Here is a 113,124-nt window from a genome sequence, read left to right on the forward strand (position 1 = left end):
CTGGAACTACTTCAAAGCTGCAGGCTGCGTTGCAGATTAATCGCCCGACGCTCTAACGTCCGGCAGCTGACGATCCGGCAAGACAACGGCCGGCGCATCTCTGCGCCGGCCGCGACAAGGGGCGGAATCTGAGGCCGTCGGCCGTCAGTCCATCGACTTCATCTTGTCGGTGACCTTGCTCGTATAGGCGCCTTCCGGCGTCTTCGAGATGATCTTCTGATCGGTGAGGATCTGCACCGTGTTGTCGTAGGTCGCAGCGTCGAGCGTGCCGTCGCCGCCCGCCGTCAGCTTGTTGACCTCGTCCATCATATGCGTCTCGTGTTCCTCCGTGATCGCGCCGGTCGTGTCGTTTTCCATGACGATCTGGACGGCTTCGTCCGGGTGCTCCTGGGCATATTCCCAGCCCTTCATCGAGGCCTTGACGAAGCGGGCCATCTTATCGACGAACGCGGGATCGTCGAGCTTCGGCTCCAGCGTGTAGAGCCCGTCCTCCAGCATGGCGGCGCCCTCGTCGGAATATTTGAAGACGACGAGATCCTCCGGCTTCATGCCGGCCTCGATCAGCTGCCAGTATTCGTTGTAGCTCATGGTCGAGATGCAGTCGGCCTGCTTCTGCAGCAGCGGGTCGACGTTGAAGGCCTGCTTGAGGACGGTGACGTCGCCGCCTTCCTGGGCGTTGAGGCCGAGCTTCGACATGTAGGCGAAGAACGGATATTCGTTGCCGTAATACCAGACGCCGAGGGTCTTGCCCTTCAGGTCCTCGGGCTTCTCGATGCCGGTATCCTTCCGGCAGGTGAGCTGCAGGCCGCCCCGGACGAAGGGCTGGGCGATGTTGACCAGCGGCACGCCCTTTTCGCGCGCGACGAGCGCGGCCGCCATCCAGTCGACGATGACGTCGGCGCCGCCGCCGGCGATCACCTGCTCCGGTGCGATGTCCGGGCCGCCCGGCTTGATCGTCACGTCGAGGCCGGCGTCGTCGTAGAAGCCCTTGTCCTTGGCGACGTAGTAGCCGGCGAACTGCGCGTCGGCGACCCATTTGAGCTGCAGGGTCACAGGGTCCGCGGCCAACGCCGGGCTCGTCAACGCCGCCGCGGCAAGCGCGGCACCGGCCAGAACAATCGTCTTCATTCCCTCATCTCCATGTTGATCGCGCCCGCCCCCCTTCACCGGTTCGACGGATGCCAGAATGTCGAGACCCGCTCGACGACGGATAGGAGACCATAGGAGACCGAGCCGGCGAGCGCCGCTACGGCGATCTCGGCCCAGACCATGTCGGTGTTCATCCGGCCGATCTCGACCGAGATCCGGAAGCCCATGCCGACGATCGGCGTGCCGAAGAACTCCGCCACGATCGCGCCGATCAGCGCCAGCGTCGAATTGATCTTCAGCGCGTTGAAGACGAAGGGCATCGCCGCCGGCAGTCGCAGCTTCATCAGCGTCGTCCAGTGGCCGGCGGCATAGGTGCGCATCAGGTCGCGCTCCATCTGGCCGGACGCGTTGAGGCCCGCGACGGTGTTCACCAGCATGGGAAAGAAGGTCATCACAACCACGACCGCCGCCTTGGACGGCCAGTCGAAGCCGAACCACATCACCATTACCGGCGCGATGCCGACGACCGGCAGCGCCGAGACGAGATTGCCGACGGGCATGATGCCGCGCTTCCAGAAGGGCGAGCGGTCTATCAGAATCGCCACCAGGAAGCCCGATCCGCAGCCGAGCACATAGCCGGCGATCACCGCCTTCAGATAGGTCTGGACGAAGTCGGCCCAGAGCGTCGGCGTCGAGGCGGCGAACTTGGCGCCGATCGCCGAGGGCGGCGGCAGGAGGATCGCGGGGACCTCCAGCCCTCGCACGACGAACTCCCAGAGAAACAGGAGCGTCAGTCCGAAGATCGAGGGAACGAGCACCGAGACGATGGCGCGCGCGGAGCGACCGGCCGGCTCGAGCGCCGCAAGACCGGCAGTCAGGCGCCAGGCCGACAGCCAGAAGATGACGACGATTATCGCCAGCGCCCCGCCCCGTTCGCCGGCGGCGAGCAGCGCCAGCGCGCCATAGGCCGAGGCGAGAGCGACGATTGCCGCAGCCACGATCGCAGCGGGCCCGTGGCTGCCGAAGAGTTCGCGGAGGCCGCTTCGCGAGGACGATGACTGGCGCGCAAGGCTCACGGACGGGCTCCCGTTCGTTTCAGCACCGCCCGCTCCGCAAGGCCGACCAGCCCGACGAGCAGCCCCGCCATGATCGAGGCCGCGACCAGTGCCGCCCAGATGATCGCGGTCTGGCCGTAATAGGAGCCGGCGAGAAGCCGCGCGCCGAGGCCGGCGACGGCGCCGGTGGGCAGTTCGCCGACGATCGCGCCGACCAGCGCCGCGGCGACCGCCACCTTCATCGAGGTGAAGAGGAAAGGCAGCGAGGCCGGCAGCCGCAGCTTGGCGAGGATCTGCGATTTGGAGGCCGAATAGGTGTGCATCAGGTCGAGATGCATGGCGTCCGGCGAGCGCAGCCCCTTCACCATGCCCACCGTGACCGGGAAGAAGGACAGATACATCGAGATGATCGCCTTCGGCAGAAGGCCTGTGACGTTGACGGCCGCGAGCACCACGATGACCATCGGCGCGACGGCGAGGATCGGGATGGTCTGCGAGGTGATGACCCAGGGCATCAGGCTCTTGTCGAGCGTCTTGGAGTGGACGATTCCGATGGCGAGGAGGATGCCCAGCCCCGTGCCGATCGCGAAGCCGAGGAGCGTCGAGGAGAGCGTCACCCAGGCGTGGTAGAACAGCGAGCGGCGCGAGAGCGGGCTGACCGTCGCCGTGGTCTTCCAGATCTCGGCGGCGATCTGGTGCGGCGCCGGGAGCACCGCACGCTGCGCCGAAAGGGTCGCGGCGAGATGATCGCCGAACGGCACCACCCCGTCACCCATCCGCGCCAGCCGGTCGCCCTCGGTCTGCCAGTTGAGGAAGATTGCTCCGACATACCATAGGATCAGGATCACGAGGCAGACAGTCAGGACCGGAAAGGTGCGGCCCCCGGCGATGCGCCGGCCGAGGCGCCGGACCGGGCCGTGATAGCCGATGGCGGCACCAGGTTCGGCGATGGGGGTGCCTGACGAAGCTGAGGTCACGATGGCCACCGTCCGATCTGCGACGACCGTCCACCCCCCTCTGTCCTGCCTGACATCTCCCCCACAAGGGGGGAGATTGGTCCTGCTCCGACGTCTTCGCCCAGCTTCAATCGCTGAGACTGGCGCTCGCGTCTGCAGGAGCCTGCCATATCCCAAAGCTGCTGATCTCCCCTCTTGTGGGGGAGATGGGCGGCAGCCCAGAGGGGGGTACGCAGGCGCCGACATCTCCTCGAATGATCGAAATCCACCCTCACCCCTTCGCCGCCGGCCAGACCATCAGCACGAAGCCGACGAGCCCAAGCCCCATGCCAATCAGCTGCGTCACCGGCGGGCGCTCCTGGAAGACGGCGAAGGCGATGATGTTGATGAGGATCAGTTGTGCCACCGAGGAGGCGGAGATCGCGACGCCGAGACCGCTCTCGCGCATCAGCTTCACCATCATCAGATTGCCGACGCAGTAGAGCATCAGCGATCCCGCCAGTACGAGAGGGATGCCGTTGGAGACGTAGGACCGGGTCGCCGACGCCGCCGCGAGAAAGACGGGTACCGCTCCCGCGAGCCACAGGATCGCCGCCGAGTTCATGAAGAAGCCCTTCCCCCGAAATCACAACGCGCTCACCGTACACCGGGGTCAGTCCCCATAGCCATGCCCGGCCCGCAGCCCCTCACGCACCCTGTGGGCGATCTTCAGGAATTCCGGCGTCTCGCGGATCTCGAGCGGGCGTTCGGTTCCGAGGTCGCAATCGATCACCTCGTGGATGCGGCCGGGGCGCGGGCTCATTACCACGATGCGGGTCGAGAGGAACACCGCCTCGGGAATCGAGTGGGTGACGAAGACGATGGTCTTGTTCGTCTTCGCCCAGAGCTTCAGGAGCTCTTCGTTCAGATGGTCGCGCACGATCTCGTCGAGCGCGCCGAAGGGCTCGTCCATCAGGAGGAGATCCGGGTCGAAGGCCAGCGCACGGGCGATCGAGGCGCGCTGCTGCATGCCGCCCGACAGTTGCCAGGGAAATTTCTTGCCGAAGCCCGTGAGCCCGACGAGGTCGAGCCCGGCGGCGACCCGGCGCTCGCGGTCGGTCGCGGAAAAACCCATGATTTCCAGCGGCAGCGCGATGTTCTTCTCGATCGTGCGCCAGGGATAAAGCGCCGCGGCCTGGAAGACGTAGCCATAGGCCCGCGCCCGCCGCGCCTCGTCCGGCGTCATGCCGTTGACCGAGATGGTGCCCGATGTCGGCTGCTCCAGATCGGCGATGACGCGCAGAAGCGTGGTCTTGCCGCAGCCGGACGGACCGATCAGCGAGACGAACTCGCCGCGCCTTACGGTGAGGTCGACATCCTTCAGCGCATGGACCGGGGTGTCGGCGGTCTGGAACACGAGGTTCAGGTCGCGCGCCTGGATGACGGGCGATGCGGCGGCGCCCGCAGCTGCGGCGACGGACGGCGATACGGCGGCTTCAGGCATTCGCGGCTCCGCTGGCGTGAGGTTTTCGCTCGCAACGGAATCGGCGATGAGCCCGTGCCTCGTCTGCGATATGATGTGCCTCGAACGGCCCGGCCTGCATGCCGCGGCTCGGGCAAGGAAGGAGTGTCACCATGAGCGATCCGAAGACGGGTGCGGAGTGCCGACTGGTCCGCGCTGACGGGACATATGACGGCAAGCAGGGCTTCCGATACGTGGCCGGCATCTCGGCCGAGAGCGTCGGATCAACCGCCATCTGCATGCATCTTCTGACGATCCCGCCCGGCGGGCGTGCCAGGGCGCATCTTCACGAGAGCCACGAGACGGCGATCTACGTCATCAGCGGCGTCTCCGGCACATGGTATGGCGAGCGGCTGGAGCAGCACGCGGTGGTGGCCGCGGGCGACCTCTTCTACATTCCGGCGGGCGTGCCGCACCTGCCCTACAATCCCGGCCCGGAACCCTGCGTCGCCGTCATCGCCCGCACCGACCCGAACGAGCAGGAGAGCGTCGTGCTGCGGCCCGATCTGGAGGGGCTGGTACGGGCCTGATCCTGCAGTCGATCCGAGCCAGAGGGCGCCCCCGAGGGGGCTAGGACGCCTCATGATCTCGGATCGTAGATCTGACAGACAGACGTCTTGTCATCGAACGGCCATCGGACCTTCGCGCGGTTGTTAGTGTCCCAGGAATACTCGCGACTCTCCATCTGCGCCCCCACCAAATGCCCAAATGTCTTCAGCAAATGGTCGTCCGAGAGAAGAGCTTTTGTCAGAGCTTCGTCGAGGATTGCTAGCAGGGGAGCCACTGCTGGTCGCCCCTGCCCCGTGGCGATTTCCAGAAGCTCCGAATGCTTCTCAATAAGGAGCGTCAGCTGTTGAGCCTCCGCCGTCTGGACCTTTGCCCTGAAGATCGAACTGAAGTCCTCGATCTTCCGCCCCAGGATAACTTGCTCCATATCACACCCCGCTCATCGGAATACCCGACCGCTCGACCTTGCGCGGTGCGGTCAGCTCCTTCCAGGTCGACAGCGCCTGGTTGACCGGCGCATTCGCGGGGCGCTCGACGAAGCGGCCGTCGCCCTTCTCGGCGCGTACGTCGCCTTCCTTGTAGACGAGCTTGCCGCGCGAGACCGTCATCACCGGCAGGCCGGTGACCTCGATTCCCTCGAAGACATTGTAGTCGATCGCCGATTTCTGGGTCTTCGCCGAGATCGTCTTCGTCGCCCTGGGGTCGAAGACGATCAAATCGGCGTCGGCGCCGGGGAGGATCGCGCCCTTCCTGGGATAGATGTTGAGGATCTTGGCGATGTTGGTCGAGGTCACCGCAACGAACTCGTTCATCGTCAGCCGGCCGGTGACGACGCCTTTGGTCCAGAGCACGGCGAGCCGGTCTTCCAGGCCGCCGGTGCCGTTCGGGATTTTGGTGAAGTCGTTGAGGCCCATGCGCTTCTGCTCGGTGGTGAAGGCGCAGTGATCGGTGGCGACGACCTGGAGCGAGCCGGCCGCGAGCCCCGCCCAGAGCGAATCCTGGTGGGACTTGTTGCGGAAGGGCGGGCTCATCACGCGGCGGGCAGAGTGGTCCCAGTCGGCGTTGAAATATTCGCCTTCGTCCAACACGAGATGCTGGATCAGCGGCTCGCCATAGACCCGCATGCCCTTCTGCCGGCCACGGCGGATCGCCTCATGCGCCTGCTCGCAGGAGGTGTGGACGACATAGAGCGGCACGCCGGCCTGATCGGCGATCATGATCGCCCGGTTTACGGCCTCGCCCTCGACTTCCGGTGGCCGCGAATAGGCGTGGCCCTCCGGGCCGTTGTTTCCCTCGGCCATCAGCTTCTGCTGGAGGAAGGCGACGACGTCGCCGTTCTCGGCATGGACCAGCGGCATCGCTCCGATCTCGGCGCAGCGGGTGAAGGACGCGAACATCTCGTCGTCGTTCACCATCAAGGCGCCCTTGTAGGCCATGAAGTGCTTGAAGGTGTTGATGCCGGCCTCGACCACCTTCGGCATCTCGTCGAAGAACTTCTGGCCCCACCAGGTGACGCCCATATGGAAGGAATAGTCAGTGCGCGCGGGCCCGGCCTTCTGGAACCATTCCTGCAGCGCATCCATCGGCCCCTGGTCCGGCGCCGGCAGGCAGAAATCGACGGTCATCGTCGTGCCGCCGGCCAGCGCCGCCGCCGTGCCGGTGTCGAAGTCGTCGGCGGAGAACGTGCCCATGAAGGGCATTTCCATATGAGTGTGCGGATCGATCCCGCCCGGCATGACATAGGCGCCGGAGGCGTCGATCACCTCGTCGCCGGAAAGGTCCGGGCCGATCTCTGCGATCTTGCCGCCGTCGATCAGGATGTCGGCCCTGTAGGTGAGATCGGCGGTGACGATCGTGCCGCCCTTGATGACTGTGGTCATGGCAACTTACCCTTTCCGGAAACTATGCTGAGCGCGTGCTGCAGAGACAGGACGTTGATCAGAGCAAATTCGATGCGAGCCAAATCCTCGGCTTCCAAATGTCCCACTTTCAGCCCGACCTGCTGCGGCAAAGCGGCAGACAGCCGGTCGATCATCGCTTGAGAGCGAACCTGCAGGCCGTTTGCCTCGCTTGGCTCGATGTCGACGCGGATCATAGGCGCGTCCGATAACTCGCTCGTCAGAGGACAGACGAGCACGGGACGACCAGGCACGATGAACTCCGTCGCATGCAGAATGATGCTGGGTCTGGGTTTCGATGCCAAACCGCGAAGTGACGCTCCGAAGACGTCGCCGCGCCTCATGGGGCCTCGTCACCCCAGATGCCGGATTGCACATAAGTGAGCCAGTCGTCGATTTCGCCGTCTCGCAAGTCAGCTTCAGCGGCACTTCCCGCCTGACGCGCTGCCTCTTCGCGATAGGTCGGGTTGTTGCGGTCGATGACCCAGACCTCGATCGGCCGCCATCCCTTCGCCACGAGGTCGCGGCGTTGCTCGTCCGTCAGTTCCCTCGGGCGCCCCATGGCCGCCTCCTCATCATCTGCCAATCGGCCGACGGTATCCTACTCCACCACCCCCGCCGTCTCCACCACGGCATGCATCAGCACATTGGCCCCCGCCGTCGCCCACTCCTTCGAGATCTCCTCGGCCTCGTTATGGGAAAGCCCGTCGACGCAGGGGCACATGACCATCGCCGTCGGCACGACGCGGTTGATCCAGCAGGCGTCGTGACCGGCGCCGGAGACGATGTTGGTGTGGCTGTAGCCGAGCCGCTCGGCGGCGTCGCGAACCGCCTTGACGCAATCCGCGTCGAAGGTCACCGGGTCGAAATGGCCGACCTCGTCCACCGAGGCTTCGATGTCGAGCGCTTCGGCGATGAGGTCGATGCCGTCCTCGATCCGCTCGCGCATCGTGTCGAGCGTTTCCTTCGACGGCGAGCGGATGTCGATGGTGAACACGCACTTGCCGGGGATGATGTTGCGCGAGTTCGGATAGACGTCGATATGGCCGATCGCGCCGACAGCGTTCGGCTGATAGTCCATCGCTACCTCGTGGACCAGTTCGGTCACCCTTGCCAAGCCGAGGCCGGCATTGCGGCGCTTTGGCATCGGGGTCGAGCCGGTGTGGCTCTCCTTGCCGGTAAGCGTCACCTCCAGCCAGTAGAGGCCCTGGCCGTGGGTGACGACGCCGATGTCGATGCCCTCGTCCTCCAGGATCGGCCCCTGCTCGATGTGAAGCTCGAAGAAGGCCTTCATCTTGCGGGCGCCGACCGGTTCGTCGCCCTCCCAGCCGATGCGCTTCAATTCGTCGCCGAAGCGCTTGCCCTTGGCATCGACCTTGTCCTTCGCCCAGGCCTCCTCGTGAACGCCGGCGAAGACACCGGAGGCGAGCATGGCCGGCGCGAAGCGCGTGCCCTCCTCGTTCGTCCAGTTGGTGACGACGATCGGGTGCTTCGTCCTGATGTTCAGATCGTTGAGCGTGCGCACCAGTTCCAGCGCACCGAGGACGCCGAGCACGCCGTCATACTTCCCGCCGGTCGGCTGGGTGTCGAGATGGCTGCCGACATAGACGGGCAGCGCGTCCGGATCGGTTCCCTCGCGGGTGAAGAACATGTTGCCCATGGTGTCGACGCCCATGGTCATGCCGGCGGCCTCGGCCCAAGATTGGAAGAGCTTGCGCCCCTCGCCATCCTCGTCTGTCAGCGTCTGGCGGTTGTTCCCGCCGGCAACGCCCGGGCCGATCTCCGCCATCTCCATGATCGAGTCCCACAGCCGGTCGCCATTGATCTGGAGGTTGGAGAGTTGGCTCATGGGGCATGTCCTTTTCGGAAAGGCTAAGTAATGAGGCTGGGCGTTCCGTCATCTCATCGCGGGTGACGTTCCCGATCCAAAAACGGTTGGCGTCGGACATCTCGACTTCGTCATTCTCTGGCCCCGTCCCGAGAATCCAGAGATCGTCGGGCACCGTTCATCCCGGGCTGAAAATGCGGAAGCCGCCGATGCTGCGGCGGTTGCACCTGGATTCTCGGGACGGGGCCCGAGAATGACGAGGCTTCGGTGGCGGCGCCATTCCCATCATCATGCCGAGGCACTGCACCGCTCGCCACGGCCCAGAAAGGGAACGACTCCATCATCAGTCCAGCCCGCCCACAATCCCCTTCAGCGTATCCACGATCTCTCCAATCTGATCCTCGCTCACCATCAGCGGCGGCGACAGCGCGATGATGTCGCCCGTCGTGCGGATGAGCAGCCCCTCTTCGAAGGCCTTCACGAAGGCCGAGAAGGCGCGCTTCGTCGGCTCGCCGGCGATCGGTTCGAGTTCGATCGCGCCGATCAGGCCGATGGTGCGGATATCGGTGACGTGGCGGGTGCCCTTCAGCGAATGGATGGCCTCCGCCCAGACCGGCTCCAGCGCCTTCGCCCGCTCGAACAGGCCCTCTTCCTGATAGGTCTCGAGGGTGGCGAGACCTGCCGCCGCCGCGATCGGATTGCCCGAATAGGTATAGCCATGGGCGAATTCGATCATATGCTCGGCGCCGCCCATGAAGGCGTCGTAGATCTGATCCTTCACGAAGACCGCGCCCATCGGGATAACGCCGTTGGTCAGGCCCTTGGCGGTGACCATGATGTCCGGCGTCACCCCGAAATAATCGGCCGCGAACGCCGTGCCCATGCGCCCGTAGCCGGTGATCACCTCGTCGAAGATGAGGAGGATGCCGTGCTGGTCGCAGATCTCGCGCAGGCGCTTGAGATAGCCCTTCGGCGGCGGCAGCACGCCTGTCGAGCCGGCCACGGGCTCGACGATCACGGCCGCGATCGTGGAGGGATCATGCAACGCGACGATGCGCACCAGATCCTCGGCGAGCTCGACGCCGTGCTCGGTCTCGCCCTTCGAATAGCCGTTGCGGTCGGGATCGTGCGTATGGCGCATATGGTCGACGCCGGTGAGCAGCGTACCGAACATCTTGCGGTTGCCGACGATGCCGCCGACCGAAATCCCGCCGAAATTGACGCCGTGATAGCCGCGTTCCCGCCCGATCAGCCGGAAGCGGGAGCCCTCGCCCTTCGCCCGTTGATAGGCGAGCGCGATCTTCAGCGCGGTCTCGACGGATTCGGAGCCGGAATTGGTGAAGAAGACATGGTCGAGCCCTTCGGGCGCGATGGTCGTCAGCCGCGAGGCGAGTTCGAAGGCCTTGGGGTGGCCCATCTGGAAGGCTGGCGCATAGTCCAGCTCGGCGGCCTGGCGCTGGATCGCCTCGGTAATCTTCGGCCGGCAATGGCCGGCATTGACGCACCACAGGCCGGCCGTGCCGTCCAGAACCTTCCGCCCGTCCGAGGTCGTGTAGTGCATGTCCCGGGCAGCCACGAACATGCGGGGCGCCTTCTTGAACTGCCGGTTCGCCGAAAACGGCATCCAGAAGGCTTCGAGGTTATTGGGGACGATCTTTGCGTGCTCGGTCATGACGCCCTCGCCTTCCGGCGCGCCGACGACCGTCGAAACCCCGGGATTCTTGACTAAATGGTCAAAATGGAGGCTAGAAGGTCCCTCCGGACCGGTCAAGCGGCTTTGCAGCGTCCGTGTGCAGATCACGTCGCTGCAGAGAAGACGAGCAGAGGGGACGCGGCCAATGGACGCCACGGTCGATACCGGTCGGGACAGGGAGGATCGGCGCGAGACCCGCATCCAGGCGATCAATCGCGAGATCATTCTGGAGGCTGCGCTCGACGTCTTCTCGGTCCACGGATTCCGGGGCTCGACGCTCGACCAGATCGCCGGCCGCGCCCGCATGTCGAAGCCCAACCTCCTGTATTATTTCCGCCGCAAGCAGGACATCTACCGCGGCGTTCTGGAGCGCATCCTCGCCGACTGGCTGGCGCCCCTGGAGGCGATGGATCCGGCGGGCGATCCAATCGAAGAACTCAGGCGCTACATCACCGAAAAGCTCCGGATGTCGGCGGAAAGACCGGCCGCCTCGCGGCTGTTCGCCAATGAGATCCTTGCCGGCGCACCGGTGGTCTCCTCGTTCCTGGAGACCCGACTGAAGAGCCTGGTCAACGAGAAGGCCAAGGTCATCCGGGACTGGGTCTCCGCCGGCCGGCTCGCCCCGGTCGATCCCTACCATCTGATCTTCACGATCTGGGCGACGACGCAGCACTACGCCGATTTCGACCTGCAGATCCGGGCCATTCTCGGAAGCCAGGTGGATCGTCCCGGCTTTCGCGAGCAGACGGCCCAGGCGGTCCTCACCATCATTCTCAACGGTGTCAGACGCCGGGACTGACCCCACGACCTTCGCCATTGCCGGAAAGGCGGCTCGCCCGTAGGATCTGCGCCTGATCGCACAGACAGGGTGACGGCTCCCATGCGGCCATATCTGCCGCTCTTCGCACTCCTTATTGCCTGCCCCGGCCGATCGCTGGCAGCGGACAAGTTCTGCGAGCGCCTATGGGTCGCGCGCAACGCCATCTTCGACCGGGCGGGCCACTGCTTCTCCTCCCCGCTCGGCAAGGCGGTCTTCGACGATGCCGACTGCCGGCCGGGCAAGACCTCCCTGACGGCGGAAGATCGGGCGGAGGTGGAGAGGCTGCAGGCGGCCGAGCGGCAGCGCGGCTGCAGGATCGACACGCAGAAACGGACTCTCGATATCGACGACGCGCCACAAATAAGGGCCCTGGCGGTGTTCGGCCTGCCGGGCTCGTTCGAGTTTTCCTGCATCCGGTTCCGCGGGCCCGATCCGCTGCCGCTTTATTCTGCGCCGTCGGGGAACGCGGCGACCGTCGGGCGGATCAAGCCGGGCGAGAACGTCCTCTTCGAATATGCCGAACGAGACGGATTCGAACTCGCCGCGGTCGGCGGCGGACGAACGGGCGAACCGGTCCGGCTCGGATGGGCGCGGATCGACGTGACGCGGGACTGCGAGGACTTCGCCGACTGAGGATCGCGCTCGGCCAACGGTCCGGCGGGAACTTCCCTGGCCTCAGGCGGCGTTGACGGCCCGCATGCCCGGCTTCGTCAGCGACGAGAACTCCCCATCCCAGCGACCGGCGATCTCGGACAGCATCTGCGGAAGCTCGCCGGCCGGACGCGGCCGCGAGAAGAAATAGCCCTGCATCTCGCGGCAGCCCTCGTTGAAGAGGACCTGCATTTGGTCGGAGGTCTCGATACCCTCGGCGATGACCTTCATGCCGAGCGCGCGCGACAGGCCGATGACCGAGCGAACGATCGCGATGTTCTCCGGCCGCGCCATGTCGCGGACGAAGGACTGGTCGATCTTGATCTTGTCGAACGGGAACCGGCTGAGATAGCCGAGCGAGGAATAGCCGGTTCCGAAATCATCCATCGAGATGACGAGGCCGCGACGGCGGAAGTCGGTTAGGATCGACAGCACCTTGTCGCTCTCGTCGAGAAACAGGGATTCGGTCACCTCGATCTGGAGGCGGGCCGGAGACAGGCCGGACTTCGCCAGCGCGCGGTTGATGTCGGCGAGCAGCGTGGGGCTCTTGAACTGCACCGGCGAAAGGTTGACCGAGACGGTCAGATCCGAGGGCCATCCGGCAGCCTGGCGGCAGGCTGTCTCCAGACACCAGATGCCGAGCCTGTCGATCAAGCCCGTCTCTTCGGCGAGCGGGATGAAGATTGCCGGCGAGATCATGCCCTTCTCCGGATGCCGCCAGCGCAGCAGCGCTTCGAAACCGCTGACCCGGCCGGCCCCGGCGTCGACGAAGGGCTGGTAGAAGAGCTCGAACTGATCGCGTTCGAGCGCGACCTGAAGGTCGAGTTCCATCTCGCGCCGCTGCTTGAGCTTCTGGCGCATCGACGGGTGGAAGATGCGAAAGGCGCCGCGACGGTCTTCCTTCGCCTTGTAGAGGGCGAGGTCGCAGTTCTGCAGGATGATGTCGGCACTCATCTCGCCACCGGCCGCCTTGATCGGGACGGTATGCACCAGCCCGACGCTGGCGCTTGCGAAGATGCGGCGTCCGTCGACCTCGAAGGGATGCTCGAAATCCGCCATGATCTGCTCGCCGAGCTTCAGCGAGTCTTCCGGCGAGCGGGCCTGCTGGGCAATGATCGCGAACTCGTCGCCGCCGAGCCGGGCGACCGTCGCGCGGCTTCCCATCAAGGCGACGAGGCGACGCCCGCATTCCTTCAGGAGCGCGTCGCCGACCGGGTGGCCATAGGTGTCGTTGATCGACTTGAAGTTCCGGATGTCGAGAACCGCGACGGTGAAGGCGTGGCGCGCCTTCACGAGGAGCCGGTCGAGTTCCTCGCCGAAGCAGCGGCGATTGGGCAGATCCGTCAGGCCGTCGTGACCGGCGAGATGTTCCAGGCGCTTGGAGATCTGCTGCTTCTCGGTGATGTCCTCGAAGGTGATCAGAAGCCCCTTCTCGGGCATGCCCCGGCGCTTGACCTCCATGACGGCCCCAGTCTCCAGCTCGTGCAGATGGACCGCCGTCTCGTTTTCCTGCAGCGGCACGATCAGCCGCGGATCCTGGATGAACTTGCGCGCCAGCGTTCCGGCGGGATGGGAGCCGAAATAGTCGACGAAGACCTCGTTGCAGACGACGAGCCGCTTCTGGCCGTCGAGCATGCAGAGTGCCTGCGTCATGTTGTTGAGCGCGGCGGCAAGCTGGTCCTGCTGCACCGCCAGTTGTCCCGACAGAAGATCGGTCTTCTCGGCCAGGGTCGATTCCAGGATCTCGCACCGGTCCTGCATCTCGGCGAGCGCTTCCAGCACGTTGCGGACTTCCCGCGGTCCGAAGGGGACGATGGGCGTGTCCAGAACTCCGGCCGCCAGGGAACGGGCGGTGTCGGTCAGGTGTCTCAGAGCCCCGCCGACGGAACGCGAGAGGAAGACGAAAAAGGCCGAGAGCGCGACGAACACCGAGACGGCGCCCGCGCCGGTGAGGATCATCGCCGATCGGATCGACTGGTCCGCATCGCCTTTCAGACCCTTCATGTCGTCGCGCATGATGCCGAGCGTCTCGTTCATGGACAACGAGATGCGCTTGAGCTCGCGCAGAACGGTCTGGTCCGAGAGGTGGCCCTGCGCAGTGGCGATCAGGCTCAGCGGATAAAGGACGGCCCGGAGCGCCTTCTGCGCCTGCGGCGTCAACTGCGACAACAATACGTTTTCGACATCGGCGTTGAGCGAAGACACCGTGACGAGGAGCATTTCCAGCTGAGCCCCCTGGAGGATCGAGCGCTGCTCGCCTCCCGTCTTCTCCATGGCGACTTCCAGGCGCGCGCGCAGGCTGTCGGCGTTGCTCTTGGCCATCTGCAGGCGGCTGAGCGGATCGATCCCCTCGTCGTAGAGTTGCCGCACGATGTCGAGCGATGCGATCTGCGAACTGTAGGAGAACAGGCCGAACGCACCGGTGAGTAACGCGAATACGATGCTGCCGACGAAGAGTCTGAGCCTGATCGACATTACGCGTCTTTCATGTCCCGCACTGTTTCTGGCGGTCGAGAAGGTCTGAACCGCAGTCCGTTTCGATCATGAACGCAACCGGTTACCTGCCCGTTACGATCGCGCAAATCGTTGAAAGGAAAGCGCTCGGGAATTCGGTAAGGATCGAGGTCATGCGCCCCGGATATTCTTGCGCCGCCCGAATCGGTTGCGCGGCAGGCGGCGCTGCCTCACCGAAGCGGCCTCTGCGGCCGCCGCGCAGTTCTGTCCTCGACGACGAGGCCGGCCGAGGCCCCCTACTCGGCGGCGTCCGGAAGATCGACCGGTTCGGGAGCGAACTGCATGGCCTCGACGGCCATCGGATTGTTCGGATGACTGGTCCAGTTGCCGTAGCTGTCGGGGATAGGCTTGCCGGTCCGCGGGTCGACACCGGAGATCCGCTCCATGGTGATGCAATCTTCGACCGGGCAGACATTGACGCAGAGATTGCAGCCGACGCATTCGGCATCGATCACCTCGAAATGCCGGACGTCGTCGACCATGCTGGTGATCGCCTGATGCGAGGTGTCCTCGCAGGCAATATGGCAGCGCCCGCACTTGATGCAGAGCTCCTGGTCGATCCGCGCCTTGGTGACGTAGTTGAGATTGAGGTACTGCCAGTCCGTCACGTTCGGCACGGCGCGGCCGCGGAAATCCTCGATGGTGGCGTAGCCCTTCTCGTCCATCCAGTCCGAAAGGCCGGAGATCATCTCCTTGACGACCTTGAAGCCGTAGGTCATCGCCGCGGTGCAGACCTGCACATTGCCGGCGCCGAGCGCGATGAACTCGGCGGCGTCCCTCCAGGTCGTGATGCCGCCGATGCCGGAGATCGGCATCCCCCTCGTCTCGGCATCGCGGGCGATCTCGGCGACCATGTTGAGCGCCATCGGCTTGACGGCCGGGCCGCACATCCCGCCATGCGAGCCCTTGCCGTCGATCGTCGGGGTCGGCGCGAAATTGTCGAGGTCGATCGACATGATCGCCGAGACCGTGTTGATCAGCGACACCGCATCGGCGCCGCCCTTCCTGGCAGCGCGAGCCGGATAGCGGATGTCGGTGATGTTGGGCGTCAGCTTGACGATCACCGGCAGCCTCGAATGCTCTTTGCACCAGCGGGCGACCATCTCGATATATTCCGGGACCTGGCCGACGGCCGATCCCATGCCGCGCTCGCTCATCCCGTGCGGGCAGCCGAAGTTGAGTTCGACCCCGTCGGCTCCGGTCTCTTCGACCAGCGCAAGGATCTTCTGCCAGGGCGCTTCCTCGCAAGGCACCATCAGCGATACCACCACCGCCCGGTCCGGCCAGTTGCGCTTGACCCGCGCGATCTCCTCAAGGTTCGTGTCGAGGGCGCGATCGGTGATGAGCTCGATGTTGTTCAGCGCCAGGAGCCGGCGGTCCGGCCCCCAGACGGCGCCGTAGCGCGGGCCGTTGACGTTGACCACGGGCGGATCCTCGCCGAGGGTCTTCCAGACGACGCCGCCCCAGCCCTGCTCGAAGGCGCGTTGGACGTTGTATTCCTTGTCCGTCGGCGGGGCGGAAGCCAGCCAGAACGGGTTCGGCGAGGCAATGCCGATGAAGCTTGTCGTCAGATCGGCCATGGCTCACGCTCCTTGTTCAGGCGAAACTGTGTCTGGATCCAGAAACATCGGCCACGGAGTTCACTCCGCCGCGACCTTCTCCACCGCCGTCAGCGCCGCGTGAATGTCGAACGCCGCGATCTTGCCGTCCTCGACGGCGACGACTGTCAGATCCTCGCCGCCTGCAATGCAGTCGCCGCCGGCCCAGACGCCGTCGAGCGAGGTGCGGCGCGCAGCGTCGACCCTGATGCGGCCATGCTCAAGCGCGATCCCCTCGCCTTCGCCATCCGTGCCGTCGGGCAGGAACGCCTGGCCGATCGCCTTGAACACCTGGTCCGCCTCGATCGTCACGCTTTCGCCGGTCCCGACCAGCCGGCCGTCCTCGCCGGCGACAGTACGCTCCAGCTCGATGCCGACGACATGGCCGTTCTCCGTCAGGATCCGCTTCGGCTGGAGATTGCAGCGGATGTGGACGCCGCGCGTCGCGGCCACCTCCTGCTCGTAGCGGCTGGCGTTCATCGCCTCGCGCCTGCGCCGATAGGCGATCGTCACCTCCTCGGCGCCGAGAGCCTTCGCCTGCACGCCGGCGTCGATCGCCGTCATGCCGCCGCCGATGACGACCACCCGGCGGCCGACCGGAAGGTCCGAGAGATCCCGCGTCTGGCGAAGATCCGCGATCCAGGCGACCGCGTCATGCGAACCGGAATGCGTCTCGCCGTCGGTACCGAGCGCGTTGACGCCGGCAAGGCCGAGACCCAGGAACACCGCGTCGAAATCGCGCCGGAGATCGGACAGGTGGATATCGCGGCCGAGCGCCTTGCCGGTCTGTAGGTCGATGCCGCCGATCTTCAGGACGAAGCCGGCCTCGGCCTGAGCGAAGTTCTCGGTCGCCTTGTAGGCGGCGATGCCGTACTCGTTGAGGCCGCCCGGCTTTTCGCGTGTGTCGTAGAGCGTCACCGCGTGCCCCAGCATCGCCAGCCGGTGCGCACAGGACAGGCCCGCCGGCCCGGCGCCGACGACCGCGATGTGCTTGCCCGTCGGCGCTGCCCGCTTGAAGGGATGCTCTCCCGTCTCCATCACCCGGTCGGTCGCAAAGCGCTGCAGCATGCCGATCTTCACCGGCTTGCCCTCCGCCACTTCGCGCACGCAGACCTCCTCGCAAAGGGTCTCTGTCGGGCAGACGCGGGCGCACATGCCGCCGAGGATGTTCGCCGAGAGGATCGTCTTCGCCGCGCCGATCGGATTGCCGGCCTGGATCTGGCGAATGAAGAGCGGGATGTCGATCGTGGTCGGACACGCCTGCATGCACGGCGCGTCGTAGCAGAAATAGCAGCGGTCCGCCTCGACCAGCGCCTCGTGAGCTTCGAGCGGCGGATGCAGGTCCGAGAAGTTCCTTGCCAGCGCGTCGGCGTCGAGCCGTCTGGCTCGGATGTCTGGGCGGCTCGCAGTCGTCGACATCAGGCGATCATCCCCTCCTGAAACCGCAGCCTGCAGCCGGTTCGACCGGCACGGCCGCGCATCCTGTGGATTAGAATGATCCCAGTTTTTCAGAAGGTCAAATTTTTTATCGTCTGGTCAGGATTTTGCCGACCGCTGGTCTCGGCCGGCCGAAACCGCGGCGGCGGCGGCCAGCGTCACCGGACAGCCCTTCCGCCTTCAGCCATGCACCACTTCGACGCTGAGGTGGGACAGCCCGCGGACATGGCGCAGCTTCTGCTTGTAGACGTGGGGATGCTGCGGTGCGTCCGAGACAATTGACACGATCGCGGCCAGATGGCCGGGACCCACCCGCCACAGATGAAGGTCCGCGACGCGGTCTTCCCCACTCTCGATCCCCGTTCGGATGGCCTCGGCCGTGTGCCGGTTCGGGACGACGTCGAGAAGCACGGCGCCGCTGTCCTTGAGAAGCGAGAATGACCACCGGGCAATGACGGCCGCCCCGAGAAGCCCCACCAGCGCGTCCACCCAAACCTGTCCGTAGATCCAGCCGGCAACGAGACCGAGGATCGCGAGGACGGAGGTCAGCGCATCGGCAAGAACATGGAGATAGGCGGCGCGAAGATTGCGGTCGTCATGGTGCTCATGCCCAGCGGGACCATCCGCATGAGCGTGGGCGGCCGCGCGGTCCGGACCGAGAGCGTGGCGATGATTGTGATCGTCGTGGGGATGATCGTGGCCATGGCCGTGATGATGCAGGAGAGCGGCGCTGATGAGGTTCACCGCGAGGCCGACCGCCGCGACGAGGATCGCCTCCCCGAAACGGATGCTGATCGGATGGATGATCCGCATGACCGCCTCGAAGGCGATCCCGGCGGAAAAGACGGCGAGGATGATCGCGCTGGCGAAGGCGGCAAGGTCCCCGAACTTGCCCGTGCCGAAGGTGAAGCGGCGATCGTCGGCATGTCGCCGCGCCAGGAGATAGGCGAGAGCGGCAATCAGCAGCGCGCCCGCATGGGTCGACATGTGCACCCCGTCGGCGAGCAGCGCCATCGAGCCATAGGCAAGGCCGGCGACGATCTCGACGACCATCATCACCGCGGTGAGCGCGATCACCATCCAGGTCCGCCGCTCGTTGCGCTCGTGATCGCCCCCGAGAAAGACGTGGTCGTGAGCGGCATGATCGAGTTCGAGTGCCATGGCGATCCTCACAAATACTTCGTGATTTCCCGGAATTCGGCGAGGAGGCGCCGGGTCTCCTCGTTCGCTGCGCCCGACGCCTCGACCAGATGATGGTCGATATGATCGTGGATCAGCAGGCGCTTCGCCTGCTCGAGCGCCCGCACCACCGCCTGGATCTGTTGGGCGATCGCCAGCGCGTCGCGGCCGTCGTCGACCATCCGCACGACGCTCGACAGGTGGCCCTCGGCGCGCTTCAGGCGCTTGCGCAGTTCCGGATCGGTTTTGTGGCTCATGAGCTATCCTATCCCCCTGGTGGGGATACGGCAAACTCGTCCCTTTCTGATTTTCGCGGCTCGCAGCCGCCGCATGACCAAGAGCGTCGGTCGCTTGGAAGTGGGATGGGCTGGATCTTCTCCGCCAGCAGAATCCCTTGCCGGCTCGCGATTCTTGGAACCAAGCCTTGTCGCTGACCTTCCCACAACTGGAGACCGGCCGAGCCGAGGGCTGTGAGGGCGCAAGACGCCGCGCGGCTTTCGACCAAGATGGCCGGCAGGAGCGAGGCTCCGTGCCTTGCACCGACGATCGGCCCAGCAAGGAGAGATCATGATTCCCGAATGGCTTCACATCCTGGCGATCACGATGCTCATTATCGGCTTCGCCTCCGCCGCGGTCATTCTCGCGGACGTCGTCCGTCATCCCCAACACATGTCGATCATGAACGTCGTCTGGCCCGTCACCGGTCTCTACGCCGGGCCGCTCGCGCTCTGGGGCTACTGGACCTATGGCCGGCTCGCCCGCCATGAAGTCGCGCATGCGGCGATGAAGCGCGACGAGGAGATGCCGCACAAGAAGCTAACGCCGTTCCCCGTCAAGGTCGGCAAGGGCGCGACGCATTGCGGCGCCGGCTGCACGCTTGGCGATATCGTCGCCGAATGGCTGGTCTTCATCGTCCCGGCGATCGCCATCTGGTTCGGCTACGAGAGCATCTTTTCCGAGAAGATCTTCGCAACCTGGATCGTCGACTACATCCTCGCCTTCCTCTTCGGCGTCGGCTTCCAGTATGCGACCATCGTGCCGATGCGCGGCCTGTCGCCGGGCAAGGGGATCATCGAGGCCGTGAAGGCCGATACGCTGTCGCTGACCTCGTGGCAGCTCGGCATGTACGGCTTCATGGCGATCATGCATTTCTGGATCTTCGGCGCGATCCTCGGCGTGAAGCTCGAGGTGAACATGGCCGAGTTCTGGGCGTCGATGCAGATCGCGATGATCTGCGGCTTCCTGACCGCCTATCCGGTCAACTGGTGGCTGATCCGCAAGGGGATCAAGGAAGCGATGTAGCGGCTCTGGTTTTCGTGCCGATGTCAGACGACCGGCGGTCTCGAGGGTCGGCCGGAATCACCGCATCGTCGCGATCAGCGGCCCTGGAAAGGCGAGATCGGCGCGCGCCGCCAGTTCCCTTTCATGGCGGCGGAAGAACAGGAGGCCTCCGAGCGCCGCCAGGACCCCGAGCGCCAGCAGGCCGAAGCCCATCGGGGCGGCCATGCGCCTGATCGCCTCGCCGAAGAAAAACGCGCCGAAGCCGTAGATCCCGGCCCAGCAGACGCCGCCGAGAGCGTTCATCAGGAGAAACTTCGCCCAGCGCATGCGGTTGGCGCCTGCGAGCAGGGCCGCGAAGGCTCTCAGGAAGGCGACGAAGCGGCCGAAGAAGACGATCTTTCCGCCATGGCGCAGGAAAAGATACTGTCCGATCTTCAGCCGAGGCTCGGTCATCCGGACATATCGGCCATAGCGGAGCAGAAGGCGGAAGCCGATCGTCCGGCCGATAGCAAAGCCGATATTGTCGCCAATGACGGCGCCCAAGGCGGCAACGGCAACCACGAGAGCGATGTCGATCTCGTGGGTCGCGCCGGCAAAGAGAGCGGCTGAGATCAGCGCGGTCTCGCCCGGCAGCGGCAGGCCCATGCTCTCCATCATGACCAGCCCGAACACGAGCCAGAGACCCCAGGTCTGGACGAGGTCCTGCAGCGACGCACTCGAGAGGAAATGCAGCATCCCGCCGCTCTACAAGATCTCCGTCGCAAAGTCCTGTGTCAGAGCGCGGTGGGCCGGGCGCAGATCGAAGGATGTGAGGCTGATCGCCGGCCGGCGACGCCTGCCCCGGACACGGGAGCCGTCACGCGGGGACGTGGCCGCCACCGCGGCGGCCGGCGGACATCCACGCGATCGCCCTCAGCGGATCTTCCAGAATCCCGGCGCGACGCGCGAACTGTTCGAAGCCCCTCTCGACGACCGCGACCGGTTTGCGACCGCCCTGAACATCGTAGCAGGCGCGCAGCAGCGTCTCGGCCAGAAGGTCGTGCCGGGTCTCGGTCCAGTCGAGCAGAAAGTCGACTGCATCTCCTGTGGACGCAATTTCCTGAACGAGATGCCGGCCGGAGCGCACGAGCAGCGGCGAAGCGAAATCAACGGAGCCCATTGTCTCTCCCTTGGATGAACGACATCGATTTCACAATAATGGCGCTGCGGATGGCCGCAGCCGCGGTCGATATGGAAGCCGGCAGGACCTGAATCAAGATTGGCGAAACGGGGAGGATGAGGGCTTTTGATCCGCGTTTCGGCCGCATGCGACCACCGCCTCGAAGCGGAGCGGTTCGATGCCGATGATCCGCCCGGATCGGAACCCGCAGCGCGTTATTGGTCGGGCCCTTCGCGACCGACCGAGAGAACCTTCCGACGCCTCAAGGCAGCCGCTTCGAAGATGCTTCCCGCAGCGATCGTCGCGGATGCCGCAGGATCCTAGTTTACGCGCAGTCCGATACGCACGTTTTCCCCAGAATTATCCCCACGACGTTCCACTCTCCACAGCCCCGGCCCAGGCTCGGACTGCCGGCCTCCGGACGCCCTATGACAACTGCCGGGGCTGGTGTAGTCAGACCGGATTCGGAAATCTCGACGGCATGGGGCACGGGCATGGCGGATGCGGCGCGCAAGTATGAAGAGGAGGCGGCGCTCTATCGGGAGGCGCCGGCCAATATCGAGGCGGAGCAGGCCCTTCTCGGCGCGATCCTCGTCAACAACGACGCTTATTACGTCGTCCACGACTTCCTGAAGCCGGACCATTTCTTCGAGCCGCTGCACCGGGAGATCTTCGCCAAGACGAGCGAGATGATCCGGATGGGCAAGATCGCCAATCCGGTGACGGCGAAGACCTTCCTGCCCGCGAACGACAAGGTGGGCGAGCTGACGGTCGCCCAATATCTCGCGCGTCTCGCCGCCGAGGCGACGACGATCATCAACACGCTCGACTATGGCCGCGCGGTCTACGATCTGGCGCTTCGGCGCAACCTGATCCGCATCGGCGAGGACATGGTCAACATCGCCTTCGACGCGCCGCTCGACATGGAGCCGAAGCTCCAGATCGAAGACGCCGAGCGGCGCCTGTTCGAACTCGCCGAGACCGGCCGCTACGACGGCGGCTTCCAGTCCTTCACCGACGCCGTCACCCTTGCCGTGCAGATGGCGACCGCGGCGAAGGACCGCGACGGCGGCCTTTCCGGCGTCTCGTCCGGCATCATCGGCCTCGACCGGCGGATGGGCGGGCTGCAGCCCTCCGACCTCATCATCCTCGCCGGCCGCCCGGCCATGGGCAAGACCTCGCTCGCGACCAACATCGCCTTCAACATCGCCGCCGCCTACGAGCCCGCCGAACAGGCGGACGGCTCCTTCAAGGCCAAGAACGGCGGTGTCGTCGGCTTCTTCTCGCTCGAAATGTCAGCCGAGCAGTTGGCGACGCGCATCATCTCGGAGCAGACCGAGATCTCCTCCTCCAAGATCCGCCGCGGCCACATCAACGACCAGGAACTCGTCAAGCTGATCGCCTGTTCGGAGACGATGCAGAAGCTGCCGCTCTACATCGACCAGACCGGCGGCATCTCCATCGCCCAGCTCGCGGCCAGAGCCCGCCGCCTGAAGCGCCAGCGTGGCCTCGACGTCATGGTGATCGACTACGTCCAGCTGATGCAGGGCTCGTCCAAGGCATCGGCGCAGAACCGGGTCCAGGAGATCACCGAGATCACCACCGGCCTCAAGGCGCTGGCCAAGGAACTGCACGTCCCGATCATCGCGCTGTCGCAGCTCTCGCGCCAAGTCGAGTCGCGCGAAGACAAGCGCCCGCAGCTCTCCGACCTCAGAGAATCCGGTTCCATCGAGCAGGACGCCGACGTCGTGCTCTTCGTCTATCGCGACGAGTACTACCTCTCGAACCGCGAGCCCAAGCAGGGAACCGATGAGCATCTGAAGTGGGAGCAGGCGATGAACGAGGCGCGGGGCAAGGCCGAGGTGATCATTGCCAAGCAGCGCCACGGTCCGACGGGCTCGGTCCCCCTCGCCTTCCAGTCGGAATACACCCGCTTCACCGATCTCGCCGACGAGACCTATCTGCCCGAACGGTTCGAGTAGGGCGGCCATGCATCCGGCGCCTCTTCCCGCCCGTCCGCGCCGCGAGCGAATGCCGTCGGTCACGATCGACAGCGCAGCCCTGCGGGCGAATTGGCGCACCTTGGCGAAGCGCAATCCGGCCGCGCGCACCGGCACGGCGGTCAAGGCCGACGGATACGGCCTCGGCGCGGCGGGCGTTTCCACATCCCTCCATGAGGCCGGCTGCCGCGACTTCTTCGTCGCCTGGGCCGAGGAAGGCGCGGCGGTGCGCAAGGCTCTCGAAGCCGCCGGCCAGGGTGATGCCCGGATCTACGTCCTGCAGGGACTGGAGCCCGGCACTGTTCCGATGCATCTCGCCGAGGGTCTGATCCCGGTCCTGTCGACGCCGGACGATATCGCGGTCTGGCGCGAGGGTCTTTCGGTCGCGCAGGCCGAAGCCCCTGCCGCGTTGCAGCTCGAAACCGGAATGAACCGGCTCGGTCTCGCCGAAGAGGACGCCGAGGCGGGGGCCGAGCTCGTGCGGGAGCGGGAACTCGATCTCTGTCTGGTGATGAGCCACCTCGCCTCCGCCGACGAACCGTCGAACCAGAGCGCGAGGCAGCTCGCCCGGTTCCGGGAGCTTTCGGCGCTCTTTCCGGGCGTGCCGCGCTCGCTGGCAAATTCCGCCGGCTGTTTCCTCGGCCCCGACTACACCTTCGACCTCACCCGGCCCGGCATCGCGCTCTATGGCGGCTCGGCTGGTCCCGCATCCGAAGGGCTGATCCGCCCGGTCGCCACGCTGAGCGCGGCGGTTCTCCAGATTCGCACCGCGAAGGCCGGCGAGGCGGCGGGCTACGGTGCGGCGGCAAGGCTCACCCGCAACACCCGCATCGCCACTGTCGGCCTCGGCTATGCCGACGGTTATCCCCGCGCCGCCTCCGGAGCCGGCGTGCCACTCCGCGAAGGCAGGCCCGGCGCAGAGGCCTTCGTCGCCGGGCATCGCGTGCCGGTGCTCGGCCGGGTGTCGATGGACCTGACGCTGCTCGACGTCACCGACGTGCCGGAGGATGCGGTCGTGCCGGGAACGCGGGCCGAGTTCTTTGGACCGAACATCGCGATCGACGACGTAGCCAAGGCGGCGGGGACGATCGCCTATGAGCTGCTGACGGGGCTCGGCCCCCGCGTTCTCAGGCTGTCCGCGGAAGAGGCCGCGATCAGTTGATCAGCCAGTCCACCGCTTGGCGGATGGGTTCTTTTCCAAGCGTGACGAGGACGATCGCGAGACAGACCAGGACGATCAGCTGCATTCCAGCGATCAACAATAGCCGGCTTCGGAACGGCTCCTTCTGGGTCTTGTGGCGAATGAGCCGCTGGGCGCCGATCGCGCCGAGCGTGCCGCCGAAGAGCGCGAGCCGCAGGAGAGTGGCTTCCGGGATCCGACGCCGGCCGGCCCAGGCCTTCGCCTTGTCGGAGACGAATGCCAAGAAGGCGGCGCAGTTGATCGCTACAAGAAACAAACCGATCCCAAGCGCCATGGGTCATCTCCGTCCGGATCCCAAGGTTGACAGAGATTCGTTAAGCGGATGATGAGCACGCCCCACTCGATCGAGCTCTCGACACCGCAATGAAGGCAAACCGGCGGCTCCGCCCGTCGCCGGTGAGCACAGGCCCGTTTCTGCTTTGTTCTTGACAACGCCAGCAACGGGAAGGACAGACATGTCATGGCCAAATCGAAGCTCACCTTTATCTGCCAGAACTGCGGCGCGGTCTACACGCGCTGGCAGGGCAAGTGCGACGCCTGCGGCGAGTGGAATACGATCGTTGAGGAAAACGCTTCGGGCGGCATTGGCGGCGGGCCGATGCGGGGCTCGCGGCGCAAAGGGCGGCCCTCGGCGCTCCTGCCGCTCTCCGGGGAGATGGAAGAGGCGCCGCGCATCGTCTCCGGCATCGCCGAGCTCGACCGGGCAACCGGTGGCGGCATCGTGCGCGGCTCGGCGATCCTCATCGGCGGCGATCCCGGCATCGGCAAGTCCACGCTTCTGATGCAGGCAGCCGCCGCCCTCGCCCGGCGTGGCTCCAGCGTCGTCTATGTCTCCGGCGAGGAAGCCGTCGCCCAGGTCCGGCTGCGCGCCCAACGGCTGAAGGCGGCCGACACCGACGTCCAGCTGATGGCCGAGACCAATGTCGAGGACATCCTCGCGACGCTGGCCGAGGCGCGGCGGCCGGATCTCCTGATCATCGATTCCATCCAGACCCTGTGGTCGGACCTTGCCGAGTCGGCGCCGGGCACGGTCACCCAGGTTCGCGCCGGCGTGCAGGCGATGGTCAAATACGCCAAGTCGAGCGGCGCCGCCGTCATCCTCGTCGGCCACGTCACCAAGGACGGGCAGATCGCCGGACCGCGGGTGGTCGAGCACATGGTCGACGCGGTGCTCTATTTCGAAGGCGAAGGCGGCCATCACTTCCGGATCCTGCGGACCGTGAAGAACCGCTTCGGCCCGACCGACGAGATCGGCGTCTTCGAGATGGGCGATGCCGGCCTGAGGGAGGTCGCGAACCCCTCCGAACTCTTTCTCGGCGAGCGCAATGCCAAGGCGCCGGGCGCGGCGGTCTTCGCCGGCATGGAAGGCACCCGCCCCGTGCTGGTCGAGATCCAGGCTCTGGTCGCTCCGTCCGCGCTCGGCACCCCGCGGCGCGCGGTCGTCGGCTGGGATCAGCCCCGGCTCGCCATGGTCCTCGCGGTGCTCGACGCCCATTGCGGCGTGCGGCTCGGCCAGCACGACGTCTATCTGAATGTCGCCGGCGGTTTCCGCATCTCCGAGCCCGCCGCCGATCTCGCGGTCGCGGCGGCGCTTGTCTCCTCGCTGTCGGGCGCGGCGCTCCCCTCCGACTGCGTCTATTTCGGCGAAGTCAGCCTCTCCGGCGCCGTCCGTCCCGTGGCCCATGCCGGCCAGCGGCTGAAGGAGGCGGAAAAGCTCGGCTTCGGGCAGGCCGTGCTGCCCTCCGCGAGCGCCGAACTGCCCCGCACGCGCGAGATGAACGTCGCCGAGATCGAGGCGCTGCCGGACCTCGTGGCGCGGGTTGCAGCCGGCGGCGGACGGAGCGGCGAGGCGTGACGATCCGGCCCGCCCCGAGAGGACCCCGATCGACGATATCCTCGCCCGGCTTTCGTGGCGTACGGAACGGCAGCAAGGGCGCCTCGGCACCGACCGCAGCCCTCGGCCGAGCCTCCGCGGCCTCGACATGGGCATTGAGCTTTCGGCCCTGTGGTGCAAATGTCGATGCCACTAGTGAAAATTTGACGGCAAGGCGCTATGGCCTTGGGGCCGGCACTCGGGCGGCCCACGATTCGACATGGAAGCGATCACGATGACCGTAACCCTTCTCGACGCCATCCTCTTCGCCATCATGCTGGTGTCGGCCCTGCTTGCCATGGTGCGCGGGTTCTCCCGCGAAGTGCTGTCGGTGATCTCCTGGCTCGTGGCGGCGGCCGCGGCCTTCTTCTTCTATAAGCCGCTGACGCCCTATGCGGCCGAGTACATCCACTCGGCGACGGTCGCCATGGCGGCCTCGGCGGCGGCGATCTTCATCGTCACGCTGATCATCGTGTCCTTCATCACGCTCAGAATCGCCGACTTCATCATCGACAGCCGCATCGGCGCCCTCGACCGTGTCCTCGGCTTCATATTCGGGGCGGTGCGCGGCCTGCTGCTGGTCGTCGTCGCAATGCTGTTCTTCAACTGGCTCGCGCCGGAAAACCAGCCGACCTGGATCGCCCAGTCGCGCTCCAAGCCGATCCTCGACGACCTCGGCCAGCGCCTCGTCGCGGCGCTGCCGGAAAATCCCGAGCGGCTGATCCTCGACCAGATCGACACACTGAAGGAAGGCGACGGGACCGAGGCTCCGGTGGGCGATGCGGCCGGCTCTCCGCCCTCCGACGACCCCACCTCGATCGAGGACGCGATCAACGGCGGCGGCACCGCGCAGCCGGGCGCCGCGGCCAATTGATCGCCGGCGCGCCGCCCCGCATGCCCGGACCGTTCGCAATCCGGGGCTCGCGGGCGCGCGAGAATGCCTATATAAGGCCAGGCTTCAGCGACACAGGGCCGCTGCGAAGCGGACATGATCATGGATGAGACGCCGTTTGGCGACGACACGCTGCATGAGGAATGCGGCGTTTTCGGCATTTTCAAGCGCACGGACGCTGCGGCGGTCGTCACGCTCGGCCTGCACGCGCTGCAGCACCGCGGCCAGGAGGCGGCCGGGATCGTCTCCTTCGACGGCACGCAGTTCCACGTCGAGCGACATGCGGGCCTGATCGGCGACACCTTCACCAAGCAATCGGTCCTGGAACGCCTGCCGGGCGAGTCGGCGATCGGCCACACGCGCTACGCCACGACCGGCGGCGGCGGCCTGCGCAACGTCCAGCCGTTCTTTGCCGAGCTTTCCGCCGGCGGGTTCGCGGTGGCCCACAACGGCAACATCACCAACGCCCTGACGGTGCAGCGCGAGCTGCAGCGGCGCGGATCGATCTTCTCGTCGACCTCCGACACCGAGACGATACTCCATCTCGTCGCGACCAGCGCGGCGCGGCTGTTCAACGACAAGGTCATCGACGCCCTGTCGCGCCTCGAAGGCGCGTTCTCCTTGGTCGGGCTGTCCTCGACGACGATGATCGGCGTGCGCGATCCTCTCGGCATCAGGCCGCTGGTGCTGGGGGAATTCGAGGGCTCGCCGATCCTCGCCTCGGAGACCTGCGCGCTCGACATCATCGGCGCCGAGTTCGTTCGCGATATCGCGCCGGGCGAGATGGTGATCATCTCGCAAGACGGCATCGAATCGATGTTCCCCTTCCAGGCGCGCCGGCCGCGCTTCTGCATCTTCGAATATGTCTATTTCGCCCGCCCGGACTCCACCGTGGAGGGGCGCAACGTCTACGACATCCGCAAGCGCATCGGCGTCGAACTCGCCCGCGAAAGCGGAACCCCTGCCGATATCGTCGTGCCCGTGCCAGATTCCGGCGTGCCGGCGGCAATCGGCTACGCGCAGGAGGCGGGCCTGCCCTTCGAACTCGGCATCATCCGCAACCACTATGTCGGGCGCACCTTCATCCAGCCGACGGATTCGATCCGGCACATGGGCGTCAAGCTCAAGCACAATGCCAATCGCCGGACGCTGGAGGGCAAGCGAGTCGTCCTCGTCGACGATTCGATCGTGCGCGGCACAACCAGCCAGAAGATCGTCCAGATGGTCCGCGAGGCGGGTGCGGCGGAAGTCCATATGCGCATCGCGTCGCCGCCGACGCGGGCGAGTTGCTTCTACGGCGTCGATACGCCTGAGAAGGCAAAGCTTCTGGCGTCGCGGATGACGGTCGAGGAAATGGCCGAGTTCATCCAGGTGGATTCCCTCGCCTTCCTGTCGATCGACGGGCTTTACCGTGCCGTAGACGAGCCGTCGCGCAACAAGATGATGCCGCAGTTCTGCGACGCATGCTTCACCGGCGACTACCCAACGTCTCTGACCGATCAGGACGGCGCGGGGGCGGACAATGTGCGCCAGCTGTCGCTACTCGGCGGCGCCGGATGATCCGGGGAAAGACACCCGAAATGCCTGCACGGCCAGATCGATAGACGGACAACATGACTCAGCGCCTGAAGGACAAGATCGCCCTCGTCACCGGCGCCTCGCGGGGCATCGGTTACCAGATCGCCAAGCAGCTCGCTGCCGAGGGCGCGCACGTGATCGCGCTCGCCCGCACCGTCGGCGGGCTCGAGGAACTCGACGACGAGATCAAGTCCGCAGGCGGTTCGACGACCCTCGTGCCGCTCGATCTGACCGACATGAGCGGGATCGACCGGCTCGGCGGCGCGATCCACGAACGCTGGGGGCGGCTCGACGTCTTCGTCGCCAATGCCGGAATGCTGGGCGTCCTCGCGCCGATCGGCCATATCGAGGCGAAGACCTTCGAACTGACCATGGATGTCAACGTCAACGCCACCTGGCGGCTGATCCGGTCGGTCGATCCGCTGCTGCGGAAGTCGGAGGCCGGGCGCGGCATCGTCATGTCGTCGGGCGCGGCCCATTCGGCCAAGGCCTATTGGGCGCTCTACGCCGCGAGCAAGGCCGCCTGCGAGGCATTGGTCCGCTCCTGGGCCAACGAGACGATGAACACGCCGCTCAAGGTCAATTCGGTCAACCCCGGCGCTACCCGCACCGCCATGCGCAAGCTCGCAATGCCCGGCGAGGATCCCAAGAGCCTGCCGACGGCGCGGGAAGTCGCGGCAAAGATCGTTCCCCTCGCCTTTCCGGACCTGACCGAGACGGGCAAGCTGTTCGACGTGCGCGAGAATCGCTTCCTCGACTATCGCGATCCGGCATAGCGCATCCGGGGACCAACCGGGGCGCCTAGCGGCTCAGGGCATCTCCGAGGCTCGCCCCTCACGCCTCGCCCGCGCCTGGAACGCGCGCACCGAGAAGACGATCGAGACGAGATAGGCGAGCATGGTGAAGGTCAGCGTCACCCAGAAAAAGCTGAGCAACACCGCCACATAGAGCACCATCGCCATGATGATAGGAATGGCGGTGTCGCGGGGCACGCGGATGCCGACGCCCTTGCCCGACCATGTCGGCAGTCGACTCGACATCAAGAGGCCGATGAGCACGAGATAGACGCTGGCTACCCCGGCCGTGATTTCCGGCAAGCCGAAATCGAGGCCGGAAAAGCTGAGATAGGTGGGAAATAAGGCCAGGGCGGCGCCGGCCGGAGCCGGCACGCCCACGAAGAAAGCGGTCTGCCATTTCGGCCGGTTCGGATCGTCGAGCATCGTGTTGAAGCGCGCGAGACGCAGTGCGCAGCCGGTGGCATAGAGCAACGCGGCGATCCAGCCGAAGGGTCCGGCCTCGTGGAGCGTGTAGGCGTAGAGCACGAGGCCCGGCGCCACGCCGAAATTGACGATGTCTGCCAGCGAATCCATCTCGGCGCCGAACCGGCTCTGGCCCTTGAGCAGACGCGCGACGCGCCCGTCGATGCCGTCGAGGACGGCCGCGCCGAGCACCATCATGACGGCGAGCTCGAAGCGCCCCTCGAAGGCGAGCCGCACCCCCGTCATCCCGGCGCAAATCGCCAGGATGGTGATCAGGTTCGGCACGATCCTGCGAAACGGGATCCGTCGGCGGCCGGGCGTGTCCGGCGCATCGGGCTCGAAGGGTGGGAAGGGCGACTCGAGGCCCATCAGTCACGCCTCGCCGGCCAGGACGCCAGGTGCTCGCCGAATTCGGCAAGGATCGTCTCGCCGGCGACGGCCCTTTGCCCTTCGGCGACACGCGCCCGCGCCCCTTCCGGCAGGTAGACGTCGAGGCGCGAGCCGAAGCGGATCAGTCCGAAGCGTTCGCCGGCCTCGATGCGGTCCTCGACCTTGTTCCAGCAGACGATGCGCCGAGCGACGAGGCCGGCGATCTGGACGACGCCGATCTCGCCCTTGGGGCCGTCGATGACGATCCCGTTGCGCTCGTTGACCTCGCTCGCCTTGTCGAGCTCGGCATTCTTGAAGGCGCCCTCGCGATAGGCGATGCGCGCGATGCGTCCGCGCATCGGCGCCCGATTGATGTGGCAGTCGAAGACGTTCATGAACACCGAAATCCGCAGCATCGGATCGGTTCCCAGATCGAGCTCCGCCGGCGGCAGGACATGGCCGACGAGGGAGACGTGCCCGTCGGCCGGGCTGACGACGAGATGGTCGGCGACCGGCGTCACGCGCTCGGGATCGCGGAAGAAATAGGCGCACCAGACCGTCAGGATCAGGAAGATCCAGAACAGAGGCTGCCAAAGAAAGCCAAGCACGACCGCAATGACAAAAAATCCGGCAATGAAGGGATAGCCGGCGCGGTGGACGGGAACGAGTGCATTCCGGATGGAGGTGAAGATGTGCACGGGGGCTGGTTTCCTCGCGAGATGTCTTTTGTTTCCGCCGGACCGGCGGTTGCAGCGGTATGTAGGGATCAAAGGCGTTTCACGAAACGCCTTTCCGGGCAAATGCCGATGATAACCCGCGTGCGAGGCTTGCGGAGGCGCTGGTCAGAGCCCTCCCGCCGCCGATTGCGCACCGCCCAGCTTCGGAAGGGCTCCACCGGGCGCGACCCAGGGAAGCGCCCGCCGGACCGGGGGCCGGCACAGGATCAGACTTCCTGCGGCCGCCGGCGCTCGATGACGCCCATCTCGTCGGCCGCACGGGCGCGCCGTAGCGCCTCCTCGGCCTCCGTCGCCTCCCGCTGCATCGCCCACATCTCGGCATAGAGGCCGCCGGCCGCAAGCAGTTCACGATGCGAGCCGCGCTCGACGATTTCGCCGGCCTTCAGGACCAGGATCTCGTCGGCGCCGATAATGGTCGAAAGACGGTGGGCAATGGTCAGCGTCGTGCGCTCGCGCGAGACGAGGTCGAGCGCCGACTGGATCTCCTGTTCGGTGTGGGTGTCGAGCGCCGAGGTCGCCTCGTCGAGGACGAGGATCGGCGGCGCCTTCAGGATCGTTCGGGCGATCGCGACGCGCTGCTTTTCGCCGCCGGAAAGCTTCAGGCCGCGCTCACCCACCATCGCGCCGAACCCGTCCGGCAGGTCGCGGATGAAACCGGCGATCTGGGCGAGTTCCGCGGCCCGCACGACCTCCGCCTCATCGGCGTCTGTGCGCCCGTAGCGGATATTGTAGGCGATCGTGTCGTTGAAGAGGACGGTGTCCTGCGGAACGATCCCGATCGCCGCGCGCACCGATTCCTGCCGCACGCCGGAAATGTCCTGGCCGTCGATCAGTATGCGCCCGCCCTGCACGTCGTAGAAGCGGAAGAGCAGCCGCGAGATGGTCGATTTCCCGGCGCCGGACGGGCCGACGATCGCCACCGACTTGCCCGGAGGAACTTCGAAGGAGATGCCCTTCAGGATCTGCCGGTCCGGATCGTAGCCGAAGCGCACGTCCTCGAAGCGGATTGCGCCGTTGGAGACGTTCAACGGCGGCGCAGCCGGCCGGTCCTTCACCTCGGCGTCAACTTCCAGAAGCGAGAACATCTCCTCGATATCGGTGAGCCCCTGGCGGATCTCGCGATAGACGAAGCCGATGAAGTTGAGCGGCACGGAGAGCTGCATCAGCATGGCGTTGATGAAGACGAAGTCGCCGAGGGTCTGCGTGCCGGCGCGAACCTCCATCGCCGACATCGTCATGGTGATCGCCATGCCGACGCCGAAGATCACGCCCTGGCCGAAATTCAGCCAGCCGAGCGAGGTCCAGATCTTGGTGGCGGCGACCTCGTAGCGGGCCATGGACCGATCGAAACGCTCGGCCTCCATCGCCTCGTTGCCGAAATATTTCACCGTCTCGAAGTTGAGCAGCGAATCGATCGCCTTGGTGTTGGCGTCGGTATCGGACGCGTTCATGTCGCGCCGGATGCCGATCCGCCAGTCGCTCGCCTTGATGGTGAACCAGCCATAGAGCCAGACCGTCGCGGCGATGACCGCCAGATAGAGGATGCCGTAGGAAAAGCCGAAGATCAGCGCGACGAGCGCGAATTCGAGGATGGTCGGCAGCGTGTTGAGGATCGTGAAGCGGACGATCGCCTCGATCCCCTTGGTGCCGCGTTCGATGATCCGCGACAGTCCGCCCGTACGGCGCTCCAGATGAAAGCGCAGCGACAGCCGGTGCATATGGGTGAAGGTCTTGTAGGCGAGCCGGCGCACGGCATGCTGGCCGACGCGGGCGAAGAGCGCGTCGCGCAACTGGTTGAGCCCGACCGAGACGACGCGGGCGATGTTGTAGGACACGACCAGCGTGATCGCACCGGTCAGGATCAGCGGCAGAATGCCGATCGCCGAATTCGACCCGTCGAGCGCGTCCGTCGCCCATTTGTAGAAATAGGGGACGCCGACCGTCAGGAGCTTCGCCAGCACCAGGAAGAACGAGGCGTAGATGACCCGCCATCTAAGGTCGGGCCGGTCCGAGGGCCACATATAGGGCCAGAGATTGACGAGGGTCGACAGCGTCGCACCACTGTCGCCCGAAACTGGTTGTTTCTTGGAGACGGCCAATCTGTTCCTTTCCTGCGACCCTGCCTCGGACGGGGCCAGTCGCCTCTCATGCATCGGCCCGCCACCGTGACGTCGGCCATCCTATCCGGAGCAGCACCCGCAAGGATTGGTGCCGTACCCCCGCGAAAGGCAAAGGCCGCAACGTCGCGGCCTTGCCAATATCCAGTTCGTGTGACCCGGCCGTGTCCGCCATTCCGATAAAGGCAAAGACGTTGGAGACAGGCGGTCGCGGCACCGCCGAACTCGAGGGATTGGCCGAGTAAGGCGATCGTCGCGCCTCCGTCCCGCGCCCGGTCAGTCGGCGACGACGGGGCCGGGAGCCGCTGCTGGGGATGCCTGCTCGGCCGGCTGGTTTTCCGGCATCCGGAAGACCTGCCCCGGATAGATCAGGTCCGGATTGCGGATCTGATCCCCATTGGCAAGATAGATCACCGTATACCGGTTGCCATGGCCGTAAGTGTCGCGGGAGATGCGCCACAAGGTGTCGCCCTTGCGAATGATCACCCGCCCACGGGCCGTTGCAAGCCGCGCCTGCCGGCGAACCGTCACGCCATCCTCAAGATCCTCCTCGGGCGGATCCGCAGCAGCCATATCCGGCGCCTGCAACGGGTTCGCGTCCGCCTGCCGCGATGCGACGGCTTCCGGCTGGGCGGTCGACGGATCGGCCCGAGCGTCACTCCCCGATTGCGCGAGCGGCTGTTGGGGCGAAGCGGCGGCAGCGGGATCTTCATCAGCGGACGCGGTGTCCGGCGCGCCAGATGCGGCGGTGTCGTCGTCCTGCGAAGCGTCGGGAGCGGAGGTCTGCGCGGGATATCCCGAGGCGGCCTCGGCCCCTCCAGCCGAATACGCCGCTATCTCCGACGGTCCTTTGGCCTCAGAATTCGGCGCGCCCGTCTCGTCGGCCCCCGCGCGTTGGCCCTCGGTCATTGAAGCCGATCCGCCCGAAGACGGGAAGCTGGAGCGAGGTTCTGGCGCCCCGTCCTGCCTGCCGGCGGTCGGATCAGCCGCGCTTTCCTCGGCCGCGGATGCCTCCGGCCGGGAAGCCGTCGCCGGCGAAGCGGGTAGCGGCTCAGTCCCCGCGACGGCCGGGCCGGCAGCCGCATCCGGCAGCACTCCATCCCGCGCACTGTCCGCCGTCGGCGACCGCGAGGCGGTCTCGGCCGAGGACGCGTCGGGCGCCCTGGATGCTTGAGAAGATCCCGGTCCAGAAGCCGTGCTCGGCGACCCCGCTGCTTCGGTCTCGTTGACGGCCTGCATGGTTTCGCCGGATGTCGAAGGCTCGCCGGTGGTCGAGGTGTTCGGCTGCGGGACGGCAACGTCCTCGACGGCCGGGTTTGTCTGCTCTGCGGTCGCATCTGCACCTGTCGCCGATCCGGTCGGCGTCTCCGCCGCAGCGCTGGCGGCGGCCGTTCCCGCCGTCTCGGTTCCCTCGGGTTGAGGAGCGGCCCCTGCCCTGGCCACATCCATCCCGGCGCCGTCGCGGGCCTGCGGCTTTGCCGCTTCGCCCGGCTGCGAAGTCTGCGATGCTGCCGCACCGTCTCCGGCGGTTTGTGCCGCAGCGACGGATCTCGCCTCTCCGTCGGCGGAAGACGCGTCTTTGACGTCAGGCGTGCCATCCGATCCGAGAGCGGTCTGCGGGGCCGCCGGCGCCGACATGTCCGAAGCCCCGCCCGCCGGATCGGGGCGCGGCGCGACCGCCGCGACCTCGCCGCCTTCCGGCCGGAAGAACGGAACTTCGACGCGCGCCGACACGCCGCCGCCCGGCTTCAGCTGGTCCGCCCGGACCAGATGATCCCCGACCACAAGCGGATGATCGGCCGAGACGAGGAAGCGCTCTTCGGCGTCGGCCCGGCTCGCGGCCAGGAAGACATTGTCGACATAGACCCGAACGGTCGCACCCGAATCGGCCGCGCCTGCGATGAAGATGCGCCCGTTATCGATCTCGACGGCCTCGACACGCAGCCGCGGCAAGGTCGCCTCCGGCGCGGACACACCGGCCGAGGCTGCGTCATCCGCCGCCGTGCGGGGAAGCATCACGACTTCATTTCCGGCCGGTGATGTCACAGTCTCCGCCGAGGCCTTGTCGGACGGCTTCGAAGTCAGGGGAAGATCTGCATCTGCGGCATCTGCGCCGTTTTGCTGCCCTGCAGGCTTTGCAGCCGATGGCGACACCATCTCGCGCGCCTTTGGCAGTTCGACCAGCTTTGATGGCGCATCAGGCGAATCGATCATCGCCAGCAGATCGTCGGCGCGGCCGGCCAGCGGAATGGAGACGATCGCCGCCTCGCGGGAAATTTTCGTATTGCCGGCCTCGTCGGCCGAATGGATGCGAATTTCGTGCTCGCCGGGCGGCAGCGGGCGATCGAGGACGATGGCGAACTCGCCGTCCCGATTGGCCTTGTCGCTGCCGATCGTCCGTCCGCCGTCGCGCAGCATCACGCGGCTGCCCGGCGCGGAGCGGCCCGCGACGACGGTCGAACCGTCCGGCTCGACCCGCAGGAGATCGAATTGCGGCTCGTCGCCCTTCGGCCCGGACGCAGATGCCGGATCGCCGCCGATGGCTGCTTGGCCGGCGGTCAAGGGCAAAGCCGTCTCCTCCTGGGGAGCCGCTGCAGGCTTTTTGCCATCGACTTCGGGAGTGGATGCTCTGGCTGCCGGCAGTTCCGCATTCTCGGCAGGCTGCGGCGCCGCGGCTTTCGCGTCTTCCTGCGCTGCCGCATCGGCGGGTCGCGGCTGCGTGTCACCCTCCGGCAGGACGCCGTCGCGCGCCTCGCCCGGGAGACGGGCCGGCTCCGGACTGCCAGGCATTGCCTCGACAGCCGCCATGTCACCGGGCTCGCGATCTGCCTCGCCCTTCTCCGAGGGGAGCGGCTGCGACATGTCCTTCGCCGCGCCCTTGTCGCCGGACACGACGTCGCCGGCCTGATCGGTCGGAGCCTGCGGCAAGGCGGAAGCTTCCGTGCCGCCGTCTGTCGCGGCCGGTTGGGAAGCCTGTTCCGCCACGCCCTGCCCCGGCTCCGACGGCTCCTGCTGCGGGCGGGTAACGCCCGCCGGTCGATCGGCGCCGGACCTGGATGCGCCGGCAGATGTGCCGCCATCCGCGGGAAGCGCGAGATCGTCGCTGCGGGTGGAAAGAGTCGCGACTTCGCGTCCGTCCCCGCCGGAGTTCGCCTTGGAAATTCTCAGCTTTTCGCTGGCGAGCATGTCCCAGTATCCGGCGGCAATCGCCACCAGAATGAAGAGACAAAACAGGACGACACCAAGGGCTCTACGTTGCATCGATCAGCTCGAAAGGACGGCGCCGCGCTTCCGTCAAGATATGGATTTCATCAAAGACATGCGAGCTTTAGCGAAGCTGCGCATTTCTCACAAGCGAGGCCGGGCGACCTGCCGTCACCAAGGGAGAAAACGTTGCCGCGATCATAGCATCGCTCGTGCACTGTTGCGCTTGGACGACGCGCTCGCGCTCCGGCAGGATGCCGCTGCCTCCCTGCTGCAACCTCTGCCAACGACCCACTTCTCCCTCAGCGTCACCGCCTTCTCCTGAAAGAACTTCTCTATCGCCCCATTCGATTGCCGCATCGTTTTATGCCATCAACACCAGTCGAACCCACCGCTGTGCGCGGCAAAACGCAAGGCGACTGCTCGACTCATGTCTCGGCATCTCGCCGACCCCGCAAAAATTCATGGCAGCCATGCCGTTGTGCGCTGCAGCATGGATGTCTACCTTGTGCTTCGGGAGATCGCTTTATTGAACAGGAGTTCGCCATGACCATGAAGACCATCGCCGCTTTCCTCGCCGCGGGCCTTCTCGGCGTCGGTACTGCACAAGCCGAGGATCTCCGGCCGGAGGCGGCCAGGAGCATCGCACTCGAAAACGTCTCGGGTGCTGCCTACTACACGATCGAAGAAGACGGCTTCCGCGTCGTCACCACGCTCAGCGCCGGCGAGGCGTCGACGCCCATTCGCTTCGTCTCGACGCTGGCCGACGGCCAGAGCGTGACGATGCAGATTCCGTCCAGGGTCGGACAGTCGTCGCGCGACCTGACGATCCGCCGGACCGGCGACCACGTCGACGTCACCGCCGGACGCGACCTGCGCGCTTCCGCCCTGATCCAGTGATTTGGCGCGGCTGGGGCTTTCGCGCCGGCGCAAGCCCCAGCCCGTTCGGCGCGAGCGCCCAAGCGCTCGGCCCCCTTTAAGAAGCCAAGGAGAGCGCTCACGCGCTCTTCAGACATTGTCCGGTACACGGCCCGTTGCGAGAAGCCGACCGAGGCATTACAGCCGGTCAAACAACGCAAGAAGGTCGAAGATGTCGGAAAAGTCTAAGCGCTACGTGGCACTGGAAAGTGCCCACGGGCAGATTGTCGTGATCATCCCCTTGATGGTGACTCACATCGCCAGCCGAGGCGCGAGCGAGGCCGACGTGTTTTTTGTCGGCGGAGCCTCCGTCCCCGTGAAGGGCAGCGCCGAGGGGACCGCCGAGGCGATCTTCGGCTGAGCCGAAACAATGAAGCTTGTCGGGGGCCGTTAAACGCGGCCATCGGCCTTGGAGGGTGCCGGATGGTCCGATCCGGAGCGTCGGTGCCGTCCCTCGAAACCATTCGACCAATGTCCGGTTCGAAAGATCGCCCGGAAGACATTGGTTCGATTGCGTTCTTTAATATCGACGCCTTGCAGCGCCTGACCCCGTCGGGGACTGGGATGTCAGTCCGATGCTTCCGTCAGGCAGCGGCGGCACTTTCCACACGGTTGCGACCGCCCCGCTTGGCCGCGTAGAGCGCTGCGTCGGCCCGGCGGAACAGGGCGGCAGGGCTGTCCGAGACGCCGGGTTGAAACACAGCCACGCCCTGGCTGACAGTGACTGCGATCGGTTCTCCGGAAATGTCGAAGGGGCTCCCGGCGACGGCGTTGCGGATCCGTTCGGCAAGCGGCATGGCCGTCGCAAGGTCCGCCTCATGCAACAGGACGGCGAATTCCTCGCCACCGAACCGGCAGGCGAGATCGCTCGCGCGGATGGTGACCAGAAGCCGTTCGGCGAACTGTTTCAGCACATGGTCGCCGGCCTCGTGGCCAAAGCCGTCATTGATCCTCTTGAAGTGATCGATGTCGGCGATGAGCAGTGCGACGCCGCTGCCGTCGAGACCGGCGCGCTCCACGGCGCGGGCAAGATGGATCTCGAAGAAGCGGCGGTTGTGCAAGCCCGTCAGCGGATCGGAGACGGCCAGTTCCATTGTCTGCTGGACCGAGGACCGGAGCCGCTCGTCATAGCGCCGCCGGCGAAACTGGATGCGGATCCGGGCGGAAAGCTCGCCCCGGTCGATCGGCCGCTGGACATAGTCGTTGGCGCCGAGTTCCAGCGCCTTGGCCGCGCCGACCTCGTCCCCCAGCGCCGTCAGCGCGAGAACCGGCAGGCGGCGCGTCGCCTCCAGGGAGCGAAGCTGCGAGACGAGGCGCAGAGGATCCAGCCCCTCCGCCGTCAGATCGACGATCGCGACGTCGGCTTCGCCCGCGACGCAGCGTGCCAGGAAGTCGGAGGCCTCGGCTGCGATCGCAAGATCCGTTCCGCCCCGCATCTGCCTGCCGAGGCGCCGTGCCTCGTCCGGCTCCGGAACGAAGGCGAGCACCTTGGCGCCGTCTTCCGGAACGCTATTCCAGTCGGACCTGTCGCTGGTGACGATCTGCATGGCGGTCTCTGCGCGGCGGCGCAGTTCGTCGGTCACCAGCTTCAGCCGCGCGAGGCTCCGAACGCGGGCAAATAAGGGCAGATCGCGCACCGGTTTGGTGAGGAAGTCGTCAGCGCCCGCCTCCAGCCCGGCGACGCGGTCGGCCGGCTGGTCGAGTGCAGTGATCAGCACCACGGGCAGATGCATCAGGGCGGGGTCCGATTTGATCGCCCGGCACACCGCGAACCCGTCCATGTCGGGCATCATGACGTCGAGAAGAACGAGATCGATCGGCTCCGACCGGCAGATCGCCAGCGCTTCCGGCCCGCTGCGGGCGGCGATCACCTCGTAATATTCGGCCGACAGCCGCGCCTCGAGCACCCTGAGATTGATCTCGATGTCGTCGACGATCAGGATACGCGCGGTCATATGGCTTCGCTCACGCCTGGTCGAGGAAGGAGCGGATCACCTCCATGAAGCGGTTCACCGAGATCGGCTTGGAGATATAGGCCTCGCAGCCGCCCTGCCGGATCCTCTCCTCGTCGCCCTTCATGGCGAAGGCCGTCACGGCCACCACCGGGATCTTGTAGAGTTCCGGATCGCTTTTCAGCTGCCTTGTGACGTCGAGACCGGAGATCTCGGGCAGCTGGATATCCATCAGGATCAGGTCCGGCCGGTGCTCCCGCGCCAGATCGAGAGCGGTGAGACCGCTGCGCGTCTGCACGGTCGCATAGCCATGCGCCTCCAGAAGATCCCGGAAGAGCTTCATGTTGAGCTCGTTGTCCTCGACGATCATAACAGTCTTTGACATCGCCGATACTCCTTGCCTCGACCGGCCCGCGAACTTGCGCTATCCAGACCCCGGTGTAGCGAAACTTCATTTAAGAATTGGGAATCCGACAGTTGCGATCGGTTAACGATAAGATTGCAGCGGGCTCGGCCCGCCGCAGTCGCGGCGTGGATCAAAGCACGGCCAAAGATCTGGCGATATCCGCCCTCGGTTTCATCGCATCCGACCGCGTCCTTCTCGACCGGTTCCTGGCCTTGACCGGACTGAGCGTGGCGGAGCTGAGACAGGCGGCGGCATCGGCCGGATTTCTTCCCGGTGTACTCGATTTCATCCTGGGCCACGAGCCGACCCTCCTCGCCTTTGCGCAGGCTTCGAACACGCCTCCCGAGCGAATCGGGGAGGCACGCCGCGCCCTCGCCCGCCCCGGCGAAGAGAGCGGCGAATGAGCCGCGAGACCGTCACGGCCGGACCGCCGGTCGCAAGCCTCGGGTCGGCGCATGACGCCCTCCTGATTCTCGATGTCGATGAAGTCATCCTGGAATTCATCGGACCGTTCCGCAGGCTCCTCGCCGAATACGGGGCGCATCTCAGTCCCGAAAGCTTCCGGCTCACCGGCAATGTCCGGTCGCTGTCGACCGGCGCCGCCCTCACCGGACACGAGCTCGACGGAATCACGGCCAAGCTGTTCGAGGAGCAGGACCAGCGCCAGCCGCTGGTCGCCGGCGTCGCGGAGGCGCTTGCGCGGCTGTCCGGCGCCGCCGACATCGTCTTTCTCACGGCGATGACGCCGAGCTTCTATCCGCTGCGCCGGGGTCTTCTCGACAGAAACGGCCTCCACTTTCCGATGATCGCCACCGAGCGCTCGAAAGGTGCTGTCGTCGCAGAGCTTGCCGAGCGCTGGGCGGGCCCGCTGGTCTTCGCCGACGATCTTCCGCCCAATCTGGAGACTGTGCGACGCAGCGCGCCCGATGTCCATCTCCTGCATCTGATGGCCGATGAGGCATTTCGCCCGCATTTGCCGCCACTGCCGGCGGGAGCGGTCTCCGCCGCGGACTGGCCGGAGGCGGAGGCGATCATTGCCGGCTGGCTCGGCTGCGACGGCCGAGGCTGACCGCCGATCGGCGCCGGGCGCCGACAGGGCTCCGCCAGGACTCCCCCTCGGGCGCTTCCGGCTCTTGCGCCAGAGTGTCGTGCCGGCCGGTCAGCCTACATAGGAGAAGACCGCGTTCGGCCTCGAACCGGCCGGACCCGCGAAGTCCATGGCGGGATATTCGGCAAGAAGCCGCAGACGCGAGTGAGGCAGGAAGTCGCGCCGCGGATCGCCGACAAGAACGGCAATGCCGGCGCTCACGCAGCGATCGAGAAAGGCTGCGACCCTGGCGGCCAGATCCGCTTCGTAGAACAGATCGCCCACGAGAACGACGTCGACATCGGGCGGAGCACCGGCGGTCAGATCGCCGCAGACCGTGGCGAGCACGACCTCGTTCGCTGCGGCATTCAGCGCCGTCGCCGCAACCGCATACCGATCCGTATCGGCAGCGATCACCTGCCTTGCGCCGGACTTCGCCGCGGCGATCCCCACGATGCCCGAGCCTGAACCAAGGTCGAGGACGGAACGGCCCGCCACCGTCTCCGGATGATCGAGCACGTGCCGCGCCAGTGCCAGCCCGCCTCCCCAAAGATAGGCCCAGTAGGGAGAGGCGAACGTGTCATCCATCCGCGCCAGTCGCCAGAGGCCGCTCCCCGGGCCGGCGCTGTGAAGCACGATCTCGGAGACCGAGGGCACGGGCTCGACAGGAAACCGCGTCTCGATGAACTGGATGACTTGCGACGGCAGTCCGGTGTCGCCGCTCGTTTCCGCCCAGATCTCGACATGATCGATCATCTTCGGATAGCCTGAAGCGTGCAAGGAGAGGCGTCACCCAGCGCGGCCACTTTCGGAGAAGCGCACCGGCACGCCCGCCTCTCCGCCGAGCGTCGATTTCCGTGCGCAGATCCTATTTTCGGGGCGGTGGATAGCTGACCCGCAGACGACTTGTCGATATGCTGCAGGTTCCCGTGTCCCCTCGCGACGAACGCAGACATGACCGCCGCGCCCCCGCTCTCCTTCTGCCGTGACTGCCTGACGCGCCAGAGCGCCGCCCGGCCGCGCTGCAGCGTCTGCGGCAGTCCGCGCGTCCTCTCCCATCCCGAACTCTCCGACCTCGCCATCGCCCATATCGACTGCGACGCCTTCTATGCCAGCGTCGAAAAGCGCGACCGGCCGGAACTTTCGGATCTTCCGGTGATCATCGGCGGCGGCCATCGCGGGGTCGTCTCGACCGCCTGCTACATTGCCCGCATTCGCGGCGTGCGCTCCGCCATGCCGATGTTCAAGGCGCTGCAGCTCTGCCCGGACGCCGTCGTCCTGAAGCCCGACATGGCGAAATACGCTTCCGTCGGCAAGGCCGTACGCGCGATGATGAACGAGACGACGCCGCTGGTCGAGCCACTGTCGATCGACGAAGCCTTCATGGATTTGTCCGGCACACAGGCGCTGCACCGCCAGCCGGTGGCGATGACGCTCGCGGCGCTTGCGGCCAGGATCGAGCGCGAGCTCGGCATCACCGTCTCCGTGGGACTGTCGCACAACAAGTTCCTGGCCAAGGTGGCGAGCGATCTGCAGAAGCCGCGCGGCTTCTCGGTGATCGGCCGGGAAGAGACGCTGCGCTTTCTGGCGAACAAGCCGATCTCGCTGATCTGGGGGGTCGGCACGGCGATGAATGGCACCCTCCAGCGCGACGGCCTGACGACGATCGGCCAGCTCCAGACGATGGAGGAGACCGAGCTGATGAAGCGCTACGGCGAGATGGGGCGGCGCCTGTGGCGGCTGTCGCGCGGCATCGACGAGCGCAGCGTCAATCCGCGCGGCGAGGCCAAGAGCATCTCGGCGGAGACGACCTTCAACAGCGATCTGGCGCGGGCCGAGGATCTCGTTCCGGTCCTTCGGCACCTCAGCGAGACCGTCGCCAAGCGATTGAAGGAGACCGATCTTTCCGCCACGACGATCGTCCTGAAGCTCAAAACCGCGGACTTCCGGCTACGCACGCGCAACCGCAAGCTTGCCGCCCCGACGCGGCTCGCTGACCGCATCTTCGCAGCCGGGCGGGCCCTTCTCGAACGCGAGATCGATGGGACGCGATTTCGGCTCATCGGGATCGGATGCTCAGATTTCTCGCCGGCCCGGCTTGCCGATCCGGCCGATCTCGTCGATCAGGGCGCCGGAAAACGGGCTCAGGCGGAGGCGGCGCTCGATACGCTGCGCGCAAAGTTCGGAACCGGATCGATCGAAACCGGCATCACCTTCGGCCATGCCGGACGCGGGGGCACGCGGCACCCTGCGCGGGACGCAGAGCCCGCCCGGATCGGCACGACACGCCAAGCGCCGGAAGTTAAACCCATCCGCGACTGACGTTGCGGGTATTCCGCCGGGCGGCCCGGCGTCGATCGCCCTCAGGTGAGTTCGACTTCGAGCACGCCCGGCGCCGCCTTGACCGCACTCGCCATCTGCGGCGAAACCCGATACTTGCCAGGCAGCGTGATCTCGACCTCGCGCTCGCCATTGTCGCGGACGAGCACCAGCGAAATCTCGCTGTCTCCATCGGCCGAAAGCTGGCTGCGGAAGGCCTTGAGCGGCGCTGCGTCGCGCATGAAGACGCGTAGCGCCTTCTGCATCCGCACCGCCTCGTCCTCCAGGGACTGGACCGACTGGACGCGGAAGGAAATCCCCTCCGGCCGCTCCTCCGCCGAGACCATGACAATGACCGAGGCGCCCGGCTCAAGCATGTCGCGGCAGGCATAGAGCGTCTCGGAGAACAGGACCACCTCGTACTGGCCGCTGGAATCGGAGAGCTGGACGATGCCGATCTTGCCGCCGGTGCGGGTCTTGCGTTCCTGGCGGGAGGTCACGGTGCCGGCGAGCTTGGCCGCCGAAGCGCCGTTCTTGACGCTCGCGACCACCCCGGCGTGCGTCTTGACGTTCAGCCGCTTGAGGGTCTCCGCATATTCGTCGAGCGGATGCGCCGAGAGGTAGAAGCCGACCGCCTGGAACTCGCGCAGAAGCTTCTCCGACGACGTCCAGAGCGGCGCCGGATTGAGCTTCAACGGCTCCGGCGCGCTGCCGGCTCCGCCGAACAGCTCGTTCTGGCCGGAAACGCGGCTCTCGTGGACCATCAGCGCGTATGCCGACAGGCGCTCGATATTGGCGGTCAGCAGCGCCCGGTCGTGGCCGAAGCAGTCGAGCGCACCGGCCGCGATCAGGAATTCGAGCGTGCGCTTGTTGACGATCTTCGGGTCGATCCGGGCGCAGAAATCCTCGAGCGAGGCGAAACCGGTCTCGCCGCGACGCTCAACGATATGCTCGACCGCCTGTTCACCGACGCCCTTGATCGCGGCAAGCGCATAGAAGATCCGGTTCTCGCCGACCTCGAACATCTTGTAGGAGGTCTGGACCGAGGGCGGGACCACCGTGATCCCGAGCCGCTGGGCGTCGATGCGGAAGTCGTTGAGCTTGTCGGTGTTGCCGGCGTCGAGCGTCATCGACGCCGCCAGGAACTCGACCGGATAGTTCGCCTTCAGATAGGCCGTCTGATAGGCGACCAGCGCATAGCAGGCCGCGTGCGACTTGTTGAAGCCGTAGTCCGCGAACTTGGCGAGGAGGTCGAAGATCGTGTTCGCCTGCGCCTTTTCGAGGCCGTTCTTCTTCGCCCCGTCGACGAAGCGGACCCGCTGCTTGTCCATCTCCGCGCGGATCTTCTTGCCCATCGCGCGGCGCAGCATGTCGGCCTCGCCGAGCGAGTAGCCCGACAGGACCTGCGCAATCTGCATCACCTGTTCCTGATAGATGATGACGCCCTGCGTCTCTTTCAGGATCGGCTCGATCATCGGATGGATGAAGTCCGGCTCCTCCTCGCCGTGCTTTCTGGCGTTGTAGGTCGGGATGTTCTCCATCGGGCCCGGCCGGTAGAGCGCGACCAGCGCGATGATGTCCTCCAGACAGTCCGGACGCATGCCGATCAGCGCCTTGCGCATGCCGACCGATTCCACCTGGAACACCCCGACCGTCTCGCCGCGGGTCAGCATCTCGTAGGTGCCAGGATCGTCGAGCGGCAGCGCCGACAGATCGATCTCGACGCCCTTGCGCGCGATCAGGTCGACCGCGGTCTTCAGTGTCGTCAGCGTCTTCAGGCCGAGGAAGTCGAACTTCACCAGCCCCGCCGGCTCGACCCATTTCATGTTGAACTGGGTGACCGGCATGTCGGATCGCGGATCGCGGTACATCGGCACGAGCTTCGACAGCGGCCGATCCCCGATGACGATGCCGGCGGCATGGGTCGAGGCGTGGCGGTAGAGCCCTTCGAGCTTCAGCGCGATCGAGATCAGCCGGTCGACGATCTCCTCCTTCTCGCGCGCCTCGGCAAGCCGCGGCTCCTCTTCCAGCGCCTGGGCGAGCGTGACGGGATTGGCCGGGTTCTGCGGCACCAACTTGCACAGCTTGTCGACCTGGCCATAGGACATTTCGAGGACGCGGCCGACGTCGCGCAGCACCGCACGCGCCTGCAGCGTACCGAAGGTGATGATCTGGCCGACCTGCTCGCGTCCGTATTTCTCCTGGACGTAGCGGATGACCTCTTCGCGCCGGTCCTGGCAGAAGTCGATGTCGAAGTCCGGCATCGAGACGCGCTCGGGATTGAGGAAGCGCTCGAACAGCAGCGAGAAGCGCAAGGGGTCGAGATCGGTGATCGTCAGCGAATAGGCGACCAGCGATCCGGCACCCGAGCCGCGGCCCGGACCGACGGGAATGCCCTGCGCCTTCGCCCATTTGATGAAGTCAGAGACGATGAGGAAGTAGCCGGGGAACTTCATCCGCTCGATGATGCCGAGCTCGAAGTCCAGCCGCTCGCGGTACTGCGCCTCCGTCGCGCCCGGCGCCATTCCGAGCTTTGCGAGCCGATGCTCCAGCCCCTCGATCGCCTGGCGGCGAAGTTCGGCAGCCTCGGCCCGTTCCGCTTCCGCCGCGTCGGCATCGGCGCCCGCGAAGCGCGGCAGGATCGGCGCCCGCGTCCGCGGTCGGTAAGAGCAGCGCCGGGCGATTTCCACCGTGTTCTGCAGCGCCTCCGGCAGGTCGGCGAACAGCACCGCCATTTCCCCCTGCGGCTTCAGGCAGTGGTCGCGCGACAGGCGCCGGCGGTCCTCCTGGCTGACCAGCCGGTTGCCGGCGACCGCGAGCAGCGCGTCATGCGCCTCGAAATCCTCCGGGCAGGAGAAATAGGGCTCGTTGGTCGCGACCAGCGGCAGGCCCATCTCATAGGCAAGCCTGATCGTCTCCGCCTCGACGCGCAGGCTCCGCCCCTCCTGGCGCTGCAGCTCGACATAGAGGCGGTCGCCGTAGATTTCCTGCAGGCGCTCCAGCCGCGTTTGCGCGATTGCCGGACGATCGCCCGCAAGTGCCAAGCCGATGGGGCCCTGCGGCCCGCCGGTGAGCGCGATGATCCCCTCGCCGCGTTCCGCAAGCCACTCGAAAAGGGCGTGCGGGCGCGGATTGTCGGGATGACCGAGATAGGCGAGCGACACGATCTCGACGAGATTGGCATAGCCGACCTCGCTCGCAGCGATCAGCGCCAGCGGCGCCGAGCCCGGCACGCCGCCGCGACCGCCGCGGCCGGAGGTCTCGCCGTCTCCGAATTCGACCTCGATCTGGCAGCCGACGATCGGCTGCACGCCGGCCTTGGCCGCCTTCTCTGAAAACTCGAGCGCGCCGAAGAGATTGTTGGTGTCGCAGATTCCAATCGCGGGCGCGCCGTCGGCGACAGCGAATTTGATGATCTGATCGAGCCGGAGCGCCCCTTCGAGCAGCGAATAGGCGCTGTGCACGCGGAGATGGACGAATTTCGGATCGCTGGCCGTGCTGGTCGTCATGGCGTTCGCTCCTCATCCGCACCGCGTCGCACGCCGGTCCGAAACTGGCGCGCATGTAACGGCATAATCCCCAAGGCCCGGCCGCGAAAGCGCTCCGAGGCCAGCGGTCCCCAGAATTCCTGCGGGATCGCCGGGATCAGACCACGCAGATCAACAGGCTGAAGGCGTAGACGAAACCGGACACGGCAGCGAGAGACAGGCAGTCCTTGGCAAAGGCGAGCATGGCGTTGTTCCCTAAACGTTCCGCGTTCGCTATTTGTTCTCCTGGTAACGCGGATGTCAAGCCGTTTCGCAGGCCTTCCTGTTCTGGCGGCGCAGAATGGTAAAGGAGCTTGGAACGGTGGAAGCGAGCGTCTGACGGGCATCGACGCAAGGCTTCGCCGGTCGACCGGCGCCAGTCGGACCGCAGGCGTCACGCATTGCCGATCGGAACGCGGCTTCAGCCGCGCCCGACTCAGTCGAAATGCAACGGGATGATCTTGCCGTTCTCGATGGTGATCGCCCGGTCCATGCGAGCGGCGAGCTGGTGGTTATGGGTCGCGATCAGCGCCGCCACCCCGGACTGGCGGACTAGGGCCGTCAGCGCGTCGAACACATAGCCGGACGTCGTTGGATCGAGATTGCCGGTCGGCTCGTCCGCCAACAGGACATGCGGCGAATTGGCGACGGCTCTCGCGATCGCGACGCGCTGCTGCTCGCCGCCCGAGAGTTCCGCAGGCCGATGCGAGGCCCGCTTGCCGATGCGCATATAGTCGAGGAGTTCCTTCGCCCTTTCCGCCGCATCGCCCTGGCTCAACCCCAGGATCATCTGCGGCAGCATGACGTTTTCCAGCGCGGAGAACTCCGGCAGGAGGTGGTGAAACTGGTAGACGAAGCCGATCGCCTGGCGGCGCATGCGGGTGCGCTCGTCGTCGCCGAGCGTGCCGCAGGCCTCGCCGCCGACATAGACCTCGCCGTCATCGGGACGCTCGAGCAGTCCCGCGATATGGAGCAGCGTCGACTTGCCCGCGCCGGACGGCGCCACCAGCGCGACCATCTCGCCTGGCGCAACAGCCGTCTCGGCGCCGTCGAGGATGGTCAGCCGCCCCTCGCCCTGGGTGAAGTGCCGTCCGACCCGCTCCAGGCGGAGCGCGAAATTCTCTACCATCATTCGTATCGAAGAGCCTCGACAGGATCGAGCCGCGATGCCTGCCAGGAGGGCAGGATGGTCGCGAGGAACGACAGACCGACGGCCATGGCAACGACCATGACGACCTCGGACGTGTCGACCTCGGCCGGAAGCTGGCTCAGGAAGTAGAATTCGGGATTGAACAGCGTCGTGCCGGACAGCCAGGAGAAGAACTGGCGGATGTTCTCGATATTGAGGCAGAAGAGAACACCGAGGATCAGGCCCGCCGCCGTCCCGGCGACGCCGATCGAGGCGCCGGTAATCAGGAAGACGCGCATGACCGCGCCCTTGGTCGCCCCCATCGTCCTGAGGATGGCGATGTCGCGGCCCTTGTCCTTGACCAGCATGAACAGGCCCGAGATGATGTTGAGCGCGGCGACGAGCACGATCAGCGTCAGGATGATGAACATCACGTTGCGCTCGACCTGCAGGGCCGAGAAGAAGGATTCGTTCTGCGTCTGCCAGGTGATCGTGTAGTTCGGCCTCCCGGCCGCCTGCTCGATGGCCGGCTGCATCTCGGCGACCTTGTCCGGATCCTCGACGAAGAGCTCGATCGACTGGACCTGGTTCTCCTGATTGAAGAACAGCTGCGCCTCCGACAGCGGCATGTAGACATAGGCCGCGTCGTATTCCGACAGGCCGATCTCGAAGATCGCGCTCACGGGATAGGCCTTCACCCGCGGGCTGGTGCCGAAGGGCGTCACGTCGCCATCGGGCGAGACGAGGGTGATCTGATCGCCGAGCCGCAATCCGAGCGCCTGGGCGAGACGGCTGCCGATCGCGACGCCGCTGCCGGTGTCGAAATCCTTCAACGAGCCCAGCTGGATGTTGTCGGATACGGGCTTCAGCTTATCGAGGTCTGTGCCCTGCACGCCCTTGACCAGCGCGCCGCTGCTCGCAGTCCCGTTGGCACCCGATGCCAGCACCTGACCCTGGACGAGCGGCATGGCGAAGGAGACGCCGGGGACCTTTTCGAGCCGCGCCGCCACCGCGTCGAAGTCCCGGAGGGGGCTGTCGATCGGGTAGAGGATGATATGACCGTTGACGCCGAGAATGCGGGTCAGGAGTTCGCCGCGAAAACCGTTCATCACCGACATGACGATGATCAGGGCGGCGACGCCGAGCATGATCCCGACGAAGGAGAATCCGGCGATGACGGAGACGCCGGCGTCGCGCCGCCGGGCCCTCAGGTAGCGACCGGCGATCATCCACTCGAAGCGCGAGAACGGCCGGGTGTTGGAGGCCGGCATCGCCTCGCGCCCTTCCGCTGTGGCGGTGGCCGTCACGACAGCACGCGCGGCACCACCGCGTCGAGCGGCAAGGTCAGCCTTTCGCCGGTGGCGCGCATCTTGATCTCCGCCTCCCCGGCCTTGGCGCCGCGCGGGCCGACGATCACCTGCATCGGCAGGCCGATGAGGTCCATGGTCGCGAACTTGGCTCCCGCCCGCGTGTCCTGGTCGTCATAGAGAACATCGAGCCCGGCCGCCTGAAGCCGCGCGTAGAGATCCTCGCAGGCCCGGTCGCAGTCGCCGTCGCCCGGCTTCATGTTGACGAGGCCGACGTCGAACGGCGCCACGGCCTTCGGCCAGATGATGCCGTTCTCGTCATGGCTCGCCTCGATGATCGCGGCGAGGAGCCGGCTCGGCCCGATGCCGTAGGAGCCCATGTGGACCGGGATCTCCCTGCCGTCCGGGCCCGCCACGACGGCGTTCATCGGCTTGGAATATTTGGTGCCGAAATAGAAGATGTGCCCGACTTCGATGCCTCGGGCCGCCATTTTCGCCTCGTCCGGCAGCGCGTTCCACGCCGCCTCGTCATGCATCTCGTCGGTCGCGGCGTAAGGCGTCGTCCAGGCACGGACCGTTTCCGCCAGAGCGGCGGGATCGTCGAAGTCCACGCCCTCCCCCGGCACCGTCATCTGAAGGAAGTCGCGGTGGCAGAACACCTCGCTCTCGCCGGTCGAGGCGAGGATGATGAATTCGTGGCTGAGATCGCCGCCGATCGGCCCGGTATCGGCGCGCATCGGAATCGCCTTCAGGCCGCAGCGGTTGAAGGTCCTCAGATAGGCGACGAACATGCGGTGATAGGCCGTCTCGGCCGCCGCCTGGTCGAGATCGAAGGAATAGGCGTCCTTCATCAGGAATTCGCGGGAGCGCATCACGCCGAAGCGTGGCCGGACCTCGTCGCGGAACTTCCACTGGATATGGTAGAGGTTCAGCGGCAGGTCCTTGTAGGAACGCACCGAGGATCGAAAGATGTCGGTGACCATCTCCTCATTGGTCGGGCCGAACAGGAGTTCGCGCTCGTGGCGGTCCTCGATCCGCAGCATCTCCTTGCCGTAATCGTCGTAGCGGCCGCTCTCACGCCACAGGTCCGCGGACTGGATCGTCGGCATCAGAAGCTCGACCGCGCCCGACCGGTTCTGCTCCTCGCGGATGATGTTGCAGACCTTGTCCAGCACCCGCTTGCCGAGCGGCAGGAAGGAGTAGATGCCCGCCGCCTGCTGGCGGATCATTCCCGCGCGCAGCATCAGCCGGTGGGAAACGATCTCCGCTTCCTTGGGCGTCTCCTTGAGGATCGGGAGAAAATATCGCGACAGTCGCATAATGTGTCCGATGACGTCGAAAACCGGGGCGAATGTCGGCCCTTCAAGGCGCCTCTTAAACGGTCATGGAACGCTTGGAAAGGCGGCAGTCGGATCGGGGTGGCGGTTCTTTCCCTCGGGCCGTGGAAACGTCCGTCGGCGCGAATTCCGATCAAACGATGACACGCCTGCAAATTTCACGTGACAAGCACTAAATGCGACGATAAGTTCGCGCCGCATAACAAAGGCGCCGGTCAAGGCGCCCGTTCGAGCGGTCTAGTCTTGGGAGGACGTGATTTCCGGCGCGGCAGGTCGCCGCAGCCCCGATGGAACGTCGGAAGGAAATCCAGGCGCTTGATATTGATGCAAGGCGAAAGCCTTGCATTTTTTTTGACCAGATGAAGCTGGCAGGGATGAAGTCTCGCGGATACGGCGTTTCGCCTTGGCAGGACTACGATGGTTTGCCTGCGAAGACTTTACGATTACAGCGCGCATCCGTGCCGCTCGATCAGACCGATGATCCGCCCTCGGCCACGGGTGCTTCAGCCGTCAACTTGGACATTCCCCTCGCGTCTGGCGGCAAAGGCGGAGGACTACGGCCACACGCCGATTCCTCCATGGAAGACGATGATGTCCGCCGCCGTGCCCGGTCATGTTCCGGGGATGACGTGAGGAAAATCGTCGGGGCCGAGACCCCAGATCTGGGTCACCAGATAGAACAGAGCGAAGACCGCGGTCGCCAGGATCGTCGTCTGCAGCACCTTGCGACCCATCCGCGCCTGCGCCGGTGCGCCGTGATCGGTGCCGAGCGTCACGTCGCCGGCCTCCTGCGAGCGATGGCCGAACGGCAGGACGACGAACAGCGCCGTCCACCAGATGATGAAATAGATCGCGACTCCCGAGATCCAGCCCATGGGTCACACCTCCTCTAGCTCGGTCAACGTCCCGAACATGTCGCCGGGGTGGACGAACAGCACCGGCCGTCCGTGAGCGCCGATCTTCGGCTCGCCGTCCCCCAAAATTCGTGCGCCCTGGCCAAGAAGCTGGTCGCGCGCCGCAACGATGTCCGCCACCTCGTAACAGACGTGGTGCATGCCGCCCTTCGGATTCTTGGCGAGGAAGGCGGCGATCGGCGAATTCTCCCCCAGCGGCTCCAGCAGTTCCACCTTGGTGTTGCCGAGTTCTACGAAGACGACGGTGACGCCGTGCTCGGGCAAGGGCTGCGGCGCGCCGACCTTCGCCCCGAGCGTCTCGCGGTAGCGGCGCGCGGCGGCATCGAGATCGGGAACGGCGAGCGCCACATGGTTCAATCGATCGAGCATGCTGTTCTCCTCCGCTCCTCGCCGGGAGGGTAACACGGGCTTGCCCGCCCCTCAGCCAGGACATTCCGCCCAAGCGCCGCGAGAGCCGGGAGCCGGGCCAGAGTTCGATCTTCCGACCCGACCTTCGCGGATGCCCGGCGCATCCTCCAGCCTCCGTCCCGGCGCTTACGCGCCGGCGACAAAGACCGTCACCAGCGGCTTCTTGCCCCAGGCGTCATAGGCCGCGAACCGGACGGCGCGACGAACCGCCTCGCGCACGGTGTCGAGGTCCTTGCGCCGCTGCGGCGGCATGCTTTCGAAGGCCCCGATCGCGGCATCGATCAGGATATCCTCCATGTCGTCGCCCTCTTCGTCCTCCTGCGGAAGGCCAATCGCGACGATATCCGGGTCATCGCGAAGCGCGTGCTTCGCCGTCAGATGGATCATCACCGAGACGTGGCCGACGAAGGACAGCCGCCGGCGCTCCAGGATCCCCATCTCCTCGGCGGTGCCGATCAGACGGCCGTCCTTGTAGAGACGTCCGACCGGCACCTCGTCGATGATCTCCGCCGGCCCCGGCCACAGTCGGATCACGCGGCCGTTGCGGGCGGCGACCACCTCCTTGACCCCCTGCTCCCTGGCAAGGGCGGCGTGCGCGACGAGATGCGCCGTCTCACCATGGGCGGGCACCGAGATCTTCGGCCGCACCCAGTCGTACATCTGCCGCATCTCGTTGCGGCGCGGATGGCCGGAGACGTGGACGAGCTTCTCGCCGTCTTCCAGCACCCTGACGCCGCGTTCGATCAGCGCGTTCTTGATCTCGATGATCGGCTTCTCATTGCCCGGGATCGAGCGCGAGGAGAAGATCACCATGTCGCCCTTGGACAAGCTCACGGCGGGATGCTCATCCCGCGACAGGCGCGCCAGCGCCGCGCGCGGCTCGCCCTGACTGCCGGTCAGGATGATCACCGCCTTTTCCGGCGGGATGTAGCCGAAGTCCTGTTCGCCAAGGAAGGGCGGCAGGCCTTCCATGTAGCCGAGCTCGGTCGCGACATCGACGACCCGGCGCATCGACCGGCCCATCAGAAGCACCTGCCGATCCGCATCGCGCGCCGCTTCCGCAATCGAGCGGATGCGGCCGACATTGGAGGAGAAGGTGGTGACCGCGACGCGGCCGGGAGCCTCGCGGATGATCTCCGCCAGCGAGGCCGAGACCTCCGACTCGCTCGGGCTGATGCCTTCCCGCAGCGCATTGGTGGAATCGCAGATCATCGCGACGACGCCCTCGTCGCCGATCTCGCGCAGCCGCCTCTCGTCCGTCGGCTCGCCCAGGGCCGGGGTTGCGTCGATCTTCCAGTCGCCGGTGTGGAGGACGGTGCCGGCCGGCGAGCGGATGGCCAGCGCCACTGGCTCGGGGATCGAATGGGTGACGTTGATCGCCTCGATCTCGAACGGTCCGAGCTTGAAGCGGTCGCCGGCCTTGAAGAGCTGCACCGGGATGTTCGGCGCGCCAGGCTCGCCCTCGCGCTTGGCGGCGAGCAGCGCCGCGGTGAAGGCGGTGGCGTAGACCGGAGCCTTCAGACGCGGCCACAGGTCGAGGAGCGCGCCGTAATGGTCCTCATGCGCATGGGTGATCACGATCCCCTTCAGCGCATGGCGCTCTTCCTCCAGGAAGCGGATGTCGGGGAAGACGAGATCAACCCCGGGCATTTCCGGCCCGGCAAACGAGACCCCGCAGTCGACGACGATCCATTCGCGATCGTCCTCCGGCCCATAGCCGTAGAGGGCGAGATTCATTCCGATCTCGCCGATGCCGCCGAGCGGCACGAATTGAAGCTGGTTCAAACTGTTTCTGTCTTTCCTGTCGTCGCCGCCGTCGCACTAGGGACGGGCGCGCGTAGCCTCGTTCAATCTGCTCACATTCTTCATGTCTTCGGCCTCGCCGGATGCGGAAATGCCAGGCATCTCGCGCGCATCGGCGCCGAGGAAAAAAAGATCACCGGCCGCGATCGCAATCGTGCGGCCGTCGTCCTGCCGGAGGATCAGGCGGCCCTGCGGGTCCAACGCCTCGAAGCGGCCTTCGATGCTGCGGTCGGCCAGATTGACCCGGCACGGTTCGCCGAGCCCGACCGCAAGCGAAAGCCACTGGCGCCTGACCTCGCCGAAGCCCTCGCCCCGCCGGAACAGCGCGAAGGCCGCCTCGACGGCGCCGGCGACCGCGTCGAACACAATATCGAGTGGCCTCTCGGCCGCTTCAAGCTTCAGACTGGTGACGCCATAGGGCGCCTCAGTCGGAACATGGGCGACATTGACGCCGCAACCGACGACCACCGCCATTCGGCCATCGGGCAGCCGTTCGCTCTCGAGGAGAATGCCGACCGCCTTCTTGCCGCCGATCAAGACGTCGTTCGGCCATTTCACCACGGCCCGATCGGCGCGATCGCCGAGGAGCCGGGCAAGCCCGTCGCGGACCCCCAGCGAGGCGACCAGCGGCAAATTGCTCAGCTGATCGACAGGCGCGGGATCGACGACGAGCCACGACGCGTAGAGGTTTCCCGCTTCGGATACCCAGGCGCGCCCTCGCCGACCGCGACCTGCGGACTGGCGCTCGGCCGTTACCCAGAGCGGACCGGGATCGCCGGCCCGCGCGGCTTCGAGAGCCAGGGTATTGGTCGAGCCGACCTCGGCGAAGGCGAGCCGCCGGCGCTCTGTCTCGGGCGCCCGCGACACGATCAGAAGAAGGTCTTGGCCGCAGCCTCGGCCGCCGTGAAGATGGGCCCGCCGACGAAGAGGTAGACCGGGAAGACGAAGAGCCCGGCCACCCAAAGAACGGCCTTGAGCTCCATCGCCATAGGCACGAATTCGTGCGTCGGCTCGTCGAACCACATCACCTTGATGATCCGCAGATAGTAGTAGAGCCCGACCACCGAGGCGAGAACGCCGATGACGGCGAGTGCGTAGAGCTGAGCCTGCACAGCCGCCATGAACACGAAATACTTGGCGAAGAAGCCGGCGAGCGGCGGGAGGCCGGCGAGCGACAGCATCAGGATGGTCAGGAACACCGCCATCGCCGGATTCGTCTTCGACAGGCCGGCGAGATCGTCGATCTCCTCGACCACGCCGTCCTTCAGGCGCATGGCGAGGATGACCGCGAAGGTGCCGAGCGTCATGGCGAGATAGACCGCCATGTAGAGCGCGACGCCGCGAACGCCCTCGACGCTTGCCGCGGCCAGCCCGACCAGCGCGTATCCCATATGGGCGATCGAGGAATAGGCCATCAGCCGCTTGATCTTCCTCTGCCCGATCGCGGCAAAGGCCCCGAACACCATCGAGGCGATGGAAATGAAGACGATGACCTGCTGCCAGTCGACGGCGAGCGGCTCAAACCCCTGCACCGTGAATCGGACCAGCAGGGCCATCGCGGCAACCTTCGGAGCACCGGCCATGAAGGCGGTGATCGGCGTCGGAGCACCCTCGTAGACATCCGGGGTCCACATGTGGAACGGGACGGCCGAGATCTTGAAGGCGAGGCCGGCGAGCACGAAGACGATGCCGACGACGAGCCCCAGCGAGCGGCCGCTCACCGCGACATGCGCGGCGATCGCGTCGAACTCGATCTGGCCGGTGAAGCCGTAGACCATAGAGGCGCCGTAGAGCAGCATTCCCGATGAAAGCGCGCCCAGCACGAAATATTTCAGGCCGGCCTCGGTGGAGCGCACCGAATCCCGGTTGATCGCCGCCAGGACGTAGATCGCCAGAGATTGCAGCTCCAGGCCCAGATAGAGCGTGATCATGTCGCCCGCCGAGACCATCATCATCATGCCGGTCGTCGACAGGACGATGAGGACCGGGAACTCGAACCGGTTGAACCGTTCGCTCTCGGCATAGCCCACCGACATGATCACCGCCGCGGCGGACCCGATCAGCACCAGCACCTTCATGAAGCCCGCGAAGGGATCGAGCAGGAACGAGCCGCCGAAGGCGATGCCATAGGGCGTGACGAGGACCAGCCAGAGTCCGGCGATGATGATCAGGGCGACCGAGAGGCCGGTGACGGTCTGGGCACTGCGCTCCCCGGTGAAGACGCCGATCATCAGGAGCACCATCGCGCCGACGGCCATGATCAGCTCCGGCGCGACGATCGGGAGGCTGTGGGCGACCATTTCCGAAAACATGGGCGTGTGAGCCTTCCGCGTTACTGCAGGCCGGCGACGGACGGAGCCGTCTCGAGCGCTGCGCTGTAGCTGTTGACGAGCGTTTCGACCGAGGCTGCCGTCACGTTGAAGACGGGCATCGGGTAAACGCCGAAGAAGATGACGAGGACGACCAGCGGGTAGAGAAGGAGCTTCTCGCGGCCGGACAGGTCGAGGATCTGGCGGAGGCTCTCCTTCTCCAGCGCGCCGAAGATCACGCGGCGATAGAGCCAGAGCGCGTAGCACGCGGACAGGATGACGCCGGTCGTCGCGAAGATCGCCACCCAGGTATTGACCTGGAAGACGGCGAGCAACGTCAGGAACTCGCCGACGAACCCGGACGTACCGGGAAGCCCAACATTCGCCATGGTGAAGATCAGCATCACCACCGCATAGTGCGGCATGCGGTTCACCAGGCCGCCATAGGCGGCGATGTCGCGGGTATGCATGCGGTCGTAGACGACGCCGACGCAGAGGAAGAGCGCGCCCGAGACGAGACCGTGCGACAGCATCTGGAAGATCGCGCCCTGCACGCCCTGCTGGTTCGCCGTAAAGATGCCCATGGTGACGAACCCCATATGGGCGACGGACGAATAGGCGATCAGCTTCTTGATGTCCTCCTGCATCAGCGCGACCAGCGAGGTGTAGATGATCGCGACGACCGACAGCGTATAGACCAGCGGCGCGAAATCGGCCGAGGCGAGCGGGAACATCGGCAGCGAGAAGCGCAGGAAGCCGTAACCGCCGAGCTTCAGGAGGATGCCGGCGAGGATGACGGACCCGGCGGTCGGTGCCTCGACGTGAGCGTCCGGAAGCCAGGTGTGGACCGGCCACATCGGCATCTTCACCGCGAAGCTGGCGAAGAAGGCGAACCACAGCCAGGGCTGCATCGATGCGGGGAACTTGTGCTGCAGAAGCTCCGGAATCGAGGTCGTGCCGGCGTTCCAGTACATCGCCATGATGGCGACAAGCATCAGCACCGAACCGAGGAAGGTGTAGAGGAAGAACTTGTAGCTCGCATAGATGCGGCGCTTGCCGCCCCACACGCCGATGATCAGGAACATCGGGATGAGACCGCCCTCGAAGAAGACGTAGAAGAGGACGAGGTCGAGCGAGCAGAAGACGCCGGTTACCAGCGTCTCCAGGACGAGGAAGGCGATCATGTAGTCCTTCACCCGCACCTTCACGGTCTCGAAGCTCGCCAGGATGCAGATCGGCATGAGGAAGGTATTCAGGATGACGAACAGCATGGAGATGCCGTCGACGCCCATATGGTAGGTGATGCCGGTGCCGAGCCAGTCGGTCTGCTCGACCATCTGGAAGCCGGGATTGGACGGATCGAAGTCGATCCAGATCCACAGGGACAGGATGAAGGTGAAGACCGTCGTCAGCAGCGCGACATTGCGGACATTGCGCCGGGCGAGCTCGTTGTCGTCCTTGATGAACAGGATCAGGAGCGCGCCGACCAGGGGCAGGAAGGTGACGGTCGAAAGGATCGGCCAGCCGGTCATCAGTACGCTCCCCCGAGCATGGTCCAGGTGACCAGCGCCGCGACACCGATCAGCATGGCGAAGGCATAGTGGTAGAGATAGCCGCTCTGGAGCTTCACCACGCGGCCGGTGACGTCCATCACGCGGGCCGAGATGCCGTCCGGGCCGAGCCCGTCGATCACCCGACCGTCACCGGTCTTCCACAGGAAGCGCCCGATCCGCTTGGCATTCCTGACGAACACGACGTCGTAGAGCTCGTCGAAGTACCACTTGTTCAGGAGGAACTTGTAGAGGCCGCGATGACGCTTCGCGAGGTCCTTCGGCGTCGACGGCGAACGGACGTAGAAGACATAGGCGATGATGAAGCCGATGATCATGCACACCGTCGGCAGGAAGGCGATCCAGAACGGGATCGAATGCATCTCGTGGAGGACGTGGTTGGCGACGCCCGTGTAGAGCGCCGAATGCCAGAACTCCCCGTAGCCCTCGCCGATGAACGCGCCCTCGAAGAGGAAGCCGGCCAGGAGCGCTCCCGCCGAAAGGACGAAGAGCGGCACCAGCATGACCATCGGCGATTCATGGACATGGTGCATCACGTCGGCCGAGGCGCGCGGCTTGCCGTGGAAGGTCATGAAGATCAAGCGCCAGGAATAGAAGCTGGTCAGAAGCGCGGCCAGAACCGTCAGGCCCCAGCCATAGGCGGCGAAGGGATTCTGCCCGACGAAGGCAGCTTCGATGATCGCGTCCTTGGAGAAGTAGCCGGCGGTGAACGGGAAGCCGGTCAGCGCCAGCGTGCCGATGACCATGCACCAGTAGGTGATGGGGATGTGGTTCTTCAGCCCACCCATGCGCCGCATGTCCTGCTCGTCCGAGACGGCGTGGATGACGGAGCCGGCGCCGAGGAACAAGAGCGCCTTGAAGAAGGCATGGGTGAACAGGTGGAAGATCGCCGCGCCATAGGCGCCGACGCCGAGCGCGACGAACATGTAGCCGAGCTGCGAGCAGGTCGAATAGGCGATGACGCGCTTGATGTCGTTCTGGACCAGGCCGATCGTCGCGGCGAAGAAGGCCGTCGTCGCGCCGATGAAGGTGACGAAGGTCAGCGCCGAAGGCGAGAGCTCGAAGATCGGCGACATGCGCGCCAGCATGAAGACGCCGGCCGTCACCATGGTCGCCGCGTGGATCAGCGCGGAGACCGGGGTCGGGCCCTCCATGGCGTCCGGCAGCCAGGTGTGGAGGCCGATCTGCGCCGACTTGCCCATCGCTCCCATGAACAGGAGCAGGCAGACGACAGTGAGCGCACCGCCCATGGTCAGCGCGTAGCCGGCGAAGGTCAGCACGGTGTCGGTCATCGCGGTGGATGTCGCGGCAGCCACGGCCTCACCCGCCGCCTCCGCATGCGCACCGGACCCGATCTGCGCGGCGACGTCCGCGGCGCCCGCGAAGATCGTGTCGAGATTGACCGAGCCGAACAGGACGAACACGCCGAAGATGCCGAGCGCAAAGCCGAAATCACCGACGCGGTTGACGATGAAGGCCTTCATCGCCGCCGCGTTGGCCGACGGCTTTTTGTACCAGAAGCCGATCAGCAGATAGGAGGCGAGACCGACGCCTTCCCAGCCGAAGAACATCTGCACGAGATTGTTCGATGTCACCAGCATCAGCATGGCGAAGGTGAATAGCGACAGATAGGCGAAGAAGCGCGGCCGATGCGGATCGTGGTGCATGTAGCCGATCGAATAGACATGCACGAGCGCCGACACGGTGTTGACGACGACCAGCATGACCAGCGTCAGCCGGTCGATCCTAAGCGACCAGGCGACGTCGAGTCCGCCGGACTGCATCCAGTGCAGGAGCGTCACCCGGACCGTCTCCCCCTCGCCGAAGCCGAAGGAGATGAAGGCGATCCAGGACAGGATCGCGGCCAGGATCAGGAAGCCGGAGGTCGTATATTCGCAAGCCTTGGCGCCGATGGACTTGCCGAACAGGCCTGCGATCAGGAAGCCGGCGAGCGGCAGGAGGACGATGATCGGATACACCGCGATCAGCCTTTCATCGTGTTGACGTCGTCGACGGCGATCGAGCCGCGATTACGGAAGAAGACGACGAGAATGGCGAGGCCGATCGCCGCCTCGGCGGCAGCCACCGTCAGGATGAAGAGCGCGAAGATCTGCCCGACGAGATCGTTCAGGAAGGCAGAGAACGCCACCATGTTGATGTTCACGGCGAGCAGGATCAGCTCCACCGACATCAGGATGGTGATGATGTTCTTGCGGTTCATGAAGATGCCGAAGACGCCGGTGACGAACAAGATCGCCGCGACGGTCAGATAGTGGCCGAGACCGACTTCCATACCGATTGTTCCTTTCGCCCCCAAATTGTCCCTAGATGCCCTTGCCGCTCTCGACCTTGCGGACCTCGATCGCGGTCGCAGGATTGCGAGCAACCTGGCGCGGGATCGACTGGCGCTTGAGCCCTTCCTTATGGCGCAGCGTCAGGACGATCGCCCCGATCATCGCCACGAACAGGATCAGCCCGGCGAGCTGGAAGAACAGGATGTAGCGGGTGTAGAGCACGCTTCCGAGCGCCCGGATGTTCGACATCTCGGCCAGAGGCGGCATCGGCAGGGCCGTGCCCGCGGAGAGCTGCGGGTCGTAGTAATTGCCGGTCACCGCGATGATCAGCTCGGCCAGGAGCACGAGACCGATGATCGCGCCGATCGGCGCGTATTCCAGCGCCCCCTGCTTCACACGTCCGAAGTCGAGATCGAGCATCATGACGACGAAGAGGAACAGGATCGCCACGGCGCCGACATAGACGACGACCAGGATCAGCGCGAGGAACTCGGCGCCAGCCAGCAGGAACAATCCCGCGGCGGCCACGAAGGTCAGGATCAGGAAGAGGACCGAATGGACGGGGTTCTTCGAGAACACGACCCCGAGCGCCGATCCAACAGCGATCAAGGCGAAGATGTAGAAGAAAAGTGCCTGAAGGCCCAGCATCCTCGGGCTCCCTTGGTGGTCTTTCAAAGCGCGGCCGAGCGGCCGTGCCGATGTCTCGTTCGATACGGCCGGAATGCACCGGAAGCGGCGACGGGAGAGTCGCCCGCCTCGCCCGTCCGCTTATCGGTACGGCGCGTCCAGCGCAATGTTGCGCGCGATCTCACGCTCCCAGCGATCGCCGTTCGCGAGGAGCTTTTCCTTGTCGTAGTAGAGCTCTTCGCGGGTCTCGGTGGAGAACTCGAAGTTCGGGCCCTCGACGATCGCATCGACTGGGCAGGCTTCCTGGCAGAAGCCGCAATAGATGCACTTCACCATGTCGATGTCGTAGCGCACCGTGCGGCGGGTGCCGTCGTTGCGACGCGGTCCCGCCTCGATGGTGATCGCCTGAGCCGGGCAGATCGCCTCGCAGAGCTTGCAGGCGATGCAGCGCTCCTGGCCGTTGGGATAACGGCGCAGCGCATGTTCCCCGCGGAAACGCGGCGACACCGGCCCCTTCTCGAAGGGATAGTTCACCGTCGCCTTCGGCTTGAAGAAGTAGCGCATCGACAGGCCGAAGGCCTTTGCGAACTCGACGAGGAACAGCGATCGTACGGTTTGAGCAATAGCGGACATGGAACTCAGGCCTCCATTCTACGAGGCGGCGACGATTGGCCCGACGAACCAGCCGACGACGGGAAAGAAGATCAGCTGCGAGAAGCGGGCAACGTTCAGGGCGACACCGGCACCCAGGCGCTCGGACGGTTTTTCCCGAGCGATCCGCTGGCGCAGATAGCCGATCAAGACGAAGTCGGCGATGCCGACGATCAGACCGACCAGTGCGCCGATGAATGCCGGGTCGCTCATGCACCGCCCGCGGCGACCAGGGCAGCCGCCCCAACGCCGCCCCAGCCGGTCACTTGCAGGACGAAGGCCACGATGACGACCATGGCGAGGGAGATCGGCAGGAACACCTTCCAGCCCAGCCGCATCAGCTGGTCATAGCGGTAGCGCGGCACGAAGGCCTTCACCATCGCGAACATGAAGAAGCACAGGCCGACCTTCAGCAGGAACCAGATGATTCCCGGCACCCAGGTAAAGGGCACGAAGTCGAAGGGCGGCAGCCATCCGCCCATGAAGAGTATGGTCATCAGGCAGCACATCAGGGTGATGGCCGCATACTCGCCGAGCATGAACATCATGTAGGGGGTCGAGCCGTATTCGACCATGAAGCCGGCTACGAGCTCGGATTCGGCTTCCGGCAGATCGAAGGGCGGCCGGTTGGTCTCCGCGAGCGCCGAGATGAAGAACACCACGAACATCGGGAACAGGCCGAGCCAGTGCCAGTCGAGGAAGGTCGAGGGCAGGCCGAGCATCGTCCCGAGGCCGGTATACTGGGCGAGCACGATGTCGGTGAGGTTCAACGAGCCGACGCAGAGAAGGACGGTAACGATGACGAAGCCGATCGACACCTCGTAGGAGACCATCTGCGCGGCCGAGCGGAGCGCGCCGAGAAAGGCGTATTTCGAGTTCGACGCCCAGCCGCCCATGATCACGCCATAGACCTCCAGCGAGGAGATCGCGAAGACGTAGAGGATGCCGATATTGATGTTGGCGATCACCCAGCCGAAGGACACCGGAATGACGGCGAACGTCGCGAGCGCCAGCGTCACCGAGACCAGCGGCGCCAGGAGGAACACGATTTTGTCGGAGCTGGCCGGGACCACCGGCTCCTTCAGCACGAACTTCAAGAGATCGGCGAAGGACTGGAACAGGCCGAAGGGACCGACGACGTTCGGCCCGCGCCTCAGCTGCACAGCCGCCCAGATCTTCCGGTCCGCCAGGAGGATGTAGGCGATCAGGACGAGCAGAACGACCAGGTAGAGGACACTCTGGCCGAGGATCAGCAGGCCCGGCCAGACATAGATCGAGAAGAAATCCGCCACGTTACGCCGTTCCCTATTCCGCCGCTTCGAGATGCTCGTCGTGCGCGAGCTTCGAGCATTCGGCCATGACCTTCGACGCCCGGGCGATCGGGTTGGTCAGATAGAAGTCGCCGATATTTGAGGCCAAGGCCTGCGAGGCCAGCGCTCCGACCCGGTCCGCCAGACGCGTCACGGCGGCGGCATCGGCCGCTTCGATGCGGTCGGACCGCATCCACGGGTGGGACTGATACAGTTCCCGCCGCAGCGCGGCAAGCGAGTCGAAGGGGAGCGTGCGGCCGATGACGCCGGACAGCGCCCTGAGGATGGCCCAATCCTCGCGGGCATCGCCCGGAGGGAAGGCGGCCCGGCTGCCGACCTGTGCCCGGCCCTCAAGATTGACCCAAGTGCCATCCTTCTCGGTATAGGCCGCTCCCGGCAGGATCACGTCGGCGCGATGGGCGCCACGGTCGCCATGAGTGCCGATATAGACCATGAACGGTCCCTCGGCGATCTCGACCTCGTCGGCGCCGAGATTGAACAGCACGTCGACCGCGCCGGACGCCATCTCGGCGAAGCTGCTGCCGCCCTCGCCCGGCACGAAGCCGATGTCGAGGCCGCCGACCCGGCTTGCTGCCGAATGCAGGACGTTGAAGCCGTTCCAGCCCTCTGTGACGGCGCCGATCTCGCGGGCGAGCGCCGCCGCGGCCGCGAGGATGCCGCCGCCGTTCTCTCCGGCAAGGGCGCCCTGGCCGACGATGATCATCGGACGGGCTGCGTTCTTCAGCGCGTCGAAGAAGCCCTGGCTCGCGCCTTCCAGATTTCCGAGCGTGTCGGTGCCCGCGCCGAGATAGGTGTAGTCGTAGCGAAGGTCGACATTCTCGCCAACGACGCCGATCGGGAAGCCGCCGAGCCGCCAGCGCTTGCGGATCCGCGCGTTCAGCACCGAGGCTTCGAAGCGCGGATTGGCTCCGATGATCAGGAGCGCATCGGCTTCCTCGATCCCTGCGATGGTCGAGTTGAAGAGATAGGAAGCGCGTCCATCCGCCGGGTCGAGCTTGGCACCGTCCTGGCGGCAGTCGAGGTTCGGGGAGCCGAGCTCGTCCATCAGCCGCTTCAGCGCCCACATCTCCTCGACGGCGGCGAGATCGCCCGCGACCGCGCCGATCCGGCCCGGCTCCACCGCGTCGACCTTGGCCTTGATCGCGGCGAAGGCCTCCTGCCAGCTGGCGGGCCTCAGCTTGCCGTTCTCGCGCACATAGGGCCGGTCGAGCCGCTGGGTCCTGAGGCCGTCCCAGACGAAGCGGGTCTTGTCGGAGATCCACTCCTCGTTCACGTCGTCATTGGTGCGCGGCAGGATGCGCAGCACCTCCCGACCGCGCGTGTCGACGCGGATCGAGGAGCCGACGGCATCCATGACGTCGATCGATTCGGTCTTGGACAGCTCCCAGGGCCGCGCCTGGAAGGCGTAGGGCCGCGAGGTCAGCGCGCCGACCGGGCAGAGATCGATGACGTTGCCCTGAAGCTCGGAGGTCATCGCCTGTTCGAGGAAGGTGGTGATCTCGGCGTCCTCGCCGCGGCCGACGAGGCCAAGCTCGGAGATGCCGGCGACTTCCGTCGTGAAGCGGACGCAGCGCGTGCAATGGATGCAGCGCGTCATGATCGTCTTGACCAGCGGGCCGATATATTTGTCTTCGACCGCCCGCTTGTTTTCCTGATAACGCGAGGAATCGACGCCATAGGCCATCGCCTGGTCCTGCAGGTCGCACTCGCCGCCCTGATCGCAGATCGGGCAGTCCAGCGGATGGTTGATCAGCAGGAACTCCATCACGCCCTCGCGGGCCTTCTTCACCATCGGCGTGTTGGTGAAGATCTCCGGCAGCTCGCCGTTCGGGCCGCCGCGCAGATCGCGCACGCCCATGGCGCAGGAGGCCGCCGGCTTCGGCGGTCCGCCCTTCACCTCGATCAGGCACATGCGGCAATTGCCCGCGATCGACAGACGCTCGTGGAAACAGAAGCGCGGAATCTCGGCGCCGGCCTCCTCGCACGCCTGCAGCAGCGTGAAGTGATCCGGGACCTCGATCTCGTTGCCGTCGACTTTCAGTTTCGCCATTGTCAGTCTTTCTCTTCCAGGCGATCGACTCGTGCTTCCAGCGTGGCGAGCCGTCCGGTCACCGTCTCGTGCCGGACATTGGCATGCATCGCGAAGCCGGCAATCGTGAACATCGTGTCGCGAAGCTCGTCGGTGCGCTGTTCGAGCTGCACAAGACGGTGGTTCACTTCGTCGAACCGCTGATCATGGTCGTCGAGCTTTGCCCTGATGTCCCGCAGCAATTCGAGGACGAGGTTTTCCCGTTCGTCGACCATCGCGTCCGCCCCCTACTCCGCCGCCTCGAGCACCGGCCGCACCTCGTGAGCATTGTGCGAATACTCGTCGATGCGGCGCTCGATCTCGGCGCGGAAGTGCCGCACCAGGCCTTGGATCGGCCAAGCCGCGGCATCGCCGAGCGCGCAGATCGTGTGCCCCTCGACCTGCTTGGTGACGTCGAGCAGCATGTCGATCTCACGCTTCTGGGCGTGCCCCGTCGCCATGCGCTCCATCACGCGCCACATCCAGCCCGTGCCCTCGCGGCAGGGCGTGCACTGGCCGCAGCTCTCGTGCTTGTAGAAGTAGGAGATCCGCGCGATCGCCTTCACGATGTCGGTGGACTTGTCCATGACGATCACCGCGGCGGTGCCGAGCGAGGTCTTGATCTCCTTCAGCCCGTCGAAGTCCATCGGCGCCTCGACGATGTCGGCGCCCGGGACCAGCGGCACCGAGGAGCCCCCCGGAATGACAGCGAGGAGATTGTCCCAGCCGCCGCGGATGCCGCCGCAATGCTTCTCGATCAGCTCGCGGAATGAGATGCCCATCGCCTCCTCGACCGTGCAGGGCTGCTCGACATGACCGGAGATGCAGAACAGCTTGGTGCCGGTGTTGTTCTGCCGGCCGATGCCGGCGAACCAGCCGCCGCCGCGTCTGAGGATGGTCGGAGCCACCGCGATCGACTCAACGTTGTTGACCGTCGTCGGGCAGCCATAGAGGCCGACATTCGCCGGGAAGGGCGGCTTCAGCCGCGGCTGGCCCTTCTTGCCCTCGAGGCTTTCGAGAAGCGCTGTCTCCTCGCCGCAGATATAGGCGCCGGCGCCGTGATGGACGATGATGTCGTAGTCCCAGCCGCACTTGTTGTCCGGCCCGAGCAGACCCGCCTCGTAGCACTCGTCGATCGCCCGCTGCAGCGCCTGACGCTCGCGGACATATTCGCCGCGAATATAGATGTAGGCCGCATGCGCCTGCATGGCGAAGCCGGCGATGATGCAGCCCTCGATCAGCGTGAACGGGTCGTTCCGCATGATCTCCCGGTCCTTGCAGGTACCGGGCTCGGATTCGTCGGCATTGACGACCAGATAGTGCGGGCGCTCGCCGACTTCCTTCGGCATGAACGACCACTTCAGACCCGTGGGAAAGCCCGCGCCGCCGCGTCCCCTCAGACCCGACGCCTTCATCTCGTTGATGATCCAGTCGCGACCCTTGCCGATGATGTCGGCGGTGCCGTCGAAATGCCCGCGTTTCATCGCGGCCTTCAGGCTCTTGTCCCGAAGACCGTAGATATTGGTGAAGATGCGGTCCTTGTCCTGAAGCATCTCAGTCTCTCCTCGCCCGCATCACGCGCCGCCGCCCGCGGACGGGCGCTTTTCGAGCTCCTTGGCCTGCTCGATCCACCCTTCGCGGACCGCACGGCCACGGAAGTTGAGGTAATTGTCGATCCAGATCAGCTCGACCTCGCGCCATTTGGCGATCTGCCAGAAATGGAAGACGCCGAGCTCGTTCAGCTTGCCCTCGATGACCGGGCCGATGCCCCGGATCTCCTTGAGATCATCGGGCTCGCCCTGCGGCCCATCGAGGAGATCGGCGGGCTTTTCTCCCGGCTCCGACTCCTCCTGAACTTCCTCGGCCTCGCTCGCGAAATGATCGCGGATGACGGGTCCGGGCGTCTCGTCGGAGGTTTGCCTCCGGCGGCCCTCGACCTCGTCGACACCCGCCTGGTCGGTCCCGGCACGATCGTAACCGCCCCCGGGCTGCGGCCGCGAATGGTCGGGGTTGAGTGCGTCGTCGACCTGATGCGATTCCGGAATGACGGCCGCCTCGGCCGCCGCTTCCTTGGCGCGCAGGTCGCCGCCCGTGGCCTGCGCATCGGCCGCCGGCGAATCGCCGGAGACCTGACCGACTTCGAGCGCGTCGCGCTCCGCCTCGCCGGTCTCGCCCTGCTGCGTTCCGCCGGTCTGCCCGGCCGCGGGAGCGTGAGCCTCGGCGGTGAGCTCGTCGCTCTCCTCGCGCTCGCCCGCCTCGACGGCATTGCCGTCCTGCGCCTTGCCGGGAGCCGCGATCGCGGGATCGGTCTCCGGCGCGTCGGTGTCGGGCCGCCCCGCCTTGGACGGAGGCGTCGCAGCGGCACCCCCCCCCTCACCTTGCGGCGGAGCCCCATCGGCCGGACCGTGCCCCGCTTCGCGACGCTGCGTCTCGATGATGTCGTCATAATCGCCGGTGAGGCTGGTGAGGCCGCCGATCGGCGCCGACAGATGCCGCCCGTTCTGCGGACCCGGCTTCACCTCTTCCGCCCGTCCGGCCTCGAAGAGATCGATGATCTCCTCCAGCCGCTCCGGCGTCAGATCCTCGTAGGTGTCCTGAAAGATCATCACCATCGGCGCGTTGACGCAGGCGCCGAGGCACTCGACTTCCTCCCAGGAGAGCGTTCCGGCCTCGTTGCGGTGGAACGGCTCGGCGTGGATCTTCTTGCGGCAGACTGCCTTCAGGTCTTCGGACCCACGCAGCATGCAGGGCGTCGTCCCGCAGACCTGGACATGCGCCTTGGTGCCGACCGGCTTCAGCTGGAACTGCGTGTAGAAGGTCGCAACTTCCAGCACCCGGATCAGCGGCATCTTCAGCATGTCGGCGACATGCTCGATCGCCGCCTTGGTCACCCAGCCATCCTGATCCTGCGCACGCATCAGAAGGGGAATCACCGCGGACTGCTGACGACCCTCGGGATATTTGCGGATGGTCATCTCGGCCCAGGCGGCGTTCTCTTCCGAGAACATAAAGCCCGTGGGTTGGACGGCATCTTCCGCGAGACGTCTGACGGACATCGGACCTCGACTTTAGAACCAGTTCAACATGCGTGTGTTGCGGCGCGTTCTACCACATGACCGGCAAAAGGCCAGTGGCGAGGCGCCGCAGGTTTCGGCCCTGTTGGAACCTCTCGGGAGGGGTTCATCAGGCACCGAGAAGTGCATCCACCGAAACGACGATGCCGGGCGGGGAAAGATCGACCGTAGCTTCGCGTCCGAGGATGCGCGTGAGGATTTCGCCTTCGATCGACGAGCGGCGATGATGGACGACACGGGCCTGCTCGGGGGCCAGGATGAGGTAGTGGCAGATTGAGGGCAGGACGAAATAGTCGAGCAGCTTGCGGCCCGCATCGGTCTTGAAGGTCGATGGCGACGCCACCTCGACCACCACCACAGGATTGGTCGCGATGATGTCGTCGGGGTCGTACGGTCCGCAATGCACCAGCGCGTCCGGCTCGCGCACCGTATGATCATCAATGCGCACGCTCACACCGTCGATGAACGCGTGGCAGTCGAGGCCCCGGCTCCTGATCGCCGTCCGCAGGGCGAGCCAAGCGCTCGCCTTGGACTCAGCGTGCCGGATGCGCTCCGACTGCAGCCGTACGGGCTCGCCTTCGACCAGCTCGTAGCGCTCACTATCAGGAAGGCCGTCGCACCAGGCGAAGAACTCGTCGGTCGTCATCGGCTTTGTGTCGGAAGGCTCTGCTTTCATCATGGCATCAGACTACTACGCCCGCTCCCTCGCTACCGAATCAGCGATCGACCTCGCCGAACACGATGTCGAGCGTTCCGAGGATCGCCGAGACGTCGGCCAGCATGTGGCCCTTGCACATGACGTCCATCGCCTGGAGATGCGCGAAGCCCGGCGCCTTGATCTTGCAGCGATAGGGCTTGTTGGTGCCGTCGGCGACGAGATAGACGCCGAACTCGCCCTTCGGGGCCTCGACCGCGGCATAGACCTCGCCCTCGGGCAGGTGGAACCCTTCCGTGTAAAGCTTGAAGTGGTGGATCAGCGCTTCCATCGAGCGCTTCATCTGGCCGCGCTTGGGCGGAACGACCTTGCCTTCCAGAGACGACACCGGACCGGCGCCCGCCGTAGACGTCAGGCGCTCCACGCACTGCTTCATGATCTTCACGGCTTCGCGCATCTCGACCATGCGGATCAGATAGCGATCGTAGCAGTCGCCGTTCTTGCCGACCGGAATGTCGAATTCCATCTGGTCGTAGCACTCGTAGGGCTGCGCCTTGCGCAGATCCCACGCTGCCCCCGATCCGCGGACCATGACGCCGGAAAAGCCCATCGCCCACGCGTCTTCCAGCGTGACGACGCCGATATCGACGTTGCGCTGCTTGAAGATGCGGTTGTCGGTGAGGAGGCTCTCGATATCGTCGCAGACTTCCAGGAATGGATCGCACCAATTGCCGATATCCTCGACAAGCTGCGGCGGCAGATCCTCATGCACGCCGCCCGGACGGAAATAGGCGGCATGGAGACGCGAGCCGGAGGCGCGCTCGTAGAAGACCATCAGCTTCTCGCGCTCCTCGAAACCCCAGAGCGGCGGCGTCAGCGCGCCGACATCCATCGCCTGCGTGGTGACGTTGAGAAGATGCGACAGAATGCGGCCGATCTCGGAGTAGAGGACGCGGATCAGCTGACCGCGGGTCGGCACCTCGACGCCTGCCAGCCGCTCGATCGCGAGGCAGAAGGCGTGCTCCTGATTCATCGGCGCGACATAGTCGAGCCGGTCGAAATAGGGGATCGCCTGAAGGTAGGTCTTGTGCTCGATCAGCTTCTCGGTACCGCGATGCAGAAGGCCGATATGCGGATCGACGCGCTCGACGATCTCGCCGTCGAGTTCCAGCACGAGCCGCAGAACGCCATGCGCCGCAGGATGTTGCGGACCGAAATTGATGTTGAAGTTGCGGACGTCGATCTCAGCCATTCGGCTCTTCCTGCGTGGGCGCCATCATGGCGAAGAACTCGGCGCCGGTCATCTTCTGGGTCTCGTTCGCGAACTCGTACCAATCCGGCTTGGAGTCGATGAAGATCTCCGACGTCAGCCGGGCATCGCCGAGGTCATTGAGCGTCGTCGCCGACAGCGCATAGTGCTCGCCGTCCTGGCTTCGCCAGAACAGCGCCGTGCCACAGGCCTTGCAGAAGCCGCGCTCGCCCCATTCCGAGGACTTGTAGACCGTCAGCAGATCGGTGCCGGCCAGGACGACGTTCTCGGCACCGGCGATCGCGAGGAAGGGCCCGCCGGACCAGCGCCGACAGGTGTCGCAGTGACAGGCGCCGATATCGACGGTCTCGAAGTCGGCATCGATGCGGATGCCCCCGCAAAGGCATTTGGCTTGCAGTTGCTTGATCGCCATCGCAGGTACCCTCGCCTATTGCCTGGCCTTCTCGTCGCCGGGAAGCACGTAATCGGTGCCTTCCCAGGGCGACAGGAAGTCGAACGAGCGGAACTCCTGCCGCAGTTCGACCGGTTCGTAGACCACCTGCTTCTTCTCTTCGTCGTAGTGGACCTCGACGAAGCCGGTCAGCGGGAAGTCCTTGCGCAGGGGATAGCCCTCGAACCCGTAGTCGGTAAGGATACGGCGCAGGTCCGGATGGCCGGTGAACAGGATGCCGTAAAGATCGTAGGCCTCCCGCTCGTACCAGTCGGCCACCGGGAAGATGTCCGAGACGGAGGGAACGGGATCGTCCTCGGCGGTCCGGATCTTGACCCGGATGCGCTGGTTCTGCCGCGGCGACAGGAGGTGATAGACGACCTCGAAGCGCTTCTCCCGGGCCGGATAGTCGACGCCGCAGAGATCGGTCATATTGACGAACTGCGTCTGCGGATCGTCGCGCAGGAAGGTCATGACCCTGAGAATGTCCTCCGGCGCGACGACCAGCGTCAACTCGCCGAAGCGGAAGAAGTGCTCGTCCAGCCGGTCGCCGAGCGTCTCGGCGATGTAGTCGGCCAAGTCCTTGGTGGCGAATTCGCGCATCTTCAGACCCTCCGACTCAGCGCTCGATCGTGCCGGTGCGGCGGATCTTCTTCTGCAGAAGCAGGACGCCGTAGAGCAGCGCCTCCGCGGTCGGCGGGCAGCCGGGCACGTAGATGTCGACCGGCACGACCCGGTCGCAGCCGCGCACCACCGAATAGGAATAGTGATAATAGCCGCCGCCATTGGCACAGGAGCCCATGGAGATGACGTAGCGGGGCTCCGGCATCTGGTCGTAGACCTTGCGCAGGGCCGGCGCCATCTTGTTGGTCAGCGTCCCCGCGACGATCATGACGTCCGACTGGCGTGGCGAAGCGCGCGGCGCGAAGCCGAACCGCTCGGCGTCATAGCGCGGCATCGACATCTGCATCATCTCGACGGCACAGCAGGCGAGACCGAAGGTCATCCACATCAGAGAGCCGGTACGCGCCCACTGGATCAGGTCTTCCGTCGAGGTGACGATGAAGCCCTTGTCGGCCAGCTCGTTATTGACGTCGGTGACGAACGGATCGTGTGCCGGCGCGACGCTCCGGCCGGGACCGCCAGCCCCAAGGCCCGCCTCGGCCGAATTGACGGCCATAGGATTCTCGCGCGAGATCAATCCCATTCCAATGCGCCCTTCTTCCACTCGTAGATGAAGCCAACCGTCAGCACCCCGAGAAACACCATCATCGACCAGAAGCCAAACCAGCCGAGCGTCCCGAAGCTCGCGGCCCACGGAAAGAGGAAGGCCACTTCGAGATCGAAGATGATGAACAGGATCGAGACCAGATAGAACCGGACGTCGAACTTCATGCGCGAATCGTCGAACGCATCGAAGCCGCACTCATAGGCCGACATCTTCTCGTCGTCGGGCGCCTTGAAGGCCACGAGGAAGGGCGAGACCAGAAGGGCCAGGCCGATGATCATGGCGACGCCGACGAAGATGACGATCGGCAGGTAGGATGCCAGCAATGCGCTCATCGCGTCTTTCAATCCTCATATCGGTTCGCGGAGGCCGGGCCGCAAGGCTAACTTACGGAAACGCCAACGCTTTCTGCAATGCGTCCAGTCGAGATCGAAGCCCTCACCCAGGCGCCCTCGGCCTCGGCCGAACGCGTTCGGCCGGCCGGTCTGCCGCAATGCGGCGAGGGTTACCGCCTTCTCCGGCCCGAAGCAAGGCGGGAAGGCGTGGCGCAACCAGCCTTTGCCGGTGTTAGTCAAGAAGAATGCCCACTCATGATCGGCCGTGGCGCGGCAACGGATGCGCTCGACCCGGCGCGCCCGCCGCAAGGTGAAGCCCGCCAACCGGCTGCAACGCTTCCAGAGTCCCGAACACGATCCTGCAACCGGACGCCCGCCAATCCGGCTGGATTACGGCGTGGACATCGCCCAAGATCCGGGTGAGATCCGCTGCTGCCCTGCGAGGGTGGCCGCGATCTCCGGCGGGACCGGCTCAGGAGGGGGACGGCTCGCGCCGGCTCGAAGGAACGCCAAAGACTTGCCGCATATCCGGCGGATCGATGCGACCATGGGTCGCCGCAGATGGGAGAGAGACGATGACGAATGGCCAGAAGCCGGCATGGCTGCCGATGGTGAGCGCCGAGCGCGACGGGCGGCGCATCCTGGTCACTGTGCGCGGGGGCGAACAGGGCCCGGCCGAGGTCGACACCGTGCGCTGGGCATCTCCGCGCGGGAGCTCGGAGCGGTGCTGGATCGCCGCGGACACGGGACCCGACAGTCTCGTCACCTATGAGGACGACGAGCTCGTCGCCTGGATGCCCCTGCCCCAGCCGCCATCCGCCCACGCTGCGGTCGAGGAGGCCGGCGAATGGCCGGAACCGGCGCTGGAGAGCGATTTCGAGGAAGAGGCGGGGTCCGGGATCTAGGCTCCCGACAGAACACGCGCCCGGCAAGCCGGACGAGGTCGAGGATTCGGCGCGGGCGGGCCCCGGCATTGGTGGTAGCGGGACGCCGTCCCGCCAAGTGGCGATTAGCGCGCGGCGGCGCAGCCGCTTGCGACTCACCTAGCGGCTGACTCACTCGGTGAGTTCGGCCCAGACCCGCGGCAGCATGGCCGGCAGGTCTTCCGAGATCAGACCCGGTCCGAAGGCTTCGGCGGCCTTGCCATGCATCCACACGGCCGCCGCAGCCGCCTCGAAACTCGCCGTTTCCTGCGCCAGTGCGCCCGCCACCATGCCGGCGAGAACGTCCCCCGTTCCGGCCGTGGCAAGCCATTTGGTGCCGGTCGCGTTGATCGCGGCGCGCCCGTCCGGCGCGGCGATCACCGTATCGCGTCCCTTGAGGACGAGGACGGCGCCGGAGCGCTCTGCGGCGAGCCGCGCCCGCTCGAGCTTCGACAGCGCCCCATCCTCCGCAAGGTCGGGAAACAGCCGCTTGAACTCGCCCGCATGCGGCGTCAGCACCAGCGCCGGTTCGGCGCCGGCCTGTCCGGCGGCGGCGCGAGCGGCGCCAAAGAGAGTGTCCGCCTCATCCTGAAAGGCGGTGATGCCGTCGGCATCGAGCACGAGACGACGCCCAGCCGCAAGGATTGCCTCGGCATAGAGACGGGCGCTCTCTCCGGCGCCGAACCCTGGGCCGAGCACGAAGGCGTTGAAGCGCGGGTCTTCGAGATGTTCGGCAAGCTCCGACGCATTCTCGCAGCGCCGCAGCATGACCGCGGTCAGATGCGCGGCGTTGACGAGGATCGCGGCGCTCGGTGCGAAGATCGTAACGAGCCCCGCCCCGGCTCTCAGGGCCGCCGACGCCGCCAGCCGCGCCGCGCCCGTCTTCGATGCCGGTCCGGAGAAGACGACGGCATGGCCGCGATCGTATTTGTGGCCGGCCTCCGTCGGGAGGCTCACGCCGGGACGCCACAAACCCGGGCCGTTGGCGAATGCCTTCGGCGCGATGTCCCTCAGAACGGCCGCCCCGATGCCAATGTCAGCGACGATCGTTTCGCCGCAGAGGCTGCGTCCAGGCTCGAGGAGATGGCCGGGCTTCAGGCGGAAGAAGGTGACGGTGACGTCGGCCCGGACGGCAGAGCCGAGAACCTGCCCGCTCGCCCCGGATACGCCAGAGGGAAGATCGACCGCCACGACCGCCACGTCGCTCTCGTTCAGCCGGGCGATCGCCCGCGCCGCCTCGCCCTCCACGGCCCGCGACAGGCCGGCGCCGAACAGCCCATCGACTACCACGTCGAAGGACGGCGGCTCGAAGGCCGAGAGCGGGGCCGGCGGATCGGCGAGGCCGGCGGCGGCGATCGCCGCATCGCCGGACAGGTTCGAGACCGGCTGCAGCGCGAAAACGCTCACCTCGTGCCCGGCCCCCGCCAGATGCCATGCGGCGGCAAAGGCGTCGCCGCCATTGTTGCCCGGTCCGGCGAGCAGCGCCACGCGCCGGGCGGCCGGAAAGCGCGTCGAAAGTTCCGAAGCGACGGCGCGCGCCGCCCTGTCCATGAGGACAATTCCAGGGGTGCCCGCGTCGATGGTTGCGCGGTCGGCGCGTCCCATTTCGGCGGGCGTCAAGAGAACGGTCTCATTTGCCCGCTCTTTCGGCATCGTCTCAGCTCGTTTCGGCATCACATTGACCAATTTCTAGGCATATCGCGTGACAGCGGCGAAAGCCTCATGTAGCTCATGAGAAAATCGCTTGCAGGGCGTCGCTTCCGCCTAGATTGGCTTTGGCGAGCCGGTTTGGCATCATGGCAGTGGGAGTGCTCGCCTGCCAGCGACCCGAGGACTATTTCCATCCCCTCACGGCGCAGGACCCGCCTGTTGGCACGCCTCGTGCTTCAACGCCGGTCAGCGGGCCGGCGGCCCGTGACGGGGGACAAGATCGAAAAGGAATGTCGATGAAGAAGGTCGAGGCGATCATCAAGCCGTTCAAGCTGGATGAGGTCAAGGAAGCGCTGCAGGAGGTCGGATTGCAGGGCATCACGGTCACCGAGGCCAAGGGCTTCGGCCGCCAGAAGGGACATACCGAGCTCTATCGCGGTGCCGAATACGTGGTCGACTTCCTGCCGAAGGTGAAGGTCGAGGTCGTGCTCGGCGACGAAGCCGTCGCCGCCGCCGTCGAGGCGATCCGTAAGGCGGCTCAGACCGGCCGGATCGGCGACGGCAAGATCTTCGTGTCCAACATCGAGGAAGCGATCCGCATCCGCACCGGCGAATCCGGCACCGACGCGATCTGATCGCACCGCGCCTCCACACTCACCCGAATCATCGACAACAGGAAGGGTTGCCATGACGAGCGCCAACGACATTCTGAAGCAGATCAAGGACAACGACGTCAAATTCGTCGACCTGCGCTTCACCGATCCCAAGGGCAAGACGCAACACGTCACGATGGACGTCTCCATCGTCGACGAGGACATGTTCTCGGAAGGCTCGATGTTCGACGGCTCGTCCATCGCCGGCTGGAAGGCGATCAACGAATCCGACATGGTGCTGATGCCGGACCCCGAGACGGCCTACATGGACCCGTTCTTCGCGCAGTCGACCATGGCCATCGTCTGCGACATTCTCGACCCGATCTCCGGCGAGGCCTACAATCGCGACCCGCGCTCCACGGCGAAGAAGGCCGAGGCCTTCCTGACGCAGTCCGGCACCGGCGACACCGCCTTTTTCGGCCCCGAGGCCGAGTTCTTCATCTTCGACGACGTCCGCTTCAAGGCCGATCCGTACAATACCGGCTTCCAGCTCGATTCGACCGAACTGCCGTCTAACGACGACACCGAATACGAGACCGGCAATCTCGGCCACCGCCCGCGCACCAAGGGCGGCTACTTCCCGGTTCCGCCGGTCGACTCGTGCCAGGACATGCGCTCGGAGATGCTGACGGTCATGGCCGAGATGGGCGTCTCGGTCGAGAAGCACCATCACGAGGTGGCGGCGGCCCAGCACGAACTTGGCATCAAGTTCGACACGCTGACCCGCAACGCCGACAAGATGCAGATCTACAAATACGTGATCCATCAGGTCGCCAACGCCTACGGCAAGACCGCGACCTTCATGCCGAAGCCGGTCTATGGCGACAACGGCTCAGGCATGCACGTCCACCAGTCGATCTGGAAGGGCGGCAAGCCGACCTTCGCGGGCAACGAATATGCCGGCCTGTCGGAGAACGCGCTGTTCTATATCGGCGGCATCATCAAGCATGCCAAGGCGCTGAACGCCTTCACCAACCCCTCGACCAACTCGTTCAAGCGCCTGGTCCCCGGCTTCGAGGCGCCGGTGCTGCTCGCCTATTCGGCTCGCAACCGCTCGGCCTCCTGCCGCATCCCCTTCGGGCAGTCTCCGAAGGCCAAGCGCGTCGAGGTCCGCTTCCCCGACCCGACGGCGAACCCCTACCTCGCCTTCTCGGCCATGCTGATGGCCGGCCTCGACGGCATCAAGAACAAGATCCACCCGGGCTCGGCCATGGACAAGGATCTCTACGACCTACCGCCGGAGGAGCTGAAGGAGATCCCGACGGTCTGCCGGTCGCTGCGCGAGGCGATGGAGTCGCTCGATGCCGACCGCGAGTTCCTGAAGGCCGGCGGCGTCTTCGACGACGACCAGATCGACGCCTTCATCGACCTGAAGATGGCCGAGGTGCTGCGCTACGAGATGACGCCGCATCCGATCGAGTTCGACATGTACTACTCGATCTGAGGCGAACCGCTCAAACACGATCAACGAAGACGGGCGTCCGGCAACGGGCGCCCTTTTTTGTCGCCACCGCAGAGCGCGCTTTACCCTCGTGATTCAGGCGATCCCGTCGATCCGTGCGAGTTGCCCGGCCAACTCGTCGGCGAAGCTGCGAACGACGCTGCGCATGTATCTGAGCGAGGGATAGGCGAGGAACATCTCGGCCGGCTTGACCTCGTATCGCGGCAGAATCCGGACCAGCCGGCCGTCGGCCAGCGCGTCGTTCACCAGCAGCGTCTGCACCGGCCCTGCGGCGTGGCCAGACAGCAGCGTTTGCGCGATGACGTTGGCGTCGTTGGTGTGGATCGAAGGGCTGACGTCGACCTCCAGCCGCTGCTTGCCCTGGGAAAGCGACAAGGCCCCCCGAGGCGTGAGAACGTTCGAACTGACGACGAGCGGCACCGCCTGGAGCTGTTCGATCGTCTCGAGCGATCCGTGCGCGGCGAGGAAGCCGGGACTTGCGGCCAGCACTCGCTGGACGAGCCCGAGCCGGCGCACGACGAGATCCTGCACATCCGGCCGACCGTAGCGGATAGCGAGATCGAAATTCTCGTAGATCAGATCGACCGACCGATTTTCCAGAATGAGGGTCACGGCAACGTCGGGGTGGCTGTCGCGATAGCCCATCACGATCGGGTGGATCGCCCGCGCGCCGACGCAAGATGGCGCATGAATGCGCAGCGATCCCTCGATCCGCCCCTGGTCGAGCCTCACGCCCTCGATCGCCGCGTCGAGCTCTGCCAGCGCCGAGCGGCTTCGCTCATAGAGCGCCTGCCCCGCAAGGGTCGGCCTGACGGCCCGCGAGGATCGCTCGAAAAGCCTTGCCTGCACATGCCGTTCCAGATTGGCGAGATGCTTCGACACCGCCGGCTGGGAGAGCGAGAGATCCTCGCCCGCGCCGGTCATCGAGCCTCGTTCGACGGTGCGCAGAAAAACCCGCAACGCGGCGCTGAGATCCATATCCATTCCAATCAGCTATGACTGGTATCACGCCATCACCATTGTTCATATCGCTCTCTCGGCTATGCCTCAAGACACAATCGAGGGACTGAGATGACATCACCACTGAACCGCAGAACCATGCTCGCCGGCATGGCATCGAGCCTTGCCGGCTGCGTGAGCCAGAACCCGGCGCATCGCCTGGTGGATTGGCGAGAAGACAGCGGCTATGCCTCGATGTACGCCGCCGTCGAAGGCGAGCCCTTCCCCGTGGCCGCCGTCGATCTGTCGCGGCTCGCCGATCCGAAATTCCTGCGCCAGGAGGTGACCTGCCCGACGACGCACCCTGTCGGCACGGTGGTGGTCGATCCCAACCGGCGCTTTGCCCATCTCGTTCAGGAGAATGGCCGCGCCCTTCGCTACGGCGTCGGCGTCGGCAGGATGGACGATTTCAACTTCGTCGGCGAAGCGGTGATCGCCCGCAAGGCGGAATGGCCGCGCTGGACGCCGACGCCGGACATGATCGCCCGCGAACACGCGCGCTACGAACCCTATCGGGACGGCCTGCCGGGCGGCCCGACCAATCCCCTCGGCCCACGCGCCCTCTATCTCTACCGGGACGGGCGCGACACGCTGTATCGGCTTCACGGCACCGTCGAGCCCTGGACGATTGGCACGAAGGTTTCTTCCGGCTGCATTCGTCTCTTCAATCAGGACATCATCGATCTTTATCGCCGGGTTCCCGTCGGGACGAAAGTCGTCGTCCTTCCCGTCGAGACCGGCACGGCCTGACAGCGCTCCGCTGGCGTCAGCACCGAAATCCACGAAAACCCCGTGGAAAAGCGGAAAATCACCACTGATCAGGCCCAGGTCGCAGAGCCCGACGCTTGAAGAACATTTCGTGAAAGTATAGCAAGGAGCCATGATCGCGGCGCAGCATGAGACCCCTTCGAGCCAACGAGGATTTTCCAGCCGATGAGCGACGACCTGTTTTCGGGCAACGCCGCTCGCAAGCCCGCGGCGCCCAAGCCCGCATCTCCGTCCAGAAAGCCGCCGCAGGAGTTCGTTCCCGGCGCCGATTACACCGCTGCCGATATCGAGGTTCTGGAGGGGCTGGAGCCGGTGCGCCGGCGCCCCGGCATGTATATCGGCGGCACCGACGAGAAGGCCGTCCACCACCTCTTCGCCGAGGTCATCGACAATGCGATGGACGAGGCGACGGCCGGGCACGCCAATTTCATCGAGGTCTCGCTGGAGGCCGACGGCACGCTCTCCGTCACAGACAACGGCCGCGGCATCCCGGTCGACCCGCATCCCAAATACAAGAACCGTTCGGCGCTCGAAGTCATCATGACGACGCTGCACGCCGGCGGAAAGTTCGATTCCAAGGTATACGAGACCTCCGGCGGCCTGCACGGCGTCGGCGTTTCCGTCGTCAACGCGCTGTCGGAAAAGCTCGAGGTCGAGGTCGCCCGCAACCGCAAGCTCTATCGCCAGACCTATTCGCGCGGCCATGCGACCGGCGAGCTGACCGAGGTCGGTGAGATCCAGAACCGCCGCGGGACACGGGTGCGCTTCCGGCCCGACCCCGATATCTTCGGCGCCGGCGTCAAGTTCCGGCCGGAACGGCTCTTCGCCATGGCCCGCTCCAAGGCCTATCTCTTCGGCGGCGTCGAGATCCGCTGGTCCTGCGACCAGAGCCTGATTACGGCGGATGGCCCGGTTCCGGCGCGCGAGACCTTCCACTTTCCAGGCGGGCTGAAGGACTATCTCGATTCCACCCTCGGCACCGAGCACCGGGTGACGTCGCAGATCTTCGCCGGCCGCACGGAGAAGGTCTCCGGCCACGGCGCGGTGGAATGGGCGGTCAGCTGGACGCCGGAGGACGGCTTCGTCCGCTCCTACTGCAACACCATCCCGACGCCGGAAGGCGGCAGCCACGAAGCGGGCCTGCGTGCGGTGCTCCTGCGCGGCATCAAGGCCTTTGCCGAGGTCTCCGGCAACAAGCGGGCGTCGATCGTCACATCCGACGACATCATGCAGACCGCGTCGGCCATGCTGTCGGTGTTCATCCGCGAGCCGGAATTCGTCGGGCAGACCAAGGACCGGCTGGCGACGGTCGAGGCGCAGCGGATCGTCGAGCAGTCGATGCGCGATTCCTTTGACATCTGGCTCGCCTCCTCACCGCAGGACGCAGCCAGGCTGATCGACTGGGTCGTCGAGCGCGCCGACGAGCGGCTGCGCCGCCGCCAGGAGAAGGAGGTCAGCCGCAAGACGGCGACGCGCAAGTTGCGGCTTCCCGGCAAGCTGGCGGACTGCTCTCAGACGGGCGCGGCGGGCGCCGAGATCTTCATAGTCGAGGGCGATTCGGCCGGCGGCTCGGCCAAGCAGGCGCGCGACCGCAAGATCCAGGCGATCCTGCCCCTGCGCGGCAAGATCCTCAACGTCGCCAGCGCCGGACGCGACAAGCTTGGCGCGAACCAGCAGCTCGCCGACCTGATCCAGGCGCTCGGTTGCGGCACAAGGGCCAAATACCGCGAGCTGGACCTGCGCTACGAGCGAGTCATCATCATGACGGACGCCGACGTCGACGGCGCCCATATCGCCTCGCTCCTTATCACCTTCTTCTATCAGGAGATGCCGGAGCTGATCCGCGGCGGCCATCTCTTCCTCGCCGTCCCTCCGCTCTACAAGCTGACCCAGGGCGGCAAGACCGCCTATGCCCGCGACGACCGTCACCGCGAACAGTTGGTCGCGCGCGAGTTCAAGGGCAAAGGCAAGATCGAGGTCTCGCGCTTCAAGGGTCTCGGCGAAATGCTGCCGGGCCAGCTCAAGGAGACCACGATGGACCCTCGGAAGCGCACGCTTCTCAAGGTCGTCATGGACGAGACGCCGGAAGCCGGCACCTCCGGCGCAGTCGAGGCGCTGATGGGCAACAAGCCGGACCTTCGCTTCCGCTTCATCCAGGAGCGGGCTGCCTTTGCGGAAGATCTCGACATCTGATTGCGCGGCATCTTAATGCTGTCGCACGAGTTTGGCATCGAAGGCGGATCAGCCATTTCGTCACGCGGCTCCGGACGGCGCAGGGATGCGACAGCAGCGCAGATCGCGGAGCCCTCAACGCGGAGATCACTCGTGAACCGACAACTGCTCTTGTCGACAGGCCTCGCGCTCGCCCTCGCGCTCGGACCGGTGGCTTCCCTCGCCCAGACCACACCGTCGCCGGACAAGGCGGAGACGCCCGCCGCCGAGGCTGCGCCGGCCATGGCTGCGGAGCCGGCAGCTCCGGCAGACCAGATCGCGCCGCAGGCGACACAAGCTCCTGCGTCCGACACGGCACCCGCCGGTCAGGCCGAGGCGACCGGAAAGACTGCCGAGGCCGGATCGTCGGCGACGGATATTGCGTCCGTGGTCGAAGGCCTCACCCCGATGGTCCAGGACGTCCAGATCGTCGGGCCCTGGACCAACGGCGACAGGCAGGGTGTCTGGCGCACGGTGATCGCACAGCCGAGCGGCGAAAACGCCAAGTCGCATTTCTTCGTCCAGCAGATCGAGACCAAGGGGACCGACTACACCGTCCTCTCGACGACCGAGATCACGGAGATCTCGAAGGTGGACGGCGCGATCCTCGGCTATCGTGCGGACGAGCCGAGCGATGTCGATCCGAACAGCCTGATGCTGTTCTTCGAGATCGTCCCGACCGGCGCGGAACTGTCCGAAACCTACGAGTTGCGTTTCCATCCGGGCCAACCCTACGACTTCGGCCCCTCTACCAACTGAGGCTTTCGACGGCTGGCAGGTCGGAGGGGATGCCCGCGACGGGCTCCTCGCACCGGCCTGCCGAACTCTCCCCACATATCGGCCCTGGTGATACGTCGCGGGACACTCTGCCGGAAAGCGCGATGCCGGTCAGGAGGCCGCCGCTACAAGCCGGCGCAGCGCCGCGGTCGCGGGATCCGGCGCCTCCAGCGTCACCAGGTGGCCGCCACCCTCGATCATGGTGAGGTGCGCGCCGGGGATCGCAGCCGCCATCTCCCGCGAGCGGGCCGGGTCGATGATCTGGTCGAGGATGCCGGCGAGAACTTCCGTCGGCGCCGCGACACCGGACAGGAGATCTGTCTGGTCCCGCCGCGCGATGATCGCTTCCTGCTGGCGGATGAAGGCCTGGATCCCGACAGCTTCGGCCATGGTGACCGTCAGCGCCCTCAGTACCGGGTCGCGGGCCGCCTCGGGAGCGAACAGGCGGTCGGCAAGGACATCGCCGACCGCCGCGATGCCGGCCCGTGCGGCGAACGCGATCAGGCGCCGCCGCGCTTCGGTCTGCTCCGGCGTATCGGGCCGCGCGCTGGTGGCCATGAGGGCAAGGCCGAAGACGCGATCAGGCGCGAGCCGCATGACTTCGAGAGCGACATATCCGCCCATCGACAGCCCGCACAGCACGAAGCGCCGGGGCGCTTCGGCCAGGAGACGTTCCGCCATCGCGGTGATCGTGGCATCTTGCAGCGTATCCGCAATCAGGCAGTCGGCGCCGAGCGCCTCGATCTGGTGGCGGTAGAGTTCGCCGGTGCAAAGCAGGCCCGGCACGAGGACAATGCTTGTCGATTTCATGAATTTGGCCCTCCAAGTCCGCAAAACAGGCCCTATATGTTGGTCCAAGGTTGACTCGCGACTGCGGTCGCCCTATCGCCCCAGTAGCATGGGCCTTGAACGGCGCGACCGCGCCATCGTCTCCATTTGTAGAGAACTGCCAGCTTGACACTCTTTTCCGAACTCGGCCTCAGCGCCAAGGTTTTGGCGGCCGTCGAAGCCGCCGGCTATCGCGAACCCACGCCGATCCAGGAACAAGCCATTCCGCATGCGCTTCAGCGGCGCGACGTGCTCGGCATCGCCCAGACCGGCACCGGCAAGACGGCATCCTTCGTTCTGCCGATGCTGACGCATCTGGAAAAGGGCCGCGCCCGCGCGCGCATGCCGCGCACGCTGATCATCGAGCCGACGCGCGAACTCGCCGCGCAGGTCGAAGACTCGTTCAACAAGTACGGCAAGGACCAGAAGGTCAACGTCGCGCTTTTGATCGGCGGCATGTCCTTCGGCGACCAGGACAAGAAGATCGACCGTGGTGTCGACGTCCTGATCGCCACGCCCGGCCGGCTTCTCGACCATTTCGAGCGCGGCAAGCTGCTTCTGACCGGAGTCGAGATCCTGGTGATCGACGAAGCCGATCGCATGCTCGACATGGGCTTCATTCCGGACATCGAGCGGATCTGCAAGCTCCTGCCCTTCACCCGGCAGACGCTGTTCTTCTCGGCCACCATGCCGCCGGAGATCACCCGGTTGACCGAGCAGTTCCTGCAGAACCCGGTCCGGGTCGAGGTCGCCAAGCAGGCCTCTGCGGCGCTGACCGTGACCCAGCGCCTCGTTGCCTCGCACAAGACCGACTATGCCAAGCGCGAGACGCTGCGCCAGGTCATCCGCGAGCAGGACGAGCTGACCAACGCGATCATCTTCTGCAATCGCAAGCGGGACGTGTCGACCCTGTTCCGCTCGCTGGAAAAGCACGGATTTTCGGCCGGCGCGCTGCATGGCGACATGGACCAGCGCTCGCGCACGGCGATGCTGCAAGGCTTTCGGGACAACCAGATCCAGTTGCTCGTCGCCTCCGACGTCGCGGCGCGCGGCCTCGACATCCCCGCGGTCAGCCACGTCTTCAACTTCGACGTTCCGATCCATGCCGAGGATTACGTCCACCGCATCGGGCGCACGGGTCGTGCGGGCCGCTCGGGCAAGGCCTTCACGCTGGTGACCAAGGCCGACAGGAAACATCTCGACGCGATCGAGAAGATGCTCGGCACCGAGATTGCCTGGCATGGCGGCGACGTCTCGTCGCTGCCGGCCGAAGAGGCCGAGGAAAAGCCCGGCCGGCGCACAAGCAGCCGGCGCGCCAGCGGGGGAACCAGACGCCGGGAAGGCGAAGAAGAGCGGACCGAGCGGCCAAGCCGCCGGCGCGGCAAGACGACCGATACGCCGGCCGCTGTCGAGGAGCCGGCCGTCACCCGGGCCGAGGCCGGCGAACTCGCCGTACCGGTGGAGGAGATTAGCGAGGCGCCGGCGGCTGCCGCTCAGGCCGCTCCTTCCACCGCGCGCGCTTCGCGCAGCAGCAGCCGGACCGCGGCGAACTCCGATCGCGCCAGGCCCACCGCATCCGGGCGCGGCCGCAACGCCGGATCGCCCTCGCCGGCAAACCGCGGTCGCGGTGGCGAGGACAACGGCAAGCAGCCCGTCGGCTTCGGCGACGACATCCCCGCCTTCATGCTGATCGAAACCGGCACCTGAGAGTGCCGGTCGCGCGGCTTTCGAGGCTGCGGCGGACCCCAATCGTTGTGATTACGAAAAAGCCGCGCGCCCATGGCCCGCGGCTTTTTGATTGTGATGTATAGTCCGCTGCCGACGCGAGGTCCGGCGGCCCTTCCCGAACGTCCGGATCAGTGGATCGAGACGCCGGCGACCTGCTCGCTCATCCGGCGCAGCTCCGTGCGCGCCTGTGCAGTCAGTTCCACGGTCAGCGAGACCGCGCCGTCCTCGCGGTCGTCCCGCGTCTGCACCGAGGCATTCTTGTAGAGCCAGGGCAGCACGCTCATTGCATCCGGCTGCAGATCGAGCGTGACGGCGCAGAGCGCGCCGGCGATACGGTTCTCGATGTCGGCAAGAAGCGCCGTCGTCCCCTCGCCCGTCACCGCGGAGACCAGATGCGCCGCCGCAGGATCCGGCAGCCCCTCGCGAACCGTCGCCAGATGGTTGCGGCCGGGCTCGTCGAGAAGATCGATCTTGTTCCAAACCTCGACGACGTGGTGGGAATCCTCCGCGTCGATCTCCAGATCGTGCAGGATCTTCTTCACGTCGTCCGCCTGGGCGAGCGTGTCGGGATCCGCCATGTCGCGCACATGCAGGATCAGATCGGCCTCGATCACCTCCTCCAGCGTCGCCCGGAAGGCCGCGACGAGATGCGTCGGCAGGTCGGAGACGAAGCCGACCGTGTCGGAGAACATCACCTCGGTCCCGTGCGGCAGCACCGTGCGGCGCAGCGTCGGGTCGAGCGTCGCGAAGAGAAGGTTCCTGGCGAAGACGTCGGACCCGGTCAACCGGTTGAACAGGGTCGACTTGCCGGCATTGGTGTAGCCGACCAGGGCGATGACCGGATGCGGCACCTTCTGCCGCTTGGAGCGGTGCAGCTGGCGCGTCCGCTTAACCTGGTCGAGCTCGCGTTCGAGCCTCTTGATCTTGTCCTGCAGCTGCCGGCGATCCGCCTCGATCTGGGTTTCGCCGGGCCCGCCCATGAAGCCGGCGCCGCCGCGCTGGCGCTCCAGATGAGTCCAGGAGCGCACGAGGCGGCCGCGCTGGTAGTTGAGATGGGCGAGCTCCACCTGCAGCCGACCTTCCTTGGTGCGCGCGCGCCGGCCGAAGATCTCGAGGATCAGCCCTGTGCGGTCGAGCACCTTGGCGCCTAGTTCCTTTTCCAGGTTGCGCTGCTGGACCGGGGTCAGCGGATGGTCGAAGACGACGAGGCCGATTTCCTCGGCCGCCACCGTCCCCTTCAGCTCCTCGACCTTGCCGGCGCCGATCAGTGTCGCCGGCCGTGGCTTGGACCCGCCGACGACGCCGCTGGCGACGATGTCGAGATCGATCGCAGCGGCAAGGCCGAGTGCCTCGGCGAGCCTTGCATCGTCACTGCGGCGCGTGACCTCGCTGGCCGAGCCGCCGGACTCATCGGCAGCGGTGAAGTTCCGGAAGGTCGGCACGAAAACCGCGGCCCGGGTGGCGACGCGGCGATGCTCGATCGGACCGCGGGGTCCGGATTCGCGAGGTTCTGTCAATCAGTCGTTCCTGTCCTCGTCGCCGCCGTCATACATCTGGACCGGCTGCGACGGCATGATCGTGGAGATCGCGTGCTTGTAGACGAGCTGCGAATGGCCATCCCGCCGCAATAGCACGCAGAAATTGTCAAATGAGGTAACAACCCCCGTAAGCTTTACGCCGTTGACCAAAAAGATCGTCAACGAAATTTTCTGCTTGCGGACCGTGTTTAGGAAGAGATCCTGCAGATGCTGTGGCCGCTCAGGCATTTATGCGCGTTCCTTGTTATTCGTTCTTCGGCGGCGCCTGCCATGGGTCGGGCCGGAACGGCCGCATTCCCCGCATGCTGACGAACCGCGCTGGTGTCGGTTCATGCCTGGAATGTGGTCTCTTGCGGCGCCGCCGTAAAGCGGAAGATTGCCCGCATTTGCCGCTACGGCGAAATCCGCTCGACATTTCTGCAGATTACGGCCGGTTCCGCATCCGGATCGACGGGTTCGACTTCGCCGCACTGCGGCGAAAACCCGATTCGCGGAGCCGTGTCAGAAGAATTCGAGGCTGACGCGGAACATCTGCTCGACATGACGCACCGCGCTTGCGGCGGCGAAGATCACCACGCGGTCCTTCGCCCGGATCCTCGTCTGGCCGCTCGGCTTGACGTATTCCCCCGCCCGGTAGATCGCCCCGATCCTCAGGTTCTCCGGCAGGTCGAGTTCGCGCAGCGGGGCGCCGACCAGCGGCGAGGTCTCCAACGCCTCGGCCTCGATCACCTCGGCGACGCCGTTCTGGATCGAATGGACGGCCCGGATCCGGCCGCGCCGCACATGCTGCAGGACGCGCGAGATCGTCACCGTGCGCGGATTGATGAAGGCGTCGATACCGAGCGTGCGGGTGAAGCCCTGATAGTCGGCATTGTTGAGGAGAGCGAGATTGCCCTTGCAGCCGAGGCGCTTGGCCATGACGCTCGACAGGATATTGACCTTGTCGTCATTGGTGACCGCGACGAGCAAGTCGCCCGTCGCAATGTCGGCCTCTTCCAGGATCGCCTGGTCGAGGCCGCTACCATGGAGCACGATGGTGCGGCGGAGGCTGTCGGCGATCGTGACAGCGCGCTCGTGATTGGCCTCCACCACCCGGATCCTGGCGCCAAAATTGCGCCGCTCGATCTGGCTGGCGACATAGAACCCGATATTGCCGCCGCCGATGATGACGATGCGCCCGGCCTCGGGCTCCTCATGACCGAAAAGGCCGAGCGTGCGGCGCACATGCGATTTCTCCGCGACGACATAGGCGACGTCGCCCGGCACCATCTGGTCGCCGGAGGCCGGGATGAACACCCTGTCGCCCCGCCAGATCCCGACCACGGTGGCGTTGAGGTCGGGAAACAGCTCGGTCAACTGGTCGAGCGGCGTGTTGACGACCGGACAGTCCTCCCGGCATTCGATCGCCACCATGGCGATCCTGTCGTCGGCGAAGCGGACCGCGTCCATGGCGCCCGGCAGCGCGATGCGGCGCAGCACCATCTCGCCGACCTCGACCTCGGGCGAGATGACCACGTCGATCGGCAGATTGTCGGTCGAGAAGAGATCCTGCCAATGGGCTCTCAGATAGCTCTGCGACCGGATGCGGGCGATCTTGGTCGGCACGTTGAACAGGGAATGAGCCACCTGGCAGGCGATCATGTTGACTTCGTCGTGGAGGGTCACGGCGATGATCATATCGGCCTGCTCGGCCCCCGCCTCGGCGAGGACGTCAGGATGGGCGCCGTGCCCCACGAAGCCGCGGGCGTCGAGATTGTCGCGGATCGCCTGCACCAGCGCGCGCGAGGTGTCGATCACCGACACGTCGTTGCGTTCGGAGGCGAGCCGCTCGGCAATGCCGTAGCCGACCTGCCCTGCGCCGCAAATGACAACCTTCATGCCGCCCGCCCTTGGAGAATGCACCTCGTACCGGCGTGCATAGACCCTTGCAGCCCCGGGCGCAAAGCGGGGCGGTCGGACCGGCACCGGCACCGGCACCGGCAAGCCCGCCTGCCGTCACGGCGCTGCGGCACGGCGGGCCGCATCGACGGCTTCGGCATGGCTACCCGCCGCCTCAGATGCCGAGAGACTTCAGCTTTCGATGCAGGGCCGAGCGCTCCATGCCGACGAATTCCGCCGTCCGGGAGATGTTGCCACCGAAGCGGTTGATCTGCGCGACGAGATATTCCTTCTCAAACACCTCGCGGGCGTCGCGAAGCGGCAAAGCGAGGATCTGGCCGTTCGCCTGGCTCGGCGTCCTCGGCAGCATGTCGCCAACCTCGTTCGGCAGCATGTCGGCCGAGATCGGTTCTTCGGGATCGCCGTCGCGCGCCAGGATCATCAGCCGCTCGACATTGTTGCGAAGCTGGCGGATATTGCCAGGCCAGTCGCTGGACTGGAGCACCGCCATCGCCTCGGGCCCGATCGGACGCGGCTTGATGCCGGTCTGCTCGCTGATCTGCTTCATGAAGGCCTCGATCAGGAGGGGCACGTCCTGGCGGCGGTCGGCAAGCGGCGGCACCGGGATCGGGACGACCGCAAGCCGGTGATAGAGGTCCTCGCGGAAGAGGCCGTCGGCGATCATCGATTCCAGATTCTGCGAGGTCGACGAGATGATGCGCACGTCGACGCGCACGCGCTTGGAGCCGCCGACGCGCTCGAAGGCCTGATCCGTCAGGACACGCAGGATCTTGTTCTGCGTCTCGCGCGGCATGTCGGCGACTTCGTCGAGATAGAGGACGCCATGATGGGCCTCTTCGAGCGCTCCCACCTTGCGCTCGACGCCCGGCGGCGTCTCGGTGCCGAACAGTTCGACTTCCATCCGGTCCGGCGTGATGGCCGCGGCGTTCAAGGCGACGAAGGGGCCGCCGGACCGCGGCGAGGCCGCATGGAGCGCCCGCGCGACCATCTCCTTGCCGGAGCCCGAGGGCCCGAGAATCATGACGCGGCTGTTGGTCGGCGCGACCCGGTCGATCAACGTGCGCAGCTGGTTCATCGGCTGCGACTTGCCGATCAGCTCGGCAAAGTCAGACGACCGACGCCGAAGCTCCAGGACCTCGCGTTTCAGCTTGGAGGTTTCGAGCGCGCGCTCCGCGACGAGAATCAGCCGGTCGGCCTTGAACGGCTTTTCGATGTAATCGTATGCGCCGCGCCGGATCGCCGAGACCGCGGTCTCGATATTGCCGTGGCCGGAGATCATCACCACCGGCACCTCCGGGTGCTGGGCCTTGATCGCGTCGAGGAGGTCGAGCCCGTCGAGCCGGCTGCCCTGCAGCCAGATATCGAGAAACACGAGCCGCGGGACGCGATCGGCGATCGACGCCAGCGCCGCGTCGGAATCGCCAGCCGTGCGGGTCTCGTGACCCTCGTCCTCGAGAATGCCCGCGACGAGCTCGCGAATATCGGCTTCGTCATCGACGATCAGGATGTCCGATGCCATCGGTCTCACCAATCCTTTCTGGAGTCTCGCTTCGATTTGCGGGCGGTTTAGCGCCACCGGGCAGCATGATTCGCACCATCGCCCCCTGCGGCTGATCGGGGGCGTCTTCCAGCGAAATCTGCCCGCCATGGTCCTCGATGATCTTGCGGACGATGGCGAGGCCGAGGCCGGTCCCCTTTTCACGGGTCGTCATGTAGGGTTCGAGCAGACGATCGCGATCCTGGGGCGGAAAACCCCGGCCATTGTCGATGATGTCCACCCGGTGAAAGGCTCCACCGGCCTTTGCGCGGATCGTGATCCGGCCGGCGACGCCTTCCGTCGCCTCCACGGATTCGACCGCATTCTTGACCAGATTGCCGAATGCTTGTGACAGAAGACGGATGTCGAAGGAACCGAGCATGGGCTCGTTCGGGATGTCCGCCTCGAACGCAATGCCGTGATCGCCCATCTCGCGCATGAACATGGCTTCGCGCAGCGCTTCGCGCAGGTCCTTGTTCTCCATGGTCGGCTTGGGCATGCGCGCGAAGGTAGAGAACTCGTCGACCATCCGGCCGATATCGCCCACCTGCCGGACGATCGTCTCGATGCAGCGGTCGAAGACCTCGCGGTCGTCCTCGACGCGCTTGCCGTAGCGCCGGCGGATGCGCTCGGCCGACAGCTGGATCGGGGTGAGCGGATTCTTGATCTCGTGGGCGATACGCCGGGCGACATCGGCCCAGGCCGAGGTGCGCTGCGCGTCGACGAGGTCGGTGATGTCGTCGAGGGTGACGACGCTCGATTGGCCGTGCTCCTCCTCCGCGGAGGAGGAGGTGATGCGGACAGCGAGCGTGCGTTCGCGCTGCCGGATCTTCAGCTTCACTTCTTCCTGATATTCAAGGCGCCGCGATTGCGAGGCGGCATGGTGGATGCGGCCGATCTCCGGGAAGACGGCGGCGAGTTCCCGGCCGACCACCGCGTCCGCCTCGACGGCCAGGATCCGTTCGGCCGAGGGATTGAGCATCGATACCGTGCCATCCTCCTCGACACCGAGGACGCCGACGGTCACGCCCGAGAGCACCGCCTCGGTGAAGCGGCGGCGCTCGTCGATGACATCCTTGGCGTGAACGAGTTCGGAACGCTGACTCCTGAGCTGCAGGATCATGTTGTTGAAGGTGTTCGACAGCGAGCCGACGTCGCCATCCGATACCCGCACCGGCACCGAGATCGATAGATTGCCCTCCGAGACTTCATCGGCTGCGCCGATCAGGAGACGGATCGGCCGCACCAGACGGTCCGCGACCCCGATGCCGGTCCAGATCGCAGACAGGAGCACGATCAGCATGATGCCGAGATAAAGCAACGCGAAGGCGATCTGCAGGCCGAAGCGGTTCGACTTCAGGCTCGAATATTCCGCCGTGCGCTCTTCCATCAGCCGCAGCGCGCCGAGCACCTCCGGGTCGACGGCGCGCACGGTGTAGAGATAGGCGCCCGAGATCTGCCGCAGCTTGATGATCGCGCCGACGAGATTGGTCACGCCGGGGGGGATGAAGACGAGATTGCCCTCCGCGGCCTGCGACAATGCGTCTGCCGGCGGCACCGGCAGCGGCTTCTCCACCTCTACGTTCGCCTGGAGGAACGGCGTTCCGTCGGTGCGCAGCAATTGTGCCCCGAGAAGCGAGCGACCGCGCGCCTGCTCCGTCAGGAAGGACTGGAATCCGGTCCGGTCGAGATCGTAGAGGCGGCGCTGCTGGTCGAGGTCATACGCCATCGACAGGGTCGACCCCTGCAGATTGCGCGCGTTCTCGTTGACATAGGCCCTCGCGACGCTGATCGAGGAATCGATGATCGCCTGGGTGCGCATGCCGAACCAGCGGTCGAGACCGAGATCGAGGGTGACACCGGCGACGATCGCCACCAGCAGCGCCGGCAGGGCCGCAACGATCGAAAACAGGACGACGATGCGGATATGCAGGCGCGAGGCCGCCTTGCCTTTCGCGCGCGCGCGGAACATGCGCATGACCTCGCGCCCGATCAGGACGCACAGGATCACGACGAAGGCGCCGTTGACCACCGTCGCGATCGTGACAATCGTGTCGGTCGGCGCGATCGGCGTCAGCCCCATCAGGACGACGAAGGAGATCGCACCGGTCACCAGCGCGCCGACCACCGCCAGTAGGCCCGGCACGAGCATGAAACGCCGGCGCTCCAGAAGGAACGGAATCTCGGTTTCGGACTGAATCGGTTGCGAGGTCATACGTGGCTGCAGTTGACGGTGGCGTTGCTACTGAGCAACGGAATGTGTCCAAACTGCAACGAACTCAGAAAAATTTCCAGCTATCTTATCGACCGGACCACCGAAATATCAAGATCGCGGATTTTCTTGCGCAACGTATTGCGGTTGACGCCGAGAAGATCGGCCGCCTTGACCTGATTTCCCCGGGTAGCAGCGAGCGCGGCGGCGATCAACGGATATTCGACCTCGCGCAGAATCCGGCCATGCAGGCCCGGCGGCGGCAGATCGTCGCCGAAGGAGGAGAAATATTCCGCCAGATAGCGCTCCACCGAGCTCGAAAGATCGACCGGCTTGCCCTGGTCGGCGTCGAGGCCCGGCGTGCGGATCGGGTCGCTGGTCAGCTCGTGCTCGACCAGCTCCGCCGAGATCTCGTCCTGCGGATAGAGCGCCGAGAGACGGCGGATCAGGTTCTCGAGTTCGCGCACATTGCCCGGCCAGGCGTAGCGGCGCATGACGTCGAGCGCACCCTGGCTCAGCGTCTTGCGCGGCAGGCCTTCCTTCTCCGCGGTCGCGAAGAAGTGGCGCGCAAGATCGGGCAGGTCCTCGATCCGCTCGCGCAAGGGCGGCAGGCGCAACGGCACGACGTTTAGCCGGTAGAACAGGTCCTCGCGGAAGAGACCGCGGCTGATCAGCTGGCGCAGGTCCTTGTTGGTTGCGGCGACGATCCTGACGTCGGTGGCGATCGGGGTTCGCCCGCCGACGACGGTGTACTCGCCCTGTTGCAGGACGCGCAGGAGACGGGTCTGCGCTTCCATCGGCATGTCGCCGATCTCGTCGAGGAAGAGCGTGCCGCCCTCGGCCTGTTCGAAGCGGCCGCTGGCGCGCGCCTGTGCGCCGGTGAAGGCGCCCTTCTCGTGGCCGAAAAGTTCCGATTCGATCAGGTCGCGCGGGATCGCCGCCATGTTGATGGCGACGAAGGGCCCCTTGCGGCGCCGGCCGTAGTCATGGAGGGCGCGCGCGACGAGTTCCTTGCCGGTCCCCGATTCGCCGGTGATCGTCACCGTCAAATCGGTCTGCATCATCCGCGCGAGCGCGCGGTATATGTCCTGCATGGCCGGCGAGCGCCCGACCAGGGGCATGGCCTCCTGGATGTCGTCGGCGGCGCCGTTCTTGGCGCCCTGCTTGGGCTCCGACAGCGCCCGCCGGACGATCGAGACCAGTTCGGTCAGGTCGAAGGGCTTGGGGATGTAGTCATAGGCGCCCTTTTCGGAGGCCTTGATCGCGGTCATGAAGGTGTTCTGCGCGCTCATCACCACGACCGGCAGTTCCGGCCGGGAGTTCTTGATACGCGGCAGCGTGTCGAACGCGTTGCCGTCGGGCATGAGAACGTCGGTGATGACGAGATCGCCCTCGCCCGCCGAAATCCAACGCCACAAGGTGGCGATGTTGGAGGTCACGCGCACTTCGAAACCGGCGCGCATCAGGGCCTGGGACACGACCGTCCGGATCGCGGCGTCGTCGTCGGCGACGAGGATCTGCATTGCCATCTTTGCTACTCAGCCTTGCATGCCGGGCATGTCGTTGGAACTATCGGGAGGGAGCTCGCGCCAGGCGGGCATCAGGATGCGGAAGACGGTGTGGCCCGGCTGGGATTCGCACTCGATGACTCCGCCATGGTCGCCGACGATCTTGGCAACGAGAGCGAGGCCGAGGCCTGATCCGGACGGCTTCGTGGTCACGAAGGGGTCGAAGATGTTCTCCCGGATGTCTTCGGGCACGCCATCGCCATTGTCCTCCACCGAGAATTCCAGCGGCAGCGTGACCCGGTCCTTGGTGCCGGGGACGGAAAGGCGCACGCCCGGGCGGAAGGCCGTCAGCAGCCGGATCTCGCCGCCCTCCCGGTCGCGCACCGCCTCGGCGGCGTTCTTCAGGAGATTGAGGAAGACCTGAACCAGCTGGTCGCGATTGGCATAGACCGGCGGCAGCGAGGGATCATAGAGTTCGGTGATCTTGATGCCGCGGGCAAAGCCGTTCTTGCCGAGCGTCTTCACATGTTCGAGCACGGAGTGGATGTTGACCGCCGAGCGCTCGATCGGCCGCTGGTCTGAGAATACCTCCATGCGGTCGACCAGCTTGACGATCCGGTCGCTCTCCTCCTGGATCAGCCGGGTCAGGCCGCGATCCTCGTCGCTGGCAGACGTCGCCAGGAGCTGAGCCGCGCCCTTGATGCCGGAGAGCGGGTTGCGGATCTCGTGGGCGAGCATCGCCGCGAGCCCGGTGACGGTGCGCGCCGCGGATCGGTGCGTGAGCTGGCGATCCATCTTCTCGGCGATCGATCTCAGCTGGATCATCACCACGATGAGGTCGGGCTCGTCGCTCAAATGCGAGACGTAAAGGTCGACCATTCGCTCACCGCCGAGCCGGGGCGAGGAGATGTCGACCCGGTATTCGCTGATTCGCGACTGCTGCTGGCGCACCTGTTCGATTAGAGCAAACAGCGGGCTGTCGGCCGGCACGAAGTCCTGCAGCCGGCGCTTCACGAGATAGGAGAGGCCGGCGGAGAAGAATTGCTCGGCATCGGAATTGGCGAAGCAGAACCGACCCTTGCCGTCGATCACCACCACGGGATGCGGCAGAGCGTTGAGGATCCGCATTTCGGCGGCAGAGCTGCTGGTGAGATCGGCGATCCGGGACATGGCTTCAGGCCGCCTTCTTGAGCGTGTGCGATGAAAAGGCCGGTTCGACATCGGCAAGCGACGCCTCACCGAAGAGGTGGCGGAGCTGGCGAATGACGGATCGCGGATCGCGGCCCGTCATCACCGCCGCCCGCTCCGGCCCCGCTATCGGCGCGACTGCGCCGGCGAAGCGATCAAGATACCAGCCGAGATGCTTGCGGGCATGGCGCCGGCCGACCCCCTCGCCGTAATGGGAGAGCATTGCGCCGTAATGCTCCTCGACGAGATCGGCGAGCGTGATCGCGGCCAGATCCTTACGGCCGATCGCGCCGGCGAGAAGGCCGGGCAACCAAGGCCGGCCCTGGCTCCCGCGCCCGATCATCACCGCGTTCGCCCGGCTCCGATCCAGCATGCGCGGGAGCTGTTCCGGATCGACGAGATCGCCATTGGCGACGACCGGAAGCTCGACCGCGCCCACAACGGCGGCAATCGCCGCCCAGTCCGCGATCCCGTCGTAGAAGTCGGCGCGGGTGCGGCCGTGGACGGTGATCATTCTCACGCCCGCGGCCTCGGCCCGTCGGGCGATCTCCGGCGCGTTCATCGACGACCGGTCCCAGCCAAGCCGCATCTTGACCGTGACCGGCACCTTGCCCGCTCCCGCGACCGTCGCCTCGACGAGCGAGAGGGCGAGGTCGGGCTCGCGCATCAGCGCCGAGCCGGACAGGCCGCCCACGACCTTCTTCGCGGGGCAGCCGAAATTGATGTCGATGAGATCGGCGCCCTCGCCCGCAAGGCGCTCGGCGGCCGCGCGCATCCAGGTCGGGTCGCGGCCTGCGAGCTGCACGGCATGCAGGCCGGAACCGTCGGCCATGGCACGCTTGGCGGCCTCTGCATCGCCCTTGACGAACTCACCGCTGGCGATCATTTCCGACACGACGAGACCCGCCCTGAACCGGCGTGCCAGCCGCCGGAACGGAACATCGGAAATGCCGGAGAGCGGAGCCAGCAGGGCGCGGTTGGGCAGCGTCAGGCCAGCCACGGACCATGGCTGTCCGACCGGTGCCGATGGCGCCACCTCGCCTAAACTTTGAGCGTCCATAGCCAATGTCGATTCTTGCATCACGCTTTGTACTTTATCGGGGCATGCTCAAAAGACAAGCATGTTGCGCTTGCGAAGACACCAGCTTTTCAAGCCGCGACCGAAAATGAGGGGGAAATCCGCCATGCAGAGCAGGGTCGCCGCGATCATCGTCGCGGCCGGGCGCGGCGAGCGTGCCGGACAGTCGCAGGAAGGCCCCAAACAGTATCGCCGCATCGGCGGTCGAGCGGTTCTTGCACACACCGTGGCGACGTTCCGCGCCCATGACGCGATCGACGAGATCGTCCTCGTCGTCCATCCGGACGACCATGCTCTCCTCGCCGCTGCACTGGGGCCGCTGATCGAGGGCGTCACGGTCGTCGACGGCGGCAGGGAGCGTCAGGAATCGGTGCGGCTCGGCCTGCAGGCACTCGCCGGATCGCCTCCCGAGAGCGTGCTGATCCACGACGGCGTCCGCCCCTTCGCCGATACCGCGCTGATCGACGCGGTGATCGCGGCCGTGTCCGCGGAGGCAGGCGCGATCCCGTCTTTGGCCGTGGCCGACACGCTGAAGCGCTCCGGGCCCGAGGGCGTCGTAACGGAAACTCTCGACCGCTCAGGCCTTTATGCCGCGCAGACCCCGCAAGGCTTCCCCTTTCGGAAGATCCGCGAGGCGCACGAAGCCGCCTCAGTGTCCGGACGCTCCGGCTTCACCGACGACGCCTCGATTGCGGAATGGGCGGGGATCCCGGTTCGCCTCGTCGAAGGGGCGCCCGACAACGTCAAGCTGACCACCGCGCGCGACATTGCGCTGGCGGACCGCAAGCTGAGAGGAGACAGGGCGATGATCGACGTCAGAACCGGCAATGGCTACGACGTCCACAGGCTGGTCGCTGGGAACCACGTCACGCTATGCGGCGTGAGGATTGCGCACGACCAGACACTCGACGGCCATTCCGACGCGGATGTCGGCCTGCACGCCCTCACCGACGCGCTGCTGGCGACCTGCGGCGCCGGCGATATCGGCGACCACTTCCCGCCGAGCGATCCGCAGTGGAAGGGTGCCGCCTCCCACATCTTCGTCCAGAAGGCCGTGGCGATCATCCGCGATCACGGCGGGCGGATCATGAACGCAGACATCTCGCTGATCTGCGAGGCGCCGAAGATCGCGCCGCATCGCGAAGCGATGTGCGAGGCGATCGCGGCCATGACCGGGCTCAGCCGCGACCGCGTCTCGGTCAAGGCGACGACCAACGAGACGATCGGCTTCGTCGGCCGCAAGGAGGGGATCGCGGCAATCGCCACGGCGAGCGTCGCCTATGGAGAGAGCCGATGAGCACCCTCGCGGCGGATCAGCGAGTCGCAGATGAGATTGCCGCCCTCGCCCGCCAGATCGTCGAGCGCTACAGCGCCGCCGGCTGGACGCTCGCCACCGCCGAGTCCTGCACCGGCGGCCTTGTCGCCGGCGCGATTACCGATGTCGCCGGCTCCTCCGCCGTGCTCGACCGCGGCTTCGTAACCTATTCCAATCAGGCGAAGATCGACATGCTCGGCGTCGATCCCGCGGCGCTGGCGGAACATGGCGCGGTCTCGGAGACCGTGGCGCGGCAGATGGCCGAGGGCGCGCGCCGCAAGGCGGGCGTCGACGCCGCAGTCTCGATCACCGGCATCGCCGGTCCCGGCGGCGGATCGCCGGAAAAGCCGGTCGGGCTCGTGCATTTCGCCTGCGCCGGTCCGGCCGGGACCGTGCATCGCGAGGAGCGCTTCGGCGAGATCGGGCGGGGACAGGTGCGCAGAGCGTCCGTGCGGGTGGCACTTCGGATACTGAGGCGCGCGCTCGAAGCCTGAGCCACTGTCGGCAGGCACTATCGCACGGCCTTCGGCCGCGACCCTTCTTTCACAAGCCTCGAACATTTGAGCATCTGTTTCGATGATGACGGATCTCGATCCTGCAGGCCTCCCACCACGACGGGAACCGTTCGCAAGCGAACATTCCGGAAGCGGTGGCGTCGCCAGGATGTGAGGATGTGCGCCGGCTATCCACGGGCCGACCAATCAGCCGTCAGCTGATCAAACCCACACCATCATGCCCCTCCCAACATCTTCCAAGCCCAGCCTGCACAGCGCCAGGAGGACCGTAGGCGAGCGCGTCAGAGAGTTATTCGCGAACGGGAGCGACAGAAACGTGAGAAGTCAAAGGAAGCATCAAACAACACTATAATTGATCCTTACAATATTTTTAGTTAACTACAGTTAAGATTTCGTAATATGAACTCCCCGGAACAATACTCAACCAGCTCCATTGGTCTATCAGGCGCTGCAAGGCGTTTTGTTACCAAGGAGATCTACAATGAACCATCGTCTTACCAAGCTTACCGCCGCGGCCGCGTTCGCAGTCTCGCTTACCGCCGGTGCGGCGTTCGCTCAGAACGCGTATTCGGACTGGAACACGGACAACGATGCCGGCGTCAGCCAGGAAGAGTTCAACACCGCATTCGACAAGGGCGGCGTCTACGATTCCTGGGATACCGATGACGACGGCGTCCTGAGCAAGAGCGAGTTCGATACCGGCGTCTACGGTGCCTATGACCGCGACGACAGCGGCGCGATCGAAGAGCCCGAGTTCGGCGATGTCGGCGACGACATGGGCGATGGCGGTCTCTTCGACGTCTGATCCGCTTTGACGTTGATCCCTCGGCTGGCCGGCTACGCGCCGGCCGGCACATAAGACAGAAAGGACTTTCTCATGAAAAATCTAATTCTCGCTGCTACGTTCGTCGCCCTCGGTGTTTCGCCGGTGATGGCTCAGTCGAATGACGCCGGCCAGGACGCGACCACGAACAACGGTGCCATGTCCTCGTCCTCCGCACCGCCGATGTCGGCGGAAGACATGGTGGCCTCCCAGAAAAAGGTCCTGAAGGCGCTGGAGACGGCCGGCTACACCGATGCCGCGATCATGGACGCCGCATACATGGTTCAGGCCCAGACGCCGGATGGCGAGACGGTCCTGATGATGATCGACACGAGCGGCCGCGTCATGGGGGCGCAGAAAGCGCCGCAGGCCAGCGGCCAGTCCGGCTCCGCGTCCGGTTCGGACTCTTCCAACTCGTCCTCTTCCGACAAGAGCAAGTAAGCGACGCCACTCCAAATGCTGTGGCCGGCGCAGAGCGCGCCGGCCATTTCCCGGCCCGGAAGCGCGCACCGAACATACTTCCAGGCAGGCACGTAAGGAGGTGCATCGATGCATATCAGAAATTTTGTAGTGGCGTTCTCCGTCCTCTTCGCCACGCAGGCTTTCGGACAGCCGAGCGACGGCGCGCCGACGCCACCGAAAGACAAGGGATCGGCCGCACGGTCCGGTCCCGGTCTGATGCCCAGCCGAGGTTTCACGGCCGAGGCGCTGTTGCAGCAGGACGTTTCCGGCCAGGATGGCGAGCCCATCGGCGAAATGATCAATTTCGAGATCGGCCGCGATAACGCAATTCAGCGCGTCCTCATCAACTCCGACGGTTTTCTCGGCATCGACGAGACCGTGATTGCGGTTCCCTACAAGGCGATCGATCTAACAGTGGATGAAGATGGGATCCGAGCCAGCATCGAAGAGGACGATACAGACGCCTACTCGATCTTCGGACCGGAAGAGGGAAGTTCGGCGTCGGCACCAAGCTTCCGCGTATCCTCGCTGCTCGGCGACAATGTCCTGCTCCAGGATGGCGGCGAGTTCGGCTATCTCGCGGATCTCGCGTTCGACCTGGAGGGCCGCCTTCAAGCGGTCATCGTGCGACCGGATATCAGTTCCGACGCGGAAGGGTACTACGCATTCGCCTTCGAACGCGGCGATGTCACCGGGCAGGGTTTCGATCCTTCGGCGGTCAGCTATACGCTTCCTCTCGATCGGGACGCTGTCCTGAAAGAGGATGGTTTCGATTACGAAGCCTATCGGAAGAACAGCATCCTGAAGACGCCGGGGAGTGAGCAGGCATCACAGACCTCGTCCCAGTAAGCGCTGGCAGCGGCGCTTCGAGCAGCAGGGCAGAGCCGTCATCGAGACCGGTTCTTCCCCGGTCCCGAAGCACGTCCACGTATTCTGCCACAGCAACTCCACGCCAGGATCGCGTTATGGGAGCAGCAGTGCTGTCATTGGGATAGCTCCGGCCCTCGCCTCCCTCACCCGTAGATCTTGTCGGCCCGCTCCTCGAAAGCCTGCGCAAATCTTCGAAAGGCGTAGTCGAACATCGAACCCATCAAGAGCCCGAGCGTGCGGCTCTTGAACTCGTATTCGATGAAGAACTTCACGTCGCACATCCCCTCGCCGGCCGGTTCGAAGGTCCAGCGATTGTCGAGGAACCTGAACGGCCCGTTGACGTAGGAGACGTCGATCCGGTTCTCGTCCGGCTTCAGCAGAACCTGCGAGGTGAAGGTCTCCCTGACCATCTTGTAGGCGACGGTCATATCGGCGATGAGCAAGCGCTTGCCGTCCTTCTCGCGCTCGGACCGGATCACCAGCCGCTGGCAGAGCGGCAGGAATTCGGGATACTTCTCGATGTCGGCAACGAGCGCATACATCTGTTGCGGCGTGTGGCGAACGCGGCGGGTCGTTTCGAATTTCGGCATCGGTGCGAAGAACTCAGGCGGCGGCCTGGCGCGCGAGCCGCGCGGCCTTCAGGCGCTCGAAATCCTCGCCGGCATGGTGCGAGGAACGGGTGAGCGGGCTGGCGGAAACGACCAGGAATCCCTTGGTCAGCGCCACCGTCTCGAACGACTTGAACTCGTCCGGGGTCACGTAGCGGATGACCGGGTGGTGCTTGCGGGTCGGCTGCAGATATTGGCCGATGGTGAGGAAGTCGACATCGGCGGTCCGCAAATCGTCCATGAGCTGGATGACCTCGTTGCGCTCCTCGCCGAGCCCGACCATGATTCCGGACTTGGTGAAGATCGTGGGATCGAGTTCCTTCACCCGCTGCAGGAGCCGGATCGAGTGGAAGTAGCGGGCGCCGGGGCGGACCGTCAGATATTTCGACGGCACCGTCTCGAGATTGTGGTTGAAGACGTCGGGCTTGGCGGCGACCACAGCCTTTAGCGCGCCGGGCTTGCGCAGGAAGTCGGGCGTGAGGATTTCAATCGTCGTGCCGGGCGCCGCGGCGCGGATGGCGCGGATCGTCCTGACGAAATGCTCGGCGCCGCCATCGACGAGGTCGTCGCGGTCAACGGAGGTGATTACGACATGGGCAAGGCCCATGGCGGCCACGGCTCGCCCGACGTTCTCCGGCTCGCTCTCGTCCAGCGCATGCGGCAGCCCGGTGGCGACGTTACAGAAGGAACAGGCTCTGGTGCAGATCCCGCCCATGATCATGAAGGTCGCGTGCTTCTTCTCCCAGCAGCCGCCAATATTGGGGCAGCCGGCTTCCTCGCAGACCGTCACGAGATTGTTCGAGCGGGCGATTTCGCGCGTCTCGAAATAGCCCTTGGACATCGGCGCCTTGACGCGGATCCAGTCGGGCTTGGGAAGGCTCGCCCCCTGGTCGGGGCGATGGGCCTTTTCGGGATGCCGCGGCCGAGGCTTCGCCTCGGCCGGCTGGCGGTTATCGAGCACGGTGACCATGAGGTTCAATTAAGCCCCGAAGCCGTCCAGTGCAATCTCGGCAGACGCATCTCTGCCATGCCGGCAATCAGCGGCGCACCAGACGGGCGATGAAGATGAGGAGGCAGGCGCCGACGAAGCCGACGATCAGATATTCCCAGGAGAAGGAGGCGCCCGCCCCCGATCCCAGGCCCGTCAGCCGCAGGATGAAGCTGAGAACGATCGCCCCGACGACGCCGAGGATGATGTTCATCATCAGCCCCATGTCGCTCTTCATGACCTTCTCGGCCAGCCACCCGGCAATGCCTCCAACGATGATGGCGGCAAGAAAACTTCCGATCATTCCCCGATACTCCTGTAGGATGGACGATACTTCCACCCGCTAGGTAGCGCCGGCGAGGGCCGGACAAGGGGTACGGACGCTTTTCTGCCACACTCCGCCGCAGGTTTGCGGCAGACTTCGGCACACGGCGCGAGATCGGCCGCGTGCCATTCGGTTCTACATGTGGATGACGCGGCCGAAGGCGTCCAGAACGCTCTCGTGCATCATCTCCGACAGGGTCGGATGCGGGAAGACCGTGTGCATCAGCTCCTCCTCCGTCGTCTCCAGGCCCATCGCAATGACGAAGCCCTGGATCAGTTCGGTGACTTCCGCGCCGACCATGTGGGCCCCCAGAAGCTCGCCTGTCTCGGCATCGAACACCGTCTTGACCAGGCCCTCCGGTTCGCCGAGCGCGATCGCCTTGCCGTTGCCGCGGAAGGTGAACCGACCGACTTTGACCTTGCGGCCCGCCTCCTTGGCCTTCGCTTCCGTCAATCCGACGGAGGCGACCTGCGGCTGGCAATAGGTACAGCCGGGGATCTCTGTCTTCTTCATGGGATGGACGTCGAGCCCCTTGATCTTTTCGACGCAGATCGTGCCCTCGTGCTCGGCCTTGTGGGCCAGCATCGGCGGGCCGGCGACGTCTCCGATGGCATAGATGCCCTCGACATTGGTCTTGCCGTACGGGTCGATCTTGACGATGCCACGCTCGATCTGAACGCCGGCTTCTTCGAGGCCCAGCCCTTCGGTATTGCCCATCACGCCCACGGCGGAGATCAGCCGCTCGGCCTTCAGCGTCTGCGACTTGCCGTCCTTCGTCTCGACGGTGACGGAAACGCCATTCGCGCCCTTCTCCACCTTCGTCACCTTGGCGCCGGTGAGGATCTTCAGCCCCTGCTTTTCGAACTGCTTGCGGGCGACGCCGGCGATTTCGGCATCCTCGACCGGCATGATCTGCGGCAGGAGTTCGACGACCGTCACGTCTGCGCCCATCGTCTTGTAGAAGGAGGCGAACTCGATACCGATGGCGCCCGAGCCCATCACGATCAGGCTCTTCGGCATCGCCTTCGGCTTCATCGCCTCGAAATAGGTCCAGATCCGGTCGCCATCCGGCTCGATGCCCGGCAGGACACGCGGGCGCGCGCCGGTGGCGACGATCACATGCTTGGCCTTGTAGCGGCCCTCGCCGAGCACGCCCTTGGGGATCGGGTTCTGCGGCTCGACGACCGGCTTCTGCATCTTGCCGACGGTGACCTCGACCGGGCCGCCCTTCGGTGCTTTGGCGATCTTCGCCTCGCCCCAGATGACGTCGATCTTGTTCTTCTTCATGAGATAGCCGACGCCGCCGGCGAGCTGGCCGGAAACGCCGCGGGAGCGCTTGACGACGGCTTCCATGTCGAAGTCCGGCTTCTGGATCTTCAGGCCGTAGTTCGAGGCATTCTCCGCATAATGGAAGATCTCGGCCGAGCGCAGGAGCGCCTTGGTCGGGATGCAGCCCCAGTTGAGGCAGATGCCGCCGAGATGCTCGCGCTCGACCACGGCCGTCTTGAAGCCGAGCTGGGCGGCTCGGATCGCCGCGACGTAGCCGCCGGGCCCGCCGCCGATGATGAGAATGTCGTAGGCGTCAGCCATGGGTCGTCTCCCCGGACGGTCGTTTCTCGTCTGTCGTCGTCGATCGAAAGATGGCGTCTGGGAGCCGGCGGCTGCCTGCGCCGAGCCCCGCTGGATTTGCAGGCCTGTCCGGCGTACCCCTCATGCCTCGTCCGCGAGCAGCTTGCGCACGGGCTCGATCAGCGCCTCGCCCAGCGCCTTGGTGTGCTCGGCGGTCAGATGCACGCCATCGAGCGGCGTCGTCTCGCAGACCTCGGACGCATCGAAGAAGGCGCATTTGTACTCCTCGGCCACCTTGGTGAAGGCCGAGCGGAAATGCTGCGATTCCTCGACCGCATGCCCGAAGAGCAGCGCAAAGTCCGGCTCCGTCGTCTCGCAGAAGATCGGCGGCGCGACGAGAAGGATTTTCGGCGCGGTGTAGCCGCGCTGATAGGGAAAGCCGAGGACGATCTCGACCAGCCGCTCCATGCCCTGACGCGATTCGAACACTCGCCCGGCGCCGGTGTGCTTCTTCAAATCATTGGTGCCAAGCATCAGGATCACGAGGTCAAGCGGCTGGTGGGCGCCCAGCGCCGTCGGCAGGGTCTTCACGGCGTTTCGTTCGGCCGAGACCATCTGGTCGTCGAAGACCGTGGTGCGCCCGTTGAGCGCGTCGGTGATGACATAAGCCTCGTTCTCGAACGCCTTCGACAGGACGTTCGGCCAGCGCACCTCGTGATCGTGGCGCAGCCCGGTCTCCGTGTTGTAGCCCCAGGTGAGCGAGTCGCCGTAGCAAAGGATGGTCTTCACGATTGCATTCTCCGCCCGCCTCAGACCAGCATCGACATCGGGTTCTCGATCAGCTGCTTGAAGGCGCTGAGGAGTTCGGCACCGAGCACGCCGTCGACGGCGCGGTGGTCGGTCGAGAGCGTCGCGCTCATCACCGTTGCGACGGTGACGGCACCGTTCTTCACCACGGCGCGCTGGTCTCCCGCGCCGACCGCCAGGATCGTCGCATGCGGCGGGTTGATGACAGCCGAGAAGTCCTTGATCCCGAACATGCCGAGATTGGACACAGCGGACGTGCCGCCCTGATATTCCTCCGGCTTCAGCTTGCGGGAGCGGGCGCGCTTGGCGAGATCCTTCATCTCGTTGGAGATCGCCGACAGCGTCTTCTCCTCGGCGCGTCGGATGATCGGCGTGATCAACCCGCCCTCGATCGAGACGGCGACCCCGACATCGGCATGCTTGTGGATCAGCATCGCGCCTTCGGTCCAGGAGGCGTTCGCCATCGGCACGGCCTTCAGCGCCAGCGCATGCGCCTTGATGATCATGTCGTTGACCGAGAGCTTGTAGGCAGGCTTTTCGCCGTCCGGCGTCTTGATCATCGGCGACGCCTTGTTGAGCTGCGTCCTCAGCGCCAGTAGCGCGTCGAGTTCGCAGTCGAGCGTCAGGTAGAAGTGCGGGATTGTCGTCTTCGCCTCGACGAGGCGCTTGGCGATGGTCTTGCGCATCCCGTCGTGCGGGACCTTCTCGTAGGAGCCCTCCTGAAAGAGCTTCATGATGCTCTCGTCGCTCGCCGCCTTGGCGATCGGCGCGGCTGCGGCCGCGGCCTGGGGTTCAGCCCCCTTCTGCGGAGCGGCATCCGCCGGCTTCTTCGCAGCGCCGCCCGCCTTGGCGGACTCGATGTCGGCCTTGACGACGCGGCCGTGCGGCCCGGAGCCGTTCACGGCGGACAGGTCGACGCCGGCCTCCTTGGCGAGGCGCCTGGCGAGCGGCGAAGCGAAGATCCGGTCTCCACCAGCCTGCGCTCCCACATCCTTGCCGGCTGAGGAGGATGCCGCCGCGCCATTGCCGCCGGCCGGACGGCTGTCGCCACGCATTTCCGGCTCCTTGGCCTGTTCCACGCTGCCCGTCGCAGCAGCATCGGCCTTGGCATTCTCTGCCATCGGGCCGCCCTTGGCGTCGCCGGCCTGAGCCGCGCCGCCCCCGTCACCACCACCCTTGGCGGCATCGGCAACGTCCTCGCCCTCCGCGGCGAGGATCGCGATGACCGCATTGACCTTCACGCCCTCGGTCCCAGCGGGCACGAGGATCTTGGCGACGGTACCCTCGTCGACCGCCTCGACCTCCATCGTGGCCTTGTCGGTCTCGATCTCGGCGATGACGTCGCCGGAGGAGATCTCGTCGCCCTCCTTCACCAGCCATTTGGCGAGGTTGCCCTCCTCCATCGTCGGCGACAGCGCGGGCATGGTGACATTGATCGGCATGGCGTCGTCTCCGCGAAAAGCGGTCCCTAGTGATCGTTCTGTTGCGTTTCGCTGCCGGAAGGCTGCTGGCTGAACGGCCAGAGCACCGACAGGGGAAAGGAAATGGCGTCGAAGGGCGGCGCCGCGACATCGTCGGCGCCGGAGAAGGTCGCGCCAACCATCCAGCGTCCGTCGAGAAGCGCGAAGGTCTCGAGAAACTCGGCGCGCGGGTCGAGGAGCCAGAAGAACGGCACGCCAACCTCTGCGTAGATGCGGCGCTTCTCCTGGCGATCGTAGCGCTCGGTTGAGGGCGAAACCACCTCGCAGATCCAGTCTGGCGGGGTCGAGATGAAGGCTGACTCGGGCAACGACGGCAAGCGCTCGCGCCGCCAGCCGGCGATATCCGGCACGAGCACATCCGACCCGAGGTGCAGTTCCGGCTCATCGAGGATGATCCAGCCGCCCGGCCCCGAACGGCCACGACCAAAAGCGTCGATCAGCTCTGCCCCGAGATAGGAAGCCGCAGCCGCATGCTTGGGAGCCGGCCGCGGATGCGTCACCAGCTCGCCGTCGAGGATCTCGGCAACGAGATGGGAAGGCACAGCCTCCAGATCCGCATAGGTCGCGGCCGCGCGCGACCGCTGCGGCAATGCTTCAGCGCTGGACATCGCAGCTTCCGTTCATGGCCCTTCGTCCGCCCCGTCCGCGTCGTGATCGTGAGACTCCGCGTGCGAAGCCAGACGCCCCAGATGATGCTCCCACCCGGCGCGATGGTCGAGGAGAAAGACCGAGCGGTCGGGCTCCGGCGCGGCCTCCCAACCCTGATGCTCGATCGTCACGCGCGTCCCGGTGCCAACGGGCTCCAGCGACACCGAGACGACGGTATCGAAGTCCCAGCCTTCATCCGCCCAGACCATGACGAAGCCCTTCGGCGGCTGGTAGGCGGTCACCTCCGCCGTGACGCTTCGGCCCTTGCCCGACGGGTCGACGAAGGGGGCGGAAAATCGTCCGCCGAGCCGCGGCTCGAAGGTGAGATGCTCCTGCCACCAGACCTTGAAGCAGTCCGGCGCCGTCAAGCAGCGCCAGACGTTCTGCAACGGAGCGGCGACGACGCGCGTGACAACCACGACGGCGTCGTTCGGCGCCGTATCGCCCGGTTCCTTCTGCCCCGCACCGCCGGTCATGGCCTCAATCCCGGTAGCAGACAGCCTTCACCGCATCGATCACTTCCTTGACCGAGGGCAGAGCCAGCTTCTCGAGATTGGCGGCATAGGGCATGGGCACGTCCTTGCCGCAGATCTTCAGGACCGGCGCGTCGAGATAGTCGAAGGCGCGGACCATGAGTTCGGAGGCGATGTGGCCGCCGACCGAGTTCTGCGGGAAGCCTTCCTCGACGGTGACGCAGCGATTGGTCTTCTTCACCGAGCGCACCACCGTGTCGAGATCCATCGGCCGGATCGTGCGAAGATCGATCACCTCCGCGTCGATCCCCTCCTTCGCCAGTTCCTCCGCCGCCTTCACCGCATAGGTCATGCCGATGCCGAAGGAGACGATGGTGACGTCCGTGCCGGACTTGTGGATGCGCGCCTTGCCGATCGGCACCGTCCAGTCGTCGAGCTTCGGGATCTCGAAGGAGTGGCCGTAGAGGATCTCGTTCTCGAGGAAGATCACCGGGTTCGGATCGCGGATCGCCGACTTCAGGAGGCCCTTGGCGTCGGCCGCGGTGAAGGGCTGGACGACCTTGAGGCCCGGAATATGGCTGTACCAGGCGGCATAGTCCTGGCTGTGCTGGGCGGCGACCCGGGCAGCAGCTCCGTTCGGCCCGCGGAACACGATCGGGCAGCCCATCTGGCCGCCGGCCATGTAGAGCGTCTTCGCCGCCGAATTGATGATCTGGTCGATCGCCTGCATGGCGAAGTTGAAGGTCATGAACTCGACGACGGGCCTCAGGCCACCGAAGGCCGCACCGACGCCAAGACCGGCAAAGCCGTGCTCGGTGATCGGCGTGTCGACGATGCGCCTTGCGCCGAACTCGTCGAGCAGCCCCTGCGTGATCTTGTAGGCCCCCTGGTATTCGGCGACCTCCTCGCCCATCACGAAGACCGCCTCGTCGCGGCGAAGCTCCTCGGCCATCGCGTCGCGCAGCGCCTCGCGCACGGTGGTCGACACCATTTCGGTGCCCTCGGGGATCTCCTGCGCATATTGGCCGACATCGTCCTCGGGATCGGGATGAACCTTGCCCTCAGCCGGAACGCGGCGTGCGGAAATGTCGGAGACCGCCGCAGCAGGCGCCTCGGGCTTCTCGCCCGCGCCCTGCTTTTCGTCGGTCTGGCGCGTCGCGGAGGTGTCCTCGGCCGCCGAGGCCGGCGCGCCGCGCTGGCCGTCCGTCGACCTGGCGTTCTCCAGCGCGCTCTCGTCCTCGTCCTCGCCGAGCAGGAGCGCGATCGGCGTGTTGACCTTCACACCTTCCGAACCCGCCTCAACCAGGATCTTGCCGAGCTTGCCCTCGTCGACGGCCTCGACCTCCATGGTCGCCTTGTCGGTCTCGATCTCGGCAATGACGTCGCCGGCGGCGACGGTGTCGCCCACCTGCTTGACCCATTTGGCGAGCGTGCCCTCCTCCATGGTGGGAGAGAGAGCCGGCATCAGAATTTCAGTCGGCATCGTTTCGCCCCACCCTTACTCGGCCGCCTGCGGAATGTCGTCCGCATAGATATCCGTCCAAAGCTCGGACACGTCCGGCTCGGGATCGTTCTGCGCGAAGTCCGCCGCGTCGGCGACGATCTCGCGCACTTCCTTGTCGAGAGCCTTGACGTCGTCTTCCGACATGCCGTGCTTCTCGAGGAGACGGCGCTTGACCTGCTCGATCGGGTCCGACTCCGAGCGCATCTTCTGCACCTCGTCGCGGGTCCGGTACTTCGCCGGATCGGACATGGAGTGGCCGCGATAGCGATAGGTCATCATCTCCAGGATGATCGGCCCGTCTCCCTTGCGGCAATGCTCGGCGGCGAGGTCGCCGGCCGCCTTCACCGCCCTGACATCCATGCCGTCGACCTGGATGCCCGGAATCTTGAAGGAAATTCCGCGATGGGCGAAGTTCGTCTCCGCCGAGGCGCGGTTGACCGAGGTGCCCATGGCGTAGCGGTTGTTCTCGATGACGTAGACCACCGGCAGCTTCCACAGCGAGGCCATGTTGAAGCTCTCGTAGACCTGGCCCTGATTGGCCGCGCCGTCGCCGAAATAGGTGATCGAGATCGCGTCGTTGCGCTTGTAGCGGTTGGCGAAGGCGAGACCGGTCCCGATCGGCACCTGCGCGCCGACGATGCCATGGCCGCCGAAGAAGTTCTTCTCCTTCGAGAACATGTGCATCGAGCCGCCCTTGCCCTTGGAATAGCCGGAGCGGCGGCCGGTCAGCTCGGCCATGACGCCGCGCGCTTCCATGCCGGTGGCGAGCATATGGCCGTGATCGCGATAGCCGGTGACGACCTCGTCGCCCTCCTTCATCGCCATCTGCATGCCGACGACGACCGCTTCCTGGCCGATGTAGAGATGGCAGAAGCCGCCGATGAAGCCCATGCCGTAGAGCTGTCCCGCCTTCTCTTCGAAGCGGCGGATGAGGAGCATGTCGCGATAGGCGCGCACCTCTTCATCCTTGCCGAGATCGGCCGGCGCGGGCGGATCGAAATGCTCCAGCGTCTCGACGATTTGCGTGGACGAATCCTTCACCGCCGGCGCCGCCTTGGCGCCGGACGATCGACCTGCGCCCCGCGTCGCGGGCGCCTTCTTCTGCCTGGCCGCCATGCTGCCTCCTGATCTTGACCCGTCGTCTTACGGCTACACGTAGATGGGCGGCAGTATAAGACCAGTGGGAGCAGCATCAAGCGAACCCGGCTTCTTTAACCTGATTTCGGTTATACCAACATCCCGATCGTCAATTAACCAGATGTCGGTTGATGACGAATTGTTGCGGTGCAACATTCACTTGCGATGCGATCAAGGCAATACGGAAGCTACAAAAACGCGAGCGCTCCGGTGCGGGGCCCCTGCGGGTTTTGCAGCGCAAAAGCGAGAGTGCAGCAAAATGACGTTCTTGCGATGACTGCGAGAGCCCGGCTGATATCAGCGGAGAATCACGATCTCGTCTTCTGTGACGAGGTTCAGCGCGCTACGCGCCTGTTCGTCGATCATGTCGCGCTCCAGCGTGCCGTCGTGCAGAAGCTGTACGCGCTTTTCCAGATGCTCGCGCCGACGCGTGAGTTCGGCAAACTCCGCGGAACGCTCGGCAAGCTCCCGCGCGAGCTTCGCCTTGGCCTGCAGCCCATACTGGCCGCTCTGCGCATGGACCGCGAAATAGGCGAGGAAGCTGGCCGTGATCGCCGGAACGATGAGCCGGCCGAGATGTGTCTGTCGCTTCTGGATCGTGCGCATGAGAGCCTCCGAGCCCACACTTTGCCAGCGGTGGCTTAAGGCCGCGTAAACCAAGCGCGCGCGCCTTGATGCATGATAGAATGTCGCAGAGCGTCGGCCCCTGTTTATTCCGGTTGCCCACTGTCTATTCCAGTTGACGGTCGCGCCCTACTCTTTCCCGCTTCGACGGCTGCGCATGACGCAAGGTCTGGTCCGTCGGGGAGAAACCGATGGACGCTCGAAGTGCTGCAGACGGGGACGGCGGCAAGCCGCAAAAGGAACGAGATGCCGAGGAGAAGCGGCAGACCGACCCCGAGACCTCCCTCGCGAACGCGCCTTCCGAAGGCGAGACGATTTCCGACTTCTTCGCCTTCGAGGAGATCTTTGCGCGGGTCCTGTCCACCGCGGATGACGAACTCGACGCCAGCAACAAATACCTGTTCTGGAGCGGTCTCGGCGCCGGCGGAGCCATCGGCCTGACCTTCCTCGCCCGCGTCGTCTTCACTGATGCGGCGCATGAGACGGAGCCCGGCCTTCTCGGCAATATCCTCTATCCCGTCGGCTTCCTGATCATCGTGCTCGGGCGCTATCAGCTGTTCACCGAGAACACGCTGACGCCCGTCGTCCTGGTCCTCGTCAAGCTCGCCAGCCTGCGCAACCTCCTGCGCCTCTGGCTCGTGGTGCTGATCGCCAATATGATCGGGGCGACCGGCGTCGCGGCGCTGCTCGGCTATTTCGACGTGCTCAATCCGGAGCGCCTGAAAATGGCGCTGGAGATCAGCCGACACGCCTATGAGACCGGCTGGTGGTCGCTCTTCTCCAAGGCGATCATCGCCGGCTGGATCGTCGCGGCCATGGTCTGGCTCGTGCATGGCGGCCGCGACACCGTGTCGAAGATCCTGTTCGTCTGGATGCTGATGTATTTCGTCGGCGTCGGCGGTTTCTTCCATGTGATCACCTCTTCGGTCGAGGTGTTCTTCCTGGCCTTCCGGGCGGAGGACGTCAGCTTCTGGCCGCTGCTGCCGAACTTCGTCCTGCCGGTTCTTCTCGGCAACACGATCGGCGGCGTGACCTTCGTCGCCATCCTCAACTATGCGCAATTCGCCGAACACGAGGACGCCAAGCTGTTCGAGCGCTACGGACAAAAGCTGTCCTGGCGCGACTGGATGTTCAGCCACAACGAGCAGCGCCACGCGGCCAAGGGCGAGAGCAAGGCGAGCGGCGCTGACGCTCCAGCCTGACCTGGTCGCGCCGAGGGCGGATCCATCGGAAGGCGAGCGCGGGGCGGCGTACACCGACAGTTTACGGGGCGTATCCTCAACACGCGCTCCGGAAGCACTAGCTTCCGGCGTCGATGGAGCTTGACGGCTAGCGCTCCGACCACCTCTCCCTTCGACTTCAGGACCCGCATGGATACGCAGACAACGACCAAGGAAAAGCACAGCGGCAATGCCGGCAGGCGGCACTCCAACGACGTCACAGAGAAGCGGATCGAGGAAGAAGGCTCGACGCTCACCCAGACGGAGCTGCGCGAGATCGAGCGGCGGCTCAGCCTCCGCCCGCTCGCGATCTATGAGCTCGTCCGCCAGGAGGGCGAGGACGAACTCACCCGGCCGACGTCGAGCCTGTGGTGGTCGGGCCTTGCCGCCGGCCTGTCGATCGGCTTCTCGGTGTTCACCCAGGCGGTGCTGCGGGCCTATCTGCCCGACACGCCCTGGCGGCCGCTGATCGAGTGCTGGGGCTATTCCGTCGGCTTCCTCATCGTCATTCTCGGCCGTCAGCAGCTGTTCACGGAAATCACCCTGACTGCGACGCTGCCGGTCCTCGCGCGGCCCCGATGGATTGGCGTGAAGGCCCTGATCCGGCTCTGGGCGGTCGTCTTCGCCGCCAACATGGTGGGAACGGCGGTCTACGGCGCCGGCATCGCCTTCGACGTCCTGAACACGCCGGAGATCACCGCGGCCGCCCTCGCCATCTCGCGCGACGCCATGGAAGGCGGGCCATTGTCGACGCTCCTTCGCGGCATCGTCGCCGGCTGGCTGATCGCCACCGTCGTCTGGGTGCTGCCGTCCGCCCAGAACGCCGGCTTCTTCGTCATCGCGCTCCTGACCTTCCTCATCGCGCTGTTCCACCTGTCCCACGTGGTGGCGGGATCGGTCGAAGCGATGACGCTGATGTTCGCGGGGGAACTCATGCCCCATCATGCGATCTGGGGCTTCTACCTGCCGGCGCTCGTCGGCAACATCCTCGGCGGCTCGGCGCTGTTCGCGCTGATCAGCTACGGCCAGGTCGCGCCGGAGCTCGATCCGAAAGGCAATTAGGGAGGGAGAGGCGAAGGGGCCGGAGCAATCTCAGGCGGGTGGCCGACGCCGTTCAAACGTCGTCATGATCCCGGCCCCGGGGGCCGGGATCAATTCCTAGGCGTCGAACGGACCGCCTCGATCCAGAAAGTTCGACGGGGCGGCAACGCGTCACCGCATTCGGCTTTTGCCGCTCTGGAATGCATCCCGGGTCTAGCCCGGGATGACGACCCTTCGGGCCATAGCGCCGCGTCTTTCACCGACGGGCTCCGTCCGCCTCAGCCCCTGAGGATCGAACGTCCGGCATAGACAGCCTGGTCGCCGAGTTCTTCCTCGATGCGGAGGAGCTGGTTGTACTTGGCGAGCCGGTCGGAGCGGGCGAGAGAGCCGGTCTTGATCTGCCCGCAATTGGTGGCGACCGCGAGATCGGCAATGGTGGAATCCTCGGTCTCGCCCGAGCGGTGCGACATCACCGCCGTGTAACCGGCGCGATGGGCGACGCTGACGGCGTCGAGCGTCTCGGACAGCGAGCCGATCTGGTTGACCTTGATCAGGATCGAGTTGGCGACGCCCTTCGAAATGCCCTGGCGCAGGCGTTCCGAATTGGTGACGAAGAGATCGTCGCCGACGAGCTGGACCTTGGTCCCGATCTGGTCGGTCAGCGACTTCCAGCCGTCCCAGTCGTCCTCGGCCATGCCGTCCTCGATCGAGATGATCGGATAGGCCGAGGCGAGTTCGCCGTAATAGGCGGCCATGTCGGTGGGCGAGAGCTTCCGCCCCTCGCCTTCGAGATCGTAGACACCGTCCTTGAAGAACTCGGTCGAGGCGGGGTCGAGCGCGATGAAGATGTCCTCGCCCGGCTTGTAGCCGGCCTTCTCGATCGCCTTGACGACGAAATCGAGCGCTTCCTTCGCCGAGCCGAGATTGGGGGCAAAGCCGCCCTCGTCGCCGACATTGGTGTTGTGCCCGGCGTCCTTCAGCATCTTCTTCAGCGTGTGGAAGGTCTCCGACCCCCAGCGCAGCGCCTCCGAAAACCGGTCCGCGCCGACCGGCATGATCATGAATTCCTGGAAGTCGATCGGGTTGTCGGCATGGGCGCCGCCATTGATGATGTTCATCATCGGCACGGGCAGGACATGGGCCGAGGCGCCGCCGACATAGCGGTAGAGCGGCAGGCCGGCGGCATCCGCGGCGGCCTTCGCAACGGCGAGCGAGACGCCGAGAATGGCGTTGGCGCCGAGCCGGGACTTGTTCTTGGTGCCGTCGAGCGCCCTGAGCGAAGAGTCGATCCGGATCTGGTCCTCGGCCTCATAGCCGCCGATCGCCTCGAGGATCTCGCCATTGACGAAGCCGACGGCCTTCTCGACGCCCTTGCCCATGTAGCGCGAGCCGCCGTCGCGCAGCTCCACCGCCTCATGCGCGCCGGTCGAGGCGCCCGACGGCACCGCCGCGCGGCCCATCGAGCCGTCTTCCAGGATGACGTCGACCTCGACCGTCGGGTTGCCCCGGCTGTCCAGGATCTCGCGTCCGATGATGTCGATGATGGCGGTCACGGGCCCACTCCTTGTCGTGCCGAACAGGTCTGGTTCGGCCGCGTTCTAGTCCAACTGGGCAGGGCTGAATAGCGCAGACCGGCGCTTTCTGGAGGGCGATCGGCCGCCGGCGCACTTTCTCGCAAGAGCGATGTGGGAACCGCTGGCTATGGCGACGAATTTCATGGGCAACGAAGCCAGAGATTCGGGAGGCAGAACATGGCCGACGTAACCTTCGAAGACGATGCGCCCGACACGATCGTACGTGTCGACGGCGTCATCATCGGCCGGCTGACCGGCCAGGACGCGAACAGACAGATGCAGTGGCGCGCAGGCCATGACTACGACCAGGAAAAGGTCGAAGCCTTCGATCACGCCTATGCCGCGGGAGATCGTTCCCCGGAGGCCGCCAGACAGGCGCTCAAGAAGGCCGGCCTCGCCTGAGGCTGTCTCAGCCGACGTCCTTCGTCAGCGCATCCAGCGCCTGCAGCCGCTTCAGCATCTCCGGCATCTTGTCGAGTGGCACCATGTTCGGCCCGTCGGAGGGCGCGTTGTCCGGGTCCTCGTGGGTCTCGACGAAGAGGCCTGCGACACCGACGGCGACCGCCGCACGCGCCAGCGTCTCGACGAAACGGCGCTCGCCGCCCGAGGAGCCGCCCTGCCCGCCCGGTTGCTGCACCGAATGCGTCGCGTCGAAGACCACCGGCAGGCCGGTCTCTGCCATGATCGGCAGCGCGCGGAAATCCGAGACCAGCGTGTTGTAGCCGAAGGAGACGCCGCGCTCGGTGAGGAGGACGCTGGGGTTGCCGTTCTCCGTCACCTTCGCGGCGACGTTCTTCATGTCCCAGGGCGCGAGGAACTGGCCCTTCTTGATGTT

106 protein-coding genes (1 of these 106 only partly in view) are annotated in these 113,124 nt (G+C 65.6%); 30 read left to right on the forward strand and 76 right to left on the reverse strand.

Annotation, left to right across the window (positions count from 1 at the left end; genetic code table 11):
• Window positions 1–144: 144 nt before the first annotated feature.
• The 5 genes from LH400_RS13535 to LH400_RS13555 form a co-directional block, all read right to left on the reverse strand.
• Entirely contained in the window at window positions 145–1,128 is a 984-nt protein-coding gene (locus tag LH400_RS13535) for an ABC transporter substrate-binding protein (RefSeq protein WP_229153264.1), read from the reverse strand.
• A 35-nt stretch (window positions 1,129–1,163) separates the two neighbouring features.
• On the reverse strand, window positions 1,164–2,075 hold the full coding sequence (locus LH400_RS13540) for an ABC transporter permease (protein ID WP_370638394.1): 912 nt from the start codon (window positions 2,073–2,075) through the stop codon (window positions 1,164–1,166).
• An 86-nt stretch (window positions 2,076–2,161) separates the two neighbouring features.
• Window positions 2,162–3,073 carry an ABC transporter permease gene (locus tag LH400_RS13545; RefSeq protein WP_229153438.1) on the reverse strand — a complete coding sequence of 304 codons (912 nt, stop codon included), beginning with the start codon at window positions 3,071–3,073 and terminating at the stop codon, window positions 2,162–2,164.
• 298 nt (window positions 3,074–3,371) lie between these two features.
• The gene (locus LH400_RS13550) at window positions 3,372–3,704 is read right to left on the reverse strand and encodes a hypothetical protein (RefSeq protein ID WP_229153265.1); all 333 of its coding nucleotides are present in this window, start codon (window positions 3,702–3,704) and stop codon (window positions 3,372–3,374) included.
• A 48-nt stretch (window positions 3,705–3,752) separates the two neighbouring features.
• The gene (locus LH400_RS13555) at window positions 3,753–4,583 is read right to left on the reverse strand and encodes an ABC transporter ATP-binding protein (RefSeq protein WP_229153266.1); all 831 of its coding nucleotides are present in this window, start codon (window positions 4,581–4,583) and stop codon (window positions 3,753–3,755) included.
• Between the two features lie 131 nt (window positions 4,584–4,714).
• Between LH400_RS13555 and LH400_RS13560 the strand changes: the two genes are divergently transcribed.
• On the forward strand, window positions 4,715–5,131 hold the full coding sequence (locus LH400_RS13560; protein WP_229153267.1) for a cupin domain-containing protein: 417 nt from the start codon (window positions 4,715–4,717) through the stop codon (window positions 5,129–5,131).
• 50 nt (window positions 5,132–5,181) lie between these two features.
• On the opposite strand, the gene LH400_RS13565 is transcribed toward LH400_RS13560, so the two are convergent.
• The 6 genes from LH400_RS13565 to aptA all read right to left on the reverse strand — a co-directional run bounded on the left by LH400_RS13565 (window position 5,182) and on the right by aptA (window position 10,506).
• Window positions 5,182–5,535, reverse strand: a complete 354-nt coding sequence (locus tag LH400_RS13565; protein ID WP_229153268.1) for a hypothetical protein — start codon at window positions 5,533–5,535, stop codon at window positions 5,182–5,184.
• A 1-nt stretch (window position 5,536) separates the two neighbouring features.
• Window positions 5,537–6,988 (reverse strand): dihydropyrimidinase, encoded by a 1,452-nt coding sequence (gene hydA, locus LH400_RS13570; RefSeq protein WP_229153269.1) that lies wholly within the window; start codon window positions 6,986–6,988, stop codon window positions 5,537–5,539.
• The gene (locus LH400_RS13575) at window positions 6,985–7,350 is read right to left on the reverse strand and encodes a type II toxin-antitoxin system PemK/MazF family toxin (RefSeq protein ID WP_229153270.1); all 366 of its coding nucleotides are present in this window, start codon (window positions 7,348–7,350) and stop codon (window positions 6,985–6,987) included. Before LH400_RS13575 ends, hydA begins: the two co-directional genes overlap by 4 nt.
• Window positions 7,347–7,592: an antitoxin MazE-like protein gene (locus tag LH400_RS13580; protein ID WP_229153271.1), complete on the reverse strand. Its 246-nt coding sequence runs from the start codon at window positions 7,590–7,592 to the stop codon at window positions 7,347–7,349. The genes LH400_RS13575 and LH400_RS13580 overlap by 4 nt, the downstream gene beginning before the upstream one ends.
• A 15-nt stretch (window positions 7,593–7,607) precedes the next feature.
• Window positions 7,608–8,855 carry a Zn-dependent hydrolase gene (locus tag LH400_RS13585; protein WP_229153272.1) on the reverse strand — a complete coding sequence of 416 codons (1,248 nt, stop codon included), beginning with the start codon at window positions 8,853–8,855 and terminating at the stop codon, window positions 7,608–7,610.
• A gap of 322 nt (window positions 8,856–9,177) precedes the next feature.
• Window positions 9,178–10,506 (reverse strand): omega-aminotransferase AptA, encoded by a 1,329-nt coding sequence (aptA, locus tag LH400_RS13590; RefSeq protein ID WP_229153273.1) that lies wholly within the window; start codon window positions 10,504–10,506, stop codon window positions 9,178–9,180.
• A gap of 166 nt (window positions 10,507–10,672) precedes the next feature.
• Between aptA and LH400_RS13595 the strand changes: the two genes are divergently transcribed.
• Together LH400_RS13595 and LH400_RS13600 are read left to right on the forward strand one after the other, a co-directional pair.
• Window positions 10,673–11,326 (forward strand): TetR family transcriptional regulator C-terminal domain-containing protein, encoded by a 654-nt coding sequence (locus tag LH400_RS13595; protein WP_229153274.1) that lies wholly within the window; start codon window positions 10,673–10,675, stop codon window positions 11,324–11,326.
• Between the two features lie 81 nt (window positions 11,327–11,407).
• Window positions 11,408–11,980 (forward strand): YARHG domain-containing protein, encoded by a 573-nt coding sequence (locus LH400_RS13600; protein WP_229153275.1) that lies wholly within the window; start codon window positions 11,408–11,410, stop codon window positions 11,978–11,980.
• Window positions 11,981–12,022: 42 nt separating this feature from the next.
• Here LH400_RS13600 and LH400_RS13605 read toward each other — a convergent pair whose 3' ends face one another.
• The 5 genes from LH400_RS13605 to LH400_RS13625 form a co-directional block, all read right to left on the reverse strand.
• The gene (locus tag LH400_RS13605; RefSeq protein WP_229153276.1) at window positions 12,023–14,473 is read right to left on the reverse strand and encodes a putative bifunctional diguanylate cyclase/phosphodiesterase; all 2,451 of its coding nucleotides are present in this window, start codon (window positions 14,471–14,473) and stop codon (window positions 12,023–12,025) included.
• 275 nt (window positions 14,474–14,748) lie between these two features.
• Window positions 14,749–16,092 carry an NAD-dependent dihydropyrimidine dehydrogenase subunit PreA gene (gene preA / locus LH400_RS13610; RefSeq protein WP_229153277.1) on the reverse strand — a complete coding sequence of 448 codons (1,344 nt, stop codon included), beginning with the start codon at window positions 16,090–16,092 and terminating at the stop codon, window positions 14,749–14,751.
• Between the two features lie 60 nt (window positions 16,093–16,152).
• The gene (locus tag LH400_RS13615) at window positions 16,153–17,529 is read right to left on the reverse strand and encodes an NAD(P)-dependent oxidoreductase (protein WP_229153278.1); all 1,377 of its coding nucleotides are present in this window, start codon (window positions 17,527–17,529) and stop codon (window positions 16,153–16,155) included.
• Between the two features lie 198 nt (window positions 17,530–17,727).
• Complete coding sequence (gene dmeF / locus LH400_RS13620; RefSeq protein ID WP_229153279.1) at window positions 17,728–18,708, reverse strand: CDF family Co(II)/Ni(II) efflux transporter DmeF; 981 nt, start codon at window positions 18,706–18,708, stop codon at window positions 17,728–17,730.
• Between the two features lie 8 nt (window positions 18,709–18,716).
• Window positions 18,717–18,983: a metal-sensing transcriptional repressor gene (locus LH400_RS13625; RefSeq protein ID WP_229153280.1), complete on the reverse strand. Its 267-nt coding sequence runs from the start codon at window positions 18,981–18,983 to the stop codon at window positions 18,717–18,719.
• Between the two features lie 310 nt (window positions 18,984–19,293).
• On the opposite strand from LH400_RS13625, the gene LH400_RS13630 reads away from it, so the two are divergent.
• Window positions 19,294–20,028, forward strand: a complete 735-nt coding sequence (locus LH400_RS13630) for a DUF4396 domain-containing protein (protein WP_229153281.1) — start codon at window positions 19,294–19,296, stop codon at window positions 20,026–20,028.
• 57 nt (window positions 20,029–20,085) lie between these two features.
• On the opposite strand, the gene LH400_RS13635 is transcribed toward LH400_RS13630, so the two are convergent.
• Together LH400_RS13635 and LH400_RS13640 are read right to left on the reverse strand one after the other, a co-directional pair.
• Window positions 20,086–20,742: a DedA family protein gene (locus LH400_RS13635; protein ID WP_229153282.1), complete on the reverse strand. Its 657-nt coding sequence runs from the start codon at window positions 20,740–20,742 to the stop codon at window positions 20,086–20,088.
• Window positions 20,743–20,863: 121 nt separating this feature from the next.
• Window positions 20,864–21,166 carry a DUF982 domain-containing protein gene (locus tag LH400_RS13640; protein ID WP_229153283.1) on the reverse strand — a complete coding sequence of 101 codons (303 nt, stop codon included), beginning with the start codon at window positions 21,164–21,166 and terminating at the stop codon, window positions 20,864–20,866.
• A gap of 494 nt (window positions 21,167–21,660) precedes the next feature.
• On the opposite strand from LH400_RS13640, the gene LH400_RS13645 reads away from it, so the two are divergent.
• Both LH400_RS13645 and alr read left to right on the forward strand, forming a co-directional pair.
• Window positions 21,661–23,148 carry a replicative DNA helicase gene (locus LH400_RS13645; protein WP_229153284.1) on the forward strand — a complete coding sequence of 496 codons (1,488 nt, stop codon included), beginning with the start codon at window positions 21,661–21,663 and terminating at the stop codon, window positions 23,146–23,148.
• 49 nt (window positions 23,149–23,197) lie between these two features.
• A complete protein-coding gene (gene alr, locus LH400_RS13650; protein ID WP_370638389.1) occupies window positions 23,198–24,328 on the forward strand; it encodes an alanine racemase in 1,131 nt (376 codons plus the stop codon).
• Here the strand turns inward: alr and LH400_RS13655 are convergent.
• Window positions 24,321–24,641 (reverse strand): DUF1294 domain-containing protein, encoded by a 321-nt coding sequence (locus LH400_RS13655; protein WP_229153286.1) that lies wholly within the window; start codon window positions 24,639–24,641, stop codon window positions 24,321–24,323. The two genes, alr and LH400_RS13655, sit on opposite strands and share 8 nt — an antisense overlap.
• 186 nt (window positions 24,642–24,827) lie before the next feature.
• On the opposite strand from LH400_RS13655, the gene radA reads away from it, so the two are divergent.
• From radA to LH400_RS13675, 4 genes are all read left to right on the forward strand, one after another.
• A complete protein-coding gene (radA, locus tag LH400_RS13660; protein ID WP_229153287.1) occupies window positions 24,828–26,222 on the forward strand; it encodes a DNA repair protein RadA in 1,395 nt (464 codons plus the stop codon).
• A 253-nt stretch (window positions 26,223–26,475) separates the two neighbouring features.
• Window positions 26,476–27,114 carry a CvpA family protein gene (locus LH400_RS13665; protein ID WP_229153288.1) on the forward strand — a complete coding sequence of 213 codons (639 nt, stop codon included), beginning with the start codon at window positions 26,476–26,478 and terminating at the stop codon, window positions 27,112–27,114.
• A 120-nt stretch (window positions 27,115–27,234) separates the two neighbouring features.
• Complete coding sequence (gene purF / locus LH400_RS13670; RefSeq protein WP_229153289.1) at window positions 27,235–28,692, forward strand: amidophosphoribosyltransferase; 1,458 nt, start codon at window positions 27,235–27,237, stop codon at window positions 28,690–28,692.
• Between the two features lie 53 nt (window positions 28,693–28,745).
• Window positions 28,746–29,486: an SDR family NAD(P)-dependent oxidoreductase gene (locus tag LH400_RS13675; RefSeq protein ID WP_229153290.1), complete on the forward strand. Its 741-nt coding sequence runs from the start codon at window positions 28,746–28,748 to the stop codon at window positions 29,484–29,486.
• 33 nt (window positions 29,487–29,519) lie between these two features.
• Here LH400_RS13675 and LH400_RS13680 read toward each other — a convergent pair whose 3' ends face one another.
• From LH400_RS13680 to LH400_RS13695, 4 genes are all read right to left on the reverse strand, one after another.
• Window positions 29,520–30,338 (reverse strand): CDP-alcohol phosphatidyltransferase family protein, encoded by an 819-nt coding sequence (locus LH400_RS13680; protein ID WP_229153291.1) that lies wholly within the window; start codon window positions 30,336–30,338, stop codon window positions 29,520–29,522.
• Window positions 30,338–31,036 (reverse strand): phosphatidylserine decarboxylase, encoded by a 699-nt coding sequence (locus LH400_RS13685; protein ID WP_229153292.1) that lies wholly within the window; start codon window positions 31,034–31,036, stop codon window positions 30,338–30,340. Before LH400_RS13685 ends, LH400_RS13680 begins: the two co-directional genes overlap by 1 nt.
• Window positions 31,037–31,281: 245 nt before the next feature.
• A complete protein-coding gene (locus LH400_RS13690; RefSeq protein WP_370638390.1) occupies window positions 31,282–33,228 on the reverse strand; it encodes an ABCB family ABC transporter ATP-binding protein/permease in 1,947 nt (648 codons plus the stop codon).
• Window positions 33,229–33,468: 240 nt separating this feature from the next.
• A complete protein-coding gene (locus LH400_RS13695) occupies window positions 33,469–36,453 on the reverse strand; it encodes a LysM peptidoglycan-binding domain-containing protein (protein ID WP_229153293.1) in 2,985 nt (994 codons plus the stop codon).
• A gap of 489 nt (window positions 36,454–36,942) precedes the next feature.
• On the opposite strand from LH400_RS13695, the gene LH400_RS13700 reads away from it, so the two are divergent.
• Both LH400_RS13700 and LH400_RS13705 read left to right on the forward strand, forming a co-directional pair.
• Window positions 36,943–37,296 carry a hypothetical protein gene (locus LH400_RS13700; protein ID WP_229153294.1) on the forward strand — a complete coding sequence of 118 codons (354 nt, stop codon included), beginning with the start codon at window positions 36,943–36,945 and terminating at the stop codon, window positions 37,294–37,296.
• A 190-nt stretch (window positions 37,297–37,486) separates the two neighbouring features.
• Window positions 37,487–37,675, forward strand: coding sequence for a hypothetical protein (locus LH400_RS13705; RefSeq protein ID WP_229153295.1), 189 nt, complete (start codon window positions 37,487–37,489; stop codon window positions 37,673–37,675).
• A gap of 223 nt (window positions 37,676–37,898) precedes the next feature.
• Here the strand turns inward: LH400_RS13705 and LH400_RS13710 are convergent, their stop codons facing one another.
• Both LH400_RS13710 and LH400_RS13715 read right to left on the reverse strand, forming a co-directional pair.
• Entirely contained in the window at window positions 37,899–39,269 is a 1,371-nt protein-coding gene (locus LH400_RS13710) for a PleD family two-component system response regulator (protein WP_229153296.1), read from the reverse strand.
• 10 nt (window positions 39,270–39,279) lie between these two features.
• The gene (locus tag LH400_RS13715; protein WP_229153297.1) at window positions 39,280–39,651 is read right to left on the reverse strand and encodes a response regulator; all 372 of its coding nucleotides are present in this window, start codon (window positions 39,649–39,651) and stop codon (window positions 39,280–39,282) included.
• A 92-nt stretch (window positions 39,652–39,743) separates the two neighbouring features.
• Between LH400_RS13715 and LH400_RS13720 the strand changes: the two genes are divergently transcribed.
• Together LH400_RS13720 and LH400_RS13725 are read left to right on the forward strand one after the other, a co-directional pair.
• A complete protein-coding gene (locus tag LH400_RS13720) occupies window positions 39,744–40,076 on the forward strand; it encodes a DUF3572 domain-containing protein (protein WP_229153298.1) in 333 nt (110 codons plus the stop codon).
• On the forward strand, window positions 40,073–40,741 hold the full coding sequence (locus LH400_RS13725) for a hypothetical protein (protein WP_229153299.1): 669 nt from the start codon (window positions 40,073–40,075) through the stop codon (window positions 40,739–40,741). Before LH400_RS13720 ends, LH400_RS13725 begins: the two co-directional genes overlap by 4 nt.
• 90 nt (window positions 40,742–40,831) lie before the next feature.
• Here LH400_RS13725 and LH400_RS13730 read toward each other — a convergent pair whose 3' ends face one another.
• Window positions 40,832–41,515 carry a class I SAM-dependent methyltransferase gene (locus LH400_RS13730; RefSeq protein ID WP_229153300.1) on the reverse strand — a complete coding sequence of 228 codons (684 nt, stop codon included), beginning with the start codon at window positions 41,513–41,515 and terminating at the stop codon, window positions 40,832–40,834.
• A gap of 198 nt (window positions 41,516–41,713) precedes the next feature.
• On the opposite strand from LH400_RS13730, the gene LH400_RS13735 reads away from it, so the two are divergent.
• On the forward strand, window positions 41,714–43,081 hold the full coding sequence (locus LH400_RS13735; RefSeq protein WP_229153301.1) for a DNA polymerase IV: 1,368 nt from the start codon (window positions 41,714–41,716) through the stop codon (window positions 43,079–43,081).
• Window positions 43,082–43,122: 41 nt separating this feature from the next.
• Here the strand turns inward: LH400_RS13735 and dnaE are convergent, their stop codons facing one another.
• The 26 genes from dnaE to LH400_RS13865 all read right to left on the reverse strand — a co-directional run bounded on the left by dnaE (window position 43,123) and on the right by LH400_RS13865 (window position 71,346).
• Entirely contained in the window at window positions 43,123–46,587 is a 3,465-nt protein-coding gene (gene dnaE / locus LH400_RS13740) for a DNA polymerase III subunit alpha (RefSeq protein WP_229153302.1), read from the reverse strand.
• Between the two features lie 454 nt (window positions 46,588–47,041).
• Window positions 47,042–47,734: an ABC transporter ATP-binding protein gene (locus LH400_RS13745; RefSeq protein ID WP_229153440.1), complete on the reverse strand. Its 693-nt coding sequence runs from the start codon at window positions 47,732–47,734 to the stop codon at window positions 47,042–47,044.
• Entirely contained in the window at window positions 47,734–49,005 is a 1,272-nt protein-coding gene (locus LH400_RS13750) for a lipoprotein-releasing ABC transporter permease subunit (RefSeq protein ID WP_229153441.1), read from the reverse strand. Before LH400_RS13750 ends, LH400_RS13745 begins: the two co-directional genes overlap by 1 nt.
• A 32-nt stretch (window positions 49,006–49,037) precedes the next feature.
• Window positions 49,038–50,360, reverse strand: coding sequence for a proline--tRNA ligase (gene proS, locus LH400_RS13755; protein ID WP_229153303.1), 1,323 nt, complete (start codon window positions 50,358–50,360; stop codon window positions 49,038–49,040).
• 629 nt (window positions 50,361–50,989) lie between these two features.
• Window positions 50,990–51,253 (reverse strand): DUF1467 family protein, encoded by a 264-nt coding sequence (locus tag LH400_RS13760; protein WP_229153304.1) that lies wholly within the window; start codon window positions 51,251–51,253, stop codon window positions 50,990–50,992.
• A 3-nt stretch (window positions 51,254–51,256) separates the two neighbouring features.
• A complete protein-coding gene (gene mce / locus LH400_RS13765) occupies window positions 51,257–51,661 on the reverse strand; it encodes a methylmalonyl-CoA epimerase (RefSeq protein ID WP_229153305.1) in 405 nt (134 codons plus the stop codon).
• 165 nt (window positions 51,662–51,826) lie between these two features.
• Window positions 51,827–53,437 carry a ribonuclease J gene (locus LH400_RS13770; RefSeq protein ID WP_229153442.1) on the reverse strand — a complete coding sequence of 537 codons (1,611 nt, stop codon included), beginning with the start codon at window positions 53,435–53,437 and terminating at the stop codon, window positions 51,827–51,829.
• A gap of 84 nt (window positions 53,438–53,521) precedes the next feature.
• Window positions 53,522–54,370 carry a biotin--[acetyl-CoA-carboxylase] ligase gene (locus LH400_RS13775; RefSeq protein ID WP_229153306.1) on the reverse strand — a complete coding sequence of 283 codons (849 nt, stop codon included), beginning with the start codon at window positions 54,368–54,370 and terminating at the stop codon, window positions 53,522–53,524.
• Between the two features lie 2 nt (window positions 54,371–54,372).
• The gene (nuoN, locus tag LH400_RS13780) at window positions 54,373–55,815 is read right to left on the reverse strand and encodes an NADH-quinone oxidoreductase subunit NuoN (RefSeq protein WP_229153307.1); all 1,443 of its coding nucleotides are present in this window, start codon (window positions 55,813–55,815) and stop codon (window positions 54,373–54,375) included.
• A gap of 20 nt (window positions 55,816–55,835) precedes the next feature.
• Window positions 55,836–57,344 carry an NADH-quinone oxidoreductase subunit M gene (locus tag LH400_RS13785; RefSeq protein ID WP_229153308.1) on the reverse strand — a complete coding sequence of 503 codons (1,509 nt, stop codon included), beginning with the start codon at window positions 57,342–57,344 and terminating at the stop codon, window positions 55,836–55,838.
• Window positions 57,344–59,362: an NADH-quinone oxidoreductase subunit L gene (gene nuoL, locus LH400_RS13790; RefSeq protein ID WP_229153309.1), complete on the reverse strand. Its 2,019-nt coding sequence runs from the start codon at window positions 59,360–59,362 to the stop codon at window positions 57,344–57,346. The genes LH400_RS13785 and nuoL overlap by 1 nt, the downstream gene beginning before the upstream one ends.
• 5 nt (window positions 59,363–59,367) lie before the next feature.
• Window positions 59,368–59,676 (reverse strand): NADH-quinone oxidoreductase subunit NuoK, encoded by a 309-nt coding sequence (gene nuoK / locus LH400_RS13795; protein ID WP_229153310.1) that lies wholly within the window; start codon window positions 59,674–59,676, stop codon window positions 59,368–59,370.
• A 31-nt stretch (window positions 59,677–59,707) separates the two neighbouring features.
• Window positions 59,708–60,322 (reverse strand): NADH-quinone oxidoreductase subunit J, encoded by a 615-nt coding sequence (locus LH400_RS13800; RefSeq protein ID WP_229153443.1) that lies wholly within the window; start codon window positions 60,320–60,322, stop codon window positions 59,708–59,710.
• 123 nt (window positions 60,323–60,445) lie between these two features.
• Window positions 60,446–60,937 carry an NADH-quinone oxidoreductase subunit NuoI gene (gene nuoI, locus LH400_RS13805; RefSeq protein WP_229153311.1) on the reverse strand — a complete coding sequence of 164 codons (492 nt, stop codon included), beginning with the start codon at window positions 60,935–60,937 and terminating at the stop codon, window positions 60,446–60,448.
• Between the two features lie 18 nt (window positions 60,938–60,955).
• A complete protein-coding gene (locus LH400_RS13810; RefSeq protein WP_229153312.1) occupies window positions 60,956–61,168 on the reverse strand; it encodes a hypothetical protein in 213 nt (70 codons plus the stop codon).
• Entirely contained in the window at window positions 61,165–62,247 is a 1,083-nt protein-coding gene (gene nuoH / locus LH400_RS13815; protein WP_229153313.1) for an NADH-quinone oxidoreductase subunit NuoH, read from the reverse strand. The genes LH400_RS13810 and nuoH overlap by 4 nt, the downstream gene beginning before the upstream one ends.
• Window positions 62,248–62,260: 13 nt before the next feature.
• Window positions 62,261–64,336: an NADH-quinone oxidoreductase subunit NuoG gene (nuoG, locus tag LH400_RS13820; protein WP_229153314.1), complete on the reverse strand. Its 2,076-nt coding sequence runs from the start codon at window positions 64,334–64,336 to the stop codon at window positions 62,261–62,263.
• 2 nt (window positions 64,337–64,338) lie between these two features.
• Entirely contained in the window at window positions 64,339–64,590 is a 252-nt protein-coding gene (locus LH400_RS13825; RefSeq protein WP_229153315.1) for a hypothetical protein, read from the reverse strand.
• A 12-nt stretch (window positions 64,591–64,602) separates the two neighbouring features.
• A complete protein-coding gene (gene nuoF / locus LH400_RS13830) occupies window positions 64,603–65,907 on the reverse strand; it encodes an NADH-quinone oxidoreductase subunit NuoF (RefSeq protein WP_229153316.1) in 1,305 nt (434 codons plus the stop codon).
• 21 nt (window positions 65,908–65,928) lie between these two features.
• A complete protein-coding gene (nuoE, locus tag LH400_RS13835) occupies window positions 65,929–67,410 on the reverse strand; it encodes an NADH-quinone oxidoreductase subunit NuoE (RefSeq protein ID WP_229153317.1) in 1,482 nt (493 codons plus the stop codon).
• A gap of 127 nt (window positions 67,411–67,537) precedes the next feature.
• Window positions 67,538–68,074: a Uma2 family endonuclease gene (locus LH400_RS13840; protein WP_229153318.1), complete on the reverse strand. Its 537-nt coding sequence runs from the start codon at window positions 68,072–68,074 to the stop codon at window positions 67,538–67,540.
• A gap of 70 nt (window positions 68,075–68,144) precedes the next feature.
• Window positions 68,145–69,335, reverse strand: a complete 1,191-nt coding sequence (locus tag LH400_RS13845) for an NADH-quinone oxidoreductase subunit D (protein ID WP_229153319.1) — start codon at window positions 69,333–69,335, stop codon at window positions 68,145–68,147.
• Window positions 69,328–69,765 (reverse strand): GFA family protein, encoded by a 438-nt coding sequence (locus LH400_RS13850; RefSeq protein WP_229153320.1) that lies wholly within the window; start codon window positions 69,763–69,765, stop codon window positions 69,328–69,330. Before LH400_RS13850 ends, LH400_RS13845 begins: the two co-directional genes overlap by 8 nt.
• A gap of 15 nt (window positions 69,766–69,780) precedes the next feature.
• Window positions 69,781–70,386, reverse strand: coding sequence for an NADH-quinone oxidoreductase subunit C (locus LH400_RS13855; protein ID WP_229153321.1), 606 nt, complete (start codon window positions 70,384–70,386; stop codon window positions 69,781–69,783).
• Window positions 70,387–70,402: 16 nt separating this feature from the next.
• Complete coding sequence (locus LH400_RS13860; RefSeq protein WP_370638391.1) at window positions 70,403–70,990, reverse strand: NuoB/complex I 20 kDa subunit family protein; 588 nt, start codon at window positions 70,988–70,990, stop codon at window positions 70,403–70,405.
• Window positions 70,981–71,346 (reverse strand): NADH-quinone oxidoreductase subunit A, encoded by a 366-nt coding sequence (locus LH400_RS13865; protein WP_229153323.1) that lies wholly within the window; start codon window positions 71,344–71,346, stop codon window positions 70,981–70,983. The genes LH400_RS13860 and LH400_RS13865 overlap by 10 nt, the downstream gene beginning before the upstream one ends.
• Before the next feature lie 575 nt (window positions 71,347–71,921).
• On the opposite strand from LH400_RS13865, the gene LH400_RS13870 reads away from it, so the two are divergent.
• Window positions 71,922–72,251, forward strand: a complete 330-nt coding sequence (locus LH400_RS13870) for a hypothetical protein (protein ID WP_229153324.1) — start codon at window positions 71,922–71,924, stop codon at window positions 72,249–72,251.
• 150 nt (window positions 72,252–72,401) lie between these two features.
• Here LH400_RS13870 and LH400_RS13875 read toward each other — a convergent pair whose 3' ends face one another.
• On the reverse strand, window positions 72,402–73,922 hold the full coding sequence (locus LH400_RS13875) for an NAD(P)H-hydrate dehydratase (protein WP_229153325.1): 1,521 nt from the start codon (window positions 73,920–73,922) through the stop codon (window positions 72,402–72,404).
• A 293-nt stretch (window positions 73,923–74,215) separates the two neighbouring features.
• Here LH400_RS13875 and LH400_RS13880 point away from each other — a divergent pair, with 293 nt between their 5' ends.
• A complete protein-coding gene (locus LH400_RS13880) occupies window positions 74,216–74,554 on the forward strand; it encodes a P-II family nitrogen regulator (protein ID WP_229153326.1) in 339 nt (112 codons plus the stop codon).
• 52 nt (window positions 74,555–74,606) lie between these two features.
• Window positions 74,607–76,016, forward strand: a complete 1,410-nt coding sequence (glnA, locus tag LH400_RS13885; RefSeq protein WP_229153327.1) for a type I glutamate--ammonia ligase — start codon at window positions 74,607–74,609, stop codon at window positions 76,014–76,016.
• Window positions 76,017–76,109: 93 nt separating this feature from the next.
• Here the strand turns inward: glnA and LH400_RS13890 are convergent, their stop codons facing one another.
• Window positions 76,110–77,012, reverse strand: a complete 903-nt coding sequence (locus LH400_RS13890; protein WP_229153328.1) for a LysR family transcriptional regulator — start codon at window positions 77,010–77,012, stop codon at window positions 76,110–76,112.
• A 93-nt stretch (window positions 77,013–77,105) separates the two neighbouring features.
• Here LH400_RS13890 and LH400_RS13895 point away from each other — a divergent pair, with 93 nt between their 5' ends.
• From LH400_RS13895 to LH400_RS13905, 3 genes are all read left to right on the forward strand, one after another.
• Complete coding sequence (locus tag LH400_RS13895; protein ID WP_229153329.1) at window positions 77,106–77,783, forward strand: L,D-transpeptidase; 678 nt, start codon at window positions 77,106–77,108, stop codon at window positions 77,781–77,783.
• Between the two features lie 183 nt (window positions 77,784–77,966).
• Entirely contained in the window at window positions 77,967–79,994 is a 2,028-nt protein-coding gene (gene parE / locus LH400_RS13900; RefSeq protein WP_229153330.1) for a DNA topoisomerase IV subunit B, read from the forward strand.
• Window positions 79,995–80,126: 132 nt separating this feature from the next.
• A complete protein-coding gene (locus LH400_RS13905) occupies window positions 80,127–80,771 on the forward strand; it encodes a hypothetical protein (protein WP_229153331.1) in 645 nt (214 codons plus the stop codon).
• 129 nt (window positions 80,772–80,900) lie between these two features.
• Here LH400_RS13905 and LH400_RS13910 read toward each other — a convergent pair whose 3' ends face one another.
• The gene (locus LH400_RS13910) at window positions 80,901–81,599 is read right to left on the reverse strand and encodes an alpha/beta fold hydrolase (RefSeq protein ID WP_229153332.1); all 699 of its coding nucleotides are present in this window, start codon (window positions 81,597–81,599) and stop codon (window positions 80,901–80,903) included.
• Between the two features lie 144 nt (window positions 81,600–81,743).
• Here LH400_RS13910 and LH400_RS13915 point away from each other — a divergent pair, with 144 nt between their 5' ends.
• Complete coding sequence (locus LH400_RS13915) at window positions 81,744–83,324, forward strand: DEAD/DEAH box helicase (RefSeq protein WP_229153333.1); 1,581 nt, start codon at window positions 81,744–81,746, stop codon at window positions 83,322–83,324.
• A 149-nt stretch (window positions 83,325–83,473) separates the two neighbouring features.
• Here the strand turns inward: LH400_RS13915 and hflX are convergent, their stop codons facing one another.
• The 8 genes from hflX to dusB form a co-directional block, all read right to left on the reverse strand.
• Window positions 83,474–84,862, reverse strand: coding sequence for a GTPase HflX (gene hflX, locus LH400_RS13920; RefSeq protein WP_255617353.1), 1,389 nt, complete (start codon window positions 84,860–84,862; stop codon window positions 83,474–83,476).
• Window positions 84,863–85,111 carry an RNA chaperone Hfq gene (hfq, locus tag LH400_RS13925; RefSeq protein WP_229153334.1) on the reverse strand — a complete coding sequence of 83 codons (249 nt, stop codon included), beginning with the start codon at window positions 85,109–85,111 and terminating at the stop codon, window positions 84,863–84,865.
• A 273-nt stretch (window positions 85,112–85,384) separates the two neighbouring features.
• Window positions 85,385–86,761, reverse strand: a complete 1,377-nt coding sequence (gene trkA, locus LH400_RS13930; RefSeq protein WP_229153335.1) for a Trk system potassium transporter TrkA — start codon at window positions 86,759–86,761, stop codon at window positions 85,385–85,387.
• Window positions 86,762–86,936: 175 nt separating this feature from the next.
• Window positions 86,937–88,301: a nitrogen assimilation response regulator NtrX gene (gene ntrX, locus LH400_RS13935; protein ID WP_229153336.1), complete on the reverse strand. Its 1,365-nt coding sequence runs from the start codon at window positions 88,299–88,301 to the stop codon at window positions 86,937–86,939.
• On the reverse strand, window positions 88,273–90,534 hold the full coding sequence (locus tag LH400_RS13940) for a sensor histidine kinase NtrY-like (protein WP_229153337.1): 2,262 nt from the start codon (window positions 90,532–90,534) through the stop codon (window positions 88,273–88,275). The genes ntrX and LH400_RS13940 overlap by 29 nt, the downstream gene beginning before the upstream one ends.
• Before the next feature lie 80 nt (window positions 90,535–90,614).
• Window positions 90,615–92,060 (reverse strand): nitrogen regulation protein NR(I), encoded by a 1,446-nt coding sequence (gene ntrC / locus LH400_RS13945; protein ID WP_229153338.1) that lies wholly within the window; start codon window positions 92,058–92,060, stop codon window positions 90,615–90,617.
• 9 nt (window positions 92,061–92,069) lie between these two features.
• A complete protein-coding gene (locus LH400_RS13950) occupies window positions 92,070–93,209 on the reverse strand; it encodes a two-component system sensor histidine kinase NtrB (protein WP_229153339.1) in 1,140 nt (379 codons plus the stop codon).
• A 4-nt stretch (window positions 93,210–93,213) separates the two neighbouring features.
• Window positions 93,214–94,287: a tRNA dihydrouridine synthase DusB gene (gene dusB / locus LH400_RS13955; RefSeq protein ID WP_229153340.1), complete on the reverse strand. Its 1,074-nt coding sequence runs from the start codon at window positions 94,285–94,287 to the stop codon at window positions 93,214–93,216.
• Between the two features lie 124 nt (window positions 94,288–94,411).
• On the opposite strand from dusB, the gene LH400_RS13960 reads away from it, so the two are divergent.
• The 5 genes from LH400_RS13960 to LH400_RS13980 all read left to right on the forward strand — a co-directional run bounded on the left by LH400_RS13960 (window position 94,412) and on the right by LH400_RS13980 (window position 98,269).
• On the forward strand, window positions 94,412–95,602 hold the full coding sequence (locus tag LH400_RS13960) for a bifunctional 2-C-methyl-D-erythritol 4-phosphate cytidylyltransferase/2-C-methyl-D-erythritol 2,4-cyclodiphosphate synthase (RefSeq protein ID WP_229153341.1): 1,191 nt from the start codon (window positions 94,412–94,414) through the stop codon (window positions 95,600–95,602).
• A complete protein-coding gene (locus tag LH400_RS13965; protein WP_229153342.1) occupies window positions 95,599–96,114 on the forward strand; it encodes a CinA family protein in 516 nt (171 codons plus the stop codon). The genes LH400_RS13960 and LH400_RS13965 overlap by 4 nt, the downstream gene beginning before the upstream one ends.
• A 502-nt stretch (window positions 96,115–96,616) precedes the next feature.
• Window positions 96,617–96,940, forward strand: a complete 324-nt coding sequence (locus LH400_RS13970) for an EF-hand domain-containing protein (RefSeq protein WP_229153343.1) — start codon at window positions 96,617–96,619, stop codon at window positions 96,938–96,940.
• A 72-nt stretch (window positions 96,941–97,012) separates the two neighbouring features.
• A complete protein-coding gene (locus tag LH400_RS13975) occupies window positions 97,013–97,399 on the forward strand; it encodes a hypothetical protein (protein WP_229153344.1) in 387 nt (128 codons plus the stop codon).
• 108 nt (window positions 97,400–97,507) lie between these two features.
• Window positions 97,508–98,269, forward strand: coding sequence for a PRC-barrel domain-containing protein (locus tag LH400_RS13980; protein WP_229153345.1), 762 nt, complete (start codon window positions 97,508–97,510; stop codon window positions 98,267–98,269).
• A gap of 164 nt (window positions 98,270–98,433) precedes the next feature.
• Here LH400_RS13980 and LH400_RS13985 read toward each other — a convergent pair whose 3' ends face one another.
• From LH400_RS13985 to LH400_RS14035, 11 genes are all read right to left on the reverse strand, one after another.
• The gene (locus LH400_RS13985) at window positions 98,434–98,880 is read right to left on the reverse strand and encodes a type II toxin-antitoxin system RatA family toxin (RefSeq protein WP_229153346.1); all 447 of its coding nucleotides are present in this window, start codon (window positions 98,878–98,880) and stop codon (window positions 98,434–98,436) included.
• 13 nt (window positions 98,881–98,893) lie between these two features.
• Window positions 98,894–99,868, reverse strand: coding sequence for a lipoyl synthase (lipA, locus tag LH400_RS13990; RefSeq protein ID WP_229153347.1), 975 nt, complete (start codon window positions 99,866–99,868; stop codon window positions 98,894–98,896).
• Window positions 99,869–99,935: 67 nt separating this feature from the next.
• Window positions 99,936–100,190 carry a GlsB/YeaQ/YmgE family stress response membrane protein gene (locus LH400_RS13995; protein WP_229153348.1) on the reverse strand — a complete coding sequence of 85 codons (255 nt, stop codon included), beginning with the start codon at window positions 100,188–100,190 and terminating at the stop codon, window positions 99,936–99,938.
• 156 nt (window positions 100,191–100,346) lie between these two features.
• Complete coding sequence (gene lpdA, locus LH400_RS14000) at window positions 100,347–101,801, reverse strand: dihydrolipoyl dehydrogenase (protein ID WP_229153349.1); 1,455 nt, start codon at window positions 101,799–101,801, stop codon at window positions 100,347–100,349.
• Between the two features lie 120 nt (window positions 101,802–101,921).
• The gene (locus LH400_RS14005) at window positions 101,922–102,569 is read right to left on the reverse strand and encodes an SGNH/GDSL hydrolase family protein (RefSeq protein ID WP_229153350.1); all 648 of its coding nucleotides are present in this window, start codon (window positions 102,567–102,569) and stop codon (window positions 101,922–101,924) included.
• A 20-nt stretch (window positions 102,570–102,589) separates the two neighbouring features.
• Window positions 102,590–104,029 carry a pyruvate dehydrogenase complex dihydrolipoamide acetyltransferase gene (locus LH400_RS14010; RefSeq protein WP_229153351.1) on the reverse strand — a complete coding sequence of 480 codons (1,440 nt, stop codon included), beginning with the start codon at window positions 104,027–104,029 and terminating at the stop codon, window positions 102,590–102,592.
• 26 nt (window positions 104,030–104,055) lie between these two features.
• Window positions 104,056–104,676, reverse strand: coding sequence for a Uma2 family endonuclease (locus tag LH400_RS14015; RefSeq protein WP_229153352.1), 621 nt, complete (start codon window positions 104,674–104,676; stop codon window positions 104,056–104,058).
• Window positions 104,677–104,688: 12 nt separating this feature from the next.
• Window positions 104,689–105,192, reverse strand: a complete 504-nt coding sequence (locus LH400_RS14020; protein WP_229153353.1) for an SRPBCC family protein — start codon at window positions 105,190–105,192, stop codon at window positions 104,689–104,691.
• Window positions 105,193–105,196: 4 nt separating this feature from the next.
• Window positions 105,197–106,672 (reverse strand): pyruvate dehydrogenase complex E1 component subunit beta, encoded by a 1,476-nt coding sequence (locus tag LH400_RS14025; RefSeq protein ID WP_229153354.1) that lies wholly within the window; start codon window positions 106,670–106,672, stop codon window positions 105,197–105,199.
• A 15-nt stretch (window positions 106,673–106,687) separates the two neighbouring features.
• Window positions 106,688–107,809: a pyruvate dehydrogenase (acetyl-transferring) E1 component subunit alpha gene (gene pdhA / locus LH400_RS14030; protein WP_229153355.1), complete on the reverse strand. Its 1,122-nt coding sequence runs from the start codon at window positions 107,807–107,809 to the stop codon at window positions 106,688–106,690.
• Window positions 107,810–108,127: 318 nt separating this feature from the next.
• A complete protein-coding gene (locus tag LH400_RS14035; protein ID WP_229153356.1) occupies window positions 108,128–108,436 on the reverse strand; it encodes an FtsB family cell division protein in 309 nt (102 codons plus the stop codon).
• 209 nt (window positions 108,437–108,645) lie between these two features.
• On the opposite strand from LH400_RS14035, the gene LH400_RS14040 reads away from it, so the two are divergent.
• Together LH400_RS14040 and LH400_RS14045 are read left to right on the forward strand one after the other, a co-directional pair.
• Window positions 108,646–109,656, forward strand: coding sequence for a formate/nitrite transporter family protein (locus LH400_RS14040; RefSeq protein ID WP_229153357.1), 1,011 nt, complete (start codon window positions 108,646–108,648; stop codon window positions 109,654–109,656).
• Window positions 109,657–109,824: 168 nt separating this feature from the next.
• On the forward strand, window positions 109,825–110,736 hold the full coding sequence (locus tag LH400_RS14045; protein WP_229153358.1) for a formate/nitrite transporter family protein: 912 nt from the start codon (window positions 109,825–109,827) through the stop codon (window positions 110,734–110,736).
• 257 nt (window positions 110,737–110,993) lie between these two features.
• On the opposite strand, the gene eno is transcribed toward LH400_RS14045, so the two are convergent.
• Window positions 110,994–112,268, reverse strand: coding sequence for a phosphopyruvate hydratase (gene eno / locus LH400_RS14050; RefSeq protein ID WP_229153359.1), 1,275 nt, complete (start codon window positions 112,266–112,268; stop codon window positions 110,994–110,996).
• 198 nt (window positions 112,269–112,466) lie between these two features.
• Between eno and LH400_RS14055 the strand changes: the two genes are divergently transcribed.
• A complete protein-coding gene (locus LH400_RS14055; protein WP_229153360.1) occupies window positions 112,467–112,691 on the forward strand; it encodes a hypothetical protein in 225 nt (74 codons plus the stop codon).
• A 7-nt stretch (window positions 112,692–112,698) separates the two neighbouring features.
• Here the strand turns inward: LH400_RS14055 and kdsA are convergent, their stop codons facing one another.
• Window positions 112,699–113,124 carry the 3' portion of a 3-deoxy-8-phosphooctulonate synthase gene (kdsA, locus tag LH400_RS14060; RefSeq protein WP_229153361.1) on the reverse strand. 405 nt of this gene lie beyond the right edge of the window, so only the last 426 of its 831 coding nucleotides appear in the window; its start codon lies beyond the right edge, outside the window — the gene reads right to left on this strand; the stop codon is at window positions 112,699–112,701.

The organism is Jiella soli (assembly GCF_020615385.1).
Taxonomy (GTDB): domain Bacteria; phylum Pseudomonadota; class Alphaproteobacteria; order Rhizobiales; family Rhizobiaceae; genus VKMB-3413.

What these genes read in the sequence shown, in the direction of transcription:
- LH400_RS13870 (WP_229153324.1), top strand. Translation starts at nt 71,922, where the DNA reads ATGACGAATGGCCAGAAGCCGGCATGGCTGCCGATGGTGAGCGCCGAG.
- LH400_RS13725 (WP_229153299.1), top strand. Translation starts at nt 40,073, where the DNA reads ATGAGCCGCGAGACCGTCACGGCCGGACCGCCGGTCGCAAGCCTCGGG.
- dmeF (WP_229153279.1), bottom strand. Translation starts at nt 18,708, where the DNA reads ATGGCACTCGAACTCGATCATGCCGCTCACGACCACGTCTTTCTCGGG.
- LH400_RS13970 (WP_229153343.1), top strand. Translation starts at nt 96,617, where the DNA reads ATGAACCATCGTCTTACCAAGCTTACCGCCGCGGCCGCGTTCGCAGTC.
- LH400_RS13940 (WP_229153337.1), bottom strand. Translation starts at nt 90,534, where the DNA reads ATGACCTCGCAACCGATTCAGTCCGAAACCGAGATTCCGTTCCTTCTG.
- proS (WP_229153303.1), bottom strand. Translation starts at nt 50,360, where the DNA reads ATGCGACTGTCGCGATATTTTCTCCCGATCCTCAAGGAGACGCCCAAG.
- LH400_RS13960 (WP_229153341.1), top strand. Translation starts at nt 94,412, where the DNA reads ATGCAGAGCAGGGTCGCCGCGATCATCGTCGCGGCCGGGCGCGGCGAG.
- LH400_RS13675 (WP_229153290.1), top strand. Translation starts at nt 28,746, where the DNA reads ATGACTCAGCGCCTGAAGGACAAGATCGCCCTCGTCACCGGCGCCTCG.
- LH400_RS13680 (WP_229153291.1), bottom strand. Translation starts at nt 30,338, where the DNA reads ATGGGCCTCGAGTCGCCCTTCCCACCCTTCGAGCCCGATGCGCCGGAC.
- LH400_RS13865 (WP_229153323.1), bottom strand. Translation starts at nt 71,346, where the DNA reads ATGAGCGCATTGCTGGCATCCTACCTGCCGATCGTCATCTTCGTCGGC.
- nuoE (WP_229153317.1), bottom strand. Translation starts at nt 67,410, where the DNA reads ATGTCCGTCAGACGTCTCGCGGAAGATGCCGTCCAACCCACGGGCTTT.
- LH400_RS13655 (WP_229153286.1), bottom strand. Translation starts at nt 24,641, where the DNA reads ATGGCGCTTGGGATCGGTTTGTTTCTTGTAGCGATCAACTGCGCCGCC.
- LH400_RS13735 (WP_229153301.1), top strand. Translation starts at nt 41,714, where the DNA reads ATGACCGCCGCGCCCCCGCTCTCCTTCTGCCGTGACTGCCTGACGCGC.
- LH400_RS13710 (WP_229153296.1), bottom strand. Translation starts at nt 39,269, where the DNA reads ATGACCGCGCGTATCCTGATCGTCGACGACATCGAGATCAATCTCAGG.
- parE (WP_229153330.1), top strand. Translation starts at nt 77,967, where the DNA reads ATGAGCGACGACCTGTTTTCGGGCAACGCCGCTCGCAAGCCCGCGGCG.
- hydA (WP_229153269.1), bottom strand. Translation starts at nt 6,988, where the DNA reads ATGACCACAGTCATCAAGGGCGGCACGATCGTCACCGCCGATCTCACC.
- LH400_RS13840 (WP_229153318.1), bottom strand. Translation starts at nt 68,074, where the DNA reads ATGACGACCGACGAGTTCTTCGCCTGGTGCGACGGCCTTCCTGATAGT.
- LH400_RS13785 (WP_229153308.1), bottom strand. Translation starts at nt 57,344, where the DNA reads ATGACCGGCTGGCCGATCCTTTCGACCGTCACCTTCCTGCCCCTGGTC.
- LH400_RS13825 (WP_229153315.1), bottom strand. Translation starts at nt 64,590, where the DNA reads ATGGTCGACGAACGGGAAAACCTCGTCCTCGAATTGCTGCGGGACATC.
- lpdA (WP_229153349.1), bottom strand. Translation starts at nt 101,801, where the DNA reads ATGGCTGACGCCTACGACATTCTCATCATCGGCGGCGGGCCCGGCGGC.
- LH400_RS13595 (WP_229153274.1), top strand. Translation starts at nt 10,673, where the DNA reads ATGGACGCCACGGTCGATACCGGTCGGGACAGGGAGGATCGGCGCGAG.
- LH400_RS13770 (WP_229153442.1), bottom strand. Translation starts at nt 53,437, where the DNA reads ATGAATCTCGCCCTCTACGGCTATGGGCCGGAGGACGATCGCGAATGG.
- LH400_RS13875 (WP_229153325.1), bottom strand. Translation starts at nt 73,922, where the DNA reads ATGCCGAAAGAGCGGGCAAATGAGACCGTTCTCTTGACGCCCGCCGAA.
- LH400_RS13630 (WP_229153281.1), top strand. Translation starts at nt 19,294, where the DNA reads ATGATTCCCGAATGGCTTCACATCCTGGCGATCACGATGCTCATTATC.
- LH400_RS13575 (WP_229153270.1), bottom strand. Translation starts at nt 7,350, where the DNA reads ATGAGGCGCGGCGACGTCTTCGGAGCGTCACTTCGCGGTTTGGCATCG.
- LH400_RS13635 (WP_229153282.1), bottom strand. Translation starts at nt 20,742, where the DNA reads ATGCTGCATTTCCTCTCGAGTGCGTCGCTGCAGGACCTCGTCCAGACC.
- LH400_RS13585 (WP_229153272.1), bottom strand. Translation starts at nt 8,855, where the DNA reads ATGAGCCAACTCTCCAACCTCCAGATCAATGGCGACCGGCTGTGGGAC.
- glnA (WP_229153327.1), top strand. Translation starts at nt 74,607, where the DNA reads ATGACGAGCGCCAACGACATTCTGAAGCAGATCAAGGACAACGACGTC.
- aptA (WP_229153273.1), bottom strand. Translation starts at nt 10,506, where the DNA reads ATGACCGAGCACGCAAAGATCGTCCCCAATAACCTCGAAGCCTTCTGG.
- nuoF (WP_229153316.1), bottom strand. Translation starts at nt 65,907, where the DNA reads ATGCTTCAGGACAAGGACCGCATCTTCACCAATATCTACGGTCTTCGG.
- LH400_RS13895 (WP_229153329.1), top strand. Translation starts at nt 77,106, where the DNA reads ATGACATCACCACTGAACCGCAGAACCATGCTCGCCGGCATGGCATCG.
- LH400_RS14035 (WP_229153356.1), bottom strand. Translation starts at nt 108,436, where the DNA reads ATGCGCACGATCCAGAAGCGACAGACACATCTCGGCCGGCTCATCGTT.
- LH400_RS13750 (WP_229153441.1), bottom strand. Translation starts at nt 49,005, where the DNA reads ATGCCGGCCTCCAACACCCGGCCGTTCTCGCGCTTCGAGTGGATGATC.
- LH400_RS13985 (WP_229153346.1), bottom strand. Translation starts at nt 98,880, where the DNA reads ATGCCGAAATTCGAAACGACCCGCCGCGTTCGCCACACGCCGCAACAG.
- LH400_RS13690 (WP_370638390.1), bottom strand. Translation starts at nt 33,228, where the DNA reads ATGCATGAGAGGCGACTGGCCCCGTCCGAGGCAGGGTCGCAGGAAAGG.
- alr (WP_370638389.1), top strand. Translation starts at nt 23,198, where the DNA reads ATGCCGTCGGTCACGATCGACAGCGCAGCCCTGCGGGCGAATTGGCGC.
- pdhA (WP_229153355.1), bottom strand. Translation starts at nt 107,809, where the DNA reads ATGGCGGCCAGGCAGAAGAAGGCGCCCGCGACGCGGGGCGCAGGTCGA.
- LH400_RS14010 (WP_229153351.1), bottom strand. Translation starts at nt 104,029, where the DNA reads ATGCCGATCAATGTCACCATGCCCGCGCTGTCGCCGACGATGGAGGAG.
- ntrC (WP_229153338.1), bottom strand. Translation starts at nt 92,060, where the DNA reads ATGGCAATGCAGATCCTCGTCGCCGACGACGACGCCGCGATCCGGACG.
- lipA (WP_229153347.1), bottom strand. Translation starts at nt 99,868, where the DNA reads ATGGTCACCGTGCTCGATAACCGCCAGCCGGCCGAGGCGAAGCCTCGG.
- LH400_RS13760 (WP_229153304.1), bottom strand. Translation starts at nt 51,253, where the DNA reads ATGGGCTGGATCTCGGGAGTCGCGATCTATTTCATCATCTGGTGGACG.
- LH400_RS13910 (WP_229153332.1), bottom strand. Translation starts at nt 81,599, where the DNA reads ATGAAATCGACAAGCATTGTCCTCGTGCCGGGCCTGCTTTGCACCGGC.
- nuoN (WP_229153307.1), bottom strand. Translation starts at nt 55,815, where the DNA reads ATGTTTTCGGAAATGGTCGCCCACAGCCTCCCGATCGTCGCGCCGGAG.
- LH400_RS14055 (WP_229153360.1), top strand. Translation starts at nt 112,467, where the DNA reads ATGGCCGACGTAACCTTCGAAGACGATGCGCCCGACACGATCGTACGT.
- LH400_RS13810 (WP_229153312.1), bottom strand. Translation starts at nt 61,168, where the DNA reads ATGAGCGACCCGGCATTCATCGGCGCACTGGTCGGTCTGATCGTCGGC.
- LH400_RS14020 (WP_229153353.1), bottom strand. Translation starts at nt 105,192, where the DNA reads ATGACCGGCGGTGCGGGGCAGAAGGAACCGGGCGATACGGCGCCGAAC.
- nuoK (WP_229153310.1), bottom strand. Translation starts at nt 59,676, where the DNA reads ATGGAAGTCGGTCTCGGCCACTATCTGACCGTCGCGGCGATCTTGTTC.
- LH400_RS13730 (WP_229153300.1), bottom strand. Translation starts at nt 41,515, where the DNA reads ATGATCGATCATGTCGAGATCTGGGCGGAAACGAGCGGCGACACCGGA.
- LH400_RS13560 (WP_229153267.1), top strand. Translation starts at nt 4,715, where the DNA reads ATGAGCGATCCGAAGACGGGTGCGGAGTGCCGACTGGTCCGCGCTGAC.
- LH400_RS13535 (WP_229153264.1), bottom strand. Translation starts at nt 1,128, where the DNA reads ATGAAGACGATTGTTCTGGCCGGTGCCGCGCTTGCCGCGGCGGCGTTG.
- hfq (WP_229153334.1), bottom strand. Translation starts at nt 85,111, where the DNA reads ATGCCTGAGCGGCCACAGCATCTGCAGGATCTCTTCCTAAACACGGTC.
- LH400_RS14040 (WP_229153357.1), top strand. Translation starts at nt 108,646, where the DNA reads ATGGACGCTCGAAGTGCTGCAGACGGGGACGGCGGCAAGCCGCAAAAG.
- LH400_RS13715 (WP_229153297.1), bottom strand. Translation starts at nt 39,651, where the DNA reads ATGTCAAAGACTGTTATGATCGTCGAGGACAACGAGCTCAACATGAAG.
- LH400_RS13860 (WP_370638391.1), bottom strand. Translation starts at nt 70,990, where the DNA reads ATGGGATTGATCTCGCGCGAGAATCCTATGGCCGTCAATTCGGCCGAG.
- LH400_RS14045 (WP_229153358.1), top strand. Translation starts at nt 109,825, where the DNA reads ATGGATACGCAGACAACGACCAAGGAAAAGCACAGCGGCAATGCCGGC.
- LH400_RS13850 (WP_229153320.1), bottom strand. Translation starts at nt 69,765, where the DNA reads ATGGCGATCAAGCAACTGCAAGCCAAATGCCTTTGCGGGGGCATCCGC.
- LH400_RS13855 (WP_229153321.1), bottom strand. Translation starts at nt 70,386, where the DNA reads ATGCGCGAATTCGCCACCAAGGACTTGGCCGACTACATCGCCGAGACG.
- LH400_RS13550 (WP_229153265.1), bottom strand. Translation starts at nt 3,704, where the DNA reads ATGAACTCGGCGGCGATCCTGTGGCTCGCGGGAGCGGTACCCGTCTTT.
- nuoG (WP_229153314.1), bottom strand. Translation starts at nt 64,336, where the DNA reads ATGGCGAAACTGAAAGTCGACGGCAACGAGATCGAGGTCCCGGATCAC.
- LH400_RS13640 (WP_229153283.1), bottom strand. Translation starts at nt 21,166, where the DNA reads ATGGGCTCCGTTGATTTCGCTTCGCCGCTGCTCGTGCGCTCCGGCCGG.
- LH400_RS13615 (WP_229153278.1), bottom strand. Translation starts at nt 17,529, where the DNA reads ATGTCGACGACTGCGAGCCGCCCAGACATCCGAGCCAGACGGCTCGAC.
- nuoI (WP_229153311.1), bottom strand. Translation starts at nt 60,937, where the DNA reads ATGTCCGCTATTGCTCAAACCGTACGATCGCTGTTCCTCGTCGAGTTC.
- mce (WP_229153305.1), bottom strand. Translation starts at nt 51,661, where the DNA reads ATGCTCGATCGATTGAACCATGTGGCGCTCGCCGTTCCCGATCTCGAT.
- radA (WP_229153287.1), top strand. Translation starts at nt 24,828, where the DNA reads ATGGCCAAATCGAAGCTCACCTTTATCTGCCAGAACTGCGGCGCGGTC.
- LH400_RS13555 (WP_229153266.1), bottom strand. Translation starts at nt 4,583, where the DNA reads ATGCCTGAAGCCGCCGTATCGCCGTCCGTCGCCGCAGCTGCGGGCGCC.
- LH400_RS13880 (WP_229153326.1), top strand. Translation starts at nt 74,216, where the DNA reads ATGAAGAAGGTCGAGGCGATCATCAAGCCGTTCAAGCTGGATGAGGTC.
- LH400_RS13705 (WP_229153295.1), top strand. Translation starts at nt 37,487, where the DNA reads ATGTCGGAAAAGTCTAAGCGCTACGTGGCACTGGAAAGTGCCCACGGG.
- LH400_RS13745 (WP_229153440.1), bottom strand. Translation starts at nt 47,734, where the DNA reads ATGGTAGAGAATTTCGCGCTCCGCCTGGAGCGGGTCGGACGGCACTTC.
- LH400_RS13565 (WP_229153268.1), bottom strand. Translation starts at nt 5,535, where the DNA reads ATGGAGCAAGTTATCCTGGGGCGGAAGATCGAGGACTTCAGTTCGATC.
- LH400_RS13890 (WP_229153328.1), bottom strand. Translation starts at nt 77,012, where the DNA reads ATGGATCTCAGCGCCGCGTTGCGGGTTTTTCTGCGCACCGTCGAACGA.
- LH400_RS13645 (WP_229153284.1), top strand. Translation starts at nt 21,661, where the DNA reads ATGGCGGATGCGGCGCGCAAGTATGAAGAGGAGGCGGCGCTCTATCGG.
- purF (WP_229153289.1), top strand. Translation starts at nt 27,235, where the DNA reads ATGGATGAGACGCCGTTTGGCGACGACACGCTGCATGAGGAATGCGGC.
- trkA (WP_229153335.1), bottom strand. Translation starts at nt 86,761, where the DNA reads ATGAAGGTTGTCATTTGCGGCGCAGGGCAGGTCGGCTACGGCATTGCC.
- LH400_RS13980 (WP_229153345.1), top strand. Translation starts at nt 97,508, where the DNA reads ATGCATATCAGAAATTTTGTAGTGGCGTTCTCCGTCCTCTTCGCCACG.
- LH400_RS13600 (WP_229153275.1), top strand. Translation starts at nt 11,408, where the DNA reads ATGCGGCCATATCTGCCGCTCTTCGCACTCCTTATTGCCTGCCCCGGC.
- LH400_RS14015 (WP_229153352.1), bottom strand. Translation starts at nt 104,676, where the DNA reads ATGTCCAGCGCTGAAGCATTGCCGCAGCGGTCGCGCGCGGCCGCGACC.
- LH400_RS13975 (WP_229153344.1), top strand. Translation starts at nt 97,013, where the DNA reads ATGAAAAATCTAATTCTCGCTGCTACGTTCGTCGCCCTCGGTGTTTCG.
- LH400_RS13665 (WP_229153288.1), top strand. Translation starts at nt 26,476, where the DNA reads ATGACCGTAACCCTTCTCGACGCCATCCTCTTCGCCATCATGCTGGTG.
- dnaE (WP_229153302.1), bottom strand. Translation starts at nt 46,587, where the DNA reads ATGACGACCAGCACGGCCAGCGATCCGAAATTCGTCCATCTCCGCGTG.
- LH400_RS14025 (WP_229153354.1), bottom strand. Translation starts at nt 106,672, where the DNA reads ATGCCGACTGAAATTCTGATGCCGGCTCTCTCTCCCACCATGGAGGAG.
- LH400_RS13845 (WP_229153319.1), bottom strand. Translation starts at nt 69,335, where the DNA reads ATGGCTGAGATCGACGTCCGCAACTTCAACATCAATTTCGGTCCGCAA.
- LH400_RS13995 (WP_229153348.1), bottom strand. Translation starts at nt 100,190, where the DNA reads ATGATCGGAAGTTTTCTTGCCGCCATCATCGTTGGAGGCATTGCCGGG.
- LH400_RS13695 (WP_229153293.1), bottom strand. Translation starts at nt 36,453, where the DNA reads ATGCAACGTAGAGCCCTTGGTGTCGTCCTGTTTTGTCTCTTCATTCTG.
- LH400_RS13625 (WP_229153280.1), bottom strand. Translation starts at nt 18,983, where the DNA reads ATGAGCCACAAAACCGATCCGGAACTGCGCAAGCGCCTGAAGCGCGCC.
- LH400_RS13700 (WP_229153294.1), top strand. Translation starts at nt 36,943, where the DNA reads ATGACCATGAAGACCATCGCCGCTTTCCTCGCCGCGGGCCTTCTCGGC.
- ntrX (WP_229153336.1), bottom strand. Translation starts at nt 88,301, where the DNA reads ATGGCATCGGACATCCTGATCGTCGATGACGAAGCCGATATTCGCGAG.
- LH400_RS13950 (WP_229153339.1), bottom strand. Translation starts at nt 93,209, where the DNA reads ATGTCCCGGATCGCCGATCTCACCAGCAGCTCTGCCGCCGAAATGCGG.
- LH400_RS13965 (WP_229153342.1), top strand. Translation starts at nt 95,599, where the DNA reads ATGAGCACCCTCGCGGCGGATCAGCGAGTCGCAGATGAGATTGCCGCC.
- preA (WP_229153277.1), bottom strand. Translation starts at nt 16,092, where the DNA reads ATGGCCGATCTGACGACAAGCTTCATCGGCATTGCCTCGCCGAACCCG.
- LH400_RS13605 (WP_229153276.1), bottom strand. Translation starts at nt 14,473, where the DNA reads ATGTCGATCAGGCTCAGACTCTTCGTCGGCAGCATCGTATTCGCGTTA.
- dusB (WP_229153340.1), bottom strand. Translation starts at nt 94,287, where the DNA reads ATGGACGCTCAAAGTTTAGGCGAGGTGGCGCCATCGGCACCGGTCGGA.